The 110,212-nt window shown below is 68.2% G+C and carries 104 protein-coding genes (2 of these 104 cut by a window edge); 48 read left to right on the forward strand and 56 right to left on the reverse strand.

The genetic code is table 11. From position 1 onward, the window contains the following. Nucleotides 1-351, forward strand: the 3' end of a protein-coding gene (locus tag ACYBYQ_RS11015) for a LysR substrate-binding domain-containing protein (protein ID WP_459614234.1). Its footprint begins 549 nt before the window's first position; 351 of the gene's 900 nt are visible here — the last part of the coding sequence; its start codon lies off the left edge, out of view; the stop codon is at nucleotides 349-351. 6 nt (nucleotides 352-357) lie between these two features. Here the strand turns inward: ACYBYQ_RS11015 and ACYBYQ_RS11020 are convergent, their stop codons facing one another. After that, entirely contained in the window at nucleotides 358-1,917 is a 1,560-nt protein-coding gene (locus ACYBYQ_RS11020) for a bifunctional aminoglycoside phosphotransferase/ATP-binding protein (protein WP_459614235.1), read from the reverse strand. A gap of 52 nt (nucleotides 1,918-1,969) precedes the next feature. Beyond that, nucleotides 1,970-2,773: an NAD(P)H-dependent oxidoreductase gene (locus ACYBYQ_RS11025; RefSeq protein WP_459614236.1), complete on the reverse strand. Its 804-nt coding sequence runs from the start codon at nucleotides 2,771-2,773 to the stop codon at nucleotides 1,970-1,972. Nucleotides 2,774-2,858: 85 nt separating this feature from the next. On the opposite strand from ACYBYQ_RS11025, the gene ACYBYQ_RS11030 reads away from it, so the two are divergent. After that, a complete protein-coding gene (locus tag ACYBYQ_RS11030) occupies nucleotides 2,859-3,752 on the forward strand; it encodes a LysR family transcriptional regulator (protein WP_459614237.1) in 894 nt (297 codons plus the stop codon). A gap of 144 nt (nucleotides 3,753-3,896) precedes the next feature. Here ACYBYQ_RS11030 and ACYBYQ_RS11035 read toward each other — a convergent pair whose 3' ends face one another. Beyond that, nucleotides 3,897-4,775: an aldo/keto reductase family oxidoreductase gene (locus tag ACYBYQ_RS11035; RefSeq protein ID WP_459614238.1), complete on the reverse strand. Its 879-nt coding sequence runs from the start codon at nucleotides 4,773-4,775 to the stop codon at nucleotides 3,897-3,899. 96 nt (nucleotides 4,776-4,871) lie between these two features. Here ACYBYQ_RS11035 and ACYBYQ_RS11040 point away from each other — a divergent pair, with 96 nt between their 5' ends. The 5 genes from ACYBYQ_RS11040 (at nucleotide 4,872) to ACYBYQ_RS11060 (ending at nucleotide 9,800) form a co-directional block, all read left to right on the forward strand. Continuing rightward, nucleotides 4,872-5,789 carry a LysR family transcriptional regulator gene (locus ACYBYQ_RS11040; RefSeq protein WP_459614239.1) on the forward strand — a complete coding sequence of 306 codons (918 nt, stop codon included), beginning with the start codon at nucleotides 4,872-4,874 and terminating at the stop codon, nucleotides 5,787-5,789. A 198-nt stretch (nucleotides 5,790-5,987) separates the two neighbouring features. After that, nucleotides 5,988-6,878 (forward strand): ABC transporter substrate-binding protein, encoded by an 891-nt coding sequence (locus ACYBYQ_RS11045; RefSeq protein ID WP_459614240.1) that lies wholly within the window; start codon nucleotides 5,988-5,990, stop codon nucleotides 6,876-6,878. Beyond that, the gene (locus ACYBYQ_RS11050) at nucleotides 6,878-7,879 is read left to right on the forward strand and encodes a FecCD family ABC transporter permease (protein ID WP_459614241.1); all 1,002 of its coding nucleotides are present in this window, start codon (nucleotides 6,878-6,880) and stop codon (nucleotides 7,877-7,879) included. The genes ACYBYQ_RS11045 and ACYBYQ_RS11050 overlap by 1 nt, the downstream gene beginning before the upstream one ends. Before the next feature lie 5 nt (nucleotides 7,880-7,884). After that, nucleotides 7,885-8,946: a FecCD family ABC transporter permease gene (locus ACYBYQ_RS11055; RefSeq protein WP_459614242.1), complete on the forward strand. Its 1,062-nt coding sequence runs from the start codon at nucleotides 7,885-7,887 to the stop codon at nucleotides 8,944-8,946. Further along, nucleotides 8,943-9,800 carry an ABC transporter ATP-binding protein gene (locus tag ACYBYQ_RS11060; protein WP_459614243.1) on the forward strand — a complete coding sequence of 286 codons (858 nt, stop codon included), beginning with the start codon at nucleotides 8,943-8,945 and terminating at the stop codon, nucleotides 9,798-9,800. The genes ACYBYQ_RS11055 and ACYBYQ_RS11060 overlap by 4 nt, the downstream gene beginning before the upstream one ends. A 33-nt stretch (nucleotides 9,801-9,833) precedes the next feature. Here ACYBYQ_RS11060 and ACYBYQ_RS11065 read toward each other — a convergent pair whose 3' ends face one another. Next, nucleotides 9,834-10,589 (reverse strand): SDR family oxidoreductase, encoded by a 756-nt coding sequence (locus ACYBYQ_RS11065; RefSeq protein ID WP_459614244.1) that lies wholly within the window; start codon nucleotides 10,587-10,589, stop codon nucleotides 9,834-9,836. A 163-nt stretch (nucleotides 10,590-10,752) separates the two neighbouring features. Here ACYBYQ_RS11065 and ACYBYQ_RS11070 point away from each other — a divergent pair, with 163 nt between their 5' ends. Continuing rightward, a complete protein-coding gene (locus tag ACYBYQ_RS11070) occupies nucleotides 10,753-11,646 on the forward strand; it encodes an AraC family transcriptional regulator (protein ID WP_459614245.1) in 894 nt (297 codons plus the stop codon). 57 nt (nucleotides 11,647-11,703) lie between these two features. Here the strand turns inward: ACYBYQ_RS11070 and ACYBYQ_RS11075 are convergent, their stop codons facing one another. Then, nucleotides 11,704-12,384, reverse strand: coding sequence for a TetR/AcrR family transcriptional regulator (locus ACYBYQ_RS11075; RefSeq protein WP_459614246.1), 681 nt, complete (start codon nucleotides 12,382-12,384; stop codon nucleotides 11,704-11,706). Nucleotides 12,385-12,725: 341 nt separating this feature from the next. Between ACYBYQ_RS11075 and ACYBYQ_RS11080 the strand changes: the two genes are divergently transcribed. Next, nucleotides 12,726-15,098 (forward strand): AI-2E family transporter, encoded by a 2,373-nt coding sequence (locus tag ACYBYQ_RS11080; RefSeq protein WP_459614247.1) that lies wholly within the window; start codon nucleotides 12,726-12,728, stop codon nucleotides 15,096-15,098. A 23-nt stretch (nucleotides 15,099-15,121) separates the two neighbouring features. On the opposite strand, the gene glgX is transcribed toward ACYBYQ_RS11080, so the two are convergent. The 4 genes from glgX to ACYBYQ_RS11100 form a co-directional block, all read right to left on the reverse strand. After that, entirely contained in the window at nucleotides 15,122-17,311 is a 2,190-nt protein-coding gene (glgX, locus tag ACYBYQ_RS11085) for a glycogen debranching protein GlgX (RefSeq protein WP_459614248.1), read from the reverse strand. A gap of 203 nt (nucleotides 17,312-17,514) precedes the next feature. Next, nucleotides 17,515-17,913: a nuclear transport factor 2 family protein gene (locus ACYBYQ_RS11090; protein ID WP_459614249.1), complete on the reverse strand. Its 399-nt coding sequence runs from the start codon at nucleotides 17,911-17,913 to the stop codon at nucleotides 17,515-17,517. 47 nt (nucleotides 17,914-17,960) lie between these two features. Then, complete coding sequence (locus ACYBYQ_RS11095; RefSeq protein WP_459614250.1) at nucleotides 17,961-18,980, reverse strand: NADP-dependent oxidoreductase; 1,020 nt, start codon at nucleotides 18,978-18,980, stop codon at nucleotides 17,961-17,963. Nucleotides 18,981-19,161: 181 nt separating this feature from the next. Next, on the reverse strand, nucleotides 19,162-19,944 hold the full coding sequence (locus tag ACYBYQ_RS11100; protein ID WP_459614251.1) for an AraC family transcriptional regulator: 783 nt from the start codon (nucleotides 19,942-19,944) through the stop codon (nucleotides 19,162-19,164). Between the two features lie 96 nt (nucleotides 19,945-20,040). Between ACYBYQ_RS11100 and ACYBYQ_RS11105 the strand changes: the two genes are divergently transcribed. After that, nucleotides 20,041-20,292, forward strand: a complete 252-nt coding sequence (locus ACYBYQ_RS11105; RefSeq protein WP_459614252.1) for a hypothetical protein — start codon at nucleotides 20,041-20,043, stop codon at nucleotides 20,290-20,292. Here the strand turns inward: ACYBYQ_RS11105 and ACYBYQ_RS11110 are convergent. From ACYBYQ_RS11110 to ACYBYQ_RS11130, 5 genes are all read right to left on the reverse strand, one after another. Beyond that, on the reverse strand, nucleotides 20,218-20,961 hold the full coding sequence (locus ACYBYQ_RS11110) for a vWA domain-containing protein (protein WP_459614253.1): 744 nt from the start codon (nucleotides 20,959-20,961) through the stop codon (nucleotides 20,218-20,220). The genes ACYBYQ_RS11105 and ACYBYQ_RS11110 overlap by 75 nt on opposite strands. A gap of 114 nt (nucleotides 20,962-21,075) precedes the next feature. Next, the gene (locus ACYBYQ_RS11115) at nucleotides 21,076-22,785 is read right to left on the reverse strand and encodes a tannase/feruloyl esterase family alpha/beta hydrolase (RefSeq protein ID WP_459614254.1); all 1,710 of its coding nucleotides are present in this window, start codon (nucleotides 22,783-22,785) and stop codon (nucleotides 21,076-21,078) included. Between the two features lie 156 nt (nucleotides 22,786-22,941). Continuing rightward, nucleotides 22,942-23,280, reverse strand: coding sequence for a putative signal transducing protein (locus ACYBYQ_RS11120; protein ID WP_459614255.1), 339 nt, complete (start codon nucleotides 23,278-23,280; stop codon nucleotides 22,942-22,944). Nucleotides 23,281-23,422: 142 nt separating this feature from the next. Next, on the reverse strand, nucleotides 23,423-24,034 hold the full coding sequence (locus ACYBYQ_RS11125; protein WP_459614256.1) for an NADPH-dependent F420 reductase: 612 nt from the start codon (nucleotides 24,032-24,034) through the stop codon (nucleotides 23,423-23,425). 110 nt (nucleotides 24,035-24,144) lie between these two features. Further along, nucleotides 24,145-24,909 (reverse strand): 3-oxoacyl-ACP reductase family protein, encoded by a 765-nt coding sequence (locus ACYBYQ_RS11130; protein ID WP_459614257.1) that lies wholly within the window; start codon nucleotides 24,907-24,909, stop codon nucleotides 24,145-24,147. 116 nt (nucleotides 24,910-25,025) lie between these two features. Between ACYBYQ_RS11130 and ACYBYQ_RS11135 the strand changes: the two genes are divergently transcribed. Then, nucleotides 25,026-25,955: a LysR family transcriptional regulator gene (locus tag ACYBYQ_RS11135; RefSeq protein ID WP_459614258.1), complete on the forward strand. Its 930-nt coding sequence runs from the start codon at nucleotides 25,026-25,028 to the stop codon at nucleotides 25,953-25,955. Nucleotides 25,956-26,070: 115 nt separating this feature from the next. Here ACYBYQ_RS11135 and ACYBYQ_RS11140 read toward each other — a convergent pair whose 3' ends face one another. Further along, nucleotides 26,071-26,541 (reverse strand): MarR family winged helix-turn-helix transcriptional regulator, encoded by a 471-nt coding sequence (locus ACYBYQ_RS11140; protein WP_459614259.1) that lies wholly within the window; start codon nucleotides 26,539-26,541, stop codon nucleotides 26,071-26,073. Nucleotides 26,542-26,683: 142 nt separating this feature from the next. Between ACYBYQ_RS11140 and ACYBYQ_RS11145 the strand changes: the two genes are divergently transcribed. Further along, nucleotides 26,684-27,463: an alpha/beta fold hydrolase gene (locus ACYBYQ_RS11145; protein WP_459614260.1), complete on the forward strand. Its 780-nt coding sequence runs from the start codon at nucleotides 26,684-26,686 to the stop codon at nucleotides 27,461-27,463. A 97-nt stretch (nucleotides 27,464-27,560) separates the two neighbouring features. On the opposite strand, the gene ACYBYQ_RS11150 is transcribed toward ACYBYQ_RS11145, so the two are convergent. Further along, on the reverse strand, nucleotides 27,561-28,340 hold the full coding sequence (locus tag ACYBYQ_RS11150) for an SDR family oxidoreductase (RefSeq protein WP_459614261.1): 780 nt from the start codon (nucleotides 28,338-28,340) through the stop codon (nucleotides 27,561-27,563). Continuing rightward, complete coding sequence (locus ACYBYQ_RS11155; protein ID WP_459614262.1) at nucleotides 28,340-28,666, reverse strand: nuclear transport factor 2 family protein; 327 nt, start codon at nucleotides 28,664-28,666, stop codon at nucleotides 28,340-28,342. The genes ACYBYQ_RS11150 and ACYBYQ_RS11155 overlap by 1 nt, the downstream gene beginning before the upstream one ends. 87 nt (nucleotides 28,667-28,753) lie before the next feature. Here ACYBYQ_RS11155 and ACYBYQ_RS11160 point away from each other — a divergent pair, with 87 nt between their 5' ends. Next, on the forward strand, nucleotides 28,754-29,077 hold the full coding sequence (locus tag ACYBYQ_RS11160) for a winged helix-turn-helix transcriptional regulator (RefSeq protein ID WP_459614263.1): 324 nt from the start codon (nucleotides 28,754-28,756) through the stop codon (nucleotides 29,075-29,077). Between the two features lie 70 nt (nucleotides 29,078-29,147). Here the strand turns inward: ACYBYQ_RS11160 and ACYBYQ_RS11165 are convergent, their stop codons facing one another. After that, on the reverse strand, nucleotides 29,148-29,798 hold the full coding sequence (locus ACYBYQ_RS11165; protein WP_459614264.1) for a hydrolase: 651 nt from the start codon (nucleotides 29,796-29,798) through the stop codon (nucleotides 29,148-29,150). 272 nt (nucleotides 29,799-30,070) lie between these two features. Between ACYBYQ_RS11165 and ACYBYQ_RS11170 the strand changes: the two genes are divergently transcribed. After that, nucleotides 30,071-30,967, forward strand: a complete 897-nt coding sequence (locus ACYBYQ_RS11170) for a LysR family transcriptional regulator (protein ID WP_459614265.1) — start codon at nucleotides 30,071-30,073, stop codon at nucleotides 30,965-30,967. 234 nt (nucleotides 30,968-31,201) lie between these two features. On the opposite strand, the gene ACYBYQ_RS11175 is transcribed toward ACYBYQ_RS11170, so the two are convergent. Further along, nucleotides 31,202-31,912 carry an HXXEE domain-containing protein gene (locus ACYBYQ_RS11175; protein ID WP_459614266.1) on the reverse strand — a complete coding sequence of 237 codons (711 nt, stop codon included), beginning with the start codon at nucleotides 31,910-31,912 and terminating at the stop codon, nucleotides 31,202-31,204. Nucleotides 31,913-32,089: 177 nt separating this feature from the next. Here ACYBYQ_RS11175 and ACYBYQ_RS11180 point away from each other — a divergent pair, with 177 nt between their 5' ends. Together ACYBYQ_RS11180 and ACYBYQ_RS11185 are read left to right on the forward strand one after the other, a co-directional pair. Next, a complete protein-coding gene (locus ACYBYQ_RS11180) occupies nucleotides 32,090-32,581 on the forward strand; it encodes a MarR family winged helix-turn-helix transcriptional regulator (RefSeq protein ID WP_459614267.1) in 492 nt (163 codons plus the stop codon). Continuing rightward, nucleotides 32,578-33,393: an NAD-dependent epimerase/dehydratase family protein gene (locus tag ACYBYQ_RS11185; protein ID WP_459614268.1), complete on the forward strand. Its 816-nt coding sequence runs from the start codon at nucleotides 32,578-32,580 to the stop codon at nucleotides 33,391-33,393. The genes ACYBYQ_RS11180 and ACYBYQ_RS11185 overlap by 4 nt, the downstream gene beginning before the upstream one ends. Nucleotides 33,394-33,396: 3 nt before the next feature. On the opposite strand, the gene ACYBYQ_RS11190 is transcribed toward ACYBYQ_RS11185, so the two are convergent. The 6 genes from ACYBYQ_RS11190 to guaB form a co-directional block, all read right to left on the reverse strand. Further along, nucleotides 33,397-33,888, reverse strand: a complete 492-nt coding sequence (locus ACYBYQ_RS11190; RefSeq protein WP_459614269.1) for a GNAT family N-acetyltransferase — start codon at nucleotides 33,886-33,888, stop codon at nucleotides 33,397-33,399. 67 nt (nucleotides 33,889-33,955) lie between these two features. After that, on the reverse strand, nucleotides 33,956-34,777 hold the full coding sequence (locus ACYBYQ_RS11195) for an IS3 family transposase (RefSeq protein ID WP_126624674.1): 822 nt from the start codon (nucleotides 34,775-34,777) through the stop codon (nucleotides 33,956-33,958). Beyond that, nucleotides 34,774-35,088, reverse strand: coding sequence for a DUF1153 domain-containing protein (locus ACYBYQ_RS11200; RefSeq protein ID WP_126624673.1), 315 nt, complete (start codon nucleotides 35,086-35,088; stop codon nucleotides 34,774-34,776). Before ACYBYQ_RS11200 ends, ACYBYQ_RS11195 begins: the two co-directional genes overlap by 4 nt. Before the next feature lie 41 nt (nucleotides 35,089-35,129). Continuing rightward, on the reverse strand, nucleotides 35,130-35,405 hold the full coding sequence (locus ACYBYQ_RS11205) for a type II toxin-antitoxin system TacA family antitoxin (protein ID WP_459614270.1): 276 nt from the start codon (nucleotides 35,403-35,405) through the stop codon (nucleotides 35,130-35,132). Between the two features lie 53 nt (nucleotides 35,406-35,458). Then, nucleotides 35,459-37,054: a glutamine-hydrolyzing GMP synthase gene (guaA, locus tag ACYBYQ_RS11210; RefSeq protein ID WP_459614271.1), complete on the reverse strand. Its 1,596-nt coding sequence runs from the start codon at nucleotides 37,052-37,054 to the stop codon at nucleotides 35,459-35,461. Nucleotides 37,055-37,147: 93 nt separating this feature from the next. After that, the gene (guaB, locus tag ACYBYQ_RS11215) at nucleotides 37,148-38,608 is read right to left on the reverse strand and encodes an IMP dehydrogenase (protein WP_459614272.1); all 1,461 of its coding nucleotides are present in this window, start codon (nucleotides 38,606-38,608) and stop codon (nucleotides 37,148-37,150) included. Between the two features lie 200 nt (nucleotides 38,609-38,808). On the opposite strand from guaB, the gene ACYBYQ_RS11220 reads away from it, so the two are divergent. Together ACYBYQ_RS11220 and ACYBYQ_RS11225 are read left to right on the forward strand one after the other, a co-directional pair. Further along, nucleotides 38,809-39,420, forward strand: a complete 612-nt coding sequence (locus tag ACYBYQ_RS11220) for a DUF2239 family protein (RefSeq protein WP_459614273.1) — start codon at nucleotides 38,809-38,811, stop codon at nucleotides 39,418-39,420. A gap of 69 nt (nucleotides 39,421-39,489) precedes the next feature. Beyond that, nucleotides 39,490-40,338, forward strand: coding sequence for a class I SAM-dependent methyltransferase (locus tag ACYBYQ_RS11225; RefSeq protein WP_459614274.1), 849 nt, complete (start codon nucleotides 39,490-39,492; stop codon nucleotides 40,336-40,338). 12 nt (nucleotides 40,339-40,350) lie between these two features. Here the strand turns inward: ACYBYQ_RS11225 and ACYBYQ_RS11230 are convergent, their stop codons facing one another. From ACYBYQ_RS11230 to ACYBYQ_RS11250, 5 genes are all read right to left on the reverse strand, one after another. Next, nucleotides 40,351-40,908 carry a DUF1415 domain-containing protein gene (locus ACYBYQ_RS11230; RefSeq protein WP_459614275.1) on the reverse strand — a complete coding sequence of 186 codons (558 nt, stop codon included), beginning with the start codon at nucleotides 40,906-40,908 and terminating at the stop codon, nucleotides 40,351-40,353. Further along, the gene (locus ACYBYQ_RS11235) at nucleotides 40,905-42,374 is read right to left on the reverse strand and encodes a M20 family metallopeptidase (protein WP_459614276.1); all 1,470 of its coding nucleotides are present in this window, start codon (nucleotides 42,372-42,374) and stop codon (nucleotides 40,905-40,907) included. The genes ACYBYQ_RS11230 and ACYBYQ_RS11235 overlap by 4 nt, the downstream gene beginning before the upstream one ends. A 76-nt stretch (nucleotides 42,375-42,450) precedes the next feature. Further along, a complete protein-coding gene (locus ACYBYQ_RS11240) occupies nucleotides 42,451-43,437 on the reverse strand; it encodes a Bug family tripartite tricarboxylate transporter substrate binding protein (protein ID WP_459614277.1) in 987 nt (328 codons plus the stop codon). A 117-nt stretch (nucleotides 43,438-43,554) separates the two neighbouring features. Next, complete coding sequence (locus ACYBYQ_RS11245) at nucleotides 43,555-44,778, reverse strand: CaiB/BaiF CoA transferase family protein (protein ID WP_459614278.1); 1,224 nt, start codon at nucleotides 44,776-44,778, stop codon at nucleotides 43,555-43,557. A 53-nt stretch (nucleotides 44,779-44,831) separates the two neighbouring features. Continuing rightward, on the reverse strand, nucleotides 44,832-45,788 hold the full coding sequence (locus ACYBYQ_RS11250; protein WP_459614279.1) for a hydroxymethylglutaryl-CoA lyase: 957 nt from the start codon (nucleotides 45,786-45,788) through the stop codon (nucleotides 44,832-44,834). Nucleotides 45,789-45,908: 120 nt separating this feature from the next. Here ACYBYQ_RS11250 and ACYBYQ_RS11255 point away from each other — a divergent pair, with 120 nt between their 5' ends. Continuing rightward, a complete protein-coding gene (locus ACYBYQ_RS11255) occupies nucleotides 45,909-46,820 on the forward strand; it encodes a LysR family transcriptional regulator (protein ID WP_459614280.1) in 912 nt (303 codons plus the stop codon). Nucleotides 46,821-46,912: 92 nt separating this feature from the next. Beyond that, nucleotides 46,913-48,079: an esterase-like activity of phytase family protein gene (locus ACYBYQ_RS11260; protein ID WP_459614281.1), complete on the forward strand. Its 1,167-nt coding sequence runs from the start codon at nucleotides 46,913-46,915 to the stop codon at nucleotides 48,077-48,079. 15 nt (nucleotides 48,080-48,094) lie between these two features. On the opposite strand, the gene ACYBYQ_RS11265 is transcribed toward ACYBYQ_RS11260, so the two are convergent. Together ACYBYQ_RS11265 and ACYBYQ_RS11270 are read right to left on the reverse strand one after the other, a co-directional pair. Next, nucleotides 48,095-49,072, reverse strand: coding sequence for a Bug family tripartite tricarboxylate transporter substrate binding protein (locus ACYBYQ_RS11265; protein WP_459614282.1), 978 nt, complete (start codon nucleotides 49,070-49,072; stop codon nucleotides 48,095-48,097). An 80-nt stretch (nucleotides 49,073-49,152) separates the two neighbouring features. Further along, nucleotides 49,153-50,331, reverse strand: coding sequence for a TauD/TfdA family dioxygenase (locus ACYBYQ_RS11270; protein ID WP_459614283.1), 1,179 nt, complete (start codon nucleotides 50,329-50,331; stop codon nucleotides 49,153-49,155). 11 nt (nucleotides 50,332-50,342) lie between these two features. Here ACYBYQ_RS11270 and ACYBYQ_RS11275 point away from each other — a divergent pair, with 11 nt between their 5' ends. Beyond that, nucleotides 50,343-51,311: a LysR family transcriptional regulator gene (locus tag ACYBYQ_RS11275; RefSeq protein WP_459614284.1), complete on the forward strand. Its 969-nt coding sequence runs from the start codon at nucleotides 50,343-50,345 to the stop codon at nucleotides 51,309-51,311. Between the two features lie 65 nt (nucleotides 51,312-51,376). Here ACYBYQ_RS11275 and purL read toward each other — a convergent pair whose 3' ends face one another. Further along, nucleotides 51,377-55,414, reverse strand: a complete 4,038-nt coding sequence (gene purL / locus ACYBYQ_RS11280; protein ID WP_459614285.1) for a phosphoribosylformylglycinamidine synthase — start codon at nucleotides 55,412-55,414, stop codon at nucleotides 51,377-51,379. A 329-nt stretch (nucleotides 55,415-55,743) separates the two neighbouring features. Between purL and ACYBYQ_RS11285 the strand changes: the two genes are divergently transcribed. The 3 genes from ACYBYQ_RS11285 to ACYBYQ_RS11295 are packed head-to-tail and all read left to right on the forward strand — an operon-like array spanning nucleotide 55,744 to nucleotide 58,654. Then, a complete protein-coding gene (locus ACYBYQ_RS11285; RefSeq protein ID WP_459614286.1) occupies nucleotides 55,744-56,283 on the forward strand; it encodes a TRAP transporter small permease in 540 nt (179 codons plus the stop codon). Further along, nucleotides 56,280-57,578: a TRAP transporter large permease gene (locus ACYBYQ_RS11290; RefSeq protein WP_459614287.1), complete on the forward strand. Its 1,299-nt coding sequence runs from the start codon at nucleotides 56,280-56,282 to the stop codon at nucleotides 57,576-57,578. The genes ACYBYQ_RS11285 and ACYBYQ_RS11290 overlap by 4 nt, the downstream gene beginning before the upstream one ends. Nucleotides 57,579-57,622: 44 nt before the next feature. After that, on the forward strand, nucleotides 57,623-58,654 hold the full coding sequence (locus tag ACYBYQ_RS11295) for a DctP family TRAP transporter solute-binding subunit (protein WP_459614288.1): 1,032 nt from the start codon (nucleotides 57,623-57,625) through the stop codon (nucleotides 58,652-58,654). Nucleotides 58,655-58,800: 146 nt separating this feature from the next. On the opposite strand, the gene greB is transcribed toward ACYBYQ_RS11295, so the two are convergent. The 3 genes from greB to ACYBYQ_RS11310 form a co-directional block, all read right to left on the reverse strand. Further along, nucleotides 58,801-59,358, reverse strand: a complete 558-nt coding sequence (gene greB, locus ACYBYQ_RS11300) for a transcription elongation factor GreB (protein WP_459614289.1) — start codon at nucleotides 59,356-59,358, stop codon at nucleotides 58,801-58,803. Between the two features lie 31 nt (nucleotides 59,359-59,389). After that, nucleotides 59,390-60,235, reverse strand: coding sequence for a 3',5'-nucleoside bisphosphate phosphatase (locus ACYBYQ_RS11305; protein ID WP_459614290.1), 846 nt, complete (start codon nucleotides 60,233-60,235; stop codon nucleotides 59,390-59,392). Between the two features lie 66 nt (nucleotides 60,236-60,301). Next, nucleotides 60,302-61,240, reverse strand: a complete 939-nt coding sequence (locus ACYBYQ_RS11310) for an alpha/beta fold hydrolase (RefSeq protein WP_459614291.1) — start codon at nucleotides 61,238-61,240, stop codon at nucleotides 60,302-60,304. Between the two features lie 224 nt (nucleotides 61,241-61,464). Here ACYBYQ_RS11310 and ACYBYQ_RS11315 point away from each other — a divergent pair, with 224 nt between their 5' ends. The 8 genes from ACYBYQ_RS11315 (at nucleotide 61,465) to ACYBYQ_RS11350 (ending at nucleotide 70,574) form a co-directional block, all read left to right on the forward strand. Beyond that, a complete protein-coding gene (locus tag ACYBYQ_RS11315; protein ID WP_459614292.1) occupies nucleotides 61,465-62,223 on the forward strand; it encodes a FadR/GntR family transcriptional regulator in 759 nt (252 codons plus the stop codon). A gap of 120 nt (nucleotides 62,224-62,343) precedes the next feature. Continuing rightward, nucleotides 62,344-63,339 carry a TRAP transporter substrate-binding protein gene (locus tag ACYBYQ_RS11320; RefSeq protein ID WP_459614293.1) on the forward strand — a complete coding sequence of 332 codons (996 nt, stop codon included), beginning with the start codon at nucleotides 62,344-62,346 and terminating at the stop codon, nucleotides 63,337-63,339. Next, nucleotides 63,339-63,812, forward strand: a complete 474-nt coding sequence (locus tag ACYBYQ_RS11325; RefSeq protein ID WP_459614294.1) for a TRAP transporter small permease — start codon at nucleotides 63,339-63,341, stop codon at nucleotides 63,810-63,812. The genes ACYBYQ_RS11320 and ACYBYQ_RS11325 overlap by 1 nt, the downstream gene beginning before the upstream one ends. 6 nt (nucleotides 63,813-63,818) lie before the next feature. Beyond that, nucleotides 63,819-65,102, forward strand: coding sequence for a TRAP transporter large permease (locus ACYBYQ_RS11330; protein WP_459614295.1), 1,284 nt, complete (start codon nucleotides 63,819-63,821; stop codon nucleotides 65,100-65,102). Then, nucleotides 65,099-66,046: an HpcH/HpaI aldolase/citrate lyase family protein gene (locus ACYBYQ_RS11335; RefSeq protein ID WP_459614296.1), complete on the forward strand. Its 948-nt coding sequence runs from the start codon at nucleotides 65,099-65,101 to the stop codon at nucleotides 66,044-66,046. Before ACYBYQ_RS11330 ends, ACYBYQ_RS11335 begins: the two co-directional genes overlap by 4 nt. Beyond that, nucleotides 66,043-67,755 carry a thiamine pyrophosphate-binding protein gene (locus ACYBYQ_RS11340; protein ID WP_459614297.1) on the forward strand — a complete coding sequence of 571 codons (1,713 nt, stop codon included), beginning with the start codon at nucleotides 66,043-66,045 and terminating at the stop codon, nucleotides 67,753-67,755. Before ACYBYQ_RS11335 ends, ACYBYQ_RS11340 begins: the two co-directional genes overlap by 4 nt. A 14-nt stretch (nucleotides 67,756-67,769) precedes the next feature. Further along, nucleotides 67,770-69,014 carry a Zn-dependent hydrolase gene (locus tag ACYBYQ_RS11345; RefSeq protein WP_459614298.1) on the forward strand — a complete coding sequence of 415 codons (1,245 nt, stop codon included), beginning with the start codon at nucleotides 67,770-67,772 and terminating at the stop codon, nucleotides 69,012-69,014. 60 nt (nucleotides 69,015-69,074) lie between these two features. Continuing rightward, on the forward strand, nucleotides 69,075-70,574 hold the full coding sequence (locus ACYBYQ_RS11350) for an aldehyde dehydrogenase (RefSeq protein WP_459614299.1): 1,500 nt from the start codon (nucleotides 69,075-69,077) through the stop codon (nucleotides 70,572-70,574). Between the two features lie 15 nt (nucleotides 70,575-70,589). Here ACYBYQ_RS11350 and ACYBYQ_RS11355 read toward each other — a convergent pair whose 3' ends face one another. Both ACYBYQ_RS11355 and ACYBYQ_RS11360 read right to left on the reverse strand, forming a co-directional pair. Then, nucleotides 70,590-73,037 (reverse strand): DNA internalization-related competence protein ComEC/Rec2, encoded by a 2,448-nt coding sequence (locus ACYBYQ_RS11355; RefSeq protein WP_459618761.1) that lies wholly within the window; start codon nucleotides 73,035-73,037, stop codon nucleotides 70,590-70,592. A gap of 126 nt (nucleotides 73,038-73,163) precedes the next feature. After that, nucleotides 73,164-74,072 carry a siderophore ABC transporter substrate-binding protein gene (locus tag ACYBYQ_RS11360; protein ID WP_459614300.1) on the reverse strand — a complete coding sequence of 303 codons (909 nt, stop codon included), beginning with the start codon at nucleotides 74,070-74,072 and terminating at the stop codon, nucleotides 73,164-73,166. Nucleotides 74,073-74,384: 312 nt separating this feature from the next. Here ACYBYQ_RS11360 and ACYBYQ_RS11365 point away from each other — a divergent pair, with 312 nt between their 5' ends. Next, nucleotides 74,385-75,080, forward strand: coding sequence for a response regulator transcription factor (locus tag ACYBYQ_RS11365; protein WP_459614301.1), 696 nt, complete (start codon nucleotides 74,385-74,387; stop codon nucleotides 75,078-75,080). 2 nt (nucleotides 75,081-75,082) lie between these two features. Further along, on the forward strand, nucleotides 75,083-76,498 hold the full coding sequence (locus ACYBYQ_RS11370; protein ID WP_459614302.1) for a sensor histidine kinase: 1,416 nt from the start codon (nucleotides 75,083-75,085) through the stop codon (nucleotides 76,496-76,498). A gap of 15 nt (nucleotides 76,499-76,513) precedes the next feature. Here ACYBYQ_RS11370 and ACYBYQ_RS11375 read toward each other — a convergent pair whose 3' ends face one another. The 3 genes from ACYBYQ_RS11375 to ACYBYQ_RS11385 form a co-directional block, all read right to left on the reverse strand. Continuing rightward, nucleotides 76,514-77,326, reverse strand: a complete 813-nt coding sequence (locus ACYBYQ_RS11375; RefSeq protein ID WP_459614303.1) for a TatD family hydrolase — start codon at nucleotides 77,324-77,326, stop codon at nucleotides 76,514-76,516. A 70-nt stretch (nucleotides 77,327-77,396) separates the two neighbouring features. Then, entirely contained in the window at nucleotides 77,397-78,089 is a 693-nt protein-coding gene (locus ACYBYQ_RS11380) for an ABC transporter ATP-binding protein (protein WP_459614304.1), read from the reverse strand. Then, entirely contained in the window at nucleotides 78,082-79,314 is a 1,233-nt protein-coding gene (locus ACYBYQ_RS11385) for a lipoprotein-releasing ABC transporter permease subunit (RefSeq protein ID WP_459618762.1), read from the reverse strand. Before ACYBYQ_RS11385 ends, ACYBYQ_RS11380 begins: the two co-directional genes overlap by 8 nt. Before the next feature lie 161 nt (nucleotides 79,315-79,475). On the opposite strand from ACYBYQ_RS11385, the gene ACYBYQ_RS11390 reads away from it, so the two are divergent. From ACYBYQ_RS11390 to ACYBYQ_RS11415, 6 genes are all read left to right on the forward strand, one after another. Continuing rightward, the gene (locus ACYBYQ_RS11390) at nucleotides 79,476-80,423 is read left to right on the forward strand and encodes a hypothetical protein (RefSeq protein ID WP_459614305.1); all 948 of its coding nucleotides are present in this window, start codon (nucleotides 79,476-79,478) and stop codon (nucleotides 80,421-80,423) included. Continuing rightward, complete coding sequence (recJ, locus tag ACYBYQ_RS11395) at nucleotides 80,399-82,099, forward strand: single-stranded-DNA-specific exonuclease RecJ (RefSeq protein WP_459614306.1); 1,701 nt, start codon at nucleotides 80,399-80,401, stop codon at nucleotides 82,097-82,099. Before ACYBYQ_RS11390 ends, recJ begins: the two co-directional genes overlap by 25 nt. Before the next feature lie 91 nt (nucleotides 82,100-82,190). Further along, nucleotides 82,191-83,295, forward strand: a protein-coding gene (gene prfB / locus ACYBYQ_RS11400) for a peptide chain release factor 2 (RefSeq protein WP_459614307.1) whose coding sequence is annotated in 2 segments (ribosomal slippage) — nucleotides 82,191-82,271 and nucleotides 82,273-83,295 — 1,104 coding nt in all. Because the reading frame shifts where the segments join, the coding sequence is not laid out codon by codon here. Between the two features lie 38 nt (nucleotides 83,296-83,333). Further along, entirely contained in the window at nucleotides 83,334-84,089 is a 756-nt protein-coding gene (locus ACYBYQ_RS11405) for an SDR family oxidoreductase (RefSeq protein ID WP_459614308.1), read from the forward strand. Nucleotides 84,090-84,098: 9 nt separating this feature from the next. Continuing rightward, a complete protein-coding gene (gene lysS, locus ACYBYQ_RS11410; RefSeq protein ID WP_459614309.1) occupies nucleotides 84,099-85,619 on the forward strand; it encodes a lysine--tRNA ligase in 1,521 nt (506 codons plus the stop codon). 7 nt (nucleotides 85,620-85,626) lie between these two features. Beyond that, nucleotides 85,627-85,905, forward strand: a complete 279-nt coding sequence (locus ACYBYQ_RS11415) for a hypothetical protein (protein WP_459614310.1) — start codon at nucleotides 85,627-85,629, stop codon at nucleotides 85,903-85,905. Nucleotides 85,906-85,963: 58 nt separating this feature from the next. On the opposite strand, the gene ACYBYQ_RS11420 is transcribed toward ACYBYQ_RS11415, so the two are convergent. Continuing rightward, complete coding sequence (locus ACYBYQ_RS11420; protein ID WP_459614311.1) at nucleotides 85,964-87,016, reverse strand: serine hydrolase domain-containing protein; 1,053 nt, start codon at nucleotides 87,014-87,016, stop codon at nucleotides 85,964-85,966. 161 nt (nucleotides 87,017-87,177) lie between these two features. On the opposite strand from ACYBYQ_RS11420, the gene ACYBYQ_RS11425 reads away from it, so the two are divergent. From ACYBYQ_RS11425 to ACYBYQ_RS11450, 6 genes are all read left to right on the forward strand, one after another. Then, nucleotides 87,178-88,746 (forward strand): ABC transporter substrate-binding protein, encoded by a 1,569-nt coding sequence (locus ACYBYQ_RS11425; protein WP_459614312.1) that lies wholly within the window; start codon nucleotides 87,178-87,180, stop codon nucleotides 88,744-88,746. A 63-nt stretch (nucleotides 88,747-88,809) separates the two neighbouring features. Further along, nucleotides 88,810-89,727, forward strand: a complete 918-nt coding sequence (locus ACYBYQ_RS11430) for an ABC transporter permease (RefSeq protein ID WP_459614313.1) — start codon at nucleotides 88,810-88,812, stop codon at nucleotides 89,725-89,727. A gap of 3 nt (nucleotides 89,728-89,730) precedes the next feature. After that, on the forward strand, nucleotides 89,731-90,630 hold the full coding sequence (locus ACYBYQ_RS11435) for an ABC transporter permease (RefSeq protein WP_459614314.1): 900 nt from the start codon (nucleotides 89,731-89,733) through the stop codon (nucleotides 90,628-90,630). After that, a complete protein-coding gene (locus tag ACYBYQ_RS11440; protein ID WP_459614315.1) occupies nucleotides 90,627-91,634 on the forward strand; it encodes an ABC transporter ATP-binding protein in 1,008 nt (335 codons plus the stop codon). The genes ACYBYQ_RS11435 and ACYBYQ_RS11440 overlap by 4 nt, the downstream gene beginning before the upstream one ends. Continuing rightward, the gene (locus ACYBYQ_RS11445) at nucleotides 91,631-92,590 is read left to right on the forward strand and encodes an ABC transporter ATP-binding protein (RefSeq protein WP_459614316.1); all 960 of its coding nucleotides are present in this window, start codon (nucleotides 91,631-91,633) and stop codon (nucleotides 92,588-92,590) included. The genes ACYBYQ_RS11440 and ACYBYQ_RS11445 overlap by 4 nt, the downstream gene beginning before the upstream one ends. A gap of 4 nt (nucleotides 92,591-92,594) precedes the next feature. Continuing rightward, on the forward strand, nucleotides 92,595-93,986 hold the full coding sequence (locus tag ACYBYQ_RS11450) for a M20 family metallopeptidase (protein ID WP_459614317.1): 1,392 nt from the start codon (nucleotides 92,595-92,597) through the stop codon (nucleotides 93,984-93,986). Between the two features lie 10 nt (nucleotides 93,987-93,996). Here ACYBYQ_RS11450 and ACYBYQ_RS11455 read toward each other — a convergent pair whose 3' ends face one another. The 11 genes from ACYBYQ_RS11455 to uvrB all read right to left on the reverse strand — a co-directional run bounded on the left by ACYBYQ_RS11455 (nucleotide 93,997) and on the right by uvrB (nucleotide 103,396). Beyond that, a complete protein-coding gene (locus ACYBYQ_RS11455; RefSeq protein WP_459614318.1) occupies nucleotides 93,997-94,884 on the reverse strand; it encodes a methylglyoxal synthase in 888 nt (295 codons plus the stop codon). A gap of 87 nt (nucleotides 94,885-94,971) precedes the next feature. Beyond that, the gene (iscX, locus tag ACYBYQ_RS11460) at nucleotides 94,972-95,166 is read right to left on the reverse strand and encodes a Fe-S cluster assembly protein IscX (RefSeq protein ID WP_459614319.1); all 195 of its coding nucleotides are present in this window, start codon (nucleotides 95,164-95,166) and stop codon (nucleotides 94,972-94,974) included. Further along, entirely contained in the window at nucleotides 95,166-95,507 is a 342-nt protein-coding gene (gene fdx, locus ACYBYQ_RS11465) for an ISC system 2Fe-2S type ferredoxin (protein WP_459614320.1), read from the reverse strand. Before fdx ends, iscX begins: the two co-directional genes overlap by 1 nt. Nucleotides 95,508-95,520: 13 nt before the next feature. Further along, nucleotides 95,521-97,383: a Fe-S protein assembly chaperone HscA gene (hscA, locus tag ACYBYQ_RS11470; RefSeq protein ID WP_459614321.1), complete on the reverse strand. Its 1,863-nt coding sequence runs from the start codon at nucleotides 97,381-97,383 to the stop codon at nucleotides 95,521-95,523. A gap of 44 nt (nucleotides 97,384-97,427) precedes the next feature. Next, nucleotides 97,428-97,937 carry a Fe-S protein assembly co-chaperone HscB gene (gene hscB, locus ACYBYQ_RS11475; protein ID WP_459614322.1) on the reverse strand — a complete coding sequence of 170 codons (510 nt, stop codon included), beginning with the start codon at nucleotides 97,935-97,937 and terminating at the stop codon, nucleotides 97,428-97,430. 3 nt (nucleotides 97,938-97,940) lie between these two features. Continuing rightward, nucleotides 97,941-98,264 (reverse strand): iron-sulfur cluster assembly protein IscA, encoded by a 324-nt coding sequence (iscA, locus tag ACYBYQ_RS11480; protein ID WP_459614323.1) that lies wholly within the window; start codon nucleotides 98,262-98,264, stop codon nucleotides 97,941-97,943. Nucleotide 98,265: 1 nt separating this feature from the next. Beyond that, nucleotides 98,266-98,688: a Fe-S cluster assembly scaffold IscU gene (iscU, locus tag ACYBYQ_RS11485; RefSeq protein ID WP_459614324.1), complete on the reverse strand. Its 423-nt coding sequence runs from the start codon at nucleotides 98,686-98,688 to the stop codon at nucleotides 98,266-98,268. A 31-nt stretch (nucleotides 98,689-98,719) separates the two neighbouring features. After that, nucleotides 98,720-99,934 carry an IscS subfamily cysteine desulfurase gene (locus tag ACYBYQ_RS11490; RefSeq protein WP_459614325.1) on the reverse strand — a complete coding sequence of 405 codons (1,215 nt, stop codon included), beginning with the start codon at nucleotides 99,932-99,934 and terminating at the stop codon, nucleotides 98,720-98,722. A gap of 18 nt (nucleotides 99,935-99,952) precedes the next feature. Further along, the gene (iscR, locus tag ACYBYQ_RS11495; protein ID WP_459614326.1) at nucleotides 99,953-100,489 is read right to left on the reverse strand and encodes a Fe-S cluster assembly transcriptional regulator IscR; all 537 of its coding nucleotides are present in this window, start codon (nucleotides 100,487-100,489) and stop codon (nucleotides 99,953-99,955) included. Nucleotides 100,490-100,681: 192 nt separating this feature from the next. Next, on the reverse strand, nucleotides 100,682-101,173 hold the full coding sequence (locus ACYBYQ_RS11500; protein WP_459614327.1) for a low molecular weight protein-tyrosine-phosphatase: 492 nt from the start codon (nucleotides 101,171-101,173) through the stop codon (nucleotides 100,682-100,684). Between the two features lie 195 nt (nucleotides 101,174-101,368). Further along, nucleotides 101,369-103,396 carry an excinuclease ABC subunit UvrB gene (uvrB, locus tag ACYBYQ_RS11505; RefSeq protein ID WP_459614328.1) on the reverse strand — a complete coding sequence of 676 codons (2,028 nt, stop codon included), beginning with the start codon at nucleotides 103,394-103,396 and terminating at the stop codon, nucleotides 101,369-101,371. Between the two features lie 75 nt (nucleotides 103,397-103,471). Here uvrB and ACYBYQ_RS11510 point away from each other — a divergent pair, with 75 nt between their 5' ends. Together ACYBYQ_RS11510 and lexA are read left to right on the forward strand one after the other, a co-directional pair. Next, the gene (locus tag ACYBYQ_RS11510; RefSeq protein ID WP_459614329.1) at nucleotides 103,472-104,674 is read left to right on the forward strand and encodes an amino acid aminotransferase; all 1,203 of its coding nucleotides are present in this window, start codon (nucleotides 103,472-103,474) and stop codon (nucleotides 104,672-104,674) included. Between the two features lie 167 nt (nucleotides 104,675-104,841). Beyond that, nucleotides 104,842-105,492, forward strand: a complete 651-nt coding sequence (gene lexA, locus ACYBYQ_RS11515; protein ID WP_459614330.1) for a transcriptional repressor LexA — start codon at nucleotides 104,842-104,844, stop codon at nucleotides 105,490-105,492. A 72-nt stretch (nucleotides 105,493-105,564) separates the two neighbouring features. On the opposite strand, the gene lon is transcribed toward lexA, so the two are convergent. The 3 genes from lon to clpP all read right to left on the reverse strand — a co-directional run. Continuing rightward, nucleotides 105,565-108,003, reverse strand: coding sequence for an endopeptidase La (lon, locus tag ACYBYQ_RS11520; protein WP_459614331.1), 2,439 nt, complete (start codon nucleotides 108,001-108,003; stop codon nucleotides 105,565-105,567). A gap of 249 nt (nucleotides 108,004-108,252) precedes the next feature. Then, entirely contained in the window at nucleotides 108,253-109,554 is a 1,302-nt protein-coding gene (gene clpX, locus ACYBYQ_RS11525) for an ATP-dependent Clp protease ATP-binding subunit ClpX (protein WP_459614332.1), read from the reverse strand. 117 nt (nucleotides 109,555-109,671) lie between these two features. Then, nucleotides 109,672-110,212: the 3' portion of an ATP-dependent Clp endopeptidase proteolytic subunit ClpP gene (gene clpP, locus ACYBYQ_RS11530; protein WP_459614333.1), read on the reverse strand. Its footprint extends 125 nt past the window's final position; only the last 541 of its 666 coding nucleotides appear in the window; its start codon lies off the right edge, out of view; it ends in the stop codon at nucleotides 109,672-109,674.

The following is a 110,212-nucleotide window of genomic DNA, read 5'->3' on the forward strand; positions in this document are numbered from 1 at the left end:
GACCTGGCCGGCCATGCATTGCTGGGCTTCACCGAGCCCGAATCGCTGAACGAATGGCCGCTGCGCGCCGCCGATGGCGCTGCCCTGCACGTGCAGCCGCACATACGCTGCGCGAGCGGCGAGACGCTGCGCCAGCTGGCGCTCGCCGGCGCCGGCATCGTCTGCCTGTCGGATTTCATGAGCTGCAACGACCGCGAGGCCGGCAGGCTGGTGGAGCTGCTGCCGCGCCTTACGCAGGACGATCGCCAGCCCATCCATGCCGTGTACTACCGCAACACGGCCTTGTCGCTGCGCATCACCTCCTTCCTGGATTTCCTCGGCGAGGCCATGCAGCGGCAAGGCTGGCTGTAAGCGCGGCTACGGCCTGCCGATGGCCCGGCGCGCATGCGCCAGGGTGTCGGCAATGGCGCCGCCGGCATCCACCTTCTCCCAGCCGGTGTCGTCCTGCGCTTCCTCCGCCCGCACCAACTGCGCGCGCAACACCGCCTCGGTGGCATCCGAGGGATCGTTGCGGCGCGAGCGCACACGCTCGGCCAGGCGCTCGGGATCGGCCTGCAGCCAGAGCCCCTGGAACGGCACGCCTGCGGCCTGCGCCGCGCCCGCGATGCGCTCGCGCGCCTGCGCCCGGTCGAACACGGCATCGGCCACCACGGCCGAACCCGCGCGCAGCGCCGCGCGCGCCTCCCGCGCCTGTGCAGCGTATACGCGCTCGGACATGTCGGGCCGGTAGGCCGATTCAGGCAGGCGCTCCAGGGGATCCACCTTGTGCATGCGCTTGCGTATGCGGTCGCTCGACAGCACGCGCGCGCCCGGCACCTGCCCCAGCCCCGGCGCCAGTCCCGCCGCGACGGTGGACTTGCCGCTGCCGCTGAACCCTCCCACCGCCACCAGCACCGGCGCCGCCGGCTGCAGCATGGCCAGCGCGGCCTCCAGCAGATGATGCGCCTCGCCCGCGAATTCGCGCGTCTCCTCTCCCTGCGCCTGCGATGCCCGGCCGCCTGCGATGTGGGCGCGGATGGCGGCGCGCAGTGCCATGAACGGCGGCAGCAGCGGCAGCCCGTCGGCCTGCCCTGCCTCGTCGAGGTAGCGGTTGAAAGCCGCGTTGGCCTGCTCGCGCAGCCCCTGCTGCCACAGGTCCATGAGCAGGAACGCCAGGTCGTAGAGCACGTCGGTGGTGGCCAGTTCCTCATCGAATTCGAGGCAGTCGAAAAGCGTAGGCACGCCGTCGAGCAGGCACAGGTTGCCCAGGTGCAGATCGCCATGGCAGCGGCGCACCTCGCCGCGCGCGGCCCGGGCATCGAGGAGCGCCGCATGGCGGTCGAAGGCCAGGCGCAGCGCCCGCACCAGTACGGCCACTTCGGCACGCGGCAATGCATCCGCCGCCACCAGGCTCTCGACGGCTCCCTCCAGCACGTGCTGGATCGATGCCGCGCCGTCGCGGCGCCGCACCACCGGCGCCGCGGCGTGGAAGCGTGCCACCCTGACGGCAGCGTCGCCCGCCAGCGCAGGCGTGAGCAGCCCCTGGCGGGCCAGGTTCTCGAACAGGCCGGCTTCGTCGAAGCGCGCCATCTCGAGCACCGCGTCGACCAGTTCGCCCTTCCCGTCCAGCGCCAGCGAGCCGTCGGCCTCACGCGTGACGCGGTGCACCGTGCGGTAGATGGCGGGCGCGGTGCGGCGGTTCAGTGCGAGTTCGCGGCGGCAGACGCGCAGCCGGATTTCCGGCGTGGAGAAGTCCAGGTACGGCAGGCGTACGGCGCGCTTGAGCTTGAAGACCCGCTGGCCCGCCATGGCGATCACGGAGATATGGGTGCGCCGGGACGTGACGCCACCCGGTTCGCCGCCGAGCATGTGCGGGCCGCACAGCCAGTCCAGCACCTCTTCCTGCGCGCGCTCCGTATCCGTGCCATGCCCCGCCATGCCCGTTCTCCCGAAAGGCGATGGCATAGCGTGGCGCACGGCGGATGCGCGGTCAAGCCGTCGACGCGGCCTCGCCCGGGTCCGTCGCGTGGATCCGTACGCCGTACTCGCCCGGCGCCAGGTCGGCGCGCAAGGTGAGCGCGGGAATCTCGTAGGCGCCGCCATTCTGCGGGCGGTAGGCAATGGGCGGCGTCTCGCGCAGGGTGTCGAGACGCCGCTCGAGTTCCGTGCAGATCTGGCGGTAGCGCCCGGCATCGATGCGGCCGGTGCGATACACCACGAAAGGCGGCAGCACCTCGATGCCCGGGTAGTACAGGATGCCGTGGTGTATGGGGAACAGCAGCTCGTCGATCGGGCCGTTGATGCCGCGCGGGCCGTAGTGCGACTCCCAGCCGCCGGCGGTCACCACCAGCATGGCCCGCTTGCCGGCCAGCATGCCCTCGCCATAGCGGTCGCCCCAGCGCGCGTCCGAATGCTCTCCCACCCCGTAGGCAAAGCCATACGCGTAGACCCGCTCCACCCAGCCCTTCATGATGGCGGGCATGGAGAACCACCACATCGGGAACTGGAATATCACCGCGTCGGCCCAGCGCAGCTTGTCCTGCTCGCGCGCGATGTCGGGCGCCTGGGTGCCGGTCTCGTAGGCATGCCGGGAGTCCAGCGAAGGATCGAAACGGGCGTCGGGCTGGCGATCCAGGCAGTCGGCCGCGTCGAGCACCGCTTTCCAGTTCATCGCGTACAGGTCCGATACCTGCACGGCATGGCCCGCCGCCTGCAGGTGCTGCACAGCATGGTTCTTCAGGGCGCCATTCAGCGAACGGGGTTCGGGATGGGCGTAGACGATCAATACATTCATCGAGGCAGCTCCAGAGAGGATTGCCGCCAGCTTAGGCCTCGCCACACTATAGTAGAAATGGATTATGCTTATTCCAGGTATAGATATGGACGATTTGAAGCGGATCGATCTCAATCTGCTGCGTACCCTGGACGTACTGCTGGCCGAGCAGAACGTCACCCGGGCAGCCCGGCGGCTGAATCTCTCGCAACCCTCCGTCAGCGCCCAGCTGGCACGGCTGCGCGAACTCCTGGGCGATCCCCTGCTGCTTCCCGGCCCGCGCGGCATGCGGCCCACGGCCCGCGCCGAGGCGCTGCGCGCCCCGCTGCACCAGGCGCTCGAGGCGCTGGCGCAGGCGGTGGCCCCCGCCGATACGTTCGACGCCGCCCGCGCCACGCATACCTGGCGCATCATGGCGTCCGACTACGCGGAATCCACCATCGTGCGCCCGGCGTTGCCCCTGCTGCGCGCCGGGGCGCCCCACACGCGGCTGGCGGTACTGGAGCTGGCTCCTGCCCGGATACACCGGCAGGCGGAACAGGGCGAAGTCGACCTGGTGCTGCACACCAGCCACGATGCCCCGCCCGGGCTCAGGCGCCGGCCCTTGTTCACCGAGCGTTATGTGCTGGTGGGCCGGGCGGGCCACCCCCGCCTGCGGCGCCGGCCCACGGCGGCCCAGTTCTGCCGGCTGGAGCACGTGCTGGTGTCTCCCGACGGCGGCGGCTTCCACGGCATGACGGACGCCGCCCTGGCCGCGCTGGGCCTGCAGCGCCGCGTGGTGCTGTCGGTGCCGCACTTCCTCTTCGCGCTGTCGGCCGTGGCCTCCACCGACCTCGTGGCCATGCTGCCGGAACGCCTGGCGCGCGGCTTTCCGGGGCTGCAGACGGTGCAGGCGCCGCTGGAAGTGCCCGGCTACGAGATGTCCATGCTGTGGCACGAGCGCGTGCACCGCGATCCCGCGCATCGCTGGCTGCGTGAATGCGTGGCGGGCGCCGTCTGAAACCGTCTACGGCGCGCCGGTGACGGATACGCGCCGGCTCATCCACCGTTCGGCGTGGCCTCTCCCCGCGCGGGCCGCATGGGTGGTGGAGCAACTGCGCATGCCCGGTCCCGACGGACACGGGCAGGCCGCTGCGATTCAGATTCAGTCCGGCGCCCGCACCATGTCGAGTTCGGCAAGCGCGTCCGGGGGCAGCACCAGCCGCGCCGCGGCCAGGTTTTCCTGCAGATGGCCCAGGCTGGACGTGCCCGGAATCAGCAGGATGTTGGGCGCCCTGGCCAGCAGCCAGGCCAGCGCCACCTGCATCGGCGTGGCGCCCAGGCGCGCCGCCACCTGGGCCAGGCGTTCCGACTGCAGCGGCGAGAAGCCGCCCAGCGGGAAGAAAGGCACATACGCGATGCCCTGCCTCGCCAGTTCGTCGACGAAGGCATCGTCGGCGCGGTGCACCAGGTTGAAGTGGTTCTGCACGCACACGACGTCGGCGATCCCCTGGGCCTGGGCCAACTGCGCCGGCGTGGCATTGCTCAGGCCCAGGTGCCGTATCAAGCCCTCCTGCTGCATTTGCGCCAGTGCCGTGAACGGCGCTTCGATGGAGCCTTCGGCGGGCGCATGCACGTTGCCCATGATGCGCAGGTTCACCACATCGAGCGCGTCCAGGCCCAGGTTGCGCAGATTGTCGTGCACGGCGCTGCGCAGTTCGGCCGGACTCTGCGCCGGATTCCAGGAGGCATCGGCACCCCGCAGCGCGCCGACCTTGGTCACGATGACGAGGTTCTCCGGGTAGGGATGCAAGGCCTCGCGTATCAGCCGGTTGGTGACGTGCGGGCCGTAGAAGTCGCTCGTGTCGATATGGTCCACGCCTGCGTCCACCGCGGCGCGCAGCACCGCGATGGCGGCCTGGCTGTCTTTGGGCGGGCCGAATACGCCGGGCCCCGCCAGTTGCATGGCGCCGTAGCCCATGCGGGTCACGTCCAGGCTGCCCAGGGAATAGCGTCCGGATGGGCTCAAGTCGATGGTGGTCATGGCAGTTCCCGATAGATGAAGAGACGCCAGGATAGGCCGGCCTTCATTGACGGACAATCTGGTACAGTCCGAACAACTTGTACGGAATACAGCACAATGCAGCCCTTGCCCGACCTTCATGCCCTGCTTGCGGTCATCCAGGCCGGCGGGTTCCGCGAGGCAGCCCGCGCCACCGGCAGCTCGGCCTCCACGCTCAGCGAGGCGGTACGGCGCCTGGAAGCCGCATTGGGAGTACGCCTGCTGCATCGCACCACGCGCAGTGTTGCGCCCACCGAGGCCGGCGCACAACTGGCCGGGCGCCTCGCGCCCGCGCTGGACGAGATCCAGACCGCGCTCGACATGGTGAACCGCTTCCGCGACAGGCCGGCGGGCACCCTGCGGCTCAATGTGCCGCTCAGCGCGGCACGCCTGGTGCTGGCCCCCCTCATCACCCCCTTCCTGCAGACCTACCCGGACATCAAGCTCGAGATCATCATCGAAGAGAGCTTCGTGGACCTGATCGCGGCGGGCTGCGACGCGGGCATACGCTACGAGGAACGGCTGGAGCAGGACATGATCGCCGTGCCGATCGGCCCGCGGGTCCAGCGTTTCGCCACCGCGGCGTCCCCTGCGTACCTGGACGCCCACGGCAGGCCCGCGCATCCGCATGACCTGCTGCGGCATGCCTGCCTGCGGGGCCAGTTTCCCAGCGGTGCAGTCCCCGCCTGGGAATACGAGCGCGACGGCGAAACCGTGCGCATCGACCCGCGCGGCCCGCTGCTGGTGCGCCTGGGCGCCGGCGCCGACCTGGCCGTGCAGGCCGCCGTGGCCGGGCTGGGCATCATCCAGATTTTCGAGGACTGGCTCGCGCCCCACCTGCAAAGCGGCGCGCTCGAACCGGTGCTGGAGCCGTGGTGGCCCAGCTTCAGCGGCCCCTTTCTCTACTATCCCGGGCGCCGGCACCTGCCCTCGCCGCTGCGGGCCTTCATCGATTTCGTGCGCGCCCGCGGCGGGCACGAAACGCCGGCCTCATGACGATTTCGTAATCGACTGCAATCGTCCTGTCGGGCACCCCCGCTGTGATCGAATGTAAACTGGCGTTCAAATACAACTGATTCTTAGTCATGGACGCCGCGTCCGCGCGCCTGTCCAGGTTCCGCGGCCCCCGGGGCGCCGCGCTTCACGAGGAAATCGATGCACCCAGTCCGTTCCCTGTCCGTACGCCGTCTCTGCATGCAAGCCTCCGTCCTGCTGGCGGGCCTCACCCTGGCCGCCGGCGCGTTGGCCGCCGATCGCACCATCGAAACCGCCCACGGCGCCCTGCAGCTGCAGGGCACGCCGCAGCGTGTGGTGACCCTGGGCGAGAACGCCCTGGATGCCAGCATCGCGCTGGGCGTCAAGCCCGTCGGGGCGCTGGCCAGCCGCGGCGGCACCGACATTCCCGACTACCTCAAGAGCAAGGGCGGCGCCATCGCCCTGGTGGGCACCGTGCGCGAGCCCAGCCTCGAATCCATTCTTGCCCTGCAACCCGACCTCATCCTCGCCGCGGCCGGCTTGCCCAAGGAAATGTACGAAAAGCTCAGCCTGATCGCGCCCACCGTGGTGCCCGCCGGCACCAACTTCGAACCGTGGGAAGACACGCTGCGCCTGTACGGCAAGGCGCTGGACAAGTCCGACGAAGCCGAGAAGCGCATCGCCGAGGTCGAGGCCCGCGTCGCCGACCTGCGCAAGCGCATGCCCGCCGACACCACCGTCTCGGTAGTGCGCTGGATGCCGCAAGGCGCGATGATGATGTCCAGCCATCTGTTCGTCGGCCAGTTGCTGCAGAAGCTCGGCCTGCAGCCCAACGCGCTTGCCGCGAGCATCACCGAACGTCCCCACAGCGATATCCTCAGCCTCGAGAACCTCGCCAAGGCCGACGCCGACTGGATCTTCCTGGCCACCCTCAACCCCGATGGCCGCAAGGCCCTCGAAGAAGCCCGCAAGCAGCCCGCCTTCCAGCGCCTGAAGGCGGCGCAGGCCGGACACGTGGTCAGCGTCGACGGACAGATCTGGAGCAGCAGCTCGGGCTACCTCGCCGCGATGCACATACTCGACGACACGGAGAAGGCGCTGGCGAAGTAATGGCCTCCGTGCAACGCATGCCCTGGAAGGCACTGGGTCTTTCGGCCCTGTGCCTTCTGCTTTTGTGTCTGGCCAGCCTGCTGGTCGGTGCGGGCGACGCCGGCCCCCGCGACAGCCTGGCCGTGCTGCTGGGCGGCGGCGACGCCGACGCCCGCTTCGCCGTCTTCCAGCTGCGCTGGATGCGCACCGAACTGGCACTGCTGGTCGGCATCTCGCTGGGCGTGGCGGGGCTGCTCATGCAGGCCGTCACGCGCAATCCGCTGGCCGAGCCCGGCCTGCTGGGGGTCAGCGCCGGCTCGTCCTTCGCCGTGGTGCTGGGCATCCTGCTGGGCGCCTCGGCGGCCACCATGCATCTCTGGGTGGCCTTTGCCGGCGCGCTGGCGGGCTGCCTGCTGGTCATGCTGGTCATGCGCATGCGCGGCGTGGGAGACGACCCGGTGCGCCTGGTGCTGGCCGGCGCGGCGTTCTCCGGCCTGCTGACGGCAGGCAGCAGCATGATCCTGCTGGCCGACCAGCGCACCGCCGACGAAGTCCGCTTCTGGGTGGTGGGCGGACTGGCCGGGCGCCCGCTGGAAACCTTCGGCTGGACCCTGCCCGGCCTGGTGCTGGGCATGCTGGTCACGCTGCCGCTGGTCCGCGCGCTGGCCGCGCTGGCCCTGGGCGAGCACGTGGCCAAGGGCCTGGGACACCACCCGCAGCTGGTGCGCCTCGCTACCCTGCTGGCGGTGGCCCTGCTGGTGGGCACGGCCAACGCCGCGGCCGGCCCCATCGCGTTCCTGGGCCTGATCGTGCCCTACATCGCGCGGCGCCTGGCCGGCACCGACATCCGCCGCCTGCTGGGCCTGTGCGTGCTGCTCGGGCCATGCGTGCTGCTGCTGGCCGACATCGTCTCGCGCCTGGTGGTGCGGCCCTACGAACTGCCGGTCGGCGTGCTGACCGCGTTCATCGGCGCGCCCATCCTCATCGCCGTGGTGCGCACCCATCGCCTGCCCAGCCTGTGATCCCGATGCATAACGCCGTCTCCACCCACCGCCCCCATGGCTATCTCGTGCTGCGCGCCGGGAAGCTCTCGGTGCTGCTGCATCGCCGCAGCACCTGGGTGTTCGCACTGTTGTCGCTGGCGCTGCTCGGCGCCGTGCTCTTCTGCCTGGGCGCCGGCGGCCCCCGCCCCCTGCCCTGGACAGACCTGGTCGCCACCGTGCTGGGCGGCGGCACGCCCATGCAGCGCCTGCTGGTCATGGAGCTGCGCCTGCCCCGCGTCCTGGCCGGCCTCTACAGCGGCGCGGCCCTGGGCGCGGCAGGCTGCCTCATGCAGACGCTGGCCCGCAACCGCCTCGCCACGCCGGGCATCGTGGGCATAGACAACGGCGCCACGGCCTTCGCGGTCGCCTCCATCGTTGCCGTCTCCACCAGCCTGGCGCCCTCGTCGCTGGCCCTGGCGGGCGCCGCCACCGCGGCGGCGCTGACTTTCGTGCTGGCGGCGGGCGCGGGTGCGCGAGGCTATCGCTTCATCGTGGTGGGCATCGGGGTGGGCGCCATCTTCGGGGCGCTCACCAACCTGATGCTGGCGCGTGCCGCCATCGACGCGGCCAACGCCGCCTACCCCTGGACGGTGGGCAGCCTCAATGCGCGCCCCAAGGCCACGGTGGCCCTGCTGGGCTACAGCCTGCCCGTGCTCCTGGCGCTGGGCCTGCTGCTCACGCGCAGCCTGGCGGCCATGCGCTTCTCCGACAGCGTGGCCACCGGCCTGGGGGTACGCCTGCAGGCCATGCGCATCGCCACGCTGGTCGTCACCGTGGGCCTTACCGCGCTGGCCGTGGCCGTGTGCGGCCCCGTCGGCCTGGTGGCGCTGATCGCCCCGGAGATCGCCCGCTACCTCGGCGGCCACCACGGGGTACCCGTCCTCAACGCGGCCCTGGCCGGCGCGCTGCTCACCGTGGTCGCCGACTGGGTCGGCCGCACTGTCCTCGCCCCCATCGAGATCCCGGTGGGTATCATCATGGCCATCATCGGGGGGCCTTACCTGCTGTGGATCATCCTGCGTCAATCGGCCCGGCAACGTCCATGACTACGACCATTCCTTCCCTGCTGTACAAATCGGCCGATACCCACGCCACCCTCGGCACCCGCGCCTTGCGCATGGGCTACGGGCAGCGGCTGATCATCGAATCGCTGGACCTGGCCATCCCCCCGGGCAGCGTCACCGCCATCGTCGGGCCCAACGGCTGCGGCAAATCGACCCTGCTCGCCGGCCTGGCGCGGCTGCAGAAGCCCCAGGGCGGCGCCGTGCTGCTGAACGGCAAGGCCGTCAACACCCTGCCCAGCCGCGAGGTGGCACGGCTGCTGGCCCTGCTGCCGCAGGACGCCAGCGCCCCCGACGGCCTGACCGTGGCCGAGCTGATACGCTTCGGCCGCCAGCCGCACCAGGGCCTTCTGCGCCAATGGAGCGACCACGACCAGGCCGTGGTGCAGGCAGCGCTCGAAGTGGCGGACCTCCGCGAGCTGGCCGACCGGCCGCTGGACTCCATGTCGGGCGGCCAGCGGCAGCGCGCCTGGATCGCCATGGCCATCGCGCAGGACACGCCCCTGCTGCTGCTCGACGAACCCACCTCTGCGCTGGATCTGGGGCACCAGATCGAGGTCTTCGAGCTCATCCGGCAACTGGCCCACGCTGGCAAGACCGTGGTGATGGTGGTGCACGACCTCTCCAGCGCCTGCCGCTACGCCGACCACCTGGTGGCCATGAACCACGGCCGCATCGTGGCCGAGGGCGCGCCGGCCGACATCGTCACGCCCCAACTGGTGGAAGCGCTCTACGGCGTGCGCTGCACCCTGCTGCGGGATCCGCACACGGGCACGCCCGTCATTGCCGGCGTGACGCTGGCGCGGGATGCGGCCGGGGAAACCGCCCCGGCCGGCTGAAGCCGTGTGCGCTGCGCCGGCCCGCCGCGCCCCTCAGATGGCCTGCCCGCCGGACACTTCCAGGCGCTGCGCGTTCACCCAGCGATGGTCTTCCGACAGCAGGCTGGCGATCATCGGGCCGATGTCGTCGGGCACGCCCACGCGGCCCAGGGCCGTCATCCCGGCAAACGTCTGGTTGAGGTCCGGCGTATCGCGCACGGCCCCGCCCAGGAAGTCCGTCTCGATCGCGCCCGGCGCCACCGTGTTGACCGCGATCCCGCGGCTGCCCAGTTCCTTGGCCATGTAGACGCTGAGCACTTCCACCGCCCCCTTTGCCGCGGCGTAGGCGGCGAAGCCCGGATACGACACCCGGGTCAGGCCCGACGACAGGTTCACGATACGGCCGCCGTCGGCCAGCAGCGGCAGCAATGCCTGCGTCAGGAAGAACACGCCCTTGAAGTGCACGTCCACCAGGGCGTCGAACTGCGCTTCGGTGGTGTCCGCGATCAGGGCCATGTCGCCATGGCCGGCATTGTTGACCAGATGGTCGAAGGTGTTGCGCTGCCATGTGTCCTGCAGGGCGGCGCCCAGGCGCCGCGCAAAATCGGGAAAACCGGCCACCTTGCCGGTGTCGAGCTGCAAGGCAATCGCCTTGCGCCCCATTGCCTGGATCTCCGACACCACGGCCCGGGCTTCGTCCTCGCCGCTGCGGTAGGTGACGACGACGTCGCCTCCCTTGCGGGCGATGCTCAGGGCGGTATTGCGGCCCAGTCCGCGGCTGGATCCGGTTACGATGGCGATCTTGGTCATGCTGGCACTCCTTTGCGTTAGGGGAAGAGAGGCACCCATTGTCGCCACGCGCCGGGCGCGCGTCGCTGCCGAAACCTGCACATCTCTAGCCCGATCCTCCAAATCCGCTGGCACACGCCGCGCCATCCGGTTAGGATCGCCTCATTCCGTCCAGGATCGGGCCATGATCGCCACCTCACTGCTCGACGCCGTACAGCGCCACGCGCAGGCGCATGCCAATGCCGCGGGCGTGGCCGCGACCCCGGTTGCGGGCCTCGCCACCGTGCGCGCCGACGCCCCCAGCGATCTGCAATACGCCATTTCCCGCCCCATGGTGTGCCTCGTGGTCCAGGGCACCAAGCAGGTCACCATGGGCAACCTCAGCTACACCTTCAGCGCTGGCGACTCGCTGCTGATCACGGCGGACGTGCCCACCGTGAGCCAGATCGTCCATGCCAGCCCGCTGCGGCCGTACTACTCCCTCGTGATGGAGCTGGACCTGGCATTGATCGCCGAACTGGCCATGGAGATGGGCGCCCCGTCCGGCGCGGGCCATGAAGCGCCGGTGAAGGTGGAGCCCACCGACGCCGAGGTGGCGGGCGCGGCGCTGCGCCTGCTGCAGTTGGTCGACCAGCCGGCGGCCCTGCCGGTGCTGCGCGCGCCGCGCGTGCGCGAACTGCATTACTGGCTGATGGCGGGCCGGCATGGCGCAGCCGTCCGCCGCCTCTGCTGGCCCGACGGCCATGCGCAGCGCATCGCGCGGGCCGTCGCCCTGCTGCGTGCGCAATACGCGCAGCCGCTGCGGGTGGAACAGCTCGCGGCAGCGGCCGGCATGAGCCCTTCGTCGTTCCACCATCATTTCCGCGCCATGACCTCGCTCTCGCCGTTGCAGTTCCAGAAGCAGTTGCGGCTGATCGAGGCCCGGCGGCTGATGCTGGCCGAAGGCCTGCCGGCCAGCAGCGCGGCCTTTGCCGTGGGATACGAGAGCGCCTCGCAATTCACGCGGGAATACCGCCGCATGTTCGGCCTGCCGCCGGGCCGGGAAACCAGCGAAGCGCGCAGGCTGGCGGCGGCGTGACACGTCCTCCCGGCGCGCCGGGCCTCATGGCCCCGAGCCCCCGGGACGCGGCTTGGGCTAAGCGCCCGTGCGGGCGTCCCAGCTGAGCATGGCCACGCGGGCCACGTCTTCCAGTTCGGCGCGGGTGGCGCCGTCGCGGGCCAGGATGGACATGCCGTACTGCACCGTCTGCACGAAACGGGCCAGCGCCGGGACGTCGAGGGAGGCCGGCAGCTCGCCCGCGGCGACAGCGCGGTCCAGGCGCGCCTTCAGCCGATCGAACGTCGCTTTCCGTGCCGACTTCACCCGTGCGCCGAGCTCGGCGTGGCCTTCGCTGCCCACCGACGACAGCGTCACCATGCAGCCATGCGGGATATCGGCCAGGCAGCCTGTGAGGGCCGCCGCCGAATCCCGCAGCAGCGCCTGCACCGCCGCGCGCGCCGTGTCGGCCGCAAGGAAATTGCGCCAGACCAGCCCCTCATAGTTGCGGCGGTAGTGATCCAGCGCCTCGGCATAGAGCGCCTCTTTCGAACCGAAGGCCGCATACAGGCTGGGCGAACCGATTCCCATCGCTTCCGTCAGGTCGGCGATGGAAGTGGCTTCGTAGCCCTTGGTCCAGAACAGGCGCGTGGCCTGCGCCAGCGCGGCTTCGCGGTCGAACGCGCGCGGGCGGCCACGGGCGCGCGGCCGGGTCGGCTGCGCATCCGGAAAGGCCTGCGTGGGAGTCTGCTGCGGGGCAGTCTGTATGGGCCGCTTCATGAGTTCATCGATCTCCACGGTTCAGGCCGCCACGATCTCCGTGCCGACCGCCGTCCATGCAAATTCGGAACCCGCACGGCAGGCCGGCTGTATCCCTTCCCGCCTGCATTTCCATATCGACCATTCCATAAAAAATGGATTATGAGCGCATGCCTGCCTGCCGGCAAGGCGCGTCCGCCCCGGCTGGCGGGCGGCAGCCAGGGCCGCCGCGCCCGATGCCGCCTCATCGCAGATACGCTTGCCCGGCCCACGGCAATATCTCCAGACTTTTTCTTGCACAAGCTCAGTGTCCCCTCGAGAGCGGACTTGATATCGTTTGCCGGAACGTCACGGAGTTCCGCATGCCGCCGAGACCCTGGAACGAGAACGACAGCGGGCCGCCCCCCGACAGGACGCCGTCGGACAGCATCCGGTTCGCGGCAAACCTGCTCAGTGCGGCGCTGATCATCGCCGGTCTCTACTACGGCCGCGACGTCCTCATTCCGCTGGGATTCGCCTTCCTCATCAGCTTTGCGCTCAGTCCCCTGGTGAGCTGGCTGGATCGCCTCCGCCTGCCTCGCGGCGTCTGTGTCGTCATGGTGATGACGGTGGTGGTGCTGGTCCTGGGAGGCCTCGGGCTGCTGCTCGGCACGCAGGTCCGCGCCCTGAGCCAGCAATTGCCGACCTACCAGTCCACCATGCAGGACAAGCTGGCCGACGTGCGTGCCAGCCTGCGTTCGCCCGGCGTGTTCGACCGCGCCCTGGACACGATCAGCTCGGTGCGCAAGGAAGTCGAGAGCGCCGCCCCGCCGCCGGCCGATGCGCCGCAGCGCGTCGCCGTGGTGCCGGCGCCGGCATCGCCGCTGCAGACCGCCGCCGACTGGCTCACCCCGGCGCTGGAGCCGCTCGCGACGCTGGGCATCGTCTTCGTCTTTGTCTTCATGGCCCTGTATGACCGCGGCGACCTGCGCGACCGGGCGCTGAGGATGTTCGGCGGCAACCTGCATCGCTCCACCGACGCGCTGGAAGAGACGGCCAGCCGCATCGGCAAGTACCTGCGCATGCAACTGCTGGTCAACCTCAGTTACGGCGTGCCGATGGCCCTGGGCCTGTGGCTGATCGGCGTGCCCGGCGCCCTGCTGTGGGGCACCGTGGCGGCCGTCATGCGGTTCGTGCCGTACATCGGGCCGATGATCTCCGCGGTATTTCCCATCGGGCTGGCATTCGCCGTGGATCCGGGATGGGACATGCTGTTGTGGACGATCGCGCTGATCGTCGTCCTCGAGCTCATCAGCAACAACATCGTGGAGCCCATGCTCTACGGCACCAGCACCGGCCTGTCGGCCATGTCATTGATCGCCGCCGCGACGTTCTGGACGGTGCTCTGGGGGCCCGTCGGCCTCATCCTGTCCACGCCGCTCACTGTCTGCATCCTGGTGACGGGCCGCTACCTGCCCCAATTGCAATTCCTGGAGACGCTGCTGGGATCGGCACCCGCCCTGGATACGCCCACGCGGCTCTATCAGCGCCTGATCGCGGACGACGCCTACGAAGCCATCGACATCGCCAATGCGGAAATCAAGAAGTCCTCGGTGAAGGACTTCTATCATCACATCGGGATCGAGGTGCTGCGCCTGGCCAGCCGGGAACACTTGCGCAGCGCCACCGCCGAACATCGCTGGCGCGTGGCCAGCGGCATGGAAAGGCTGCTCGACGACCTGCGCGAAGAATACCCGCCCGCGTCCGGGCACAATAACGGCCCTGCCGTCGTCTGCCTGGGCGGCAAATGGGAACTGGACGAGCTGGCATCGGAAATGCTCGCGCATGCCCTCGACACGGAAGGCATCCGGGCCGATTCCCGCCGGCTGCCCGCCATCACGGCCAAGGCCATCGACAGCCTGGCGCTGGACGGCGTCGGCATCGTCTGCCTGAGCTATTTCACGGCCAGCCCGCAGGCGCCGGCCCGTCACCTGTGCCGCCGACTGCGCCATCGATGGCCGCAGGTGCGGATCGTGCTCGCGTTATGGAACGCGCCGGCCGACCTGCTGGAGAGCCAGGGGCACGAGGCGCTCGGCGCCGACCAGCTCGTCACCACGGTGGACGAGGCCATTCTCCGCATAGAAGACATGATCAGCCCCGCCATGGCGCGGCAGGACGAAGCGCTGCCGGCCGGGCACGCCGGCCTGGACGAGACTGCGCTGGCTGCGACACAGATGCTCGAAGGCGGCATCCGGGAAGACCTGGACAGCCTGGCCAAGCGCGCGGCCGACGTCTTCGACGTGGGATTCGCCCTCATCGTGGTGGCCAGCGGTAACCGGGAACTCGTCGTCGGCCAGAACTGCCCGCTGCCGGAGAGCCTGCCGCGCAACGAGCACGACGCCGTCGCGCTGCCGCGGGGCGCAGCGTTCGGACAACCTGTGATCGCGGGCGGCGAAACATTGACGGTGCCCGACACCGGCCGGGATCCGCGTCTTGCCGATCATCCGGCCGTGCGCCTGTGGAATGCGCGCCTGTTTGCCGGCGCGCCGCTGCGCACTTCGGGAAACCGCATCTTCGGGGCCCTGTGCCTGTTCGACAAGGAACCGCGCACGCTGGACGAGGGCGCCGCCGAACTGCTGGAAAGCATGGCCCTGGATATCGCTGCCGTCATTACCGGGACGACGGACGAGCCCAGGCCGGCGCCGTCCCGCGAGGAGGAATCCTCGGCCACGGTGGGCCAGCGGGTGCCCGAATAACGGCCCCGCAGGCACGCACGGCGTCACGTGCCCGACGGCGGCTCGTCGACCAGTTCCTGCTCCAGGTTCTCCAGCACCTTGAGCGTCTGCCCCTTCGCCTGCAGCGAGAACAGCAGCAGCGAGCGCCCCGTCACCTGGTAGGTGTCGCCGGACTCGAAGCCGGGCAGTTCCGTGCGCACCGGCGCATTGGTATCGATCAGGCAGGTCCATTGATCGCTGCCCGGGATGTCGGGCAGCTTGAACTCGACCACGTCATGATGGCCGTTGAACACCAGCAGCAACGTGGCGTCGGAGGCCGGACGCCGGATGCCGGTGGCGCGCGCGCGCCCGTCGATCACCAGGCCGAAGCAGCGCATGCCCGGGTCAGACCATTGTTCCGGGGTGAGCTCCACGGCCGCCGGGCTGAGCCAGCGCACGTCGGCCACCTGCATGCCCTCATCGTAGTCGCCCGTCAGGAAGCGCCCCCGCCGCAGGACCGGCAGGGTATGGCGCAAGGTGGTGAGCTTGCGCACGAACTCGATCAACGCGCGCCCGTCGTCATCGATATCCCAGTCCACCCAGCTGATCTCGTTGTCCTGGCAGTACGCGTTGTTGTTGCCCTGCTGGGTGCGCCCGAACTCGTCGCCGGCCAGGATCATCGGCGTGCCCTGCGAAAACAGCAGCGTGGCCAGCAGGTTGCGCTTCTGGCGTTCGCGCAGGGCGCGGATGCCGGCATCGTCCGTCGGGCCTTCCGCGCCGCAGTTCCACGAACGGTTGTCCGAGTGCCCGTCCTTGTTGTCCTCGCCGTTGGCCTCGTTGTGCTTGTCGTTGTATGACACCAGGTCGTTCAGCGTGAAGCCGTCATGCGCGGTGATGAAGTTCACGCTGGCCCACGGCCGCCGGCCGCGGTGATTGAACTTGTCGGCCGAAGCCGTGATCCGGGTGGCCAGTTCTGCCGTCACGCCCTCCTCGCCCTTCCAGTACGCGCGCACGGTGTCGCGGAAGCGGTCGTTCCACTCGGCCCATCCGGGCGGGAATCCGCCCACCTGGTATCCGCCGGGGCCGCAGTCCCAGGGCTCGGCGATCAGCTTCACGCCGGACAATATGGGATCCTGCTGGCAGGCCTTCAGGAAGCCGCTGTCGTAGTCGAAGCCCTCCGGCTCGCGCGCGAGTATGGTGGCCAGATCGAAGCGGAACCCGTCCACGTTCATCTCCACCACCCAGTAGCGCAGGCTGTCCATCACCATCTGCAGCACGCGCGGATGCGAGAGATTCAGTGTATTGCCGGTGCCCGTGTCGTTGATGTAGTAGCGGCGCTGGTCCGGCATGAGGCGGTAGTACGAGGCATTGTCGATGCCGCGGAAAGACAGCGTCGCGCCCAGTTCGCTGCCTTCGGCCGTATGGTTGTAGACCACGTCCAGGATGACCTCCAGGTCGGCCTCGTGGAACCGGTCGATCATCTGCTTGAGTTCGTTGATGGCGCCCGGGCCCTGCGCGAAGAAGCGCGGATCGGGGGCAAAGAACCCGATGGTGTTGTATCCCCAGTAGTTCGTCAGGCCCTTGTCCAGCAGGTGGCTGTCGTTGATGAAGGCATGGATGGGCAGCAGTTCCACCGACGTGACGCCCAGATTCTTGATGTGCTCGATCACCGCCTGCTGGCCCAGGCCCTCGAATGTGCCGCGCAGGTGTTCCGGCACGGCGGGGTGCCGCCTGGTATAGCCGCGCACATGCGTCTCGTACACGATCGTGCTTTCCCACGGCACGCGTACCCTCGTGGGGTGCGTCCAGCTGAAGCTCTGGTCCACCACCTGGCACTTGGGCATGAAAGGCGCGCTGTCGCGTTCGTCGAAGCTCAGGTCGGCGTCTTCGGCGCCCAGGGTGTAGCCAAACACCGCCGGATCCCACTTCAGCTCGCCGACGTAGGCCTTGGCGTAAGGGTCCAGCAGCAGCTTGCTGGGGTTGAAGCGGTGGCCGTTCTCGGGATCGTAGGGGCCATGCACGCGGTAGCCGTATACCGTGCCGGGCTTGAGTCCGCCCACGTGCACATGCCAGATCTCGTCGGTGAACTCGGGCAGCGCGATGCGCTCGATTTCCTTTTCGCCTGCCTGGTCGAACAGACAGAGCTCCACCTTGGTGGCGTTGGCGGAAAACAGCGCGAAATTCACGCCGTTGCCGTCCCAGGTGGCGCCCAGGGGAAACGGCGAGCCTTCGGAAATGCGGGGCTGATCGGACATGAGCGGATATCCTCGGGAAATGGACCGCAGGGAAACAGGCAGGCGCGCGGCGCATCGCCACGCACGGCAGGAATCGCCGGACGACTGCTTCATTCTGGGGGGATTCGCCGTTTATGGACTTTTCCGTCTGTCACAGTCAGTGAGTGCCGGGCCTGCCCCTGCAACCACGGGCGCGCCACATCGGCCCCCGCGCCGGCCTTTTTTCAGCCGAAGACTTCGACGGCATGCATCGGGTCGGTGTACTCCTTCACCTGCACGATCTTGCCGTCACGCAGCGTGAAGAGCATGTGGTAGTCGTTCTCGTATATCTTGCCGCGCCTGGTGACGGCGTGCGAGCGCACTTCGGCAGCCACCCGGTTGCCCTCCGCGATCATGGCCAGGACATCCATCCTCAGGCCTCCGTCCAGCAAGGCATACAGCCCGTGCCAGACCCGCTCCATCTCGGCCTTCGACTTGACGCCGGCGCCGGAAAACAGATGCGGCTTGCCATTGACCCACCAGGTGGCGTCCTCGCCCATCATGTCGAGCACGTCATCGATGGCGGCACGCGCAAAGTGCCCGCAGAACACCACGACCGTACGCTTGTTTTCCTCGGTACTCATCGCATTTCTCCGATCGGTGGATGCCCGATGGCGCCGCCGCAAGCAACTCAAGCCCGGACAATCAGCTTCTTTCCGCTGTGGCTGCCGTCGAACAACGTGAGCAGCGTCTGAGGCAGCTTCTCGAATCCGTCGATGAACTCCTCGCCGTACTGGATCCTGCCCGCCGTGACCAGGGGCGTCATCTCGGCCAGGAACTCGGGAAGGGTGTCCATGACGTACGGAATCGCGAACGCCTTGATGTCGACGAACCGGTAGTGGATCAGGGTGATCAGCCTGGGAAGGTAGTTGGTGCCCTGGGGCAGCTCCGTGTCGCTGTAGTCTGCGATCGTGCCACAGAGGGTCATCTTGGCATCCCGGTTGAAATACTCCATCAGCACCGGGAAGATCGGGCCGCCCACATTCTCGAAGAACGAGTCGATGCCGTCGGGCAGCGCGCGCTCGACCTGCTGTGCGAAGTCGGCGGCCTTGTAGTCGATCGCCGCGTCCAGGCCGAGCTGGTTCTTGAGATAGGCAACCTTCGCCGGCCCGCCGGCCACGCCCACGACGCGATGCCCGCGCATCTTCATGAGCTGCGCCGCCATCGAACCCACCGAACCGGAAGCGCCGGTGACGACGAAGGTGCCGCCGGGCTTGAACGCATGAACCCTGGTGGTGCCATACCAGGCCGTGAACCCGGGCAGCCCCAGCGGACCCAGCGCGGTGGACAGCGGCGCCACAGCCGGATCGAGCTTGCGTAGATCGGTGCCATCCGAAATCGCATACTGCTGCCATCCCGACCAGGACTGGACATGATCGCCCACCGCGAAATCGGCGTTCCGGCTCTCCTCGACCACCGCAACAGTCGGCCCGCCCATGGGATCGCCGACGTCGATGGCCGGCCACTCCGACGAGCCGTTGCCCATGAGGTTGCGCTGGTATGGATCGATCGAGAACAAGGTATTCCGAAACAGCACCTCGCCTTCCTTCAGGGGCGGCAGCGCCTTCGTCGTCATTTCAAAATCGCTGAGCCCGGCCATGCCGTTGGGGCGGGCGGCCAGGACGATCTGCCGGTTTGACTTGCTTGCCATTTCATTCCTTTCGGGCCGCTGGCCGGGGTACGGGAGAACGGGAGAAGAACCCAGAGCGGCCTGTTCGAGGCCAAACGCGCCGCCCCACTATTTTGTATCGATCGGTACATAAATTCTGAGGGCATGGCCGGGCGAAGTCAATGGATTTATTTCGGTGCCTGTGCCGCCCGCCGCAGACGGCTCAACGCATCGAGGTATCCCGATACCGCCCCGGCGTCATGCCGAACACCCGCCGGAACAAGGCGATGAAGGCGCTCACGTTGTCGTAGCCCAGATCCAGCGCGACCGCCGTCACCGGCCGGCCCGTTGCCAGCAGCTCCAACGCCCGCAGCAGGCGCAGGCGCTGGCGCCATGCCGTGAAGCTGAACCCCGTCTCGGTCGCGAAGCGGCGCGACAGGGTGCGCGGCGCCATCCCGGCCCATTCCGCCCACGCTTCCATGCGCCGCCCGTCTTCCGGTCTTTCCGACAGCGCCTTGGCGATCCTGAGCAGGCGCGGGTCCTGCGGCATGGGCAAGCCCATCGCCACCGGCGGCAATGCGCGGATCTCGTCGAGTATCACGCCAGCCAGTCGCGACTGCGCTGCATCGCGCGCATTGCCCTCCCACGTCGCGGCCCGCAGCAACGCTTCACGCAGCAGGCCGGACACGGGCAACACGCGCGGCTCATCGGGCAAGCCCTCGCAGGCGCCGGCAACCACATAGGCGCTCCACCCCGCGAACGGGCCATGGGAACGCAGCCCATGCGGAACGCCGGGCGGAATCCACACCGCGTGCGTGGCCGGCACCACCCAGCGATGGTCCCCGGCGTCGACCGACAACAGCCCCTGTGCCGCGCCCAGCAACTGCCCGCGTGCATGGCGATGGCGGCGGGTCACGCGCACGGTGCCGGATTGCCGGGAAACGGCCACCAGGGGTGGACCATCGAGGGAGGAAGCCACGTCGGGCGAAATCAAGGGAATGGTCATGGCTGGCGTCAATGAACTATAGGATGGCCTTGATACGGTACCAGCGCCACGGCGGCACCGCTACGATGGCAGCGCACCATTTCCAAGGAGATTGCCATGCGTGCCGAAGACATCTTGCCCGACCGCCAGGACCACGCTGAACTCAAGGGCGTGATCGTACGCAAAGGCACCGTCGGCGCCTTCCTGGCCAATGCCCGGATCTGGTGCGAGCCCGGCGTCGACGCCGCACGGCGCCAGGCCGCCGAGCGTGACATCCTGGATGCCTTGCCCGCGCTACGGGCGCTGGGCTTGTTCGACGTGCTGTCGATACGGAATCCCGCCTTGCGGCGGCTGGTCGACGCGCACTGACGCAACCGGCACTCTTTCATCACTGATGATGTCGCTGATGCAAAGACGGGCCTGGCTTACGGCCTGCGCCGTATCTACCGCATTGGAACTCGCCGCGTTGCTCGCCCTGAGCTCGTTGCCGGCCCGCCGGTTGGCTTCCCGTACCGCGGCCATCGTTTCGTCGAAGGCCTGCCCGGTATGCACGTCGACAAAGGCGCCGCCGCCGGCTGATGCGACGGATTGCAAGGCGGCGGCCTCCTTCGAGGGCAGGCCGAAACCGACGATGTTCACGATGGCGCGGGTGGCCCCCTGGTGCGCCTGTCGCGCCGCCGTTACGGGATCGCCGCCACAGGTCTCCTCGCCATCGGACACCACATAAATCACCTGCTCGCCAACGGCGGACGAATCCTGCAGCATCGTCCGCGCCTGCTCGAAGGCCGCCGCCAGCGGCGTCCAGCCGACCGCCTGGATCCGGCCCAATGCTGCGGCCAGCGCGGCCTTGTCGGTGGTCGCCGGCACCAGGGTATCGACAGCGGAGCAGGATTGCCTCTTGCCGGCAGCCGTGTTGTCCCCCTGCTGGCCAAAGACGATCAGCCCGGTCTCGACGTCGGGCGGCAGCGAATCGATGAAGTTCCGGGCGGCCTGGCGGGCGAGGTCCAGCTTGCTGCGGCCGTCGAGCCGACCCGCCATCGAGCCGGACCCAGCGACCAGTATGAGGGCGCGCCGCGGTAGCGTAGCGCCAGGGGCCTGCTGCCTGTGCAGCGGGGGCAGCCCACCGGCCCCCTCCTGCGCCGGCAGCCCGCCCTACTGCGCGCAGTCGAACGACGCAGCCAGGTCCGGATCGCCGGAGCCCTTGTACCTGGGCCACTGCGGGTAATCGCACAGCGGCCGCGTGCGCCCCGGCACGCCCGCAGTGTCCGCGACCACCTGGCTTACGGGACGCGTGCCCTGCTCCACCCACTGCTCCAGCGCCGTCAGCGAGTCCCAGGCGGCATTGAAGGTCGTGCTCGCGGCATGGCCATAGCCCGGCACCTCGTAGTACCGCGCGAAGGACGCAACCTGCCCGGCGCCCATCCGGCTCTGCAGGCGCTGGTAGTACTCCGCCGTGGCCCGCGTGCTGACCAGCACGTCCGACAGGCCATGCGCCAGCAGCAGCTTGCCGCCGCGCGCCGCGAAGGCCGAGATGTCGGTCGAGGTGTCCAGCTTGCGGCTGAGCTCGCTGATGCGCTGGCCCCATGGCCCGGGGTTTTCCGGGTCCAGCTGCAGGGAGTCGAAGCCCGGATCGCGGGTCACCGAATACTTGATCCACTGATCGACCAGCACGCTGATATACGGCGCCGTGCGCGGCATCGGCATGGCGGGTTGCGTAGTTCCCAGCGCCAGCGACGTCACCACCGGCTGCAGCGGCGACGGGTTGCTGGTGATGCCCAGGTCCGCGCCCCACACGTTGTAGCCCGGGTAGTGCGTCTCGCCGCTGGCCAGCGAAAAGTTGAAGACCGTATCGGTATTCATGGTTTGCAATGCCTGGATCTGCGCATCGGAAAGGCAGGTATCTCCCGTGTCCGCGCCACCCGGGCAACGCAGCGGCGCACCGCCCACCGTGGCGGTCATCGGGTCGAACCGTGCATTGCACAGGCGCTGGCCGCTGATGAGCCCGTCCTCCACGCCATCGAGCGCATCGCAGGCCTCGATGGCCGCCTGGTACACCAGCTTGCGTTCCGGCGTGCCCGGGTAGGCGCCCGGCCGGGACAACGCGCGGCTCGCCCGGTGCCCGCCCAGCAGGGCGGCGGCATCGTTCCACGCCGGATACCAGGCGATCGCGCCGTCCCAGTCGGCCGGCCAGCGCTGGATCGCCGCCAGCGCCTCGCGTCCGCCCGTCGAGCCGCCGGCGAAATACGTGCGCCGGGGACCTGCCGCATAGTGCGCCTTGATGATCTGCATTGCCACGTCGCGCGTCTTCTTCAGGGCATCGCCGCCGAAGTTGTCCACCGCCTCGTCATTCAATCCCCAGGACCCGTCCTGCGAGCCGTACGCATTGGCCTGGTGTCCGGCGTCGCTGGCGAAGGTGGCATAGCCGCGGCCGATGGGCGTGGGCTGGTCGACCGGACCGGCCGGCACGTTGCCGCGGACATTCGGGATCGACCCGTTGAACCCCCCGCCGCCGAACATCATCGCCTTCCCGTTCCAGTCCACCGGCAGCGCCACGTTGAACCGGATGGCCGGAGCCCCCGGATCGACCGGCGCAATGCTGCCCGCCACCAGGCAATGCGCCGGCGTCATGGCCGCACCGCTGCCCGCGGCCGCGACGGGCGTCGCGCTCGACACGGTGGCGCCGGAAGTCGGCAAACCGATGGCCGCCGCGGGAATGCCGAACCCGGCCAGCGCCTCGCAACCCAGCGCCGCCACGCCGTCGTCGTCCGGACCGTCATCGCCGCCGCACGCGGCCACCACCGCCACCACCGTGATCGCACATCCCCACTGCAAGGACCTTCCAATGGCGCAAGACCGTCTCATTGCCGTCTCCTCTTGTCGTCGTGTGGATTCCGGGCAGCGGATCTCGGCACCGCCCGGGAGACAGTCTCGACGCAATTGCTGCCGCGAGCTATGTGCGAACCCGACATCTGGAACGGCTGACAGATGTGCACAACGCTGATCGGTGGTCAACGCCGATTACGGCAGGTCGGAGGCAGGCCCGCCGGGCGGGCGCGCCGCGCCACACTGCCAGCAGCTCGAGAATTGCGGTTCCAGCCATTCGCCGCAGGCATCGCAGTGCCAATGCGGCAGGTTGCGCGTCGCGCCGCCGCCATGCCCCTCGATGAGCCGCATGGCGGCGTCGCGATCGCCCTCGTTCTCGATCCACAGGTCGGGGCCGCACTGGTCGACCGGGATTTCCCCCGCCGCCCCCTGCAGGTAGCGGCCGCTCATGTGGCAGCCTATGCCCGCCTGCTGCAGCAGGTTGGCCCAATGCTGGCCGAGCAACAGATCTGGGGCGCGGATCAATCGGATCATGGGCATCGCCGCACGAAAGGTGACCCGCCCATCATAGTGCAGCCCACGCGCCGTCTTGCAGGCGAACCTGTCGACTGGCCGTGACCGCCTTCAATCGCGCAGCGGTTCCTTCACGGTCTCCCATGACCGCGGCGTTCCGGACTCAGCCGAACCGCACAAATTCCATCGCCGGCAGTGGCCCACCCGGGAACTGCGCCAGGCGGCCGCCCGCGGCCAGGGTGCCCAGGTCTATGCCGGCGAAGCCCAGCCGACCGATCAGTGCGCCGACTTCAGCCTTGGCATGCGCATCGTCGCCGGCAAAGAACAGCACGCGCTGGCCACCGCGCTCCGCCGGATCGGCGGCGAGCAGTTCCGGGCGCAGATGATTGAACGCTTTGACCACCCGCGCGCCCGGCACCAGTTCGGCGAACACGTCGCTCGATGCCCGGCCATGCAGCGCGACCGGCTCGAACAGCGGCGCTTCGATCGGATTGTTGGCGTCTATGACGATGCGCCCGCCGAAGGCCGGCAGCCCGGCCAGGGCGCCTGGCAGCTTCGACCAGGTCACGGCGACCAGCACGATAGGCTGTGCCGCGGCGTCTTCGCGGGTGCCGGCACGGATGCTGGGGCCGATGGATTGCGCCAGCGCTTGCAGGCTATCCGGCCCGCGGCTGTTCGACAGGACAGCCGGGATGTCCCGGCGTGCCAGGGCACGGGCAAAGGCGGCGCCGATATTGCCTGCGCCGATGATGCCGATGGAAGGAGACTTGCTCATGATGGATTCTCTCGGAGAAAGATGAGGATGCGGGCGATGGCCGGCGCCCTCGCATCCGGAGCGCCTCGAACCAGATCCACAAACCGACGGCTGGCCCGCCCCGGAAACGCTCAAGACGTAAAGCCGCCGTCGACCAGGATGTCGGCGCCGGTGACGAACGAGGCCTGGGGCCCGGCCAGGAACGCCACGACGTCGGCAATTTCGCCCGGCCTGCCATAGCGGCCGACCGCCATGTGCGGAATCAGCGCCTTGGCCAGTTCTCCATCGGCCGGGTTCATGTCGGTATCCGTCGGGCCCGGGTGCACGGTGTTGACCGTGATGCCGCGCGGCCCCAGGTCGCGTGCCAGGCTGCGGTTGAAGCGGGCGACCGCTCCCTTGGTCAAGGTGTACAGCGACGCGCCGGGAAACGAGGCGTACTTCGTCATCGAGCTGCCGATGTGGATGATGCGACCGCCGTCCTGCATATGGCGCACGGCCTCCTGCGTGGCGACAAAGACCCCTGTGACATTGACGGCGATCATCGCCTGGTAGTCCTCCAGCCTGATCTGCTCGATCGGGCCGCCCAACGCGATCCCCGCGTTGTTCACCAGGATGTCCAGGCCGCCGAAGACGGCCACCGTCTCGGCCACGGCCGCGCGCACGGCTTCGGGCTCGCCCGAGTCTGCCAGGATGCCCAGCGCGCGGCCGCCTGCCGACTCGATGGCGGCGGCGGTTTCCCGGGCCTGCACCGTTGAACCGGCGTAGGTGAAGGCGACCCGGGCGCCATCGGCTGCCAGACGCCTGGCAATGGCTGCGCCGATCGAGCGGGAGCCGCCGGTCACGAGAGCCGTCTTGCCGGCCAGGGGAAGGGATGGGAAAGAGATTGCGTTGCTCATGGTTCACTCCGTTTGCTTGCCGAACGATTCGGTGGAGTGACTTTCGCTCTTTCAGTGCTTATTGATTAGTAGGAAAACACTTGGACGGTCTTCAATCATCACTTTAAAATCGCGGGATGGAGACCCTGGCGAACCTCGAGTCGTTCGTGCGCAGTGCAGAAAGCGGCAGCTTCTCGGCGGCAGCGCGGCGCCTCGCCCTCACGCCGGCTGCGGTGAGCCGCAACGTGGCCATGCTGGAGCGCAACCTGGGGGTGCGGCTGTTCCAGCGCTCCACCCGCAAGCTGACCTTGACCGAGGCTGGCGAGGCATTCCTGGGCGCAATCGCCGGAAACCTGGCTTCTCTGCAGAACGCCATAACGGCGGTGTCGGCGGAAGACGGCCAGCCGGCAGGCGTGCTCAAAGTCAGTCTGGCGCCCACCTTCGGAATGAGCCACGTGCTGCCGCTCCTGCCCGAGTTCCTGCAGCGCTACCCCCGCATCCGGCCCGAGTGGCACTTCGAGAACCGGGCGGTAGACCTGATCGCGGAAGGCTACGACGCCGCCATCGGTGGCGGCTTCGAACTCGCGCCGGGCGTGGTCGCCCGGACGCTGGCGCCAGCCCATATCATCGCCGTCGCGTCGCCTGCATACCTCGCCGGACGCGCGCCACCGGCAGATCCCTCTGGCCTGCTGGAACTGGATGGGATCGTCATGCGTTCCCTCACGTCGGGCCGTATCCGCACCTGGAACATGCGCAACGCGCAAGGCGAGGAAATTGCCGCATCGATGCGCGAGGCCGTGGTGGTCAACGACCCAGCCGCCTTGAGGGAGTCGGCAAGACTGGGCCTGGGCGTTGCCATGCTTGCAGTGCCTGATGCGCTGCCGTGGCTGGAATCGGGAGAGCTCGTGCGTATCCTGCCGCGTTGGTGGGCGGATGCAGGCGCGATCTCGCTTTACTACGCCGGCCGCGATCTGCTCCCGGGCAAGACGCGCGCCTTCATCGACTTCGTGATCGAAGTATTCAGGCGTGAAGACTATGCGCGGCGCTTTGCGGGCAGCCTGGGATAGCAAGGCGTCGTGACGCCGGCGGTCGCGCGTTATCGGCGGGTCTCGCCGGTACGTCCACGCCCTGCCGAACTTCCCTGCGCAGCCATGCCCAAGCGCGCCGCACGGGCTTGTTCAGCTAGGCTGGCGCCTTCCAGTTGTGCAGATGCCCGTAGATCGCATCGCGCAGCTGCCGGATCTGCCGGTTCAACTCGGCCAGGTCTGCCGGCGACTGCCCCGACGCCTCGAGCAGCGCCTGGCCCAGGCATCCCGCCTTGTCCCGCAGCAGGCGGCCTTGCCCGGTCAGCGCGACGATCACCTGGCGCTCATTGTCCGGGCTGCGCGTACGTCGGACGAAGCCCGCGGATTCGAGCCGCTTGAGCAGGGGTGTCAGCGTGCTGGACTCCAGGGCCAGCTTTTCCGCAATCCCGCCTACCGTCTGCCCGTCCTCTCCCCACAGGACGTTCAGCACCAGGTACTGGGGATATGTCAGCCCCAGCTGGTCCAGCAGCGGCTTGTACACACGCTGGATCGCCATGCCCGATGAATAGACGGCATAGCAAAGCTGGTCATCCAGGGATGGCGGGCCACCTGCCTTTTTCTGTGTCATCGCGTAACTCCGGTCGTCTCTCCACGATAGCACACCGCCAAAATATATATCGCAATAACTTTTATCGTTGACATCCAACCAGACGCCGACTACGATTTACTTATCGCGATAACTGTTATCGCGAATAAATCGGAGATCGACCATGAAACTGCAGACCCTCCTGGCCGCGATGGCCGCCACCGCCGGCTTTGCGTCGGTTGCCGCCGCCCACGCCGCCGACCGCATTCCCGGGACGCAGTCGGTCCGTAACGTGGTGCTGGTGCACGGCGCCTTCGCCGACGGCTCCGGCTGGCGCGGCGTGTACGACGAACTCACCGGCCGGGGATACCGCGTCACCATCGTCCAGAACCCGCTGACCTCGCTGGCCGACGACGTCGCCGCCACCGAGCGGGTGCTCGATCGCCAGGCAGGTCCGGCGATCCTGGTCGGGCATTCCTACGGCGGAACGGTGATCACCGAAGCCGGTGTCGACCCGAAGGTCGCCGGTCTGGTCTACGTTTCCGCGCTGGCGCCGGATGTGGGCGAATCCACCGGCTCCCAGTTCAAGGACATCCCCGCCCCGCCGGAATTCGTGATCGAAACGCAGGAAGACGGGTTCGGCTTCGTGAACCTGAAAAAATTCAAGGTCGGATTCGCCGGTGACACGACCGATGCCGATGCCGCGTTCCTGCGCGATTCCCAGGTGCCGATCAACATGTCGATCTTCTCCGCCAACGTCAGCCATGCGGCCTGGAAGACCAAGCCGAGCTGGGCCATCGTGGCCACGGAGGACAAGGCGATCGATCCCAAGCTGCTGCGCCACACGGCCAAGCGGATCGGCGCGGAAGTCACGGAGGTGAAGGCCAGCCACGTGCCGTTCCTCACCCAGCCCAAGGCCGTGGCCGACGTCATCGACCGTGCCGCGCGCAGCGCGTCGCGATGATCCCGGGCGGCGGCCGCACAGGCCGCCGACGTCCGCTTGGCGGGCGGGTGCGCGCAACGCGCATCCGCCCGTTCATCACGGAAAAACTCCGGGCCCGCTACGCCGTCGGGATCGTCCCGCCGTCGACCACATACTCCGTGCCCGTGATGGCCGCGGCACGAGGGGAAGCCAGGAAGGCAATGAGATTGGCCACCTCGGCAGGCCTGGCGGGCCGGCCCAGCGGGATGCCGCCCAGCGCATCCATGATGATCTTCTTGCCGCCTTCGTAATCGGTGCCCGCGTCCAGGGCAAGCCGCTCGGCCAGCGCAACGGCGGCTTCCGTCTCGATCCAGCCCGGCGCCACGCGCACCACCCGCACGCCCTTGGGCGCCAATTCCTTCGACAGGCTCTTGCTATACGTGGAAAGCGCCGCCTTGGCCGCGGCATATGCCGTCGTCGCTTCCGGCAGCGGAAGCGACCGCTGGATCGAGGTCACGTGGATGACCACGCCCTCGCCTTGCGCGATCATTGCGGGCAGCAAGGCCCGATCCAGGCGCACCGCCGGGAATAAATTGAGCGAGAACTCCCGCTGCCACTCGTCCTCGTCCAGCGCGGCGAAACCGCCGCCGGGCGCGGACGATCCTCCCAGCACATGAACGATCACGTCCACGCCGCCCAGCTCCGACATGACGGCCCGCACCACGTCATCGCACCCTGCCGTCGTCGCCAGGTCGGCTGCGATGAACAATGCGCCGGACGCTTCCTGCGGCCGGTGCCGCGCAGTGGCAAGCACCGTGGCGCCGAGTTCGCCGAACAGCTCGACCACCGCTTTGCCCAATCCCTTGGTGCCCGCCGTGACCAGCACGCGCTTCCCTTTCAACGCCAGGTCCATGGTCATCAGCGGATCTCCAGCGACTGGATCCGGTCGCCCGCCAGCAGAAACACGTGCTCGAGCTCGACGGGGCTGCCCGGAAAATTGCCGGCGACCCGCGTCGTGACGACGACGTGGCCGTCGCGCCGCGAGACGCCCAGCGGCTCGACGTGGAACTCGAACGCCTTCTGCACTCCGGCCTGCCAGGCCAGGATGGCATCGTGGCCACGATGGGCGCGGCCTTCGTCCCGGACAGTGGCATCCGGCGCAAAGCACTCCGCAACGCGAGCGGCGTCCTTCCGGCTGCCGGCCTCGAAATAGGCCGAGATGGGGTGAGGTAGGGAAACGGGCATGCATCCTCGCTGGGTTGGTAGGTGCGATAATTTTCCTCATGCAACGCCCGGCCGACAAGAACGCACGAAAAAGTAAGCAACTGACCAATGAGAAAGCAATACACCCCTGAAACTGCGGCGGCCGACGCGGAAAACGTATTGCGCCTGCTCGAAGGCCGCTGGAAGCTGCTCATCCTGTTCCACCTGTTCGACGGCAAGGTGCAACGCTACTCGGACCTCGAGAAGCTGATCCCCGGCATCTCGCAGAAGATGCTGGCGCAACAGCTGCGCCAGCTGGAAAGCGACGGCATCGTCTCCCGCAAGGTCTATCCCGAAGTTCCGCCCAAGGTCGAATACCGGCTCACGCAATGGGGACAGGCGCTGTGCCCCGCCCTGGACGCAATGTTGCTGTGGGCCGAGCAAAAGGCCTGAGCAGGCCTGGTGCCCAAGCCCCGGAAAGCCGCACGCAGCGGCCTTCCGGCGACATGCCCTGCCCAGCGCCTCAAGCGGCGGCCGGCACCGGCGTGTTGAGCAGCTGCTGCTCCCACAGGTAGGCGATGCCGCTGCCGGCGGCATGCTGCAGCAGCACCTCGGTCACCGCGCCCGCCGTCTCGGTCCGGGCCCAGTCGCGCTGCCATTCGGCCGCCACCGCCAACCACGTCATCATGTTCGCGCCCGCGCCGATCATGCGCTGGATGGCCACCTGGTGGGCCTCGACCGACACACCGCCCGACGCGTCGGTCACCACCGTCACGTCCCAGCCTTCGCCCAGAGCCTGGATCACCGGCATCGCGACGCATATTTCGGTCCACAGGCCGGCGATGATCAGTTGCTTGCGGCCGGTCGCCTCCACCGCCTCCACCACCTTCCGGTCTTCCCAGGTATTGATGAGCGTCCGGTCGATCACCTCCTGGCCGGGAAACACCTCCGTGATCTGCGGGAAGATGAGACCGCCACGCTCGGCGATCACGCTGGTCAGGATGGTGGGAACGCCGAAGGCCTTCGCGGCCTTTGCCAAGGCGGTCGCGTTGTTCACGACCATCTGCGGGTCGTGGCTGTTGAGGTTGGTGAGCTGGAAAGGCTGGTGGTCGATCAGAACGAGCACCGAGTCTTCGGGGCGAAGAAGCGAAGCAAGGCCATTACGAAAGGTCATGATGTGGATCCTCTGCTGCGTGCGTGAACGGGGTTGGCTTCCGGGCTAGCTGCGCCAATGCGACGTCGCCCGGACGCAGCATTGTGTGGTTCCCTTGCCCGAGGCGGTAGTCGCGTGGGGCGATGAGCTGTGTCGCGTATCGCGGAACGCCGGATGGGTTCAGAGGCTTCCGGCCCGCCTCTTGCCCAGGCATGGAAATACCGTGCTGTTCCCCGCTGCGATACAGCGGTACCATTCGGCGGCGAGCTACGTCGCGAACGGGGAACGCCGAATTGGACATCGAAGCGCTGCAGACCTTCGTGGAAGTGGCTGATGCAGGGGGCGTGTCGCCCGCAGCGGTCCGCCTCGGCGTGTCCAAGTCGATCGTCAGCCGCCGGCTCGCCCGGCTGGAAGCGGAACTTGGCGTGCAGCTGCTTGCAAGATCCACCCGCGGCGCGGCGCTTACCGAAGCCGGGGCCGCATTCCGGGACTACGCAGCGCGTGCCTGCGCCGAGCTCGACCTGGCAAGGGAAGCCATCCTGCCCGCCGGCGAACTTCGCGGCCGCCTGCGGGTCGCCGCGCCGCTGTCTTTCGGGCCGACGCACTTCGCCCCCATGCTCGCGGAGATGGCCCGGCGCCACCCCCTGCTCCATATCCAGACCTGCTACAGCGACCGCTTCGTCGATCTGATCGCGGAGGGCTACGACTGCGCAATACGCATCGGCTACCTGCCGGACTCCAACCTGGTCGCACGACGCATCGGCCCGATCCACGGGAAGCTCGTCGCCAGCCCGGCCTATATCGAGGCGCACGGCTCACCCCAGGCGCCGGATGAGCTCGCCGCCCACCAGGCCCTCATGCAGGGCACCGAAGCCTGGCAATTCCTGGATGGCGACAAGACCGTCACGGTGCGCCCGCAGGGGCGCTACAAGGCCGACAACGGCATCGCCCTGGTTGCCGCGGCAACGGCAGGGCTGGGGATCGCCTACCTGCCCGACTGCCTTACCCATGAACACCTGGCCTCGGGCGCGCTGGTGCCCATCATGACGCGCTACCCCCCGCCGCCGGCAGGCGCCTATGTCGTCCGCCCGCCGGGCCAGCACCCGGCGCGGAAGATACGCGTCCTCACCGAACTGCTGATCGAGTACTTCGCGCGGTCCCCCGAGTCTGCGGGGGCTGTGGCAGCGTGATGGGTTCCGGCGCGTCGTTTGATGGCTGATGCGCCGTTGCTGCACCTTGCTGCGATGGCCGCCGCTGGAATCGCCGGCCGGCACGGCGCGGGAGACCGGGGTCTACCCCGCCGGCAGCATGATGGATAGCTGGAATCCAGCTAAAAGCAGAGTAGCTGATACTCAGCTATGCATTAATCAGCCGAAAAACAACGATGCGCGCCTTCGCCAAGACTACGCACGCCGATCACGGCATCAGCCCCCCGGGCGGATCAGGACGCCCCCGCGCCAGCGTTCGGCCAACCACGGCACGGCAATGAGAAGCCCGGCATTTACCACCTGGATGACAATCGCGGGAGTCGGCGTGCTCATCAAGCCTTGCATGAGCGGGACCAGCGAGCCCGCCAGGATGAGGTGCAGCGCGATCCCCCACCCCATCAGGAACACCCATGCGCCATAGCGCAAGCCGCCCTTGCCGAAGAGGGCGTGAACCGTCCATGCCGTCAGCGGCACGAACAGCAAAAGCGCTGTCAACCAGCCAGGATTGTAGATAGACCCGGCGACGATGCCGCCGATGACGTGCGCTACAACGTTCACCGACATCACGCCGTAGATTGCGAGGCCGACCAGGGGGTGACGCCGGCTCAGCAAGGCCGCGATCGGCGCGGCGATCCAGAACATCGGCACATTGACCGCAGTGAAGAATGCCGGCGGAGCCGGGCAATCCGCGGCGTGCTCGAAGCCGAACAGCTGGCACACCGACGTTGGAAACGCGTACGTCTGGCCGGACAGGTCGATCCCATATTCCTCGACGTTATGAATGAGGTAGGCCGCCACGCCTGCCCATGACAGCCAGGTCAGGTCCCGCCATCGAGAGACAGCTTTATCGCTGCGAAGAACGCCGGACCCGAATAGGAGCAGGAGCAGCAGGGTTGCGCCTGCCAGCCCTAGCCAGGGGAAAGACATGTTCAACGGCAATTCCCCTTAGAACCGGTTGCCAGAAGTGGAATCTTCTCATGGAGGGCACCCCGTCCAGTTTCCTCCAGCGGCTTGCTCCATTGCCGGCTTCCTATTCGGGCAGCTTCGCGGCAAGCAGCCCCAGGCCACGATGCGCCAAGGGCACGCCATTGCCACGGCGGTAGCATGCTTGACAACTTGTTTGATAGCTATCAATATCGTTTGATGGCTAACAAAATAATCGATTCTCGCTCGGTGGCACATTGGGCAAAGCGGTGCTACCTCGCCGGGCGCGCGATGATGGACGACGCGCTACGACCCCACGGCATAGGCGCGACACAGTGGTACATCCTGCACCAACTGGCTCGCGTGGGCCCCACCATGCAGCGCGACCTCGTCGGATCCCTGCAAATCGAACGCGCGACGGTCAGCATCGTTGTGGCAAACCTCGTGCGCAAGGGCTTGGTCCAGCAGACCGCGGACGCGGTCGATCAGCGCCAGAAAATGCTGCGTCTGACGGCGGCAGGCGCAGCGCTGTGGAACAAGCTGCCAGACCTCACCTTCATCCGGGACCTCGCCTTCGGCGGCTTCTCCGATGCCGACATCGAAGCCACGGTACGGGTGCTGAAAACCGCAACCGAGCGGCTCCAACAACGATCGAAAGGAGACCAAGCATGACGATTCTCGTAACCGGAGCCACCGGGCTGGTCGGCGCGCGCCTGTTGCCGCGCCTCGTCGAAAAAGGCGTGCAGTGCCGGGCCTTGGTCCGCCCCGGAAAGCACGGCCCGGCAGGCGCGGCGGCCGTGGAAGGCGACCTGCTCGACGCCGCATCGCTGGCCGAGGCGGTCGCCGGTGTCTCGGCGATCATTCATCTGGCAGCGGTATTTCGCACCCAGGACACCGACCTCATCTGGAAAAGCAACCTGGAGGGCACACGCAGCCTGATCGCTGCGGCCCAGGCACATGCTCCAGAGGCTCGCTTCATCATGGCCAGCACCTCGAACGTCTATGGCAGGAACTCGGCGCGTCCAGGGCGCGAGAGCGACAGCGTCGAACCGGAACAGGCGTATCCCGCCAGCAAGGTCGCGGCCGAAAAACTGCTTCGCGAGAGCGGGCTCAATTGGTCGATCATGCGGTTCCCGTTCGTCTATGGCGATGGCGATGGCCACCTGGAGATGCTGCCCAAGCTGCTCCATCTGTTCGACTTCCATCCCGCCAATCGGATGAGCACGGTGCACCATCGCGACATCGCCACGGCCATGGAGATGGCGCTGGCAGGCGCGTTCGACGGCCGCATCGTCAACATATCCGACGATGCGCCCACCACGATATACGAGCTGGTTGAACTCGTCGGCGGCACTATGGCGCCGTCATCCGAAGCGATGTCGTACCCCTGGCACCAACATATCGACGCCTCGCTTGCCCGCAGCCTCGGTTTTCAGCCGACGGTGCGGTCGGTCTATCAAGCCGTGCACGAGGGCATCATGTAGGCGTCAGGAACTCGAGATCGGCAGATACAGCGTCAGCGCCGCACTGGCCGTACACCGGAAGCCATAGCCTTCATAGAACGCCGCCGCCCGCGCGTCCTTGGCATCCACGATCAGCACACGCACGCCCATCGTCTGCCGCACGGACAAAGCCGGGTTGGCTGCATGGCCCACCAGCAATTGCCCATGGCCCCTGCCCTGCTCGGCGCTTGGGACGGCCAGTCGCCCCATGCGGATGGCGGGCACGGGATACGCCGGCAGCCGCCTGCGATCATCCTCGCGCAGCTCCTGCAAGTGCAGTTGTGCAGCCGACAGCGAGCAATAGCCGAGAACCCGGGCCGGTTCGGCATCGTCGATCAGGACATGGGTGGTGGCGAGGCCATCACGCTGGTGTTGTCCGGCGCGGCGACGTAAATAGTCGTCCAGCGCTGTCACGCCGCAGGCAAAGCCCTCGCGGTCGTGCCGACGTGCGTCCAGGACGGTGAAGACCAGCGCCACGCCTTAGCGCTGCGTCAGTCGGGAAGCCGACTCCATTGCTGTATTGACCCAGCAGAACCTGCTCAGGTTAAGCGGCTAATGCAAATGCCTCAGCCGGCGTCTTCATTCCAAGCGCCTGGTGCGGGCGCCGGTCGTTGTAAAAGCGTATCCAGTCTCCGATCACGCGGCTGGCGTGTTGGATCGTCTCGAAGCGGTGCCGATGCACGCACTGTTCCTTGAGCGTGCGGATCACCCGTTCGATCATGCCGTTCTGCTGCGGGCAGTGCGGCGTGATGAACTCCTGGCGCAAGCCGTAGCTACGCACCAGGGCGGTGTAGCTGCGCGAGGTAAAAACCAAGCCGTTGTCCGAGCGCAGCAGAAACGGCATCGGTACTCGCCCCAGCGTCCCGAAGCGAGCGATCAGAGCGTGTTCCAGAGCAGCACCCGCCGTGCAGGCCCTACCGCTTCGCGACAGATGCCAGCCAAGCAACTCACGTGTGTGGCAGTCGATCACCAGCGCCAGCGTTGCCCAGCCGTCCCGTCCGGCCCACACGCGACACAGGTCCGTAGACCAGCGTTCATTGGGCATCGTCGCTACCGAAGGCAGAGCCTGGATGCGAGGCCTGAACCCGATCGGCCGCTTGCGAACCTGCCAGCCCATCAACTGGAACACGCGCTGCACGGTGTTCTTGTTGAACCCCAGCAGGTGCGCCACCGTCCGGTACCCAAACGACGGCGATTCCTCGATCATCGCCTTGATCGGCACGGCGAACTTGGGATCGACCTTGGGTGCGGACTTCACCGGCTTGTAGTACACCGTACGGCGCGGCACACCGAACCAGCGGCACAACTTGGCGATCGAGACGGTGATACCGTCGGCTTGCAGTCCCTGGCGGATCGTCTCGATCACTTCTCGTCCTCGCCCAGCAGGGACTGCAATTTTTTTCTGGCGCGCAGCTCCAGCATCGCCTCGCCATAGGCCTCTTGCAGGTCCTTGAGCTGGCGTTCGTACTGTTCGCGCACGTCCTGCGGATTCGCGCGCAGGGCGTTCTCCATGCCCCGCTTGCCGTCATCGATCCACTGTTCGACCTCCGACGGTGATAGGTCGTACTGACGGCTTGCCTCAGCCACGGTGGTCTTGCCCTGAATGATGTCCAGCACCAGCGCACTCTTGCGCTTGGCCGTCCAGCGTTTGATGTCTTCTTCCATCTTCGTGCTCAACGTCGTTTCCTCGATTATGACGTGAGCAGGATTTCACTGGGTCAATACATTGCCTTCTTCAGGCGGGCGTTGGGGCGGAAAGGCGCGTCCGGCGCGTCCAGGAAGCGGCGCGACTCGGCTTCCGACAGGGTGACGACCGTATCAGCCGCAATAGTGGCGTCCGCCTCGCGCAGCACGGCATCACGCACGAAGGACGATACCGGCATGCCCCGCAAAGCGGCCGCCTTGGCAATACGATCCTTGTCACGCAATTCGAGGCGCAGGTCGAGACGAGCGGTAGCGGTGGCATGGGTAGGCTTCTGTTTGTACGGAACCATACCGTACAGACACAGCCGTAGGAGTGCATCCGCCCACCACCAGATACCGACTCTCACTCCCACTCAATCGTCGCAGGCGGCTTGCTGCTCACGTCATACACCACGCGGTTGATCCCGCGCACTTCATTGATGATCCGGCCCGACACGCGCTTGAGCAGCGCGTACGGCAGTTCCGCCCAGTCCGCGGTCATGAAGTCGAAGGTCTGCACCGCGCGCAGCGCGACCACGTATTCGTACGTCCGGCCGTCCCCCATCACGCCCACCGACTTCACCGGCAGGAACACGGCGAAGGCCTGGGAGGTCATGTCATACCAGCTCTTGCCGCTGTTCTCGTCCAGGGTGCTGCGCAGTTCTTCGATGAAGATGGCGTCGGCGCGGCGCAGGAGTTCGGCGTACTCGAGCTTGACCTCGCCCAGGATGCGCACGCCCAGGCCGGGGCCGGGGAACGGATGGCGGTAGACCATCTCGGGCGGCAGGCCGAGGTTGACGCCGAGCTCGCGGACTTCGTCCTTGAAGAGCTCGCGCAGGGGCTCGAGCAGCTTGAAGTTCAGGTCTTCGGGCAGGCCGCCCACGTTGTGGTGGGACTTGATCGAGGTGGCCTTGCCGGTCTTGCCGCCTGCCGATTCGATGACGTCGGGGTAGATGGTGCCCTGGGCCAGCCACTTGGCGCTCTTGAGCTTGGCCTGCTCGGCGCGGAAGACTTCGACGAATTCGCGGCCGATGATCTTGCGCTTGGCTTCGGGGTCGGACACGCCGGCGAGCTTGCTCATGAACTGCTGGGTGGCGTCGACGTGGATGACCTTGACCCCCATGTTCCGGGCGAAGGTGTCCATCACCTGCTTGCCCTCGTCCAGGCGCAGCAGGCCGTGGTCGACGAAGACGCAGGTGAGCTGGTCGCCGATGGCCTTGTGGATCAAGGCGGCAGCCACCGAGGAATCCACGCCGCCGGACAGGCCGAGGATGACTTCGTCGCTGCCGACCTGCTCGCGGATGCGGGCGACGGCTTCGGAGACGTAGTCGGGCATGTTCCAGTCGCCGTCGCAGCCGCAGATGTCGCGCACGAAGCGCGTGAGCATGGCCTTGCCCTGCACGGTGTGGGTGACTTCGGGGTGGAACTGCACGGCGTAGAAGCCGCGGGCTTCGTCGGCCATGCCGGCGATGGGGCACGAGGGCGTGGAGGCCATGAGCTTGAAGCCCGGCGGCAGCTCGGTGACCTTGTCGCCGTGGCTCATCCACACCTTCAGCATGCCGTGGCCTTCGGGCGTGGTGAAGTCGGCCAGGCCGTCGAGCAGCCGGGTGTGGCCGTGGGCGCGCACTTCGGCGTAGCCGAATTCGCGGTGGTCGGAGTAGCTGACCTTGCCGCCCAGCTGGTGCGCCATGGACTGCATGCCGTAGCAGATGCCCAGCACCGGCACGCCCAGGTCGAACACGGCGGCCGGCACGCGCAGCGAATCCTCGGCGTAGGCCGATGCATGGCTGCCCGACAGGATCACGCCCTTGAGGCCCTGCTCTCCTTGGGCGCGCACGAAGGCGTCGTCGACGTCGCCCGGATGGATTTCAGAGTAGACGCCGGCCTCGCGCACGCGGCGGGCGATGAGCTGGGTGACTTGCGAACCGTAGTCGAGGATGAGGATGCGCTGGTGGTGCATGATGACTCTGCCAGTGGGAAATAAAAGCGCACCGGCCAGAACACGGTGGGTTCTGCCGGTGCGCGTTGCATTGCACGGAAGGGCTGACCGGGGTCAGTCGGCGCGGTAGTTCGGGGCTTCCTTGGTGATCTGCACGTCGTGCACGTGGGATTCGCGGAAGCCCGCGGAGGTGATCTCCACGAATCGGGTCTTGGTGCGCATGTCGTCGATGCTGGCGCAGCCGCAGTAGCCCATGGAGGCCCGGATGCCGCCGACCAGCTGGTAGATGATGGCGAGCACGCTGCCCTTGTAGGGCACGCGGCCCTCGATGCCCTCGGGCACGAGCTTGTCGGCGTTGTTGGCGGGATCCTGGAAATAGCGGTCGGCCGAGCCGTCGGACATGGCGCCCAGGCTGCCCATGCCGCGGTACGACTTGTACGAGCGGCCCTGGAACAGCACGACTTCGCCCGGCGCCTCTTCGGTGCCCGCGAACATGCCGCCCATCATGCAGGCGAAGGCGCCGGCCGACAGGGCCTTGGCGATGTCGCCCGAGTAGCGGATGCCGCCGTCGGCGATCAGGGGCACGCCGGTTCCCTCGAGGGCCTGGGCCACGTCGGAGATGGCGGTGATCTGCGGCACGCCGACGCCGGCCACCACGCGGGTGGTGCAGATGGAGCCGGGCCCGATGCCGACCTTGACGCCGTCGGCGCCGTGTTCGACCAGCGCCAGGGCGGCCTCCGCGGTGGCGATGTTGCCGCCGATGACGTCGACCTTGGGGAAGTTTTCCTTGACCCAGCGCACGCGCTCGAGCACGCCCCGGGAGTGGCCGTGCGCGGTGTCGACCACGATGACGTCGACGCCGGCGGCAACCAGCTTCTGCACGCGCTCTTCGGTGCCCTCGCCCACGCCCACCGCCGCGCCCACGCGCAGCTGGCCCAGCGCGTCTTTGTTGGCGGCGGGATGCTCGGTGGTCTTGACGATGTCTTTCACGGTGGCGAGGCCACGCAGCTCGAAGGCGTCGTTGACGATCAGCACGCGCTCGAGCCGGTGCTTGTGCATCAGGGTCTGGGCCTCGTCGAGGGTGGCGCCCTCTTTCATGGTGACCAGGCGCTCCTGCGGCGTCATGATGTTGCGCAGGGGCTGGTCGAGGCGGTCTTCGAAGCGCAGGTCGCGGTTGGTGACGATGCCCACGAGCTTCTTGCCCTCGACCACCGGCAGGCCGGAGAAGCCATGCTGGCGCTGCAGCGCGATGGCATCGCGCACTTTCATGTCGGGGGTGACCGTGACCGGATCGATCACGATGCCGAATTCATGCCGCTTGACGCGGGCCACTTCCTTGGCCTGCTGGTCGGCGCTGAGATTCTTGTGGATGATGCCGATCCCGCCTTCCTGCGCCATGGCGATGGCCAGGCGCGATTCGGTGACCGTGTCCATGGCGGCGGACACGAGGGGGATATTGAGGGTGATGTTGCGGGTAAGGCGGGTGACCAGGGAGGTGTCGCGCGGCAACACCTCGGAGTAGGCGGGCACCAACAACACGTCGTCGAAGGTGAGCGCTTTTTGGACGAGACGCATGGGGAACTCCGGGCGCAAAGCAAGATTATACGCTGTCACAGCTATGTCTAGGTGTTCACCCTAGTGCCGCCGTAGGCTTGGCTTGCTGACCACTGCTTACACATTTATACCCGGGTGTTATTGACCGGATTTATTACCCGGAAAATAATGAGGCGTGGATTTGATCCGAGGGGACTCCATCCCCCGAAGGAGACCAGACCATGCAAACCAACGACGCGCAACTCATTCCGCATTGCACCGCCTTCAACGGGCACCGCCGCATCGCACAGGGATCGCCCGCCGAGGTGGCGTTCGTGGTGCGCCGGGTGCTGGCCACCGATCCGGCCGCCGCGGTGCTGGTGTACGACGATCTCACCGGGCAACTGGTGGAACTGGATCTGCGGGGCGGGGACGCCAATCCGCCCGCTCCGGCGCCCACTGCTGCCCCCGCCCCGTCGCCGGGTGGCGCGGAGGCCGCGGCAGAGGCGGCCCGGGTCGCCCGGGGCCGGGGCCGGCCGCGGCTGGGCGTGGTGGCGCGCGAGGTGACGCTGTTGCCGCGCCACTGGGAATGGCTGGCCGGCCAGCCCGGCGGCGCGTCGGTGGCGCTGCGCCGGCTGGTGGAGGAAGCCAGCCGCCAGCATGCCGAACGCGACCGCCTGCGCCAGCGGCAGGAAGCGGCCTACCGCTATATGTCTTCGATGGCGGGGGATTTCCCCGGCTTCGAGGAAGCCACGCGGGCGCTGTTTGCCGGCGACGCGCCCCGCCTGCAGGAATGGATTGCGCAGTGGCCGCCCGACGTGCGCGAGTACACCCTGAAGCTGCTCGAAGGCTGAGTCCGCGCGCCGCGCTACACTGGCGGCTGCGGCGCGCAAGGCGCCGCGCCTTTCCGCAAGCCCGCCACGATGTCCCGCACCCCCGAAATCCGCCCCGGCCAATCCGTCGAACTGCTGAAGGAACTGCACATCCTCACGCGCGACGGCAAGATGAACCAGGACAGCCGCCGCAAGCTCAAGCAGGTCTACCATCTGTACCAGTTCATCGAGCCGCTGCTGCAGGACGTGAAGGCGGCGCGCGGCGCGGTCACGCTGGTGGACCACGGCGCGGGCAAGTCGTACCTGGGATTCATCCTGTACGACCTGTTCTTCAAGGCGCTGCGCGACGGGTCGCACATCTACGGCATCGAGACGCGCGAGGCGCTGGTCACCCGCTCACGCGAGCTGGCAGCACGCCTGGGGTTCCCGGGCATGTCGTTCCTCAACCTGTCGGTGGCCGAGTCTATCGATTCGCCCGCCCTGCCGGAACGGGTCGACGTGGTGACCGCCCTGCATGCCTGCGACACCGCGACCGACGACGCCATACGCTTCGCCCTGCACAAGCAGGCGCGGCACATCGTGGTGGTGCCCTGCTGCCAGGCCGAGGTGGCCGCCGCGCTGCGCCGGCACAAGGCGCAGGCACTGTCCGACCCCATGGCCGAGCTATGGCGCCATCCCCTGCATACCCGCGAATTCGGCAGCCAGGTCACCAACGTGCTGCGCTGCCTGCAGCTGGAGGCGCACGGCTACCAGGTGAGCGTGACCGAGCTGGTGGGCTGGGAGCACTCGATGAAGAACGAGCTCATCGTCGCCCAATACAACAAAGACCGCCCGCGGCGCGCGCCGGCCGAGCGGCTGAAGCAGATACTCGAACGCATCGGCCTGCCGCAGCTGCGCGAGCGCTTCTTCGTGCCGGAAGCGGTCGCCAGCCGCGCCTAGGGCCAGCTGACGCTAGCGGCCTTCCATCAGCCTGCGCCAGCCCTCCGGTCCGAGGGCGCGCAGCGTCTCCATGTTCTTCTCGTAGATGGCCTCGGGCTCGGGGAACACCTCGACCGCGCGATCGATGCTGTCTTCGCGCAGCAGGTGCAGGATGGGATACGGCGAGCGGTTGGTGTAGTTCTCGATGTCGTCCGGATCCGTGTCGGCAAACTGGAACTGCGGGTGGAAGGTGGCCACCTGCAGCGTGCCCACCAGCCGCATGCGCTTGAGCAGCCGGTCGGACAGGTCGCCGAAATCGTTGAAGTCGTAGAAATCGTCGAACGCGTCGGGCAGGATCAGCAGCGTGGTGTCCACCTCGGCCGGATCGGCCTCGGCCAGGTGCAGCAGGGCCTCCTCGAGATCCTGCAGCACGCCCTCCTCGTCGGTGGCGTCGCTCACGGCGTAGCGCACCTGCCCCTTGACCTGCACGGCCTTGGCGAACGGGCACAGGTTCAGGCCGATCACGGCCCGGTCCACCCACTGGCGCGTCTCGGCCACCACCGTGGCATAGCGGGGATCGTCGGTGATCATGCGGGCATCGCGGCCATGGTCTGCGCCACGGCGGCCGTGAGCTTCTTGCCGTAGGGCACGTGCAGGAACTCATTGGGACCATGCGCGTTGGAACGCGGGCCCAGCACGCCGCACACCATGAACTGCGCCTTGGGAAAGCCCTGCTGCAGCATGCTCATGAGCGGGATGGTGCCGCCCTGCCCGATGTAGCCGCAGGGCGCGCCGTAGTACTGCTGTGAGGCCTGGTTGAGCGCGGCGCTGAGCCACTGCGCCGATGCCGGTGCGTTCCAGCCGGTGGCCGCCCCCTGGTTGGCATGGAAGATGACCTTGGCGTTGTAGGGCGCGTTGTCTTCGAGCAGGTGCTTGATCTCCTGCGCGGCGGCAACGGCGTCGACCAGCGGCGGCAGGCGCAGCGACAGCTTGAAGGCCGTACGCGGGCGCAGCACGTTGCCCGCGCTGCCCAGCGGCGGCAGCCCTTCGGCGCCCGTGACCGACAGCGTGGGCCGCCAGGTGCGGTTCAGCAGCGCCTCCTCGGGCTCGGTGGCCATGGGCAGCACGAAGCCGCCGTCGGCCCCGCAGCTCCAGGGAAAGCGGCGCCAGACCTCGTCGCCCAGGATGCGCGCCGTGGCCTTCACCTGCTCGACGCGCTCGGCCGGGATCTCGCAATGCAGGCTCTGCGGCAGCAGCCGGCCCGTGCTGCTGTCCTCGAGCCGGTCGAGCAGGTGGCGCAGGATGCGGAAGGACGACGGCACCACGCCGCTGGAGTCGCCCGAGTGCACTCCCTCGTCGAGCACCTGCACTTCCAGCGTGCCGGACACCATGCCGCGCAGCGAGGTCGTCATCCAGAGCTGGTCGTAGTTGCCCGCGCCGGAGTCCAGGCAGATGACCAGCGCCACGTTGCCCAGGCGCTCGCGCAGCGCGTCGACGTACGGCAGCAGGTCGTAGCTGCCGGATTCCTCGCAGGTCTCGACGATGCCCACGCAGCGCGGGCGCGGCACGCCCTGTTTGTCGAGCGCCAGGATGGCGGTGAGCGAGGCATAGATGGCGTAGCCGTCGTCGGCGCCGCCGCGGCCATAGAGCTTGCCGTCCTCGTACTTGGGGGTCCAGGGGCCGAGGTCGCGGCGCCAGCCGGAGAATTCCGGCTGCTTGTCGAGGTGGCCGTAGAGCAGCACGGTATCGTCGTTGTCGGGGCGGGTGGCCGGCGCATCGAAGAAGATCACCGGCGTGCGGCCCGGCAGGCGCACCACTTCGAGCGTGAGGCCGTGCACCTTCTGGGCCTCGACCCACTGCGCCGCGTCGCGCACTACCCGCTCGATGTAGGCATTCTTTTCCCAGTCGGGGTCGAATGCCGGACTCTTGGCGGGAATGGCGATGTAGGTGGTAAGCGCGGGAATGATCTCGTCGTCCCACTTCTCGTTCACGAAGGCCTGCAGGGCCTGGGGATCGAGCGTGGGCGGGAGGGCGTCGTCGGGGATGCGGGCGTTCATGGGATCCTCGCCTGGAAGATGGGCTGCCCCGATTTTATGCCTGCCGCGCCAGGCGCGCGAATCCCCGGCGCCTGGCTCAGGCCGGCTGCAGGCCCGCCGCCTGGGCGGCGCGCGCGTACTTGTCGCGCTCGCTGCGGAAATAGGCGGTGGTCTGATCCGGCGGCATGAGCACGATCTCGTTGCCCTGCGTATCCATGGCCTTGCGCACCTCATCCGTCCTGAAGGCCTGGCTGAACGCCGCATGGGCCTTCTGCACCTGTCCCGCGGGCAATCGCGCCGGGCCCACCACGGCCACCCAGCCCGTCACGTCGTAGTCCCGCAGTCCCTGTTCGCGCAGCGTGGGAACCTGGGGCAGCACGGCGATGCGCTCGGCGCCGCAGCAGCCGACGAGGTTCAGCCCCCCGTCCCGCACCTGGGCGAGGATGGAAGGCAGCGACAGCACGCCCAGGTCCACCTGTCCGCCGAGCAGGTCCGTGAGCATGGGACCCGCGCCCTTGTAGGGAATGTGCCGCGCTTCCAGGCCGGCCTGCTGCAGGAACATGGCGGCAGCCAGATGCAGGATGGTGCCGTTGCCCGAGGAGGCGTAGTTGTATTCGCCGGGCCTGGCCCGCAGCGCCGCCGCCAGCTCCTCCAGGCTCTGCACCGGCAGGCGCCGGGGATTGGTGACCAGCAGGAAGGGGGTACGGCCGACCATGCTGATCGGCGTGATGTCGCCCAGCGGATCGAACGGCAGGGACTTGTACACGCTGGGGAAGATCACGTGGTTGTTCGACACCATGCCGAGGGTGTAGCCGTCCGGGTCCGAGCGGACCAGCGCCGACGTGCCCACCACGCCGCCGGCGCCCGGCTGGTTCTCCACAACCACCGTATGGCCCAGCGACTTCGACAGCGCCGGCGCGGCCGAACGGAGGATGGTGTCCACGCCCGACCCCACGCTCACGGGAAGGATGAAGCGGACGGGCCTGTCTGCGGCTGCACGGCGCGGCAACACGGCCGCCGCCGCACAGGCGCCCGCGGCGCCCAGCATGTCCTGGCGGGTCCAGCCCTTGCGGATTGCATTCATGGTCTTGTCTCCTCGATTTATTTATTTGTGCAACCGTGCGCCCCGCATGCCGGGGCGCCGTTCAGTCTTCCGCGGCCAGCTCCCGGGCTGGCGGCCGCCGGCGGATACGGCCACGCATCACGCGGCCGCTCCCTGTTGACGCAGGGCGGCGATCTGCGCATCGTCGTAGCCCAGCCCGCGCAGCAGCACGTCGGTGTGCTGGCCCAGCGTGGGCGGATGGCTGCGCACGGCGAGGCGCCGTCCGTCCATGAGCAACGGGAACAGCGCCACGCCGGCCGTCTGCCCTGCCCGCTCGCCGTCAGGCAGGCGGACGTCGGCCAGTCCGCCCGTGGCGCGCAGGTGCGGATCGTCGTACAGCGCTTCCGGCTTGGTGATGGGTGCATACGGCAGGCCGTGCCGCTCGAAGATCTCCGCCAGCTCGGCGGCGCGGTAGCCGGCCAGGCGCTGGCGCAGGTCGGGCAGCAGCGTCGGCCTGCGCCGCACCCTGTCGTTGTTGGTCGCCAGATCCGGGGCCTGTTTCAGGTCGTCGAAGCCGAAGGCATCGCAGAACACCTTCCACTGGGCATCGCTCACGGCCGCCAGGAAGATCTGCTCACCGTCGCGCACGGTGAAGACGTCGTACAGCGCCCAGGCGGAGATGCGCTCGGGCATGGGCGCAGCCGGCTCGCCGGTAATGGCGTACTGCATCATGTGCTGGCCCACGAGAAAGACATTGTTCTCGAAGAGCGCCGACTGCACTTCCTGGCCACGGCCCGTGATGCCGCGCTGGATCAGCGCGCCGAGCGCCCCGATGGCGCCGAACATGCCGCCCATGATGTCGTTGACGCTGGTGCCCGCGCGCAACGGATCGCCGGGCCTGCCCGTCATGTAGGCCAGCCCGCCCATCATCTGCACCACCTCGTCCAGCGCCGTGCGGTGCTCGTAAGGCCCAGGCAGGAAACCCTTGTGGCTCACGTAGATCACCCGCGGATTGCGCTGGCTGAGCGAGGCGTAGTCCAGCCCATATTTGGCCATGGTGCCTGGCTTGAAGTTCTCCGCCACGACGTCGGCGGAATCCGCCAAGCGCCTTGCGGCCTCTGCGCCCTCGGCGCTGCGCAGGTCGAGCTGGATGCTTTTCTTGTTGCGGTTGAACATCGGAAAGAAGCCCGCGCCCGCTCCCAGCAGGAAGCGCGTGCGGTCGCCGCCCACCGGCTCGACCTTGATGACTTCGGCGCCCAGGTCGGCCAACACCATGCCGCAGGTGGGGCCCATGACCATGTGCGTGAACTCGACCACGCGCACGCCTTCCAGGGGAAGGCGGCGCCCGGCGGTGTCGGGAGAATCAGCGGGTGTCGATGACATAGGCGAGGCTCGGACTGTGCAGCAGGATGGAAGGAAAGCCGTGACGGGGCCCGTCAGGCGGCATGCGCCTGGCGCGGGGCATAGGTCTTGGGCAGGCCCGCGGCGGCCAGCGCGCCGTGCAGCGGATCTCCCTGCAGCCACTCGGCCACGCGCCGGCGCAGCTCGAGCAGCGCCGGCAGGTCTATGCCGGTGTGGTAGCCCATGCGCTCGAGCATGAAGGCCAGGTCTTCGCTGGACACGTTGCCGCTCGCGCCCGGCGCATGCGGGCAGCCGCCGATGCCGGCGAGGCTGGCGTCGAACCGCGTCACGCCGCAATCCAGCGCGGCTAGCGCGTTCGCCAGGCCCAGGCCGCGGGTGTCGTGGAAATGGGCGCAGGCCAGCCTTGCGCCGGCGATGCGGCGCGCCTGCCCGAAGAGGCTGCGCACCGCGGCAGGATCGGCATAGCCCACCGTATCGGCCAGACTCACGCTGTCGGCGCCGGCATCCAGCAAGGCCTGCATCAGGCGCAGCACCTCCTGCGGCGCCACATGCCCCTGCAGCGAACAGCCGAAGGCCGTGCCCACACCGCCCTCGATGTGCGTGCGCAGGCCAGCGGCGTCGCGCGCCGCGCGCATGCGCGCCACCTCCTGCACCACGTCGTCGGGCGTCTTGCGCAGGTTCGCCAGGCTGTGCTGGTGGCTGGCCGAGAGCGGCACCACCATCAGATCGGCACCCGCCTCCAGGGCGCGCTCGGCCCCCTTCAGGTTCGGCACCAGCACCGATACCCGCAGGCCGGGCAAGCGGCGGGCGTAGGCCACCAGTTCTGCCGTGTCTGCCAGCTGGGGCAGCAGGCGCGCCGGCACGAAGGAGCCGACCTCGATCTCGCGCATGCCGGCGGCGTGCGCGGCATCGATCCATGCCTGCTTCTGCCAGGTGGGCACGACGCGCTGCAGGCTTTGCAGGCCGTCGCGCAGGCCGACCTCGCGGATCACGGCGGGGGAAGCGGCGGCGGTGGAGGGGATGGGGTCCATGGCTTGGGGAAAGTAAGAAGGCTCATCGCAGTTTAGGTTTTCCGGGCAAGAAATAAAGTGGTATTTTGGAACCCCTGAATTTCCATTCCGGAAATTCTCAACACACGCCGTGCTTGCCCTATGCGAGACCTGGACCTCACCACCCTGCGCCTGTATGTGCTGGTCTGCGAGGCGCGCAGCATTGCCCGCGCCGCCGAACAGGCCCGCATGGTGGGCTCGGCCATCAGCAAGCGGCTGGCCCAGCTCGAAGACACCGTGGGCGTGCCGCTGCTGCAGCGGCGCCGGCGCGGGGTCGTCCCCACCCCGGCGGGCGAAACCCTGCTGCAGCATGCCCGCGCCATGCTGGCCCACGCCGGCATGGTGGAACGCGACATGGCCGCCTACGCCCGGGGGGTGCGCGGCCAGGTGCGCATCCTGGCCACCGCCTCGGTGCTGGCCGAGTCGCTGGCGGAAGACGTGGCCGCATTCCTGCGCAACCCGGCGCACGCCGACATCAGCGTCGACATCGAGGAGCGGCTCAGCACGGGCGTGGTGCGCGGCGTGCGCGAAGGCGAGGCATCGCTGGGCATATGCTGGGATGCTGCAGAATTCCACGGCCTGGCGTCCCGCCCTTATCGCAGCGATCGCCTGGCCGTGGTGATGCACCGCGGACACCCGCTGTCCCGCCGCCGCAGCCTGCGCTTCGAAGACACGCTGGACGAAGAACACGTCACCATGCCCACCGCCAGCGCGGTGCTGATCCTGCTGCAGCGCGCCGCAAGCCAGGCCGGCCGCAGCATGCGGCACCGTGTCACGGTGTCCAACTTCGATTCGGCATTCCGCGTGGTGCAGGCGCGCCTGGCCATCTGCGTGGCGCCGCTGGAAGTGGCCCAGCGCTACGCCGACGCCGACATGCTCAGCGTGGTCCCGCTGTCGGACCCCTGGGCATGGCGAAGATTCGCGCTGTGCACCCGCGCCGGCGAAAGCCTGCCGGCGGCCGCCCAGCTGCTGGCCGATCATCTGGCCGGCCTCGCCCACGATCCCCCCGGTTGAAAGCCTGACGCCAGCCGCCACGGCGGGGCAAACCCGCCCTGCCATGTGGGTCCACTATCATTCCGCGCACCTTTTCCCTTCCATCCTGCCTCATGACACTTGCCGCCGATGCCCTCCGCACCCTGGCCCGCCACGCGCCTTGTATCGCACGCACGGCCGCGCTGGCTTGCGCACTGGGGCTGGCGCACGCGCCGGTGCGGGCCGACACACCGGCGATCGGCGAACTGCGCCTCATCGGCGAACAGCGCATCGCACATCGCACCCTCTTCGGCGATACGGTGGTGGGCGGACTCTCGGACCTGGACTACGATCCCCGCACCGGGGACTGGGTGCTGGTGAGCGACGACCGTTCGGATCTTGCGTCGGCGCGCTTCTACACCGCGCGGCTGGACTATGAAGCAGCCGCGTTCCGCAGCGTGTTGCTCACCAACGTCACGCCGGTGCTGCAGGCCGACGGCGCCCCTTATCCCAGCCGCCTGCGCGCCGGCGCCCCGCCCGACATGGAGGCCATCCGTTTCGATCCGCTCGATGGCAGCCTGTGGTACGCGAGCGAAGGCGACCGCCTGTTCGACCTGGACCCGGTGGTGCGCCACATTTCGCGCAATGGCCGGCCCATCATGGAACAGGCCACGCCGCCGCGACTCCGCATGCGATGGCTGGGCGGCAGCGGCCCGCGCAACAACCGCGCCTACGAGGGCATGGCCTTTGCGCCGGACGGGCAATCGATGTGGGTCGCGATGGAGGCGCCGCTGCTGCAGGACGGGCCGCTGCCCACGCCCGACGCGGGGGCGCTGGTCCGCATCACGCAGTACGACCGCACCGGCACGCTGCTGCGCCAGCTGCCCTACCCGCTCGATGCCATTCCCGCCGCACCCGCACCCGCGCCCGGCCGCTACGCCGACAACGGCGTCTCGGCCCTTCTCGCCGTGGACGAGGAACGCCTGCTGGTGCTGGAGCGCTCCGCCGTGCAGGGCCCGGACGGCACGTACCGCAATCACATCCGCCTGTACGAGGCCGACGTGACGGGGGCTACGGAGCTTGCCGAGGTGGAAGCGCTGCAGGGCGCCGCGGTCACGCCCATGACGAAAAGGCTGGTACTGGACCTGGACACGCTGGATCTGCCCAGGGTGGACAACATCGAGGGCATGGCCTGGGGCCCGACGCTGGACAACGGGCGCGCCAGCCTGGTGATGGTGTCGGACGACAACTTCAACCCGGCCCAGGTGACGCAGCTGCTGGCTTTCCAGGTGCTGCGCTGAAGCCTCGCAGGTCTGTCAGCCTTCGAGCGTGATGCGCCCCGCGTCGACGATACTGCGCCATTTCGGTATTTCCGCGGCAATCAGGCTGGAGAAGGCTGCAGGGCCGTCGGCAACCATGTCGGACCCGAATGAGGCAACGACCGAATTGACCTTCGGCAGCCGGGCCGCCCTGACCGTTTCCTCGGCCAGCCTGTCGGCGACGGAGTCCGGTATGCCTGCAGGGGCGAGCAGGCCGTACCAGCCCCGCGCCTCAAAGCCGCTGATGCCCTGCTCCCGCACCGTCGGCACTTCGGGCAGGGAAGCCGTGCGCGCAGGACTCGACACCGCGAGGGCAACCATCCGGCCGGCACGGATATGCGGCTCGACCAATGCAAGGTTCTCGAAGGCGAACAGCACTTCGCCCCCTATCACGGCAACGACCGCCGGCGCACCGCCCTTGTACGGGACATGGGTGGCCTGCACGCTTGCCTTCTGCTTCAACATCTCGGCGGCCAGGTGCTGCGGCGTACCGGTGCCTGCGGAAGCATAGAACGCAGGCTTGGGGCTGGCTGCCAGGTGCTGCATCAGATCGGCGAAGGTGCTCAGGCCGGACTGCGGGCTCACGACCAGCACCAGCGGCGTGGCCGCCAACAGCGAGATCGGCCTGAAATCGCGCACCGGATCGTATTGCAGGTTCTTGTGTAACGACACGTTGATCGCCAGCGGGCCGCTTGCGCCCAACAACAGCGTATAGGGATCGCCCTGGGCACGCGCGACGAAAGCCGTGCCGATATTGCCGCCCGCCCCTGGCCGGTCTTCCACGATGAAAGGCTGGCCCAGGGCTTCGGCCAGCTCGGCCCCGACGAGCCGTGCCAGTATGTCGACGATGCCTCCGGGAGGATAGGGATTGATGATGCGCACGGGCTGGCTGGGCCAGTCTGCCGCCCATGTCCGGCCCATGGCCGCAAAAGCGCTACAGGCCGTGGCCGCCGCCAGGAAGTCACGTCGTTTCATGGGTCTCCTCCCTCTTGATCGGGGTTATGCCCGGCGCCGGAAGGCCCGGAGCATGCGAGCGCCGCGTTTTTTCCCGGCGATCAGGCGGGCGCCAGCGCAAAGGTAAGCCGCGTGCCGTTGACGATGATGCCTCCGCGATCGCCTGGCGTAATGGAGCCGTACCGGGCAGCGAAGCACGGAGGCAGGGGCCGGCCGTTTGCGGGCGCCAGCCAGAGCCGCAACAGATGGCGCTTGCGCTCGGGTTCCGGCCAGTCCTCGAAATCGGTGCGCGAGTGCAGGATTTGGTGGTTGTGCAGGAACTGCATGTCGCCAGGACGAAACTCCATCTGCAGGCACAAGGCGGGATCGTTCGACAGGCTGTCCATCATGGCAAGCGCCTCCCATTCCGACTGCGTCAGGCGCCGTGCCTCGGGGCAGTTTTCCTGCGCGCTGCGTATGTACTGTCCGACATAGATGGTGGTGAGCTTGCCGCCGTGCCAGTTGAAGACGGGGATGTCGAACCAGGGCTTTGCGCCTTCGGGCACTTCGCCGCGGCGATCGGTGGGAAATGGATGGAACAGCTGCTGCGCCAGCTCCGGCCGGCGCGCCATCATTTCGTTGTAGACGGACACCGAACTGACGATGCGGCTCTCGCCGCCGGAACGGGACGTCTTGAGGCACATCAGTCCGACAATATCGCAGGAATCCGTGTGGTATTCGAGTTGACGGTTGGTCTGGTAGTAGCGCGTGCCCTGGTTGCGGATATCCGCCCCGGTATCGCGCACGTGGCCGAGCAGGTGGCCCTTGGCGTTCTGCGAACGGAAGCTGCCGAAGCGCGCGCCCATGCCGAGATAAGCCATGGCGGCTTCTTCGGTGCTGTAGCGCTCGACCGGAAATCCGCGTATCAGGACGAACCCCCGCCCTTCCAGCACGTCGTGGAGCATGGCCTCCAGGCGAGGGCCGAGCGTCGGCAAGGGAAACGTCTCGGCATTGATCTCGGCGAAGCCGAGGCCTGAACGTCCGAAAGCGCGGATGGCCGAATCGACTTCGGCGATCTCGCCGTCAGTCAGCGTTTCGATCCAGCTGCCCTGTTCCGCCATGTCGGAACCGCGCCAGGCGGCTGGCCCATCGATGCGTGCCGGGATGTCTCCACGCGGGGTATCGATAGCAGCTTGCAATGATGTCTCCTCTCGGGGGCCGGCTCCTGCCGGACGATTCGAAAGAAGTCTATTGGCATCGCTGCCTTCGTTCCAACGAATAATATTGATAGGCTTATCCATCCGAGCGATATATGAATCCAGGCAACATCACCCTGAAGCAGCTGCGGGCCTTCGTCACGGTGGCGCAGGAACGCAGCTTCACGCGCGCCTCCGCCAGGCTGCACGTGACCCAGTCCACGCTGACCGCGTCCATCAAGATCCTGGAAGATGAGATCGGCATGCGGCTGCTCGACCGGTCCACCCGTTTCGTGATGCTCACCGCGCATGGCCGCGAGTTCCTGCCGGCCGCCGAACGCATGCTGCGGGACCTGCACGAGTCGTTGGAGACGCTGCGGCTGGGAGCCACGCGGCAACGCGGCTCGGTGATCGTGGCGGCCGCCGCCTCGTTCATCAACTATGTGCTCTCTCCGGCCGTGGTGCAGATGGCGCAGCAATATCCCGGCATCCGGGTCCGCATGCGGGAAGAGACGACTGAAGGGGTGTGCCGCATGGTGTTGTCCGGCGAAGCCGACTTCGGCATCACCACGCTGTTCCAGCCGGTTCCCGAGGTGGACACCGCACTCGTGCTGATCGATGTCTACGGCGCCGTCTTCGCTCCCGGCCATCCGCTCGCGGCGGAGCAGTCGACTCCGATGCCATGGAGCCGGCTGGCACCGCACACCATGGTTGCCTTGCATCCCTCGAACGGGATCCGGGCATTGCTGGACCTGCATCCGGGCATCCCGATACAGTTCAAGCGGGCTGCCTATGAGGTCGGGACGATGCCCTCGCTATACCCGCTGCTGGCGCGCGGGCTGGGTTATGCCGCGCTCCCCGCCATGGCGGCCCGGCCGCTGGTCGCCGCCGGACTGCGCTACGTTCCCTTGGGCAAGCCCGCATTGCGTCGCGAACTCTACGTCGTCAAACCCCGCGCCCGCACCCTGAGCCCGGCGGCCATGGCCATGCTGGAAGCGATGACGGACGCGCTGAAGGGCATTGCCCCCGACCGGCAGCTGAAGGTGGTGTTCGGGCGCAGGCAGCTGGAGTCATTCGCCCGCTGAACCCGCCTGGACGGCCCTGCCGGAACGCCAGGCACCTCCGTGCCCGGCATCCGCGGAACGCCGCCTCAACCCACCCAGACGCGGGCGTTGCGGAACATGCGCATCCACGGGGTGTACGCGCCGCCGCTGTCGGCCTCGCCCCACTTGGCGGGCGCCCAGGACATCATCACATTGCGCGTGACGCGCTCGGGGTGCGGCATGATCACGGTGAAGCGTCCGTCCGCGGTGGTGACGGACGTCAGCCCGCCCGGGCTGCCGTTGGGGTTGTAAGGATAGGCCTCGGTGGGCTGGCCGTAGTTGTCGACGAAGCGCGCGGCGGCCAGCACGCGTTGGGCATCGCCCTGCTGCGAGAAGTCGGCATAGCCTTCGCCGTGGGCGACGGCCACCGGCACCCGGGTGCCGGCCATGCCCGCGAAGAAGATCGAGGGCGAATCGGCCAGTTCCACCAGCGACAGGCGCGCCTCATACTTCTCGGACTGGTTGCGCGTGAAGCGCGGCCAGTGCTCCGCGCCCGGGATCATGGGTGCCAGCGCGGCCATCATCTGGCAGCCATTGCACACGCCCAGCGCGAAGGTATCGGGCCGCGCGAAGTACGCCGCGAACTGGTCGGCCAGCTGCGGGTTGAAGCGGATGGTGCGGGCCCAGCCCTCGCCCGCGCCCAGCACGTCGCCATAGCTGAAGCCGCCCACGGCCACCAGGCCCTGCATGCCGGCCAGGTCGATGCGCCCCGCGAGCAGGTCGGTCATGTGCACGTCCACGGCCTCGAAACCCGCGGTATCGAAGGCCCAGGCCATCTCGACCTGGCTGTTGCAGCCCTGCTCGCGCAGGACGGCCACGCGCGGACGCTTGCCCGTGGCGATGTACGGCGCCGCCACGTCTTCCTGCGGATCGAACGCCACGCGCGGCGACAGGCCGGGATTGGCCGTGTCGAGCCAGGTGTCGAATTCGGCCTGCGCGCAGGCCGGGTTGTCGCGCAGCGCCATGATGCGGTGGCTGACCTCGCTCCAGGCACGGCCCAGTTCGGCGCGCGGCTGGCCCCACACCTTCCTGCCGTCGCGGTAGAACTCGACCTCGTCGGCGCCGTTCAGGCCGCCGATGACGTGCGAATACTTGGACAGCCCGGCGCCGCGCAGCACCTGCATGACCGCGTCGCGCTGCGCGAGCGGCACCTGGATGACGGCGCCGGCCTCTTCCGAGAAGAGCGCCTTGAGCGTGAGCTCCTGGCGCTGCACCGCCACCTGCTCGGGACGGATCTTGTAGTCGCCCCAGTCGGCCGAGTCCGGATCGAAGGTCAGCATGTCGAGGTTGACCGACACGCCGGTGCGGCCCGCCAGCGCCATCTCCACGACGGTGGCGAACAGGCCGCCGTCGGAGCGGTCGTGGTAGGCCAGGATGACGCCCGCCTCGGCGAGCGTGCGGATCGTGATGAAGAAGGCCCGCAGATCCTGCGGCACGTCGATGTCGGGCACGCTGGTGCCGACCTGGTTGTAGACCTGCGCCAGGATCGAGCCGCCCATGCGATGCAGGCCGCGGCCCAGGTCGATGAGGATGAGCGCGCTGTCGCCGGCATCGGTACGCAGCTGCGGCGTGAGGCTGTTGCGCGCATCGGCCACGGGAGCGAAGGCCGTCACGATGAGCGACACGGGCGCCACCACCTGGCGCGCCTCGCCGTCCTGCTCCCAGGAGGTCTTCATGGACAGCGAGTCCTTGCCCACCGGGATGGAGAGGCCGGTGGCCTGGCACAGCTGGCTGACTGCCGACACGGTGTCGTACAGCGCGGCATCCTGGCCCGGCACGCCGCAGGCGGCCATCCAGTTGGCCGACAGCTTGATGTCCTCGAGACGGGCCACGTCGGCCGCGGCCAGGTTGGTGAGCGCCTCGGCCACGGCCATGCGGCCCGAGGCAGGCGCGTCGATCATGGCAAGCGGCGTGCGCTCGCCCATGGCCATGGCCTCGCCGCGGAAACCTTCGTAGTCGGCCAGGGTGACGGCGCAGTCGGCCACCGGCACCTGCCAGGGCCCCACCATCTGGTCGCGGCTCGACAGGCCGCCCACGGTGCGGTCGCCGATGGTGATGAGGAAGGTCTTGTTGGCCACCGTGGGATGCCGCAGCACGCGGTAGGCGGCCTCGGTGAGGTCGATGCCGGCGAGATCCAGCGGCTCGGATACGCCCGGCAGGCGCTGCACGTCACGCGTCATGCGCGGCGGCTTGCCGAGGATCACGTCGATGGGCACGTCCACGGGACGCACTTCGCCCCCGGCCTGCGGCCGCACCTCGTCCAGCCCGGGCACGCCTTCGCCGTCGAGCACGCGCAGCGCACGCTCTTCGGTGGCCACGCCCACCACCGCATACGGGCAGCGCTCGCGCCGGGCGATGGCATCGAAGCGGTCGAGGTCCTGGGGCAGGATGGCCAGCACGTAGCGCTCCTGCGACTCGTTGCTCCAGATCTCGGCCGGCGACAGGCCGGACTCTTCGACGGGCACGCGCTTGAGGTCGAACACCGCGCCGCGGCCGGCGTCGTTGACGAGTTCGGGAAAGGCATTGGACAGGCCGCCCGCGCCCACGTCATGGATGGCCAGGATGGGATTGCGTTCGCCCTGCTGCCAGCAGCGGTCGATGACTTCCTGGGCGCGCCGCTCGATCTCGGGATTGCCGCGCTGCACGGAATCGAAGTCCAGGTCGGCCGCGTTGCTGCCCACGCCCATGCTGGAGGCGGCGCCGCCGCCCATGCCGATGCGAAAGCCCGGGCCGCCGAGCTGGATCAGCAGCGCGCCGGGAGGCAGGCCTTCCTTGTGGGTGAGCCCGGCGTCGATGGTGCCCAGGCCGCCGGCGATCATGATGGGCTTGTGGTAGCCCCAGCGCGTGCCGCCCGCGCTCTGCTCGAAGCTGCGGAAATAGCCCAGCAGGTTGGGCCGGCCGAATTCGTTGTTGAACGCGGCGCCGCCCAGCGGGCCGTCGATCATGATGGACAGCGGCGAGGCGATGCGCTCGGGCAGGCCGTGATGGTCGGCTTCCCAGGGCTGCATGGCGTCGGGGAAACGCAGGTGCGATACGGTGAAGCCGGTGAGGCCCGCCTTGGGCTTGGAGCCGCGGCCGGTGGCGCCCTCGTCGCGGATCTCGCCGCCGGCGCCGGTGGAGGCGCCGGGGAACGGGGCGATCGCCGTGGGATGGTTGTGCGTTTCCACCTTCATGAGCGTGTGCACCACCGTGTCGCGGCGCACGTACGTAGAGCCGGCGCCCTCGCCCGGCAGCCCGGCCTGGAAGCGCTGCGCGGGCCCCCCCTCCATGATGGCGGCGTTGTCGGAATAGGCCACCACCGTACCTGCGGGCTGCGCCTTGTGGGTGGCGCGGATCATGCCGAACAGGGTGTCGGGTTGCGGCTGGCCGTCGATGACCCACTGCGCGTTGAAGATCTTGTGGCGGCAGTGCTCGCTGTTGGCCTGCGCGAACATCATCAGTTCGACGTCGGTAGGATCGCGGCCCAGGGCGCCGAAGGACGCCGCCAGGTAGTCGATCTCGTCGTCGGAGAGGGCCAGCCCCAGCGTGGCGTTGGCCTCGACCAACGCCGCGCGCCCCTGCTGCTGCACGGGCACGGTGCGCATGGGCTTGCCTGCCAGCGTCTGGAACAGCGCGCTGCCGTCGAAGCTGGCGTCGACCACGGTTTCGGTCATGCGGTCGTGCAGGCAGGCGGCGGCGCGCGCCAGCGCGTCGGCATCGAAGGACTTGGCGCCGAGCATTCCGCGCTCGGGCACCAGGGTGTAGCGCAAGGCGCGCTCGATGCGGTGCACCTGGGTGAGGCCGCAGTTGCGGGCGATGTCGGTGGCCTTGCTGGCCCAGGGCGAGACCGTGCCCAGACGGGGAATCACCAGCAGCGACAGGCTCTTCGGCGGCGCTTCCGCCGGCGCGGGCGTGCCGTAGTCCAGCAGTTGCGCCAGGCGCCGGCTGGCCTCGGCATCGAGCTCGGTTTCGGTGCTGACGAAGTGTTCGTAGCGTGCCGACACATCGGCCACCGGCAGGCCTGCCTGTTTCAGTTGCGCCAGCAGGCGCTCGCGACGGAATGCGGAAAGAACGGAGGAACCGGGCAGATGCTGGACGAATGACACGATGCGAGCGCCGTAGGAAGAGAGAATCAAAGCGTGATTTTACCTTTACGGCGTGCCCTTCCCCGGCCGCCGGCATCCTGGCCGGCCATTCGCCCGGCGCCTGTTACAAAAAAGTCGGCATACCGTGGCGGCGCGCTTGCTGCACCGCGCAAGCCGGCATGGCGCCCTGCGCATACGGTCCGGGTGCGCCCATCCCTGCCGTGGCGGGAAGGCGCGTGCTGCCCCGCAGCATGTTGCGCGCAGCCCGCACCGCGGGAAAACACGAAGTAACGCCCCGGCCAACCGCCGTTAGCATCCCTTCCCATCCCAAGCTAGCCCTGCTGTATCCGATGTCGCTGCCCGAGGCCCGCCCAGAACCCGTCGAACCCATCCTCCCCGAACAACCGGAACCGGCCGTGAAGATCCCACTGGCCCTGGAGGACTGGCTGGCCGTATCGGTGCTGGCGCTGCTTGCGCTCATCACGCTGGCCAACGTGCTGGTGCGCTACTTCACCGACCAGTCGTTCGCCTGGACCGAGGAAATCTCCATCTTTCTGCTCATCGTGCTCACCATGGCCGGAGGCTGCGCCGCCTTCGTGCGCAACCGCCATGTGCGCATCGAGATCCTTGCCGACGGCGGCACCCCGCAGCGCCGGCGGCGCATGGCGATTGCGGCCCAGTCCTGCGTGCTGGTGTTCTTCGTGCTGCTCACCGTGCTGTCGGTGCGGCTGGTCCACGACGAATTCATCTACGAGGAAACCTCGCCCGCCATCGGCGTGCCCAGCTGGTGGTACTCGGCGTGGATGCCGCTGATGGCGGCGGCCATCGCGCTGCGCACGCTGGGCGTGCTGCGGCGCCTATGGCGCGGCGACGACGGGCCGCGCCCATGATCGCCGCCCTGCTGTTCGCGGCCTTCGCGGCGCTGATGCTCATCGGTGTGCCGGTGGGCGTGGCGCTGGGCCTGGCCGGCACCGTGGCCATTGCGCTGTCCAACCTCGATACGCCCTGGTTCGGCCTGCTGGCCGTGCCGCAGAACTTCTACGCAGGCCTGGCCAAGTATCCCTTGCTGGCCATCCCCATGTTCGTGCTCGTGGGCTCCATCTTCGACCGTTCGGGCGTGGCGCGGCGGCTGGTGGACTTCGCCGTGGCGGTGGTCGGCCGCGGCCCCGGCATGCTGCCCATGGTGACCGTCCTGGTCGCCATGTTCCTCGGCGGCATTTCCGGCTCGGGTCCGGCCTGTGCCGCCGCAGTGGGCGCCGTCATGATCGCGGCCATGTCGCGCGCCGGCTATCCAGGCGCGTACTCCGCATCGGTGGTCGCGGCGGGCGCGGCCACCGACATCCTCATCCCGCCCTCCATCGCCTTCATCATCTATTCCGTGCTGGTCCCCGGCGCCTCGGTGCCTGCGCTCTTCGCCGCCGGCATGGTGCCCGGCATGCTCACGGGCATCGCGCTCATCGTGCCCGCCGTCTGGCTGGCGCGGCGCCACGGCATGGGCACGCAGGAAGCCCACCTGCCGCGGCCGCCCTTCTGGGCCAGCCTGCGGCGTGCCGCCTGGGGCCTGGCCGCGCCGGTGCTGATCCTGGGCGGCATGCGGCTGGGCTGGTTCACGCCCACCGAGGCCGCGGTGGTTGCGGTGTTCTACGGCCTCTTCGTCGGCATGTTCATCCACCGCACGATGGGCGTGCGCGACCTGTTCCCCATCCTGCGCGAAGCCGCCGAACTGTCGGCCGTGATCATGATGGTGGTGACGCTGGCGGGGATCTTCGCCTGGGCGCTTTCCACCCTGAGCGTGATCGACCCCATCACCCGCGCCATCGTGGGCTCGGGGCTGGGCGAATGGGGCGTGCTGGCGCTGATCGTGCTGCTGCTCATGACCGTGGGGATGTTCCTGGACGGCATCTCCATCTTCCTGATCTTCGTGCCGCTGCTCATGCCCATCGCCGACGCCTACGGGTGGGACCCGGTATGGTTCGGCGTGATCCTCACGCTCAAGGTGGCGCTGGGCCAGTTCACCCCGCCGCTGGCCGTGAACCTGATGGTGTCCTGCCGCATCGCGCGGGTGCCCATGGAGGCCACGGTGCCCTGGGTGGTATGGATGCTGGCCTCGATGATGCTGGTGGTCGTCGCGGTGCTTGCCTTTCCGCAGCTGGCGCTGTGGCTGCCCCACGAACTCGGATACTGAGCCGGTCGTTCACACACATGACAACACAAAGAGGAGACAACATCATGCCAGGCTTCAAATTGCTCGCGGGCGCCGTGCTGTGCGCCGCCGCGACGCTTGCCGCCCTGCCCGCCCAGGCCCAGAACTACAAGGCGGAATACAAGCTTTCCATCGTGGTGGGCACCACGTTCCCCTGGGGCCAGGGCGCCGAGATCTGGTCCAGGCTGGTGCGCGAGCGCACCGACGGCCGCATCAACATCAAGGTCTATCCCGGCACCTCGCTCGTGCAGGGCGACCAGACGCGCGAATTCACGGCCATCCGCCAGGGCGTGATCGACATGGCCGTGGGCTCCACCATCAACTGGTCGCCGCAGATCAAGCAGCTCAACCTGTTCTCCCTGCCCTTCCTGATGCCCGACTACGCCGCCATCGACGCCCTGGTGCAGGGCGAAGTGGGCAAGGCGATCTTCGAACGGGTCGAGAAGGCGGGCGTGGTGCCGCTGGCCTGGGGCGAGAACGGGTACCGGCAGCTCAGCAATTCCAAGCGGGAAATCAAGGGTCCGGCCGACATGAAGGGCCTGAAGCTGCGCGTGGTGGGCTCGCCCCTGTACATCGATACGTTCACCGCGCTGGGCGCCAATCCCACGCAGATGAGCTGGGCCGACGCGCAGCCGGCCCTGGCCAGCGGCGCGGTCGACGGCCAGGAGAACCCCCTGTCCATCTACACCGGCGCCAAGCTGTACAACGTGGCGCAGAAGTACCTGACACTGTGGAACTACGTGGCCGACCCGCTCATTTTCGTGGTCAACCGCGAGGTCTGGCAGTCCTGGTCGGAACAGGACCGCGAGATCGTGCGCCAGGCCGCCATCGAGGCGGGCCGCCAGCAGGTGCAGATCGCGCGCAAGGGCGTCACCCCCGAGGACCCTTCCCTGCTGAAGGAGATCGAGGGCCACGGCGTCACGGTCACCGCGCTCACGCCGGCGCAGCACGCCGAATTCGTCGCCGCCACCAAGCCGGTCTACGACAAGTGGAAAACGCAGATCGGCAAGGACCTGGTCGAGATGGCGGAAAAGGCGATCGCGGCGCGCAAGCCATAAGCAGCAGCCCAAGGGGGAGGCGGCGCGAGCCGCCATAGCGGTGGGGTTCGCAGAAGCCCCGGAACGCGGCGGGCGCCGGCCAAAAGCCGGCGCCCGTTTTTTCATTCGGCGCCCGGCAGGTTGCCGGCCATGCCGGCAGCCGGATTTCAGTGCGGTTCGGGGTAGCGCACCTCGAGGATCTCGATCTCCTCGATGCCGCCGGGCGTGCGCAGCGTGACCGTATCGCCCTCGCGCGCCTTGATCAGGGCGCGCGCCACCGGCGAGATCCAGCTGATCTTGCCGGCCAGCGGCTCGGCCTCGTCCACGCCCACGATGGTCACGGTGCGTTCCTCGCCCGCCTTGTCCATGTACAGCACGGTGGCGCCGAAGAAGACCTGGTCGCGGTTGGGCTGGCGGGCCGGATCCACGACTTCGGCGATGTCCAGGCGGCGCGTGAGAAAACGCATGCGCCGGTCTATCTCGCGCAGGCGCTTCTTGCCGTAGAGGTAGTCGCCGTTCTCGGAGCGGTCGCCGTTGGAGGCGGCCCACGACACCACCTGCACCACCGCCGGCCGCTCCACGGTCATGAGGTGGGTGAGTTCGTCGCGCAGGCGCGCGTAGCCTTCGGGCGTCATGTAGTTGCGGGTGCCGGCCGGCAGCGCCTGCGCTTCGGGCAGGTCGTCCTCGTCGTCCCGGTCGGACTCTTTGACGAAAGCCTTGTTCATGATTGCATCGCCTACAGGGTGAAGCCCGGCATCAAAGCCAGTCGTGCCATACCGGCGTCAGGTCGTGCGGCAGCATGGGCAGCATGCCCAGGTCGGCCTTGCTTTCCTTCGGGCTGTGGAAGTCAGAGCCGCGCGAGGCCAGCATGCCGTATCGGCGCGCGACGCCCGCATAGCGCCGCGCCTCCTCGGGCGTGTGGCTGCCGGTGACAACCTCCACGCCTTCGCCGCCCAGTTGCAGGAACGCATCGAACAGGGCGTCGAACTGCGTCTGCGTATATTTGTAGCGGCCCGGATGCGCGATCACCGCCCGCCCGCCCGCGCCGCGGATCCAGCCGATGGCCTGCTCCAGCGTGGCCCATTGCATGGGCACGTGCCCCGGGCAATCGTCGCCCAGGTACTTGTTGAACACCGTCTGCACGTCGGGGCAATACCCGGCCTCCACCAGATAGCGCGCAAAATGCGTGCGGCCGATGAGCTGCGGATTGCCGGCAAAGGGCAGCGCGCCTTCATATGCGCCCGGCATGCCCATTTCGGCCAGCCGCTCGCCCATGCGCCGGGCGCGGGCGGCACGGCCCGCCCGGGTCTGGTGCAGGCCTGCCGCCAGCGTGGCATCGGCGGGGTCGAAATTCAGGCCCACGATGTGCACGGTCTGGGCGGCCCAGGTTACGGAGATCTCCACGCCCGTGATGAAGCGCAGGCCGCAATCGCGCGCAGCCTGCGCCGCCTCGGCCAGGCCACCGATCTCGTCGTGGTCGGTGAGCGCCCAGACGTCCACGCCGTTGTCGCGCGCACGGCGCGCCACCTCGGTGGGGGAATACAGGCCATCCGACGTGGTGGAGTGGCAGTGCAGGTCTACGTTGGAAAGGGCATTGTGCATCGCCCTATTGTAGTTGCGTCGTCCAGGCCCCGGCGACCGCTCGCCGGCACGCAACCGCCGCCGCGCCTACGCCTCGAGGAAGGCAGCCACCGGTTCGATCTGCTGCGGATCCATCAGGGTGGGCGCGTGCCCCACGCCCGGGATTTCCAGGGCCCGTGCCCGAGGATTGCGCGCCAGCATCTCGGCCACGGTTGCCGACGACAGCAGGTCCGACTCGGCGCCGCGCACGATGAGCACCGGGCATTCCAGCGCGTCGTAGGCCTGCCACAGCAGTTGTTCGCCCATGGCGTAGGCGTCCGGCGTCTGCGCTGCCAGCGGCGCGGCAATCGCGAGGTCATAGTGCTTGACCCACCGGCCATCCTGCGCCTCCCGATAGACGCGCCGCGCCAGGGTCTCCCATTGCGAGTCGGTGTGAGGACCGAACGTCTCCGCGACCTCCCGCGTGGCGCGCACGGCCTCCTCGAAGGAACCGAATTCCGCCGGGCGGCCCACATATTGACTGATGCGCTGCAGGGCCGGCCCACCCAGGCGCGGCCCCACGTCGTTGAGCACCATGCCCGCCAGCCGCAGCCCGGCGTCGGCCGGCAGCCCGCCTGTGCGCGGGCGGGCCAGGCGCATGAGCCTGGCCATGGACAGCGCGCCGCTGAAGGCCAGGCCGATCAGGCCGCCCATGGAAGTGCCGACCCAGCGCAGCGAAGCCGGTCGCAGTCGGGCCAGCAGCGTGACCATGTCGGCCACGTACTGCGGCACCGTGTAGAACGAGGGATTGGCCAGCCAGTCGGAATCCCCGCGCCCGGCCACGTCCGGGCATACCACGCGGAACCGCGGGGCCAGCCGCTGCGCGAGCTCGTCGAAATCGCGGCCGGTGCGCGTGAGCCCATGCACGCACAGCACCACCTCTGCATTGTGCGGATCGCCCCACTCCCAGTACGCCATGCGATGCAGGCCGGCGGGGCTGGCGCAGGTGACGAAATCCAGGCGGGGTTCTCGCTGCGGGTGGGACATCGCGGCCTCCGGTATGGCGCAGGCCAGGACGGCCGTGCCAGCTGCGTATGTTAGCGAACCCGGTGGCCGATGCCGCCGTCGGCGCTCCGGGCCTCGACCCTCATGGATTACCCCTATATCGCTTCCCCCAATGGCGAAGTGCGGCCGGCGCCTCGTATAGTGGCCTGACCACTGGGCCACCAGGCAGCCAGATGGCTCGTATTCCACTACGTTTTCCTGCATCCATGAGCTCCCTACAGGCCGTCACACCCACCCGCCTCTATCGCATGATTGCCGACCAGATCGCCCAGCGCATCCAGGCGGGCGACTTCCCGCCGGGCGGGCGGCTGCCTGCCGAGCGCGAGCTGGCCGAGCAGCTGCAGGTCAGCCGCGCCTCGGTGCGCGAGGCCCTGATCGCCCTGGAAATCGAAGGCTACGTGGAAGTGCGCGTGGGCACCGGCGTATTCGTGTGCGCGTCCCGCCCCGAACCCCGCCCCGCCGGCCGCGCACAGGGCCAGTACCAGCAGTCCACGGCCGTGTCCGAAGCCGCCGCCGATACCGAAGTGGCCGATATCGGGCCGTTCGATCTCCTGGAGGCCCGCTTGCTGCTCGAACCCGAATGCGCGGCGCTGGCCGCGCAGAAGGCCTCCCCCGCCCAGATCGCCGCCATCCGCGCCGCGCACGACGCCATGTCGCTCACCGACTCGCCCAGCCGGCACGACCGCGCCTTCCACGGCGCCATCGGCACGGCCTGCGGCAACGCCGCGCTGGCGGCGGCCATTTCCCACATCTGGCACCTCAGCACGCTGAGTCCGGTGTTTCACCGCCTGGAAGAGCACTTCGTCACCACCCGGGTCTGGAGCGAAGCCCGGAAAGAGCACGAACGCATCCTTGAAGCCATCGCCGACCGCGATCCCATCCGCGCGCGCCACGCCATGCACGACCACCTGGTCGGCATCCTGGCGCGGCTGCGCGAGGACTTCGGGACGATGGCGATGCGCTGAACGCCGCCGCCGACATCCGCCGCCGGCCATGGCCGGCCACATCCACGACTACCGCCAGTGGCTCCGCCACCGGCTCGTCATTCCCCAGCCAACCTTCCACCCTGATCCCGGAGTCTCACCATGACACGCACTCCCCCGACATTCCGCGCCCTGCTGGGCGCAACCCTGCTTACGCTGGCCGGCATCGCGCCGCAGGCGGCCCACGCACTGGACATCAAGCTCGGCCACGTGCTGGCACCCAACCACAGCTGGAACAAGGCGGCCGAAGGCTTCGCCGCCGAGGTCAAGGAAAAGACCGCAGGACGCGTGAACTTCGTGCTGTTCCCCAGCGGCCAGCTCGGCAACGAGAAGACCATGGTCGAAGGCCTGCAGATCGGCAGCCAGGGCGCCGCCATCATCGGCTCGGGATCGCTCCAGCCGGTCGAGCCCAAGTTCGGCATCGTCGAACTGCCTTACACGTGGACTACCGTGCAGCAGGCCTACAAGGCCTACGACGGCGACCTGGGCCAGGCGCTGGCGCAGCTGGCCGAGAAGAAGAACCTCGTCATCATCTCGTGGTGGGAAAACGGCTTTCGCCATCTCACCAACAATCGTGGACCGGTCAATACCCCGGCCGACCTGTCGGGGATGAAGACCCGCGTCACGCCGGACAAGATGCGCCTGGACACCTTCACCGCGCTGGGAGCCAACCCCGCGCCGCTGGCCTTCGGCGAACTCTACTCGGCCCTGCAGCAGAAGGTCTTCGATGCCCAGGAGAATCCGCTCTCCATCATCTACACCTCGTCTTTCTTCGAGGTACAGAAGTACCTGTCGCTCACCGGCCACGTCTGGGGTCCGGCCAGCCTGATCATTTCCAAGCCGGTGTGGAACCGCATCTCGCCCGAAGACCGCAAGGTCGTGCAGGCCGCCGCCGACAAATGGCGCGACGCCCAGCGCAAGATGATCTCCGACAGCGATGCCCAGCTCGTCGCCCAGCTCAAGGAGAAAGGCATGCAGGTCAACGAAGTCGACAAGAAGGCCTTCGCCGCCGCCGTGGAGCCCGTGTGGAAGACCTACTCGGCCGTCTATGGCCCGGAGCTGATGGGCCTGGTGCAGAAGTACCGCGAGGGCCAGTGATGCTGAGCCGCCTGTCCGCCCTCCTGTCGGGCGCCAGCAAGACCGCCGCCGCGCTGGCGGTGGCCTTGCTGGCCATCCTGATCAGCTACGTGGTCTACGCCCGCTTCGTGCTGCATGCCACGCCGCACTGGGCCGAGGAACTGCCCCGCCTGGTGCTCGTCTGGTCGGCGTTCATAGGCGGCGTCACGTGCAGCTTCGAACGCTCGCACCTCATGGCGGGGCTGCTGCCGTTCATGGTGCGCAAGCCGCGCGTGCTCGCCGCCATCGAGCGCCTGAACCAGGCACTGATCATCGTCGGCCTGGCCGTGCTCGGGTACGCCGGCTGGCAGCTCGCCGAACTCACGAAAGACCAGACCCTCCCGGCGCTGGACGTCTCCGCCGGCACGGTCTATCTGGCCCTGCCGTTTGCCTGCGCCATCACGGTGGTGGTGCATCTGGCGCAACTCTTTTCCCCCTCCGTGGCAAAGGATTGAGTACAAATGTCTACGGGTGCCCTTTTCCTGATGGGTGTGTTCGCGGTCACGGTGTTGATCGACATGCCCATCGCCTTCGGCCTCGTGCTGTCCTGCCTGGCCTATCTCGCGGTCTACGATGCCGCGCCCATGATGGTGGCGGCGCAGCAGTACGTGGCCGGGCTCGACAGCTTCACGCTGCTGGCCATCCCCCTTTTCATCCTGGCGGCCCAGCTCATGAACGGCGCCGGCCTCACCCAGCGCATCGTGCGCCTTTGCGCCGCCATCGTGGGCGACATCAAGGGCGGGCTGGCGGTGGTGGCGGTGCTGGCCTGCCTGATGTTCGGCGCGCTGTCGGGCTCCGGCGTAGCCGACGTGGTCGCCATCGGCGGCCTGCTGCTGCCGGCCATGGCGCGCAGCGGCTATGACAAGGGCTTCAGCTGCGCCCTGGTCGGCAGCGCCGGCGCGACGTCCACCATCATCCCGCCCAGCATCGTGCTGATCGTCTACGGCACCATCACCGACACCTCGGTGGGCAAGCTGTTCCTCGCGGGCATCGTGCCGGGCATCCTGCTCGGGCTGTCGCTGATCGGCGTGGCCATCTGGCAATCGCGCAAATACGGATGGGCCGGCGGCCAGCCCTTCAGCTGGCAGGAACTGCGGGCCGCCCTGCTCGACGCGATTCCCGCCCTCATGGTGCCGGTGCTCATCATCGGCGGCATCCGCTTCGGGGTCTTCACCGCCACCGAGGCCGCCTCCAGCGCCATCGTCTACGCCCTGCTCATCGGTTTCTTCTGGTACCGCACCCTCAGTGTGCGAACCATCTGGAACAGCCTGCGCTCCACCGGCGAAGGCAGCGCCGCCATCCTGCTGCTGATCGGCGCGTCCGCCGTATTCGCGTGGGTGCTGGTGGCCGAACAGGTGCCCCAGGCGCTGTCCGCCCTGCTGGTCGAATGGACGGACAGCCGGGTGACGGTGCTGCTGGTGCTGACCGTGGTCCTGCTGCTGCTGGGCACGTTCATGGAAGCCATCCCGGTGATCATCATCGTGGCGCCCGTGGTCATGCCCGTGCTGGCCCACTACAACATCGACCCGGTGCACTTCGGCATCCTGCTCTCGATCAACATGGCCATCGGTGCCAACACGCCGCCTGTGGGCGTGGACCTGATGGCTGCCTGCAAGATCGGCGGAATCAACATGATGCAGACGCTGCGCCCCCTCAGCTGGATGATGCTGGCCATGACGGCCGTGATGCTGCTGCTCACGTTCGTTCCCGAACTGGTGCTGTTCCTGCCGAGGCACGTGCAATGAGCGCCCCGTCTGTCGATGCCATGACCGCGCTGCGCCGCCCTCCCGCGCTGCGCCGCAGCTGGATGTTCGTGCCGGGCCTGGATGCAGCCGCGCAGGCCGCCGCGCTGGCCTGCGGCGCCGACGCGCTGGTGGCCGACCTCGAGGAATTCACGGCGCCTGCCGACCGTCCGGCGGCAAGGCCGCGCATCGCGGCGCTGTTTGCCGAATGCCGGCGCCAGGGAGTGATCGCAGCCGTGCGCATCAACAAGCTGGAGCATGATGGCCTGGACGACCTGCGCGGCATCATGCCCGGCGCGCCGGATGCCGTGTTCCTGCCGCATGCCGAGAGTGCCGGCCAGATCGCCGCCCTGGACGAGGCAATCGGCCAGCTGGAGCGCCAGCTCGGCCTGCCGCCCGGCAGCACGGAGATCGTCCCGACGCTGGAGTCTGCGCTCGGCCTGCATCGCGCCTACGAGATCCTCAGTGCCAGCCCGCGCGTGACGGCCTGCCTCCTGGCCGCGGAGGATCTCAGCGCCAGCCTGGGCGTGGAGCGGGGCAAGGACGGCATGGAACTGCAGCACGTGCGCGCCCGCTTTCTGGTGGACTGCATTGCCGCCGGCTGCCTGCCGATCGACTGCCCATTCAACTACCGCGACCTGGAAGCCCTGGAAACCGACCTGCGCTGGGCGCGCCGCATCGGCCTGAAGTCCAAGTGCGCCACCGTGGCCGGACAGGTGCGGCTGATCCATGCGGCCTTCACGCCCGGCCCCGACGACGTGGCGGCCGCGCGATCGCTGGTGGGCCGCTACGAAAGCCAGCGCGCAGGCCAGCACCACGGTGAGCCCGTGGATCCGCCCGCCTACGGCACCGCGCGCCGGCTGCTGGAGCGCCACCACCAATTCGAACAATGGGAGGCCCGCTGGCGCATGAGCGCCGCGCCTCGACGAGAAGGAGATACCGCATGACCCCGTCCCAGCTGCCCGAGCGCAACGGCGGCCAGATTCTGATGCAGCAGTTGCGCATCCACGGCGCCCGGCGCGTGTTCATGATCCCCGGCGAAAGCTACCTGCCGTGCATCGATGCGCTCAATGAGCACACCGGCTCGATCCAGCCCGTGGTGTGCCGCCAGGAAAGCGGCGCTGCCTACATGGCCGAGGCCTACGGCAAGCTCACCGGCGAGCCCGGCATCTGCTTCGTCACGCGGGGCCCTGGCGCCACCAATGCAAGCATCGGCGTGCACACGGCCTTCCAGGATTCCACGCCCATGATCCTGTTCGTCGGCCAGGTAGGCGGCGACTTCATCGAGCGCGAGGCTTTCCAGGAGATCGACTACCGCCGCATGTTCGGCCAGATGGCCAAGTGGGTGGCGCAGATCGACCGCACCGACCGCATCCCCGAATACGTCGCACGCGCCTACGCCGTCGCCACCAGCGGCCGTCCGGGCCCGGTGGTGCTGGCGCTGCCCGAAGACACGCTGTGGGGCCGCGCCCGCGTGGCAGACATGCCGCGCTACTGCCGCGTGCACAGCCATCCCGGCGCCGCCGACCTGCGGCGCATGTGCGAACTGCTCGATCAGGCCGAGCGCCCCTTCCTGCTGCTCGGCGGAACAGGCTGGACGCAGGCGGCCGTCGCAGACATCGCGACCTTCGCCGAACGCTTCGAATTGCCCGTGGGCACGGCGTGGCGACGGCTCGAGTGCTTCGATCAGCGCCACCCCAATGCCGCCGGCCACGTGGGCTGGTCCATGACCCCGGCGCTGCGCCGGCGGCTGCTGGAGGCAGACCTGATCCTGGCCGTGGGCACCCGCATGGGCGAAGCCACGACCGAGGGCTACACCGTCATCGAAAGCCCGGTGCCGCGCCAGCGGCTGGTCCACGTCTATCCGGACCCGGCAGAGCTGGGCCGGGTCTATGCGCCCACCCAGGCCATCGTGGCCGACGTGGCGAGTTTCGCAGCCGCCGCTGCAGCACTGCAGCCCGGCCATGGCGCATCGCGCGCGCAAGCCGTGCGCCAGGCACATGCAGAACTGCTGGCCAGCCTCGAACCCCTCCCCGCGCCCGGCCCCATGAGCCTGGACCGGGCGGCGGCCTACGTGGATGCCCATCTTCCCGCCGATGCCTGCATTACCGTTGGCGCCGGCAACTATGCGCTCTATCCGCATCGCTATCGCCGCTATGCCGGCCCGGGAACGAGCCTGGCCCCGACAGTCGGGTCGATGGGCTACGGCCTGCCGGCAGCCATCTCGGCCAAGCTCGAATGCCCTCAGCGCACGGTGGTCTGCTATGCCGGAGACGGCTGCTTCCAGATGAACATGCAGGAGCTGGGCGTGGCGCTGCAGTACCGCCTGGGCATCGTCATCCTGGTTTTCAACAACGGCATGTGGGGCACCATCCGGGCGCACCAGGAGCGCGAGTTCCCCGCGCGCGCCATCGCGCTGGACTTCGCCAACCCGGAGTTCACCCAGATCATCCGGGGCTATGGCGGCTACGGCGAAGTCGTGGAACGCACCGACGATTTCGGCCCGGCCTTCGAGCGCGCACGCGCCTACGCCGACCGCGAGCATCTGCCAGCCCTGCTCGAGATCCGCTACGACGGCGACGGCATCGCGCCGGGCAATACGCTGTCGGCCATACGCGAGGCCGCCGAGGCACGCGCCGCGGCAGCCCCGCTCTGACCCAGGAGAGCTTCATGGAAACCCATACCATCTCTATCGACGGCAAGCGGCTGTGGCAGTCGCTCATGGACCTGGCGCGCATCGGCGCCACCTCCAAGGGCGGCAACTGCCGCCTTGCGCTCACCGCCCTGGACGGCCAGGGCCGGGATCTAGTCACGGGCTGGATGCGCGAGGCGGGACTCGCCGTGCGCGTGGACCAGGTCGGCAATATCTTTGCCCGCCGTGCAGGCCGCAACGACTCCCTGCCGCCGGTCATGACAGGCAGCCACATCGACACGCAGCCCACCGGCGGCAAGTTCGACGGCTGCTACGGCGTGATGGCCGGGCTGGAAGTCATGCGCACGCTGAACGACCACGGCATCGTCACCGAGGCCCCGCTGGAAGTCGCCATCTGGACCAACGAGGAAGGCTCGCGTTTCCTGCCGGTCATGATGGGGTCGGGCGTCTTCGCGGGCAAGTTCCCGCTGGAGACGGCGCTGTCGGCGCGCGACCACCAGGGCAAGTCGGTGGCCGAGGAACTGGCCGCCATCGGCTACGCCGGCACCGACCCCGTCGGCAGACGGCCCGTGGACGCCTACTTCGAGGCGCACATCGAACAGGGGCCGATCCTCGAGCACGAGGCCAAGGTCGTGGGCGTGGTCACGGGTTCGCTGGGCGTGCGCTGGTACGACGTCTGCGTCACCGGCATGGAGATGCATGCCGGCCCTACCCCCATGCCGATCCGCAAGGACGCGCTGTACGCCGCGAGCTTCCTGCTGCAGGCCGTGGTCGGGATCGCCAACGCCAACCAGCCGAACGGCCGCGGCACGGTGGGCGAGATCCACGCCCATCCGGGTTCGCGCAACGTGATCCCGGGGCAGGTGCGCTTCACGGTGGACCTGCGCCACGAGGACGAGGCCACGCTGGCCCAGATGCACCAGCGCTGGCTCGAGGCCTGCGCCGATATCGGCCAACGCCACGGCGTCTCGGTCGACGTCAACCCGGTGCAGTACTTCCCGCCCACGCCCTTCGATCCGGACCTGGTCGGCAAGGTGCGCGACGGTGCCACCCGGCGCGGCCTGCCCGCGATGGACATCGTCACCGGCGCCGGCCATGACGCGGTCTACATGGCCAGCGTCGCACCCACCGCCATGATCTTCGTGCCGTGCAAGGACGGCGTCAGCCACAACGAGATCGAGGATGCCAAGCCCGAAGACCTCGAAGCCGGCTGCAATGTCCTGCTCGACGCCATGCTGGCACGGGCCCGCGTCGCCGGCTGACGAGCCGGCCGTCAGCTGGCGCTGATGGCCCGACACCTCTTTCCATCGGAAGCAGCAATCATGACTCTGCACGACGCAACGACCTGGCGCGCCAGGGCCGCCGCCCTTTCCTGCCCGGGCCAGGCATACATCGACGGCGCCTGGCGCGATGCCGCCGACGGCGCCACCTTTCCGGCCATCAGCCCCATCGATGGCCGCAAGCTCGCCGATGTGGCGGCCTGCGGCCCGGCCGACGTGGACCTCGCGGTACGCGCCGCCCGGCGCGCCTTCGAGGCCGGTGTCTGGCGCGGCCTTGCCCCGCGCGAGCGCAAGGCCCGCCTGTTGCGCCTGGCTGCCCTGATCGAGGCACACGCCGAAGAACTGGCGTTGCTCGAGACACTCGACATGGGCAAGCCGATTCGCGACGCCCTGGCCTTCGACCTGCCGGAAACCGCACGGGCCTACGCCTGGTACGCCGAGGCCATCGACAAGCAATACGACGAGATCGCGCCCACCGGCCCGCAGGCGCTCGCCACCATCACGCGCGAGCCCGTGGGCGTCGTGGCGGCCGTCGTGCCCTGGAACTATCCGCTGATGATGGCCGCGTGGAAGGTCGCGCCGGCGCTGGCCACCGGCAACAGCGTGATCCTCAAGCCCGCCGAGCAATCCTCGCTGTCTGCCATACGGCTGGCCGGGCTGGCCGAAGAAGCAGGCATCCCGCCCGGCGTATTCAACGTCGTCCCCGGCCGCGGCGCCGAAGCCGGACAGGCGCTGGGGCTGCATCCCGACGTGGACTGCATCGCGTTCACCGGCTCCACGGCCACCGGCAAGCGCTTCATGGCGTACTCGGCGCAATCCAACCTGAAGCGCGTGTGGCTGGAATGCGGCGGCAAGTCGCCCCATATCGTGTTCGACGACTGCCCCGACCTCGAGCGCGCTGCCCAGGCAGCGGCGTTCGCCATCTTCGCCAACCAGGGTGAGGTGTGCATCGCCGGATCGCGCCTGTACGTGCACGAGGCCATCTACGACGCCTTCCTCGAAAAACTGGCTGCCCATGCCGCAACGATGCAGCCGGGAGATCCACTGGATCCGGCCACGCCCATGGGCGCCATGGTCGACGAGCACCAGATGCGCAGCGTGCTGGCCCGCATCGAGGCGGGAAGCCGCGAAGGCGCACATCTGCACACCGGCGGCCGGCAGGCGCTGGCCGACAGCGGCGGCTACTACATCGAGCCGACCATCTTCGAATGCCGCGATGCAGACAGCTCGCTGCTGCGCGAAGAGATCTTCGGTCCGGTCCTGGCCGTCCAGCGCTTCCGCACCGAGGACGAGGCCATTCGCCTGGCCAACGATTCCGTATACGGGCTGGGCGCAGGCCTCTGGACCGCCAACCTCGGGCGTGCCCATCGCCTGTCTCGGCGTTTGCGTGCCGGACTGGTGTGGGTGAATTGCTACGCCGATGGGGATATCACGGTGCCTTTCGGGGGAGTGAAGCAATCCGGATTCGGCCGCGACAAGTCGCTGCACGCGCTGGACAAATACACCGACCTGAAGACCACCTGGATCAGCCTGCATGACTGAAGCCGCGCGCCGGCCTCAGGGCTGCGGCCCGGGCGCATGCCAATAGCGCCGGGCCGCATCGCGCCAGCCCTGCAGGGCCAGCCCCTCGGGGCTGGACCAGGCCACCACGGCGCCGTCGCGGTCGGTGCGCCACACCCGTGCGCCCGAAGCTTCCCAGCGCCGCACCACCGCAGCGGCAGGATGCCTGAACCGGTTCAGGTGGCCGGCCTGGATCAGCACGTGGGACGCGCCTGCCGCCTCGACCAGGGCCGGGCCGGACGACGTGGCCGACCCGTGGTGCGGTGCGAGCACCACGTCGGCCCGAGGCAGGCCTGCGACGTAACGCCCCTCCTCCGCCGTGCCGGCGTCGCCCGGCAGCAGCGCGCGATGCGCCCGCCCTTCCACCAGCAGCACGCAGCTGCGCGCATTGTCGTCCGCGTCCGCCGCGCCGGAACCGGCGTCCGCCGGAGGATGCACGAAGCGCAGCCGCACGCCGTCCATCTCCCAGCTGCCGCCGGCATGGCATGCCTGCACGTCCGCCGGCACGACAGGGGCCTGCAGCCAGCCGTCCGGCCGCAGGCGCGCCTCCCGGTCCAGGTGTGCGGAAACGTCGAAGGAGGCATGGAGACGGCCGACTTCGAAGGCCGCCAGCACGCTGCGCAGGCCGCCCGCATGGTCCAGGTCGGCATGGGACACGACCAGCACGTCGATGGCGCGTATCCCGCGGCTGCGCAGATAGGGCGCCACCACCTGTTCGCCTGCATCTTCCCCGCTGTAGCGGCGCGGACCGGTGTCGTACAGCAGCACGTGCCGCGCCGTCTCCAGCACCACCGCGCTGCCCTGTCCCACGTCGAGCGCCGCGAGCCGCCAATCGCCATGCTCCGGCCGGTCGGGGCGCCAGCACAGCAAGGGCAGCACGAAGAACCAGCCCAGATGCCGGCCGGGCCAGCCGCGCCCCTGCAGGGCGGAAACCACGCCCGCCAGGGCCAGCGCAAGCAGCGGCCAGGGCGCCGCGGCCAGGTCCACCACCGCCCATCCCGCCCGTCCGAGCGCGGCCACGGGCATCATCACTGCCTGGAACAAGGCATGGGCGGTCCAGCCTGCCGCATGGGCCAGCGTGTCCGCCCCGGGGACCACGGCAAGCGCGGCACACAGCAGCGCGAGCGGCGTCACCACGGCCCCCACGATGGGAATGGCAAGGGCATTGGCGAACGGCGAGGCCAGCGAAAGCTGGCGCACCAGGTAGGCCAGCAACGGCGCCAGCGCCAGCGTGATCGCGCCCTGCACCAGCACGAAACCGCGCACCGCCGCCATGGCCCGGGCCCGCCAGCCGCGCGCCGGCCGTGGCGCTGCGGCCACGCGCATGAGTATGGCCACGGCGCCGAAAGACAGCCAGAACCCGGGCGCCAGCACGGCCCAGGGGTCGAGCAGCACCACGCAGGCTCCCGCCAGCAGCAGGATGCGCGACGGCCCGAGGGGCAGGCGCGAGAACGCCGCCGCCGCAACCACCGCCAGCATGAAGAACGTACGGCGTGCGGGCACGCCCCAGCCTGCCAGCAGGCAGTATCCCAGCGCCACGGTCAGCGCCGCAGCGCCTCCCGCCACCTGCGCCGGCAGGCGCTCGGCCAGGCCAGCCCCGCGCCAGCGCGCCCGGCGCCACGCCAGGGCCACCGCCATCCCGCCCATGGCTGCCACCAGGGTCACGTGCATGCCGCTGATGGACACCAGGTGCGTGATGCCGGTGCGGTTGAAGACTTCCCAATCCTCGCGGGCCACGCCGGCCTGGTCGCCGATGGCCAGGGCAATCAGCACCGGACCATAGCGCATGCCGTCCAGCGCCCGGCGCATGCCGGCGCGCACATGGTGGCGCACGCGCTCGATGGCGGTGTCCGCCCGCGACCACGGCCGGTCTTCCAGCAGCCGCGGCTGGCCGCGCACCGTGGCCACCGCACGCACGCCCTCGGCGAAATCGCGCTGCTCGGCATCCCAGGCATGCGGGTTGGCAGGCCCGTAGGGCCGCCGCAGGATCAGGGCCATGCGCCAGCGCTGCCCGGGCAGCACTTCGGGAAGGCGGTCGTCCTGGCCCGGCCGGCCATGCCAGGTGATGCGCAGCCGCGCCGGAATGCCGGCAGGCCGGCCGGGCTCCGCTTCGGCCAGGAAACGGCGCATGCCCGGTTCGTCGTGTGCCAACGCCACCACGCGGACCACCAGGCGGGAGACCTGGTCGTGGTGCTCGGGCGCCAGCGCGTCGGCCAGCCGGGCATGGGCCTGCAACCCCGCGTTCCCCACACCCGCCAGCAGGCCCGCCGCCGCCAGGCAGATGCGTGCCCGCGGGTGGCCTGGGGCAATCGGCCATGCCGTACAGGCACAGGCTACCGCACCAACCAGGGCCAGCCACAGCAGTTCCCGGGCGGGCAGCCCAGCGCACTGATGGATCAGGCCATGCCCGGCAAGCAAGGCAAGCAGGAACAGGCGTCCGGCGATGGCAGTCTCCCCAAAACCGCCAGCCTAGCCGCCGGTGCGGCGCGCGTGCAGCACAGTACATGGCAAGGTCCATGCGTGGAGGCCGTGGCTCGGCCACGGCAATCGCAGGGCGCGCGCCCGGGAATCTCAGTGCTGGATGCCCAGCACCGTCCCGACCTGGTCCACGGTGCGCTGCAACGCACCGAGGCCGGCGTTGCCCAGCAAGTACCAATCGAAGCCATCCAGGTACACCACCCGGCCATTGCGCCAGGCGCGGGTGCGATGCACCGGCTCGCGGTCCAGCAACTTGCCGGCCGGCTCGGCGTCGGGCCGGCTCAAGACCCTGTCGCGGTCGATCACGAAGATCCACTCCGGGTCCATCCTGCCGATGTCCTGCACCGTCAGGGGCAGGCCGCGCTCTCCGGCCTGGCTGAAATCCTGCACCGCCGGACGCAGCCCCAGGCCGTCGTGAAGAAAGCCATAGCGCATTCCCGGGCCCTGCGCGAACATCTCGCCCCGGCTTGCGAGGATCAGCAGGCTGGTGCCGGCCGCCGCTGCCCTGGCGCGCACGGCCGCGATGGCGCTGCGCAACGCCCCCACACGGCGCGCCGCTTCGTCCTCCTTGCCATAGAGCTTGCCCAGGATCCCGGCGTTGCGCATCACGTCCTCAGCCAGATGCGAGACATCCACCGACATATCGGCCACGGGCGCCAGCCGGGCCAGCTCGGCCGCCCGGCGCGACGAGCGGCCACCCACGAAGATCACCTGCGGCGCGGCCGCCTGGATCACCTCGAGGTTGGGCGCGAACAGGGATCCCACCTTCAGGAACTTCTCGCCCGCATACTTGGCAAGCCGGTCCGGCCACTTTGGCAGGGTTGGAACGCCCTGCACCTCCACGCCCAGGACGGAGAGCGTGTCGATGGTGGCGAGATCCACGGCCACTGTATGCCTGGGCTGCATGGGCACCACGACGTCGCCGCCGGCTTGCCGGATGACGAGCGACTCCTGCGCGGCGGCCGGCAACACCGCGCCCAACGCCAGGATGGACCACGCCATCCATCGCCGCAGGCGTGCGGCGCATGGCCGCGCTTTCATGCCGGTTTCTCGCGGCAGCACCGGCCCGTGGCCTGGGGGTTGCGGCTCATTTCTTGTTCTCCTGATGTTGTACAGTCCCCTCGCCCCCCTCGTTCCGTGAATCGTCCTGCACACAACCGCGAATGTAAACTATTCACGGTACGCAGTACGCTCCGCCTCCAGCAACCGTCTTTCCGGATCTTTTATCTTCTTGATCATTCTTGACCCACAGACGGCGCGCCGCAAGACAAACTTCGGGCTGCCAGCCCAGACGCAACATGGCTTCCCCCCTCCATGACCACCCGCCGCATCCTGCTGATCGACGACGACATCGAACTCTCGCAGATGCTCCAAGAGTATCTGGCCCCATCCCACTTTGAACTCACCCTGGCGCACAGCGCCGCCGATGCGCTCGCCCCGCTGGCCGGCGACGCCCACGACCTGATCCTGCTGGACCTGATGCTGCCCGACGGCAACGGGCTGGAGCTGCTCAAGCAGCATCGCCGGACGTCGCGCCGGCCGGTGATCATGTTCACCGCACACGGGGGCGAAACCGACCGCGTGCTGGGACTGGAGTTCGGGGCCGACGACTACCTGGCCAAGCCCTTCAGCCCGCGCGAGCTCAAGGCGCGCATCACTGCCGTGCTGCGCCGCTTCGAGGCGGCGCCGCAGCCGGGCACCGCCGCCCTCGCGGTGGGCTCGCTGCACCTCGATCCCGCCACGGGCCGGGCACGCGTCGGCGACGATGAAGTCCTGCTTACCGGCGCCGAACAACGCATACTCGAGATCCTGATGCGCACGCCCGGCCAGGTGGTCCCGCGCGAGCAGATCAGCCGGTACGCGCTGGGCCGCGCGCCCGACCGCTACGACCGCAGCATCGATACCCACATCAGCAGCCTGCGCAAGAAACTGCGCCTGGACCGCGACACCTCAAGGCCCGCCATCCGCAACCTCCGCGGCCTGGGGTACGTGCTGGCAGGCTGCGCCTGAAGATGCCGCGGTTTCCCGGGCGGTCGCTCTTCTGGCGCGCCTTCCTGTCGTTCTGGGGCGCCATGGCCATCATCGTGGCCTGCGGCATGATGCTGACGGCTGCGACGGCGTGGTACCGCTTCAAGTCGCTGGACGGCCTGAATCCGACCAATCTCACGCAGGACGCGACCCAGGTGGCGCGCACCCAGGGGCGCGACGGGCTCGAGCGCTGGCTGCGCGCCATGGAGAGCCGCTATGCGGCGCTGAAGATCTACGTCCTGGATGAGGACGACCGCGACATACTCGGCCGCAGCCTGCCGGCGCGCCAGGTCGACTGGCTTGCCGACTACCGGGCGTCGCCGGAAGGCCAGGCCCTGGCACAGGGCCTGGACCCCGACCGGCCCCAGCCAGGCCAGGAGGGCATCCGCGTGTCGTGGTGGGCCCCCCAGCCGCTGATGCTGCCCGACGGCACGATGCTGCTCATGCTGTTCCTGCCGTTCGATTCCTCGCACTGGGAGGTGCTGTCGCTGTCGCCGGTGCTGCTGGCGCTGCTGCTGGCGCTGCTGCTCTTCGCCCTGGCGGTCACGGCGCCGTTCTGCTGGGCGCTGATGCGCCACATCACGCGGCCGCTGGATGAATTGCGCCAGGCCACCCGGGCGCTGGCCGAGGGCCGGCTCGACATCCGCACGCCGCCAGCATTGTCGCAACGCCGCGACGAGCTGGGCAACTTCGCACGCGATTTCGACATCATGGCATCGCGCCTGCAGTCGCTGGTCGACACGCGCGAACAGCTGCTGCGCAACGTGGCGCATGAACTGCGCTCGCCATTGGCCCGGCTGCAGCTGGCCCTCGCGCTGGCGCGGCGCAAGGACGCCACGCAGGACATGCAGCTCGACCGTATCGAACGCGAGGGCGCCCGCCTGGACGAGCTCGTGGGCCACACCCTGCAGCTGGCGCGCCTGGGTGCGCTGCCCGCGCCCACTGCGCTGCTGGATCTGCGCAGGCTGGTGGACGAAGTGGTGAGCGACGCCCGCTTCGAAGCCAGCGGCCGCGGCGTGTCGATCACCTGGAACGCTCGCTCGCCCACTACGGTCCGCGGCGACCACAGCAGCCTGGCGAGCGCCGTGGAGAACGTGGTGCGCAACGCGCTGCGCCATGCGCCCGCCGGTTCGGTCGTGACGCTGCAATTGCGCACCGATTCGCGCTGCGCCATGCTGGATATCGCCGACCAGGGGCCGGGCGTGCCGGAAGACGAGCTCGAGAATCTGTTCGAGCCGTTCTACCGGGTGGGAACGACCGCCCCGAAGGGGCCGGGCGCAGGCCTGGGCCTGACGATCGCCCGCACCGCGGTCCACGTCCATGGCGGCAGCATCACAGCCGAGAACGTCAGCCCCACAGGCCTGCGCGTGCGCATCACGCTGCCGCTGGCGCTGATCTGAGCCGTGCGCGCGGCGTCAGCCGGACTGCGGCAGGTTCGCCAGACGCGGCAATACGCGCCGGGCGGTGTCGGTGGTGGCCTGCGCCACTTCAGGCAGCGTCAGCCCGCGCAGTTCGGCCAGCACGCCTGCGATCCGCGCGAGCTCGCCGGGGCGATTGCGCCGCCTGGGCGGGTGCAGCCACGCCGGCGGTATGTCGGGCGCGTCCGTCTCCAGCACCAGATTGGCAAGCGGCACATCCACCGCATGCCGCCGGATCTGCAGGGCGCGCTCATAGGTCATGGCGCCGCCCATGCCCAGCGCGAACCCCTGCGCCACGAAGGCCCGGGCCTGCTGCGCGCTGCCGTTGAACGCATGGGCAATGCCGCCGATGGCCACATGGCGCCGCAGGTGCTTGAGCAGGATGTCCTGCGACTTGCGCACGTGGAGCAGGACCGGCAGGCCGAATTCGGCGGCCATGTCGAGCTGTGCGGCATAGAAGCGCTCCTGGCGTGCGCGCTGCTCGCCCTCGGCGATCTCGCGTACGAAGAAATCCAGCCCGATCTCGCCCACCGCCACCAGGCGCGGATCTTCGCGCGCGTCGTTCAGCCAGGCCCGCAGTTCGGCCAGGTCGGCATCGCGGGCCTGCTGCACGTACAGAGGATGTATGCCCAGGGCATAGGCCCCGCCCGGAATGCGCCACGCAAGGTCGCGCACCACGGGGAAATTGGCATGCGCCACGGCAGGAATCACGATGGCGTCCACGCCGCATGCGCGGGCGTGCTCGACGACCGCGTCACGGTCGTCGTCGAACTCGGCGGCATCCAGGTGGCAGTGCGTATCGACCAGCATGGCGACTCCTCGGGCCGCGATGGCCTGTGCGCCGGACCTTCCGGCGCCAGCCCGGGGGCCTGTTAACAGGCTAGACCAGCCGGCCGTTCTCCATGAGCAGCTGGCGGTCGGCGCGCGCAGCCAGCTCCGGGTCATGGGTGACGATAGCAAACGCCGTACCCGATTCCCGGTTCACCCGCGTCAGCAATTCGAACATGGTGTGCGCGGTATGGCGGTCGAGATTGCCGGTGGGTTCGTCGGCCAGCACGCAGGCCGGCCGCGTCACCAGGGCCCGTGCCAGGGCCACGCGCTGGCGCTCTCCACCCGACAACTGGCCGGGATAATGCCCTTCGCGCGCGCCCAGCCCCACCTGCGCCAGCACCTCGCGCGCGGCGCGGCGCGCGGCGGCGCGCTCTTCGCGCCGCACGATGAGCGGCATGGCCACGTTGTCCAGCGCCGAGAACTCCGGCAGCAGGTGGTGGAACTGGTACACGAAACCCAGGCTGCGGTTGCGCAGCGCGCTTTTGCCGGCCTCGCTCAGCCCTGCCGCGGACACGCCGTCGATGGTGACCGATCCGCGGGTCGGCACGTCCAGCAGGCCCAGTATGTGCAGCAGCGTGCTCTTGCCGGAACCCGACGCGCCCACGATGGCCACCATCTCGCCACGGGCCACGCTCAGCGACACATCGTCGAGCACCTGGATGCGGGCGGGGCCCTCGTCGTAGATCTTGTGCAGGCCTTCGGCACGCAGTGCCGGGGTGGAAGGATCGCGAAGCTCAGTCATGGCGCAGCACCTGGGCCGGTTGCAGGCGCGAGGCGCGCCAACTCGGATACAGCGTCGCCACCAGCGACAGCACCAGCGAAGTCAGGCCGATGGTGGTGATGTCGGCCACCTGCGGGTCGGACGGCAGCGCGCTGATGAAATAGATTTCCCGCGGGATGAACTGCACCCCGAGCAGCCGCTCGATGAAGGGCACGATGGTTTCCACGTTGTAGGCGATCAGCATGCCCCCCGCCACGCCGAGCACGGTGCCGACCACGCCGATCAGCGCGCCCTGCACCAGGAATATCCGCGCCACCTCGCGCGGGCCTGCGCCCAGCGTGCGCAGGATGGCGATGTCCGACTGCTTGTCCTTGACCGCCATCACCAGCGACGAAAGCAGGTTGAACGCCGCCACCGCGACGATTAGCGCCAGGATGAGGAACATCATGCGCTTCTCGGTCTGCACGGCGGCGAACCAGGTGCGGTTGTTGCGCGACCAGTCGCTGGCCATGACGTAGGGCGGCAGCGCACGCGACAATTCCGCGGCCACTTCGGGCGCACGCTGCATGTCGGCGATCCGCAGGCGCACGCCGGCCGTGCCGCTGTCGCGGAATACCCGCGCGGCATCCTCGTCGTCCACGAAGGCCAGCGACGAGTCGTACTCATAGTGGCCCGAGGAGAACGTGCCCACCACGGTGAACTGGCGCATGCGCGGCGCGAAGCCGGCGGGGCTGATGGACCCCTGCGGGGCCATCATGAGCACGGTATCGCCCACGCGCACGCCCAGGCCGTCGGCGAGGTCGCTGCCCAGCACCACGCCGAAGCCGCCGGGCTTGAGGTCCGCGAGCCTGCCCTCCACCATCTGCCGCGGGACGTCGGACACCTCGCCCTCGAGTCCGGGGTCGATGCCGCGCACCTGCACGCCGCGCAGCGCCTGGCCGCGCACCAGCATGGCCTGCGCCGCCACGAAAGGCGCCGTGCCCCGCACCTCGGGATTGCGTCGCGCAGCGTCGCCGAACTCGCGCCATTGCGCCAGCACGCGTTCGGGCAGGGCGCCCGGGATGTACAGCTCGATGTGCGGCAGCACCGACAGCATGCGGTCGCGCACTTCCTTCTGGAAGCCGTTCATCACGGAGAGCACGACGATCAGCGCGGCCACGCCCAATGCGATGCCGGCCATGGAGGTGGCGGCGATGAAGGAAATGAAGCGGTCGCGACGGCCGCGACGCTGGCGGATGCGGGCCATGCCCGCATAGCGGGCGCCGATCCAGAGTTCGTAGGGAATTTTCAGCACGGGCGAATTATGGCACTAAGGAGAGAGATAACCGTCCCCGGATGTTACGGTTTTCCGGCAGGATGTGTCGCCGGCCCGTCCTGCCAAAGCGCCGGGCACTACAATGCCGGCCTATGCGCATCGTGATTCCCGGCGCCCTGCCCGCCCTTCCCATTGCCACCGAACTGGCCAGGCACCTGCCCCAGTCGGCGCCGGTCCTGCATGCCTGGTTGCGTGCCGGGCAGGCGCAGGCCGAGGATTTCGACGTACGCGAGCAAGGCTGCACGCCGTTCGAGGCGTGGCAGCTTGAGCAGGCGGGTTACACCCCCGAGCCGGGCCTGCCGCCGGGCGCCGGCCTGGGGCCGCTGCATGCCCAGGCGCATCCGGGCGACGAGCCCGTATGGCTGGCCGAACTGGTGCACATGGCGCTGGGCACGGACCAGGCCAGCCTGCTGGATCCCGAACTGATGGACCTGCAACCCGACGAAAGCCACGGCCTGTACGCCTCGGCCCAGCCGCTGTTCGACGGCACGGGCTTTTCCGCCGAACCGCTCGCGGCCCGACGCTGGCGCGTACGCCTGCCGGCCGGCCTGCGGCCCGCCACCGTCAGCCCGCGCGCCGTGGCCGGCCACCCGCTGCATGCCTGGTGGCACCAGGACGCCGCCACCCGCCCGTGGCGGCGCCTGCTGAACGAAATCCAGATGGCCTGGCACGACCACCCCGTGAACGAGGCGCGCGCCGCGCGCGGCGCGGCCCCGGTCAATGGCCTGTGGCTGTACGGCGGCGCGCGCCCCTGGGCCTACCGCGCCGACGGGCAGGCCGAGGTCTGGACGGAGCTCGACGCCGCCCACCGCGCGGGCGACTGGGCAGCCTGGCTCGAGGCCCTGGCGCGCCTGGATCGCCAGCGACTGCAGCCGCTGGCCCGCGCCGGCGGATTGCCCGCCGGACCCGTCGAACTGCTGCTGCTTGGCGCCGACCGCCGCGTCCGGCTTACCCTGAAACCGCGTGCCGGCCTGCTGCGATGGCTGCCGGCACCCAAGCGTGATTGGAATACCTGGTGGTCACACCCCGTCTCACCGTAAGAACGAGCGATCTGCAGATCTGCCGCGCCCTCGAGGCTGCCGGCATCCATCCCTTGCTGTCGCGGCTATGGGCTGCGCGGGGCGTCACCCACCCCGAACAGACGCGCCATGCCTGGCCCGCCTTGTTGCCGCCCAGCGGCCTCACGCACACTGACCACGCCGCGGCGGTGCTGGCCGATGCCATCCAGCAGGGCAAGCGCCTGCTCATCGTGGCCGACTACGATTGCGACGGCGCCACGGCCTGCGCCGTGGGCATGCGCGCGCTGCGCGCCATGGGGGCCGACGTCGATTTCCTGGTGCCCAACCGCTTCGAGACCGGCTACGGCCTGTCGCCCGCGGTGGTCGACCTGGCCTGCCGGCATCGCAGCGGCAAGCCCGACATCATCATCACCGTGGACAACGGCATCGCCAGCGTCGACGGCGTGGCCGCAGCCAATGCCGCCGGCATCGGCGTGGTGGTCACCGACCACCACCTGCCCGGCGACACCCTGCCCGACGCGCTCGCCATCGTCAATCCCAACCAGCCCGGCTGCGGCTTTCCGTCCAAGAACCTGGCCGGCGTGGGCGTGATCTTCTACATGATGCTGGCCCTGCGCGCCGAACTGCGCCGCCGCGGCGTCTATCCGCCTGACGGCGGCCCGCGCCTGGACGCCCTGGCGGACCTGGTCGCGCTCGGCACCGTGGCGGACGTGGTCAAGCTGGATGCCAACAACCGGCTGCTGGTCTCCCAGGGCCTGCAGCGCATGCGTACCGGCCGGATGCAGCCGGGCCTGCGGGCGCTCTTCGCCGTGGCCGGACGCGAGCCGCGCGGCGCCAGCGCGTTCGACCTGGGCTTTGCCGTGGGCCCGCGCATCAATGCCGCCGGCCGGCTGGCCGACATGAGCCTGGGCATCGCCTGCCTGATCACCGATGACGAGGGCCAGGCCCTCGAACTCGCGCGCCAGCTCGACCAGATCAACCGCGACCGGCGCACGATCGAAGCCGAGATGCGCGAGCAGGCCCTGGCTGCCATGGAAGATCCGGCCGCATCCGCCGGCGCCACCGTGTGCGTCTTCGACGCGGGCTGGCACCAGGGCGTGGTCGGGCTGGTCGCCTCGCGGCTGAAGGAAAAGTTCTGGCGCCCCACCCTCGCCTTCGCGCCGGCCGGCGACGACGAGATCCGCGGTTCCGGGCGCTCCATCCCCGACGTCCATCTGCGCGACGCGCTGGACCTGGTCTCCAAGCGCCACCCCACGCTGATCCGCAAGTTCGGCGGGCACGCGATGGCGGCCGGCCTGACCCTCGGGCGCAACGATTTCGCGGCCTTTGCGCCCGCTTTCGACGCCGCCGTCCGGGAACTCACCGGCCGCGACCGCTTCGAGCCGCTGATCGAGACCGACGGCTCGCTCGAGAGCGGCTATGCCAATGCCGAAGTGGCCGGCATGCTGCAGCAGCAGGTATGGGGCGCGGGCTTCGCCGCCCCGCTCTTCCTGGACGAATTCAAGGTGCGGCAGCAACGCCTGGTCGGCGAAAAGCACCTCAAGCTGTCGCTCGAGCGCGGCCACCAGCGTTTCGACGCCATCTGGTTCGGCCGCGACCAGCCCCTGCCCGAGCAGGTGCAGGCGGCCTACCGGCTGGAGCAGAACGTGTGGAACGGCATGGTGTCGGTGCAGCTGGTGATCGAATATGCGGCCTGATGCCGCCCGTTGCCGGCCGGACCGGCGCCGCGACGGGCTGGCGCAGGCGCGGTAAAATACCCGGTTTCGCATAAAGCTCAGGATCACAATCATGGAAGCCGAACGTCAGAACCAGATCGCCGCCCGCCTTGCCGACTACGCGGAGCGCGAGCAGGCTCTACGGAGGTATCTTTGACTACGATGCCAAAGCTGAACGCCTGCAGGTCGTAAACGCCGAGCTCGAAGACCCGGCCGTCTGGAACGACCCCAAGCACGCCCAGGATCTCGGGCGTGAGAAGAAATCCCTCGAAGACGTCGTCGGCGCCCTCGCCGAAATCGGCCAGGGCGTGGCGGATTCGCTCGAGCTCTTCGAGCTCGCCTGCGCCGACGACGACGATGCCACCCTGCTCGCCATCGAGCGCGACGCCGACGCCTTCCAGGCGCGGCTCGAGGCGCTGGAATTCCGGCGCATGTTCGCCAACCCCGCCGATCCGCTGAACTGCTTCCTCGACATCCAGGCCGGCGCCGGCGGCACGGAAGCCCAGGACTGGGCCTCCATGCTGCTGCGCCAGTACCTCAAATATGCCGAGCGCAAGGGCTTCAAGGCCGAGGTGCTCGAGGAATCCGAAGGCGAAGTCGCCGGCATCAAGTCGGCCACGATCAAGATCGAAGGCGAGTACGCCTTCGGCTTCCTGCGCACCGAAACCGGCGTGCACCGCCTGGTCCGCAAGAGCCCCTTCGACTCCTCCGGCGGGCGCCACACCTCGTTCGCCAGCGTGTTCGTCTATCCCGAGGTCGATGAGTCGTTCGAGGTCGAGATCAACCCGGCCGACCTGCGCGTGGATACGTATCGCGCCAGCGGCGCGGGCGGCCAGCACATCAACAAGACCGACTCCGCCGTGCGAATCACGCACATGCCCACCGGCATCGTGGTGCAGTGCCAGAACGACCGCTCGCAGCACCGCAACCGCGCCGAAGCCATGCAGATGCTGAAGTCCAAGCTGTACGAGCTGGAAATGCGCAACCGCATGGCGGAACAGCAGAAGCTCGAGGATTCCAAGACCGACGTGGGCTGGGGCCACCAGATCCGCTCCTACGTGCTGGACCAGAGCCGCATCAAGGACCTGCGCACGAACGTCGAGATCTCGAACACACAGAAGGTGCTCGACGGCGACCTGGACACCTTCATCCAGGCCAGCCTGAAGCAGGGCGTGTAAGCATCGCCGTTTCCCGTTCCCAACCGAGGCCCACAGGCATGACCGACACCATCGCAATCCTCACCGGCGCGTCCCGCGGCATCGGCGCCGCCCTGGCCCGCGGGCTGCTCGCGCCCGGCACGCGGCTGATCACGCTCGCGCGGCGCGATGACGCCGAGCTGGCCGCCCATGCCCAGGCCCGGGGCGCCGAACTGGAACAGGTGCGCGTGGACCTCTCCGACCCGGCTTCGGCCAGCCAGGCCGCCGAGCGCATCTGCACTGCCCTGCCCCGCGATGCGCGCCGCTACGTGCTGATCAACAATGCGGGCACGGTGGCCCCGGTGGCTGCCGGCGCCAACCTGGTCGAAGGCGCAGCCATCGCGCAGGCCTTCAATCTCAACGTCACCGCGGTCATGCTGCTCACGGCCCGCTTCCTGCAGGCCGTGCAGGACGTCCAGGCCGACCGCCGCGTGCTCAACATTTCCTCCGGCGCCGGCCGCAATCCCAACGCCGGATGGGGCGTGTACTGCGCCACCAAGGCCGCCCTCGACATGTACACGCGCGTGCTCAAGCAGGAACAGGGCGCAGGCGGCGTGCGGGTGGCGTCGCTTGCGCCGGGCATCGTCGACACCGACATGCAGGCCGCGATCCGCGCCAGCAGCCCGGACGACTTCCCGGCCCTGCCCAAGTTCCAGGACTTCAAGGCTTCCGGCATGCTGTCCGCGCCCGCCGACGTGGCAGCGCGCATCCTCGCCTACCTCGACCGCGACGATTTCGGCAGCACCGAGATCGACGACATCCGCAATTACAAGTAGACCCGCATCATGACTGATCAATCGCCCGCCGCGGCAGCCCAGGACGAAAACCGCCTGATCGCCGAACGGCGCGCCAAGCTGGCCAAGCTGCGCGAAACCGGCATCGCCTATCCGAACGACTTCGTGCCCGACGCCAGGGCGGCGGACCTGCACGCGCAGTACGGCCAGCAGGAGCACGAAGCCCTGGCCGCCGCCGGCGTGCACGTCAAGGTGGCGGGCCGCATGATGCTGAAGCGCGTCATGGGCAAGGCCAGCTTCGCCACCCTGCAGGATGCCAGCGGCCGCATCCAGATCTATCTCGAGCGCGGTACCCTGGGCGACGAGGCCTACGCCGATTTCAAGCAATGGGACATCGGCGACATCATCGCCGTCGAAGGCACGGTCTTCAAGACCAACAAGGGCGAGCTCTCGGTGCATGCACGGCAGGCGCGCCTGCTGTCCAAGTCCCTGCGCCCGCTGCCCGACAAGTTCCACGGCGTCTCCGACACCGAGCTGCGCTATCGCCAGCGCTACGTCGACCTCATCATGACCGAGGCCACGCGCCGCACCTTCGAGGCGCGCAGCAAGGCGGTGGGCAGCATCCGGCAGTTCATGCTGGAGTCGGGCTTTCTCGAGGTCGAGACCCCGATGCTGCATCCGATCCCGGGCGGCGCCGCGGCCAAGCCGTTCGTCACGCACCACAATGCGCTCGACATGGAGATGTTCCTGCGCATCGCGCCCGAACTCTACCTGAAGCGCCTGATCGTCGGCGGCTTCGAGCGGGTCTTCGAGATCAACCGCAACTTCCGCAACGAAGGCGTGAGCCCGCGGCACAACCCCGAGTTCACCATGATGGAGTTCTACGCGGCCTATGCGGACTACCGCTGGCTCATGGACTTCACCGAAGCGCTGATCCGCCATGCCGCGATCGCCGCCACCGGCAGCGCCGTGCTCAGCTACCAGGAGCGCGAACTGGACCTGTCCCGGCCCTTCGACCGCCTGACCATCTGCGAGGCGATACTCAAATATGCGCCCGGCTACACCCAGGCGCAGCTCGACGACGCCGGCTTCCTGCGCGCGGAACTCAAGAAGCTGGGCGCCGACGTGGGCGGCCCGGTGCTGTCGCGCGCGGGCCTGGGCGCCCTGCAGCTGGCCCTGTTCGAGGAAACGGCCGAATCGCAGCTCTGGAACCCCACCTTCATCATCGACTATCCGGTCGAGGTCTCGCCGCTGGCGCGCGCTTCCGACACCCGCCCGGGCATCACCGAGCGCTTCGAACTGTTCATCACCGGCCGCGAGATCGCCAACGGCTTTTCCGAATTGAACGATCCCGAAGACCAGGCCGAACGCTTCCGCGCACAGGTGGAGGCCAAGGATGCCGGCGACGAGGAGGCCATGTACTACGATGCCGACTACATCCGGGCCCTGGAATACGGCATGCCTCCCACCGGCGGCTGCGGCATCGGCATCGACCGCCTGGTGATGCTGCTCACCGACAGCCCCAGCATCCGCGACGTGATCCTGTTCCCGCACCTGCGGCGCGAAGACTGAGCGCCCCATGATCGCCAAGGTCGTACTGCTGCTGGCTTGCGTGGTGGCGCTCTACGTGCTGGTGTTCGGCGCCCGCCGGCCCCAGGCCGCCTGGCCGGCTACCCGGCGCGGCGCCTGGATCCTGCTGGCAGCCACCGCGCTGGGCTGGCTCACCGGCCTGGCATGCGCCATGTTGTGGTTCACCAGCCAGCACGGCGACGTGGACGTGCTGCTGGCCATGGCCCTGGGCCTGCTGGGCCTGGCGGGCGGTGCCGGCCTGCTGGTCGGCATGCGGGCGCTGCGCTAGTACTACGCTAGCCCCGCAAGGTGCCCGGCGATTTGCGGAGCAGAACACCAAGACCGGCTCACGCGTCCACCGCGGCCGATATCCGGCCGAACAGCGGATCGGCATGCGCCGGATCGAGCCAGCGCACGATCACCACCATGCGGCGCTCCGGCTCGATCCAGGTGAACGAGCTGCCCGCTCCCACGCCGAAGAAGCTCGAGGCGGAGACGCTGGGAAACACCTTGCCCTCGTGGTTGAGCCAGATCAGGAAGCCATAGTAGGGCGCCAGCGCGCAGGGCTTGCGCATCTCGCGTATCCATTCGGCCGACAATACCTGCCTGCCATCCGCGGCCCGGCCCTCGTCCAGGAGCATCCGGCCGATGAGCGCCTGGTCGGTGCTGCTGATGGAGCAGCCTCCGCCCCAGTGGGAGCCCCCGGGCACCGACTGCATCCGCTTGCCGTCGATCTCGACCCAGGCGTTGTCGTAGCCCACCCATTGCCAGTCTTCGCTGGCTCCCAGCGGCCGGGTGATGGCTTCGCGGAACACCTCGGGCACCGGCTTGCGGAACAGGTGCAGCAGCGCATACGACAGCTGGTTGATGCGCACGTCGTTGTATTCCCAATACGTGCCGGGCGGCTGCAACGGCCGCGCCTCCCCCTTGTTGCCCGCCGGCGGCGGACCGAACGTGACGGCGCGATAGCGGTCGGCCTGGTCCGCGATGCCGAAGCGTTCGCCCTGCCACTCGCTGGTCTGCTGCAGCAGATGGCGCCAGGTGATCGCCGCGTTATGCGGGTCATCGAAGCCTATGCCGGGCAGTTGCCGGCCCACGGGTGCGTCCAGGTCCGGGATCAGCCCGCGGTCGAACGCCACGCCGGCCACCAGCGCGAGATACATCTTGGCCACGCTGAAGGTGAGGTCGGCGCGCCCGGGCTCGCCCCAGGACGCGATCGTCCTGCCTTCCTGCACCACCAGCCCCGACACCGGGCCGCGATCATGCAAGGGGCCCCACAGGCGGTTCCAGGGTGGCGGGTCCTTCTGGTGCACGCCGAACACGCCCTCCACGCTGCGGTCCCAGGAGGTTTCGTGTGCTTGCGCATAGGCAATGGCTTGCTGCATCAGGGCATCGTTCATGGCGGTCCGGTCGTGGAGTGGCGTAGAGACAGGCACGCCACTTTATCCCATTGCCGGGGGGCGGCACTTCAGGGTATCCACCACGATGCTGCCACGCACAAGTCACCTTATAGTTTGGCCCACGCAGTCCATCCAAGCCGATAGCACCAAGGAGCCACCCTATGGCTGTTCGTCGCTTTACTGTTGCTGCACGCCCCTCCCTCGCGTGGGCGATCCTGCGCCGGGCCACGGCCGCCGCCCTGCTGGCCGCCCTGGCGATCGCCGGGGCTCCTGCCGTGGCCGGCAAGCAGGACGGCATCCTGCGCATGGCCTACGACCAGGCCCCGGAGAACATCGATCCCTACTACAACAACGTGCGCATCGGCGTCATCCTGGCGGCCAACGTCTGGGACACCCTGCTCTACCGCGACCCGGTCACCAACGAATACAAGCCGCACCTGGCCAGGAGCTGGACCCAGGTCGACGACAGGACGCTGGAATTCGAACTGCGCGAAGGCATCAAGTTCCACAACGGCGAGCCGTTCGACGCCGATTCGGTGGTCTATACCCTGAATTTCGTCGCAGATCCCAAGAACAAGGCCGTCACCCAGGCCAACGTGAACTGGATCGAGAAGGCCGAGAAGCTCGGCCCCTACAAGGTCCGCGTCGTCACCAAGCAGCCTTTCCCGGCCGCCAGGGAGTACCTGGCCACCACCGGCGTGATCCATCCCGCCAAGTACTATGCCGAAGTCGGCCCGCAGGGCATGAGCGCCAAGCCCGTGGGCACCGGCCCCTACAAGATCGTGGACCACCAGCCCGGCAAATCGGTCACGCTGGAGCGCAATACCGACTACTTCAAGGAGTCGCTCAAGGGCCAGCCCACCATCGACAAGATCGTCATCCGCTTCATACCCGACCGGCAGACGCAGATGGCGGAGGCCCTGGCAGGCAGCCAGGATCTCATCATGAGCGTGCCCAAGGACCAGGCCGAGCAGCTCGAGACCATCCCCACCCTGCAGGTGGTACGCGGCAAGACCATGCGCATCGTGTTCCTGCAGATGAATTCCCGGGACGGCGCCCCGGCCCCGCAGCTCAAGGACATACGCGTGCGCAAGGCCATCATGCACGCCATCGACCGCCCCACCATACTCAAGAACCTGGTGGGCGAAGGCGGCGATCTCCTCGCCGCCATCTGCACGCCCTCCCAGACCGGCTGCACCCAGGACGTCCCCGCCTACCCGTACGATCCCGCCCTGGCCAAGAAGCTGCTGGCCGAGGCGGGCTACCCCAACGGCTTCGAACTCGACATCGCGGCCTACCGCGAACGCCCCCAGACGGAAGCCTTCATCAACTACCTGCAGCAAGTGGGCATACGCGCCAGGCTCAACTTCCTGCAATACGCCGCCATGCGCGACATGGCGCGCGCCAACAAGACGGCGCTCACGCACCAGACCTGGGGTTCCAACCTGGTGAACGACGTCTCCGCCTCCACGCCGGTCTATTTCGGCGGCGGAGCCGACGACCTGACGCACGACCCGCAGGTCATCGCACTGCTCGAAAAGGGCAACAACGCGGTCGATCCGGCCCAGCGCAACGACTACTACAAGCAGGCCCTCACGCGCATAGCGGAGCAGGCCTACGCCGTGCCCATGTGGACGCTGCCGGCCTACTATGTGGCCAACAAAGACCTCGACCTCACCATCTATTCCGACGAGCTCCCCCGCTTCTGGAACATGAGCTGGAAGAAGTAAGGGCCGCAGGGCACGCCCGTCCGCGGCGTGCCCATCCGATCGAGCACAGGGGGAATCCGCATCATGCTGGTCTACGCGCTCAAGCGCCTCGGCCTGGCCGTCCTGGTGGCACTGACCGTCTCCGTCCTGGCGTTCCTGCTGCTGCACCTCTCCGGCGACCCGGCCCTGGCCCTGGCAGGCGACGGCGCCACCCAGGCCGACATCGACATGGTGCGCAAGACGCATGGACTCGATCGCCCCCTGCTGGTGCAGTATGCCGACTGGATCTGGCACGTGCTGCGCGGCGACTTCGGCATATCGGTGTATTTCGATACGCCTGCCGGCCCGCTCATCCTGTCCAAGCTCGGCACCACGCTCATGCTGGGCGTGGCGGCGCTGGGCGTGGCGCTGTACATCTCCATTCCGCTGGGCGTGCTGGCGGCCATCTACAAGGGCAGCCTGATCGACCGCCTCTGCCTGGCCACCGCGGTATTGGGCCAGGCGCTTCCCAATTTCTTCTTCGCCCTGCTGCTCATCATGCTGTTCTCGCTGTCGCTGCGCATCCTGCCGGTCTCGGGCAGCGGCAGCTGGCAGCACTTCGTCATGCCCGCCCTGGCGCTGGGCTATTACGTGGCGCCGGCCTTCATGCGGCTGATCCGCGCGGGCATGATCGAGGTGCTCGGCGCCGACTACATCCGCACCGCACGGGCCAAGGGCCTGCCGGCCCGCACCGTCGTCTTCAAGCACGCTCTGCGCAATGCCATCGTGCCCGTGGTCGCGCTGGCCGCCGTGCAGCTGGGCTACCTGCTGGGCGGCTCGGTGGTGATCGAGACCGTGTTCGCGCTCGACGGCCTGGGCTACCTGGCCTACCAGAGCATCACCTACAAGGATTTCCCGGTGATCCAGCTCATCCTCCTGCTGTTGTCGGTGCTGTACGTGCTGCTCACGCTGGCCTCCGACATCGCCAACGCGTGGCTGGACCCACGCATCCGGGTGGCCTGACCCATGACGACGTCCATCCTCCCCACGCACGCCGGCACCCCGGGGCCGACCTCCGGTGCCCTGTTCCGCCGCCGGCTGCTGCGCAACCACGCCCTGCTGGCCGGCGGCGGCCTGCTGCTGGTCATCGTCTTCATCGCCCTGTTCGCGCCATGGCTGTCGCCGCACGATCCCTACGTCCAGGACCTGGCCTACCGCAACGTGCCGCCCGTCTGGTACGACAAGGGAACCTGGCTGCACCCGCTGGGCACGGACCAGATGGGCCGCGACTACCTGTCGCGCCTTTTCTACGGCGCGCGCATCTCGCTGCTGATCGGCGCCTCGGTGGCCCTGATCTCCGGGCTCATCGGCACGACCCTGGGCATGATGGCGGGCTATTTCGGCGGCCGGATCGACATGGTGGTGTCCTTCCTCGTCACGACCCGGCTGGCCATGCCCGTCATCCTGGTGGCGCTGGCCACGGTGGCGCTGCTGGGCGGCTCGCTGTGGGTGGTGATCCTGGTGCTGGGCCTGCTCAAGTGGGACCGCTATGCGGTCGTCATGCGCAGCGCCACCCAGCAGGTGCGCTCGCTGGAATACGTCGCCGCCGCCCAGGCGGCGGGCGCGTCCACCTGGCGCATCGTCTGGGGCGAAGTGCTGCCCAACGTGGTCCCGCATCTCATCGTCATCGCCACGCTCGAGGCAGCCAGCGCCATCCTGCTGGAAGCCTCGCTGTCCTTCCTGGGCCTGGGCGTCCAGCCGCCCCTGCCCTCCTGGGGCCTGATGATTTCCGAGGCAAAGGCCTACATGTTCTTCTCGTTCTGGCTGATCGCCATTCCCGGCACCGCGCTCGCCCTGCTGATCCTGGCCATCAACCTGGCCGGCGACGGCCTGCACCAGCTCCTGACGCCGGAGGAGAAGGCATGAGCGCCGACGCCGACATCACCCTGGACGTGCAGGGCCTGCAGGTCGACATCGACACCCCGCGCGGCACGCTGCATGCGGTGCGCGACGTATCGTTCCAGGTACGGCGCGGACAGACGCTTTGCCTGGTGGGCGAGTCGGGCTGCGGCAAGTCCATGACCTCCCTCGCCATCATGGGCCTGCTTCCCAGGACGGCCCGGCGCAGCACCCGCCGCCTCAGCCTGATGGGCGAGGACCTGGCCGGGGCCGGCCGCCGGCGCCTCGATGCGCTGCGAGGCGCCCGCATGGCCATGATCTTCCAGGAGCCCATGACGGCCCTCAATCCCGCTTACACGATAGGCGAACAGCTCACCGAGCACTATCGCCTGCACAAGCACGCCGACGTCCGGCAGGCCCGCGACCGCGCAGTGGAATTGCTGGAGAAGGTAGGCATCGCCGCCGCCGCCGGGCGGCTGGCGCAATACCCCCACCAGCTCTCGGGCGGCCTGCGCCAGCGCGTCATGATCGCCATGGCCCTGATGTGCGGCCCCGATCTGCTGATCGCCGACGAACCCAGCACGGCCCTGGACGTGACCATACAGGCCCAGATCCTGCGCCTGCTGGCCGACCTGCAGGCCGAACTCGGCATATCCATGGTGCTCATCACCCACGATCTCGGCGTGGTGGCGCGCATTGCCGACCATGTCGCCGTCATGTACGCCGGGCAGGTGGTCGAATCCGGGCCGGTCGACACGCTCTTTGCCGCGCCCCGGCATCCCTATACGCGCGGCCTGCTCGACTGTATCCCGGTGCCGGGGCGCACCCGGCCGGGCGAGTTGCTGGGCACCATTCCGGGGGTGGTGCCGTCGCTCGTCGGCGACCTCCACGGCTGCGCCTTCCGCGATCGCTGCGCCCATGCGCAGGCGGCCTGCCATGGCGGGATTCCGCTGCAGCAGGCCGGCACGGACCGGCAATGGCGCTGCATCCTGCCGCGCGATGTGCCGCTGCACACCGAGGTGCATGCATGACGCCGCTGCTGCAGGCCGCCATGGTCAGCCGCTCCTTCTCCGTGCGCGCCGGCGCGTTCCAGCCGCGCCGCCAGCTGCAGGCGGTCGACGAAGTCACGCTGGGGATAGAGCGCGGCGGCGTACTGGGCATCGTGGGCGAGTCGGGCTGCGGCAAGTCCACCCTGGCCCGGCTGCTGCTGGGCCTGCTTGCGCCCAGCAAGGGCAGCGTGAAGCTGGATGGCCAGGACATCCGCGACCTGGGCCGCCGGGAACTGGCCCGGCGCGTGCAGCCCGTCTTCCAGGATCCCTACTCTTCGCTTAATCCGCGGCGCAGCATCGCCTCCATCGTTTCGCTGCCGCTGGAGGTGCATGGCATCTCCAATCCCCGCCAGCACAAGGCCATCGAGATGCTCGAACGCGTGGGGCTGCCGCCGCGGCTCGCCCACAACACCCCGGGGCAGCTATCGGGCGGCCAGCGCCAGCGCGTGGCAATCGCCCGCGCCCTGGTCATGCGGCCCGAGATCGTCGTCTGCGACGAGCCTACGTCGGCGCTCGATGTGTCGGTGCAGGCGCAGATCATGAACCTGCTGCTCGAACTGCGCCGTGAATTCAATCTCACCTACGTCTTCATCAGCCACAACCTGGCAGTCGTCGAACACATCGCCACCCAGGTCGCCGTGATGTACCTGGGGCGCGTGGTCGAATCCGCGACGACGCGCGAGCTCTTCGGCAATCCGCAACATCCGTATACCCAGGCGCTGCTGGCCTCGGTGCTCACCCCGGAACCCGGCCTGGGCATCCCCGACACGGGCCTGGGGCTGTCGTTTCCCGACCCCACGAATCCGCCGGCCGGCTGCGCCTTCCATCCCCGCTGCCGGCACGCCATGCCCCGCTGCCGCGAAGAGCGCCCCCTGCTGTTCAATCGCGGGCGGGCCCTGGTAGCGTGCCACCTGTCCCCCCCAGTCCACCAAGGATAAGACCGTGACCCGTGCCCTTGCCATCGAGGAGGCCGAAAGGCAGTTCGATTCCGGCGCCTTCCGCCAGACACTGGCCCGCCGCATCGCCATCCCCACCGAGAGCCAGAATCCTGCACGCGCCAACGCGCTGGCGGACTACCTCGACACCGAGATGCGCCCCGCCTTCGAGGCCATGGGCTTCGAATGCCGCCTGCTCACGCACCCCAAGGCACGCGCCCCCTTCCTGTACGCGCAGCGCATCGAGGATCCTTCCCTGCCCACCGTGTTCGGCTACGGCCACGGTGACGTCATCCGTGGCCTAGAAGCGGAATGGCACCCCGGACTCAGCCCCTGGACCCTCACCGAGTCACAGGGGCGCTGGTACGGCCGCGGCATCGCCGACAACAAGGGCCAGCACTCCATCAACATGGAGGCCCTGCGCATCGTGCTGCAGACGCGCGGCAGGCTGGGATTCAACGCCAAGTACCTCATCGAGATGGGCGAGGAAACCGGCTCGCCGGGGCTGCGCGAGCTGTGCGAGGCCCACGCCGGGCTGTTCGCCGCCGACCTGCTCATCGCCTCCGACGGCCCGCGCCTGCGCGCCGAGCGTCCCACGGTGTTCCTCGGCGCGCGCGGCAGCATCAACTTCGATCTCAGCATCGAGTCCCGCCCGGGCGGGCACCATTCCGGCAACTGGGGCGGCCTGATCTCGAACCCCGGCATCCAGCTGGCGCACGCCATCGCCACGCTGGTCTCGCCCAGCGGCAAGATCCTGGTGCCCGAATGGGTGCCCGACGAGCTGCCTGCGGCGGTCCGTCGCGTGCTGGCCGATTGCGAGGTCGACGGCGGCGCCGACGGCCCCGTCATCGAACCCGATTGGGGCGAACCCGGCCTCACGCCCGCCGAGAAGGTCTTCGGCTGGTGCTCGTTCGAAGTGCTGGCTTACAAGACAGGCAATCCCGACACGCCGGTCAACGCCATCCCGCCACGCGCCTGGGCCCGCTGCCAGCTGCGCTTCGTCGTGGGCGTCGACGTGGACGACCTGCTGCCCGCGCTGCGCCGCCACCTGGATCGCCATGGTTTCCCGATGGTCCGCATCCAGACCACCCGCGAGACACTGTTCCGCGCCACGCGCGTCGATCCCGACAATCCGTGGGTCCGCTGGGCCGTGGACTCCCTGGCCGCGACCACGGGCAAATCGCCCGCCATCCTGCCCAACCTGGGCGGTTCGCTGCCCAATGACATCTTCACCGACGTGCTGGGCCTGTGCACCGTCTGGATACCCCATTCGTACCCGGGCTGCTCGCAGCATGCGCCCAACGAGCACCTGCCGCCGGCGATCCTGCGCGAGGCGCTGCGCATCATGGCGGGGGTGTACTGGGACCTCGGCGAAGCCGGCGTGCCGCCCCGGGCCTGACGAAAAAGCGCTAGCGCTTGCCCGCCCGCAACCGTACCGCTTCGGCCCAGCGCCGGGCCACGACGGGCGAGGTGGCGCAGGTGGCAGTAGCCGTGACGACGCGCACCGCCCGCTCCAGCAGCTGGATGTCGGCCTCGTGCTGGCGCGCCACGTGGGGATCCTCGAAGAAGATCACGCGCTGGCATTCGTGCTCGAGCACCAGCTCGGCGATCTGGGCATCGCCGCCCAGCGGACCGCTCAGGTAGCGCTGTACCCACGGCTGGTCGGCCGGCCAGCCGCGCGACCAGGCCAGCTCATTGAGCAGGCCGCCGGTCGTGCCGGTGGCCACGCGCCGCGCAAACTGCGAAAGCACGTCGAAATGCGCATCGGCGAAGTCCACCATCTCGGCCTTGAGCGCATCGTGGGCGATCAGGGCGATGGTCTGGCCGCCGAAGTTGAAATGGCGCGATACCGCGGGATCGGGGGCGCGGCCGGCCATGATGCGCTCGACCTCGATCCATTCGATGGCGCCGGCCAGCGTCGAGATGAACGGGCGGCCATGGGTGATGCACTGCCGCTTCAGCGCCAGCGCCTCGGGAAAGATCGACGACGGATCCACGGGATCGATCAGGTAGATGGCGCCGTCGAACGGCGCGTCCGCGCCGCGGCCCTCGGTGACGCGCGCCACCAGCTTCATCAGGCCGCCCTCCCGGCCGTACGGATAACGGATCAGCCCCGGATAGCCCTGGAGCATGCCCTCGCGCGAGATCGCGTCGTGCGTGCGGCCCACCGTATGCAGCTGGATGCCCAGTTCGCGGATGCCCGCGGAACTGGCGCGCAGCCAGGCAAACAGCGCCGCATCGGGCGTTTCATGGTGCAGTCGGTTGGCCGCGAGGCCGTAGCGCAGGGTGGCAGTCATGGCAGGAACAGGAACGGGAACGGCTAGCGCGATATTACTGCGCCTGCCGTTCCCGCTGGCATGAGATTACGGGCCTGCAGCCCGGCCTTATTCGGCCTCTTCGATCCAGGCCATCTGGATGGCCTCGAGTATGCGCTCGCCGCAGCGCTCGGGCGCGTCGTCGAAGCCCGGCAGCGCCATCACCCATTCGCGCAGCTGCGTGAACCGCACGGTGGCCGGATCGACATCGGGATGCGCGTCTGCAAGGGCCGCGGCGATGTCGTAGGTATCGATCCACTTCATCAGTGCTCTTCCTTCGCGTGGTTGATGGTGTACTTCGGGATCTCGATGGTGAGGTCCTGGTCGGCGATGCGCGCCTGGCACGACAGGCGCGAGGTGGAGGTCAGGCCCCAGGCCTTGTCGAGCAGGTCCTCCTCGTCGTCGCTGGCATCGTCCAGCGAATTGAAGCCCTGCCGGACCACCACGTGGCAGGTCGTGCAGGCACAGGACAATTCGCACGCGTGCTCGATCTCGATGTCGTGATCGAGCAGCACGCGGCAGATGGACACGCCCTGGGGGGCGTCTTCGATGACGGCGCCCTCGGGGCAGATCTCGGGATGGGGCAATACGGTGAGCTTGGGCATGAGTGACGGAAAATCAGGCGAGTTCGTCCAGTTTACGGCCCGACAGCGCCTTGCGTATGCTGCGGTCCATGCGGCGGGCGGCGAAATCCTCCGTGGCGTCCGACAGCGCCTGCACCGCCGCGCGCACGGCTTCGACGTCGTTCTGCGCGGCAGCGGCGTCGGCCTGCGCCAGGCATGCATCCACCCGCTCGCGTTCGCCAGCGTCGAGCAGGTCGCCGTCGGCCAGCAGCGCGGCGCGCACCGACTCGGCGAGCTGCGCGGCCTCGACCTGCTGTTCGCGCAGCATGCGCGCGCGCGCGTCGCTGTCGGCCTGGGCCACGCTGTCGGCCAGCATGCCTGCGATCTCGTCGTCCGACAATCCATACGAGGGCTTGACCGACACGGCAGCCTCCACGCCCGTGCTCTGCTCGCGCGCCGTCACGCTCAGCAGGCCGTCGGCGTCGACCTGGAAGGTGACGCGGATGCGGGCTGCGCCCGCCACCATGGGCGGGATGCCGCGCAGCTCGAAGCGCGCCAGGGAGCGGCAGTCGGACACCAGGTCGCGCTCGCCCTGCACCACATGCAGGCTCATCGCCGTCTGGCCATCCTTGAACGTGGTGAACTCCTGCGCCCGCGCCACGGGAATGGTGCTGTTGCGCGGGATGATGTGCTCGACCAGCCCGCCCATGGTTTCCAGGCCCAGCGACAGCGGGGTCACGTCCAGCAGCAGCCAGTCTTCGCCGGGGCTGCGGTTGCCCGCCAGCAGGTTCGCCTGCAAAGCCGCGCCCAGGGCCACGACCTGATCCGGATCCAGGTCGATCAGCGGCTCCGTGCCGAACAATTCCTTCACGGCGCGCCGCACCACGGGCATGCGCGTGGCCCCGCCCACCATGACCACGCCCTTCACTTCACCCGGCTGCAGCCCGGCATCGCGCAGCGCGCGGCGGGCGCTTTCGAGCGTGCGGGCCACCAGCGGCTGGGCCAGCGCCTCGAAAGCCGCGCGGGTGAGCGTGGTGGCGATCGTCCGGCCGCCCTGCAGCGTCACGGAGAACTCGGCGCGGTCGTGGTCGCTCAGGGTTTCGCGCGCGCGCCGCGCCGCCACCAGCAGTCCCCGGCGATCGGCGGGCGGCAACGCCTCGACCGATTCCCCCTGGAGCAGGTGCCCGACGATGGCCGCGTCGAAGTCGTCGCCGCCCAGCGCCGTGTCGCCGCCCGTGGCAATCACCTCGAACACGCCCTTGCTCAGGCGCAGGATCGATACGTCGAACGTGCCCCCGCCCAGGTCATAGACGGCATAGACGCCCTCTGCGGCGTTGTCCAATCCATACGCGATGGCCGCGGCGGTGGGTTCGTTGAGCAGCCGCAGCACATTCAGCCCGGCCAGCCTGGCGGCATCCCGCGTGGCCTGGCGCTGCGCGTCGTCGAAGTAGGCCGGCACGGTGATCACGGCCCCGACCAGGTCGTCGCCCAGCACGTCTTCGGCCCGCTGGCGCAGCACCGCAAGAATCTGCGCCGAGACTTCCACCGGGCTCAGGTCGCCGTGCACGGTGCGCAGGCGCACCATGCCCGGGGCATCGACGAAATCGTAGGGCGCGCCGGTGGCGCGGGCCTCGCCGATCGTGCGCCCCATGAAGCGCTTCACGGACACGACCGTATTGTGGGGATCCTCGGCCTGCCGTGCCAGCGCATCGTGCCCGATGACGACACGCCCGCCCTGCAGGTACTGCACCGCAGACGGGAGCAGAGGCCTGCCATGGGCATCGGGCAGGACCTCCGCCACGCTGCTGCGCACGGCGGCCACCAACGAGTTCGTGGTACCGAGGTCGATGCCCACCGCCAGGCGGCGTTGATGGGGGGCCGGGGATTCCCCCGGCTCGGAAATCTGCAATAAAGCCATATCTCGCTTCGGTGGTGGGGCGGGATTGAAGGTGTACGACGGCCCTAGGCCTGGACGGCAGCCAGTTCCTGCGCCAGCTTCTCGACGAACATCCACTCGCGCACCTTGCGGCCCGCCTCGGCGTAGTCGCCTCGATCATCGAGCAGTTCGGCCAGCGTGGCCCGCATCTGGGCACGTGCGTCCTCGAGCTCGGCGCGCAGCTGCGCCGCCGCGGCCGGATCTTCGCGCGCCTCGTCGAGCAGTTCGCGCCAGCTCATCTGCTGCATCAGGAAGTCCGGCTCCATCGCGGTATTGCTTTCCGTCTGCAGGTCGACGCCTGCCTGTTCGCACAGATAGCGGGCGCGCGCCAGCGGGTCGCGCAACACGCGATAGGCCTCGTTGGCACGCGCCGCCCACTGCATCGCCACGCGGCGTTCCGCGGGGCTGGCCGTGGCGTAACGGTCGGGATGCACCTGGGCGGCCACCCGGCGCCAGCTCTGTTCCAGCGCATCGGCATCGAGGCGGAAACGTGCCGGCAGCCCGAACAGCCCGAAATGATCGTCGCGCGTCGTCACGTGCTAGACCGTAAAGGACTCGCCGCAGCCGCAGGTCGCCTTCTCGTTGGGGTTGCGGAACTTGAACCCCTCGTTCAGGCCCTCGCGGGCGTAGTCGAGCTCCGTGCCGTCGATGTAGGCCAGGCTCTTGGGGTCGACATAGACCTTGACGCCGAAGTTCTCGAAGACGAGGTCTTCGGCCGCGGGCTCGTCCACGTACTCGAGCTTGTAGGCCATGCCCGAGCACCCGGTCGTGCGCACGCCCAGCCGCAGGCCGATGCCCTTGCCCCGTTTCTGCAGGTAGCGGCTGATGTGGTCGGCCGCCTGTTGGGTCAGGGTAACGGCCATGTCAGTTCGCTGCCGCAGCCTCGGGTTGCGCCACCGCCTGGGGGGTGCCGTGCTTAGCCTTGTAGTCCTGCACGGCGGCCTTGATGGCGTCCTCGGCCAGGATGGAGCAGTGGATCTTCACGGGCGGCAGCGCCAGTTCCTCGGCGATCTGCGTGTTGCGGATGTTCATCGCCTCGTCGAGCGTCTTGCCCTTGACCCACTCGGTGACCAGCGAGCTGGATGCGATGGCCGAGCCGCAGCCGTAGGTCTTGAAGCGCGCATCCTGGATGACGCCGTCGGCGCCCACCTTGATCTGCAGCTTCATGACGTCGCCACAGGCCGGCGCCCCGACCATGCCGGTGCCGACCGACTCGTCGCCCTTCTCGAACGAACCCACGTTGCGGGGATTCTCGTAGTGATCCAGAACCTTGTTGCTATATGCCATGATGATTTCTCCTGCCTGTGTTCCAGGCCGCTCAGTGCGCGGCCCACTGCACGCTGTTCAAATCGATGCCTTCCTGGGCCATCTCCCAGAGCGGCGACATGTCGCGCAGCTTGCCGACACGGCTCTTGATGAGTTCGATCGTGAAATCGATCTCCTGCTCGGTGGTGAAGCGGCCCAGTGTGAAACGGATGGAGCTGTGCGCGAGCTCGTCGTTGCGGCCCAGGGCGCGCAGCACGTACGAGGGCTCCAGGCTCGCCGAGGTGCACGCCGAACCGCTGGAGACGGCGAGCTCCTTGATGGCCATGATGAGCGACTCGCCCTCGACATAATTGAAGCTGATGTTGAGGTTGTGCGGCACACGGTGTTCCATGCTGCCGTTGATGTATACCTCTTCGATCTGCGTCAGGCCGGCCAGCAGGCGATCGCGCAGCATGCGGATGCGCTCGTTTTCCGTGCCCATCTCTTCGCGGGCCAGGCGGAAGGCCTCGCCCATGCCGACGATCTGGTGCGTGGCCAGCGTGCCCGAGCGGAAGCCCCGCTCGTGCCCGCCGCCGTGTATCTGCGCCTCGATGCGCACGCGCGGCTTGCGACGGACGTACAGCGCGCCGATGCCCTTGGGGCCGTACGTCTTGTGCGCCGAGAACGACATCAGGTCGACCTTGAGCTTCTGCAGGTCGATCTCGACCTTGCCCGTGGCCTGGGCCGCATCCACGTGAAAGATGATGCCCTTCTCGCGGCAGATCTCGCCGATCGTCTCGACGTCCTGGATCACGCCGATCTCGTTGTTGACCATCATCACGGAGACGAGGATGGTGTCGGGCCGCAACGCCGCCTTGAAGACATCCAGGTCGAGCAGGCCGTCTTCCTTCACGTCGAGGTAGGTGACCTCGAAGCCCTGGCGCTCCAGTTCGCGACAGGTGTCCAGCACGGCCTTGTGCTCGGTCTTGACGGTGATGACGTGCTTGCCGCGCTCGGCGTAGAAATTCGCGGCGCCCTTGATGGCCAGGTTGTCGGACTCGGTGGCGCCGGAGGTCCAGATGATCTCGCGCGGATCGGCATTGACCAGCTTGGCGACTTCCTCGCGCGCCTTTTCGACGGCGTCCTCGGCCTCCCAGCCGAAGGCGTGGCTGCGCGAAGCCGGATTGCCGAAGCTCTCGTACAGCCAGGGGATCATCTTGTCGACCACACGGGGATCGACAGGCGTGGTGGCCGAATAGTCCAGGTAGATCGGACGGGTAGAACTCATGATTGCAGCTCCTGATGCTTATGCTGTGGCGTTGGCGGCGACGGCGGTCGTGGGCGCGTTGGCCGCGCCGGCCCCCACGCGGTCGACGCGCACCGAGCAACCCTGTGCCTGATTGTTGGCTTCCTGCAGCTGGCGGACGCGTTGCTGGTCGACCAGATCCTGCAGGGACACCGAATCCAGGTAGTCCACCATCTTGCGGTTGAGCGTGGCCCAGAGTTCGTGCGTCATGCACTTGCCGGGCCGGCCGTCGTTGCCGCTGGTGCAGTCGCGCTTGCCGCCACAGCTGGTGGCGTCGAGCGGCTCGTCGACGGCGAAGATGATGTCTGCCACCGTGACGTTGCGCGCCAGACGCGCCAGGGAATAACCGCCGCCCGGGCCCCGCACGCTGTCGACCAGCTCGTGGCGGCGCAGCTTGCCGAACAGCTGTTCCAGGTACGAAAGCGAAATGTTTTGCCGCTGGCTGATGGCCGCGAGTGTAACCGGACCGCTGTGCTGGCGCATGGCGAGGTCGATCATGGCAGTCACCGCGAAACGCCCTTTGGTAGTTAGCCGCATGGTGGGTGTCCTGTGTGTCTTGGAACGCGCCCGGCGCAGGAAGCCGGACGACCAATACCTGAGTAATTGCCTCAAGTATAGCAAATTCCCGACTAAATCGCTAGGCCACTTGGACGGAAAAAACCGCGCCGTGGCGCGGTTTGTTTGACCGAGGAAGACCCAGCCCGCCGCAGCACCCTGCTGCGGCGCCGGCTACGCCGCCTGATATTGCGTGGCGCGCTTGCGCACCAGCTCGAGCACGCCCTGGCAGGCGTCTTCGAGATAGTCGAGGACCTTGTTGAAGCCTTCAGGGCCGCCGTAGTACGGATCGGGCACCGTAGCTTCTTCGTACTCGTTGGCGAAGCGCATCAGCAGCATGAGCTTGTGCTGGTATGCCTTCGGGCATTGCTGCTGCAGCGCCGAAAGATTGTCCCAGTCCATGGCCAGGATCAGGTCGAATTCGCGGAAATCGTCCTGGGTGACCTGGCGGGCCTCACAGTGGTTGATGTCGTAGCCGCGCTTGCGGGCAGCGGCCAACGCCCGGGCGTCCGGCGCCTCGCCGATATGGAAGGCGTGCGTGCCTGCGGAATCGACGCGGACGACATCACCCAGCCCGGCATCGTTCACCATATGACGGAACACGCCCTCTGCGCTCGGCGAGCGGCAGATATTGCCCATGCAAACGAAAAGTACCTTGGTCATCATGGGCGTAAGTGTGCGGGAAAACCCGGAATATAGCAAGCTTTTTTTGCAATTGCGCAATCGCCATGAGGCCAATAGGGCGAAGCAATTTTCCCAATAAATTCAATATATTGAGCGACCTACTTATCGTACGACATGAGATGGGAAGCGGCTTTGCATGCGGCACCGCATGCAAACCCGCCAGGACAGCTACACGCGCTATACGGCGCCGTCGAGCAGCACCCGCCTCTTGAGCGCATTGAGCGCGTCCCGCGCCGCCGCAGCCTGCTCGAATTCGAGGTTGCGGGCATGCTCCATCATCTGTTTCTCGAGGCGCTTGATTTCCCGCGCCAGGGCCTTCTCGTCGGTCAGGGCCTCCAGCGGCACGGCTGCCTCCAGCGCATCGTGCGCGACGGGAGCCACGACGCCGTCGATCAACTCGCGCACCGCCTTGTTCACCCCGCGCGCCGTGATGCCATGGTCGAGGTTGTGCTGGATCTGCTTGTTGCGGCGCCGCTCGGTCTCGTCCATGGCGCGGCGCATCGAATCGGTGATCCGGTCGGCATAGAGGATGGCATGCCCGTTGATGTTGCGCGCCGCCCGGCCGATGGTCTGGATCAGGCTGCGCTCGGAACGCAGGAAGCCCTCCTTGTCGGCATCCAGGATGGCCACCAGCGAGACCTCGGGAATATCCAGCCCCTCGCGCAGCAGGTTGATGCCCACCAGCACGTCGAACGTGCCCAGCCGCAGGTCGCGGATGATCTCGACGCGCTCCACGGTATCGATGTCGGAATGCAGGTACCGCACCTTGACCCCGTGCTCGGCGAGGAAGTCGGTGAGATCCTCTGCCATGCGCTTGGTGAGCGTGGTGACCAGGACCCGCTCGCCCACGGCCACCCGCACCTTGATCTCGCCCAGCAGGTCGTCGACCTGGCTGTGCGCCGGCCTGACCTCCACCTGCGGGTCGACCAGGCCCGTGGGGCGCACCACCTGCTCCACCACGTTGTCGGCATGCTCCTGTTCGTAGGCGGCCGGCGTGGCCGAGACGAACACGCACTGGCGCATCCTGGCCTCGAACTCCTCGAGCCGCAGCGGACGGTTGTCCAGCGCCGACGGCAGCCGGAAACCATATTGCACGAGCGTTTCCTTGCGCGAGCGGTCGCCCCGGTACATGCCGCCCAACTGCCCGATGGTGACGTGGCTTTCGTCGATGAACATCAGGGCATCGGCCGGCAGGTAATCGATGAGCGTGGGCGGAGGCTCTCCGGGCGCGGCCCCCGACAGATGCCGCGAATAGTTCTCGATGCCCTTGCAGAATCCCAGCTCCTGCAGCATCTCGAGGTCGAAGCGGGTGCGTTGCTCCAGGCGCTGAGCCTCCACCAGCTTGCCTTCCGCCGTGAACTGCGCCAGCCGCTCGCGCAGCTCCTGCTTGATGGTCTCGATCGCGCGCAGCACGGTTTCGCGGGGCGTGACGTAGTGCGAGCCGGGATAGACGGTGAACCGCGGCACCTTCTGGCGCACGCGGCCCGTCAGGGGATCGAACAGTTCCAGCGTCTCGACCTCGTCGTCGAAGAGGCTGATGCGCAGCGCGAGCTCCGGGCTTTCCGCGGGAAACACGTCGATGGTCTCGCCCCGGGCTCGGAAGGTGCCGCGGGTGAAATCGGCGTCATTGCGGGTGTATTGCATGGCCACCAGCCGCGCCAGGATCTCGCGCCGGGAGACGCGGTCGCCGGCGCGCAGGATCAGCACCATCGCGTGGTAGTCGCCGGGATTGCCGATACCGTAGATGCAGGACACCGTCCCGACGATCACCGTGTCGCGCCGCTCCAGCAGGCTCTTGGTGGCCGACAGCCGCATCTGCTCGATGTGCTCGTTCACCGAGGAGTCCTTCTCGATGAAGAGGTCGCGCGTGGGCACGTAGGCCTCGGGCTGGTAGTAGTCGTAGTATGAAACAAAGTACTCCACCGCATTGCGCGGAAAGAACTCGCGCATTTCGGCATACAGCTGGGCCGCCAGCGTCTTGTTGGGCGCCAGTATCAGGGCCGGGCGCCCCAGGCGCGCGATGACGTTGGCCATGGTGTAGGTCTTGCCCGAACCCGTCACGCCCAGCAGGGTCTGGTACATGAGGCCATCGGCCATGCCGTCCACCAGGCCCTGGATCGCGGCGGGCTGGTCGCCGGCCGGCGGATAGGGCTGGTACAGCTGGAAGGGGCTGTCGGGAAATTCGACGTATCCAGGAGCGGTCATGCTAGACTGTCTCTCAGGGTAAACCCCCCATTATCCACAGCACCTGTCGGTGCGTCCACCACCCATTCCACGTCCATGAGCAACCTCTTCGCATCCGTCGAACTCGCTCCGCGCGATCCCATTCTAGGCCTGAACGAGCAATTCAACGCCGATACCCGCCCCGGCAAAGTGAACCTGGGCATCGGGGTGTACTACGACGACGAAGGCCGCATTCCCCTGCTGCAGGCGGTGCGCAAGGCGGAAGTTGCCCGTATCGAGGCGGCCGCCGCCCGCGGCTACCTGCCCATCGAGGGCATCGCGGGCTACAACAAGGGTGCGCAGACGCTCCTGCTGGGCGCCGACTCGCCCCTGGTGGCCGCCGGCCGGGTGCTCACCACGCAGGCGCTGGGCGGCACGGGCGCGCTCAAGATCGGCGCCGACTTCCTGCGCCAGCTGCTGCCCGGCTCCAAGGTGCTGATCAGCAACCCCAGCTGGGAAAATCACCGCGCCCTGTTCGAGCGCGCCGGCTTCCCCGTCGAGAATTACACCTACTACGACCCCGCCACGCGCGGCCTGAACTTCGAGGGCATGCTGGCCGACCTCCAGGCGGCCGCGCCCAAGACCATCGTCGTGCTGCACGCCTGCTGCCACAACCCCACCGGCGCGGATCCCACCCCCGAGCAGTGGAAGCAGATTGCCGACGTGGTCAAGGCCCGCGACCTCGTTCCCTTCCTCGACATCGCCTACCAGGGGTTCGGCGCAGGCCTGCAGGAAGATGCCGAGGCGGTGCGCCTGTTCGCGGGCCTGGACATCACCATGCTGGTGAGTTCCTCGTTCTCCAAGTCGTTCTCGCTGTACGGCGAGCGCGTGGGCGCCCTCACCGTGGTCGCCGGCGACAAGGACGAGGCCGGCCGTGTGCTGAGCCAGCTCAAGCGCGTCATCCGCACCAACTATTCCAACCCGCCCACGCACGGGGGCACACTGGTGGCGTCCATCCTCAACACGCCCGAGCTCTACGCCCTGTGGGAGCAGGAACTGGCCGGCATGCGCGATCGCATCCGCCTGATGCGCCAGCAACTGGTCGACAAGATCAAGGCCCACGGCGCCACCCAGGACTTCAGCTTCGTGCTGCGCCAGCGCGGCATGTTCTCCTACTCGGGCCTGACCTCCGAGCAGGTCGACCGCCTGCGCGAAGAGCACGGCATCTATGCCGTCGGCAGCGGCCGCATCTGCGTGGCGGCGCTGAACAGCCGCAACATCGACGCCGTTGCGGCCGGCATCGCGGCCGTGATCAAGTAGACACCTCTTCCGGCAGGCGGCACAGCCCGCCGGCACATACGGGGCCTGCGGGCCCCGTTTTCTTTGGGCGGCCGCTCCCGGCATGGGCTTGAGACTTGCTTTTTTCTGATTCGTCCCCCAGAATTCGCCTGTATATACGTACAGTCTCCGTGCCCACGGATCACGCCATGGCCATCAAACTCACGGAACGCCAGCAGCAAATCCTCGATCTCATCCGCCTCACGGTGGCGCGCACCGGTTTCCCGCCCACCCGCGCCGAGATCGCGCAGGCCCTGGGGTTCCGCTCGCCCAACGCCGCCGAAGACCACCTGAAGGCCCTGGCCCGCAAGGGGGCCATCGAGCTCACGGCAGGCGCGTCGCGCGGCATCCGCCTCAAGGATGCGGACGGCGCCGGCATGCCCCCTGCCCCCGCGGCCGCGGCCCTGGGCCACCTGCTGCTGCCCCTGGTCGGGCGCGTCGCCGCCGGCAGCCCCATACTGGCCACCGAGCACGTGGAACGCGAAATCGGGGTGGATCCGGGCCTGTTCTCCCAATCGCCGGATTATCTGCTCAAGGTCCGGGGCATGAGCATGCGAGACGCCGGCATCCTCGAGGGCGACCTGCTTGCCGTCAAGAAAACCGTCGAGGCCCGCAATGGCCAGATCGTGGTGGCCCGCCTCGACGACGAAGTCACGGTCAAGCGGCTGCAGCGCCAGAACGGCCGCATCGAGCTGCTGCCCGAGAACCCCGACTACACCCCCATCATCGTCCAGCCCGACCAGGACTTTGCACTGGAAGGCATCGCCGTCGGGCTAATACGCACCCAGCCGCTGCACTAAGCCCGGCAAACGCGCGGGCACGAAAAAAACCCGCCATCGCTGGCGGGTTTTTCGTTGGACGGATCCGAGGACTCAGTGCTTCACCAGCGGATCGCTGGAGCCCGATTCCACCGGCTTGGCCACCAGCGACTCTTCCTTGACGGCCTCTTCCTCGGACAGGGGTTCGGGCAGGCGCTCCAGCGCCAGCTCGAGCACCTTGTCGATCCAGCGCACGGGCACGATCTCGAGGAAGTTCTTGACGTTGTCCGGAATCTCGGCGAGATCCTTGACGTTCTCCTCGGGGATCAGCACGGTCTTGATGCCGCCGCGATGCGCGGCCAGCAGCTTCTCCTTGAGACCGCCGATGGGCAGCACTTCGCCGCGCAGCGTGATCTCGCCGGTCATGGCGACGTCTGCACGCACCGGGATGCGCGAAAGCGCCGAGACCATGGCCGTGGTGATGGCGATGCCGGCGGACGGTCCGTCCTTGGGCGTGGCGCCCTCGGGCACGTGCACGTGCATGTCGCGCTTCTCGAACACGGCATCGGTGAATCCCAGCCGGCGGGCGCGGGAGCGCACCACCGTACGGGCCGCCTCGACGGACTCCTTCATGACGTCGCCAAGCGAACCGGTGCGCTGGATGTTGCCCTTGCCCGGCATGTCGGCCACCTCGATGGTGAGCAGGTCGCCCCCCACTTCGGTCCAGGCCAGGCCGGTGACCTGCCCGATCTGGTTTTCCTTCTCGGCCATGCCGAAGTTGTACCGGCGCACACCCAGGTAGTCGTTGAGGTTCTCCGAGTTGACCACCACGGGGGTCGTGGTCGCGGCGGACTGGTCTTTCTGGGTGAGCAGCTTCTTCACCACCTTGCGGCAGATCTTGCCGACTTCGCGCTCGAGCGCACGCACGCCCGCCTCACGGGTGTAGTAGCGCACGATGTCGCGCAATGCCGAATCGTCGACGGAGAGCTCGGTGTCCTTCACGCCGTTGTTCTTCATCAGCTTGGGCAGCAGATGGTCGCGGGCGATATGGATCTTCTCGTCCTCGGTATAGCCCGACAGGCGGATGACCTCCATGCGATCCAGCAGCGCAGGCGGGATGTTCAGCGTGTTGCTGGTGGCAACGAACATCACGTCGGACAGGTCGAAGTCGACCTCGATGTAGTGGTCCTGGAACGTATGGTTCTGCTCCGGATCCAGCACCTCGAGCAGCGCCGAGGAGGGATCGCCGCGGAAGTCCATGCCCAGCTTGTCGATCTCGTCGAGCAGGAACAGCGGATTGCGCACGCCGACCTTGCTCATGTTCTGCAGGATCTTGCCCGGCATGGAACCGATGTAGGTACGGCGATGGCCGCGGATCTCGGCCTCGTCGCGGACGCCGCCCAGGGCCATGCGCACGAACTTGCGGTTCGTGGCCTTGGCGATGGACTGGCCCAGGGACGTCTTGCCCACGCCCGGAGGCCCCACCAGGCAGAGGATGGGCGCCTTGACCTTGTCGACGCGCTGCTGCACCGCGAGGTACTCGAGGATGCGTTCCTTGACCTTCTCAAGGCCGTAGTGGTCGTTGTCCAGCACCGTTTCGGCGTTGGTGATGGAGTTGTTGATCTTGCTCTTCTTCTTCCAGGGAAGATTGATGAGCGTGTCGATGTAGTTGCGCACCACGGTGGCTTCCGCCGACATGGGCGACATGAGCTTGAGCTTCTTGAGCTCGGCGTCGGCCTTCTTGCGGGCCTCCTTGGGCATGTGCGCGGCGATGATCTTCTTTTCGAGCTCTTCGATGTCGGCGCCCTCTTCGCCCTCGCCGAGCTCCTTCTGGATGGCCTTGACCTGCTCGTTCAGGTAGTAGTCGCGCTGGCTCTTCTCCATCTGCTTCTTGACGCGGCCGCGGATGCGCTTCTCGACCTGGAGGATGTCGATCTCCGTCTCGAGCTGCGTGAGCAGGCCCTCAAGGCGCTCGGAAGTGCCGGTGACTTCGAGCATGCTCTGTTTCTGCTCGAGCTTCAGCGGCAGGTGCGCGGCGATGGTGTCGGCCAGCCGGCCGGCGTCGTCGATCCCGGCCAGCGAGGTGAGGATCTCGGGCGGGATCTTCTTGTTGAGCTTCACGTACTGCTCGAACTGGGCCACGATGGCGCGGCGCAGCGCCTCGGTTTCGGCGCCCTGCATCGTGTCGGGCGCAATGGGCGTGACCTGGCACGTGAAATGGGATTCGGCGTCCTGGATGCTGTCGATGCGGGCACGCTGGGTGCCCTCTACCAGCACCTTGACGGTGCCGTCGGGCAGCTTGAGCATCTGCAGAATGCCGGCGACGCAGCCGATCTCGTAGACGTCTTCAGGCGTGGGGTCGTCCTTGCCGGCCGACTTCTGGGCAACCAGCATGATGCTCTTGCCGGCCTCCATGGCCACTTCCAGCGCGCGGATCGAGCGCGGACGGCCCACGAACAGCGGGATGACCATGTGCGGGAACACCACCACGTCGCGCAACGGCAGCAGCGGAAGGTCGATGGGTTCGGAGGGCAGGGTCTGACTGGCAGACATAGAGAATTCCTCGATGTGACTCGGCGTATTGGGGACAGGTGTGGCGGACTGCGTGCCTTGCCTGCTCGGTTACGTCTGATATGGGAACAATAGCCGAAAATTCAAGCCGTGATTGCCAGGATGGCAGGGAGATGCAAAAAAACCCGTTCATGACGGGTTTTTTTGCCGCCGGACCTCTGCCCCAGCCAGAAACGTGCCCACGGAAGCGGGCGGCCGGCATGGCGTGGCGGCGCTCCTGCGATGTGCGGATCAGGCAGCGGCGTTGCGTACCTCGCCCCGGCCCGACTTGCCGTCGGAGTCGGACGATTCGTCGGCGTAGATCAGCAGGGGCTTGCCGTCGCCTTCGACGGCGCCGTCATCGAGCACCACCCGCTTGACGTTGCCCTGGGAGGGCAGATCGTACATGGTGTCGAGCAGCGCGGCCTCGAGGATGGAACGCAGCCCGCGGGCGCCCGTCTTGCGGCGCAGTGCCTTGCGCGCAATGGCCTTCAGGGCGCTGGGCCGCACGTCGAGCTCGGCCCCTTCCATGGCGAACAGCTTCTGGAACTGCTTGACCAGGGAATTCTTGGGCTCGGTGAGGATCTGCACCAGAGCGGCCTCGTCGAGTTCGTCGAGCGTGGCAACCACGGGCAGACGGCCCACCAGCTCGGGAATCAGGCCGAACTTGATGAGGTCCTCGGGCTCGACTTCGCTGAAGAGTTCGCCCACGCCGCGCTCGGACTTGGCCCGGACCGAGGCGCCGAAGCCGATGCCCGACTTCTCGGTGCGGTCGCGGATGACCTTTTCCAGGCCGTCGAACGCCCCGCCCACGATGAACAGGATGTTGGTGGTGTCGACCTGGACGAAATCCTGGTTGGGATGCTTGCGCCCGCCCTGCGGCGGCACCGAGGCCACCGTGCCTTCGATGAGCTTGAGCAGGGCCTGCTGCACGCCTTCGCCCGAGACGTCGCGCGTGATGGACGGGTTGTCGGACTTGCGCGAGATCTTGTCGATCTCGTCGATGTAGATGATGGCACGCTGGGCCTTCTCGACATCGTAGTTGCAGTTCTGCAGCAGCTTCTGGATGATGTTCTCGACATCCTCGCCCACGTAGCCGGCTTCGGTGAGCGTGGTGGCGTCGGCCATGACGAACGGCACGTTCAGCATGCGCGCGAGCGTCTGGGCCAGCAGCGTCTTGCCGGAGCCCGTAGGCCCGATCAGCATGATGTTGCTCTTGGAGAGCTCGACCTCGTCGCCCTTGATCTCGCCGTGCCGTATGCGCTTGTAGTGGTTGTACACCGCCACCGCCAGCATGCGCTTGGGGCCGGTCTGGCCGATCACGTACTGGTCGAGGAAGGTCTTGATCTCTGCGGGCGTGGGCAACTCGGAGCGAATGGCGGCGCGCGCGTTGGCCTGCGCCTCCTCGCGGATGATGTCGTTGCAGAGGTCTATGCACTCATCGCAGATGAATACGGACGGACCTGCGATCAGCTTGCGGACTTCATGCTGGCTCTTGTTGCAGAACGAGCAATGCAGCACCTTCGCGTCTGCCGATCCCTTTTTCTCAGGCATAAGTGTTTCGTGTCTCTGGTGATGAAGCCCCGGCCGCGGCGGATGCCGTGGGGCCGGCGCATTCAACGCTTACTTGAAAAATGACGGCAGTGCATGACCCGGAAGGGCCGCTCGCGCTCAGGCCTCCGCGCGGGAGGTCAGGAGCTTGTCCACCAGACCATACGATACCGCATCTTCGGCGGACATGAAGTTGTCGCGCTCGGTGTCCACGGCGATGCGCTCGACCGGCTGGCCGGTATTCTCGGCCAGGATGCGGTTCAGGCGCTCGCGCAGGTCGAGGATCTCCTTGGCCTGGATCTGGATGTCGCTGGCCTGGCCCTGGGCGCCGCCCGAGGGCTGGTGGATCATGATGCGCGAATTGGGCAGCGTGAACCGCTTGCCCTTCTTGCCCGCCGCCAGCAGGAAGGCCCCCATGCTGGCAGCCAGGCCGGTGCACAGCGTGGAGACGTCGGGCTTGATGAACTGCATGGTGTCGTAGATCGCCATGCCCGCATACACCGACCCGCCGGGGGAATTGATGTAGAACGAGATGTCCTTGTCGGGGTTCTCCGATTCCAGGAACAGCAACTGCGCCACCACCAGGTTGGCCGTGGCGTCGTTGACCGGACCGACCAGGAAGATGACCCGCTCGCGCAACAGGCGCGAGTAGATGTCGTAG

This window comes from Bordetella sp. 2513F2 (genome assembly GCF_054642735.1).

Excerpts from the sequence above, each read along its gene's own strand:
- ACYBYQ_RS11120 (WP_459614255.1), bottom strand. The coding sequence starts at position 23,280 with ATGATCCGATTGATCCGCGCCCCAGATCTGTTGCTCGGCCAGCATTGG.
- glgX (WP_459614248.1), bottom strand. The coding sequence starts at position 17,311 with ATGTCCGATCAGCCCCGCATTTCCGAAGGCTCGCCGTTTCCCCTGGGC.
- ACYBYQ_RS11390 (WP_459614305.1), top strand. The coding sequence starts at position 79,476 with ATGCGCATCGTGATTCCCGGCGCCCTGCCCGCCCTTCCCATTGCCACC.
- ACYBYQ_RS11075 (WP_459614246.1), bottom strand. The coding sequence starts at position 12,384 with ATGAAGCGGCCCATACAGACTGCCCCGCAGCAGACTCCCACGCAGGCC.
- ACYBYQ_RS11250 (WP_459614279.1), bottom strand. The coding sequence starts at position 45,788 with ATGGACCCCATCCCCTCCACCGCCGCCGCTTCCCCCGCCGTGATCCGC.
- ACYBYQ_RS11360 (WP_459614300.1), bottom strand. The coding sequence starts at position 74,072 with ATGGCGTGGTCCATCCTGGCGTTGGGCGCGGTGTTGCCGGCCGCCGCG.
- ACYBYQ_RS11405 (WP_459614308.1), top strand. The coding sequence starts at position 83,334 with ATGACCGACACCATCGCAATCCTCACCGGCGCGTCCCGCGGCATCGGC.
- ACYBYQ_RS11370 (WP_459614302.1), top strand. The coding sequence starts at position 75,083 with ATGCCGCGGTTTCCCGGGCGGTCGCTCTTCTGGCGCGCCTTCCTGTCG.
- ACYBYQ_RS11065 (WP_459614244.1), bottom strand. The coding sequence starts at position 10,589 with ATGACCAAGATCGCCATCGTAACCGGATCCAGCCGCGGACTGGGCCGC.
- ACYBYQ_RS11095 (WP_459614250.1), bottom strand. The coding sequence starts at position 18,980 with ATGGCAAGCAAGTCAAACCGGCAGATCGTCCTGGCCGCCCGCCCCAAC.
- ACYBYQ_RS11090 (WP_459614249.1), bottom strand. The coding sequence starts at position 17,913 with ATGAGTACCGAGGAAAACAAGCGTACGGTCGTGGTGTTCTGCGGGCAC.
- hscA (WP_459614321.1), bottom strand. The coding sequence starts at position 97,383 with ATGGCTTTATTGCAGATTTCCGAGCCGGGGGAATCCCCGGCCCCCCAT.
- ACYBYQ_RS11105 (WP_459614252.1), top strand. The coding sequence starts at position 20,041 with ATGCGTGCCGAAGACATCTTGCCCGACCGCCAGGACCACGCTGAACTC.
- ACYBYQ_RS11155 (WP_459614262.1), bottom strand. The coding sequence starts at position 28,666 with ATGCCCGTTTCCCTACCTCACCCCATCTCGGCCTATTTCGAGGCCGGC.
- iscX (WP_459614319.1), bottom strand. The coding sequence starts at position 95,166 with ATGAAGTGGATCGATACCTACGACATCGCCGCGGCCCTTGCAGACGCG.
- ACYBYQ_RS11330 (WP_459614295.1), top strand. The coding sequence starts at position 63,819 with ATGTCTACGGGTGCCCTTTTCCTGATGGGTGTGTTCGCGGTCACGGTG.
- ACYBYQ_RS11070 (WP_459614245.1), top strand. The coding sequence starts at position 10,753 with ATGATCGCCACCTCACTGCTCGACGCCGTACAGCGCCACGCGCAGGCG.
- ACYBYQ_RS11335 (WP_459614296.1), top strand. The coding sequence starts at position 65,099 with ATGAGCGCCCCGTCTGTCGATGCCATGACCGCGCTGCGCCGCCCTCCC.
- lexA (WP_459614330.1), top strand. The coding sequence starts at position 104,842 with ATGGCCATCAAACTCACGGAACGCCAGCAGCAAATCCTCGATCTCATC.
- iscA (WP_459614323.1), bottom strand. The coding sequence starts at position 98,264 with ATGGCCGTTACCCTGACCCAACAGGCGGCCGACCACATCAGCCGCTAC.
- ACYBYQ_RS11365 (WP_459614301.1), top strand. The coding sequence starts at position 74,385 with ATGACCACCCGCCGCATCCTGCTGATCGACGACGACATCGAACTCTCG.
- ACYBYQ_RS11185 (WP_459614268.1), top strand. The coding sequence starts at position 32,578 with ATGACGATTCTCGTAACCGGAGCCACCGGGCTGGTCGGCGCGCGCCTG.
- ACYBYQ_RS11275 (WP_459614284.1), top strand. The coding sequence starts at position 50,343 with ATGAATCCAGGCAACATCACCCTGAAGCAGCTGCGGGCCTTCGTCACG.
- ACYBYQ_RS11050 (WP_459614241.1), top strand. The coding sequence starts at position 6,878 with ATGGCCTCCGTGCAACGCATGCCCTGGAAGGCACTGGGTCTTTCGGCC.
- ACYBYQ_RS11150 (WP_459614261.1), bottom strand. The coding sequence starts at position 28,340 with ATGACCATGGACCTGGCGTTGAAAGGGAAGCGCGTGCTGGTCACGGCG.
- ACYBYQ_RS11435 (WP_459614314.1), top strand. The coding sequence starts at position 89,731 with ATGACGACGTCCATCCTCCCCACGCACGCCGGCACCCCGGGGCCGACC.
- ACYBYQ_RS11025 (WP_459614236.1), bottom strand. The coding sequence starts at position 2,773 with ATGAATGTATTGATCGTCTACGCCCATCCCGAACCCCGTTCGCTGAAT.
- lysS (WP_459614309.1), top strand. The coding sequence starts at position 84,099 with ATGACTGATCAATCGCCCGCCGCGGCAGCCCAGGACGAAAACCGCCTG.
- ACYBYQ_RS11080 (WP_459614247.1), top strand. The coding sequence starts at position 12,726 with ATGCCGCCGAGACCCTGGAACGAGAACGACAGCGGGCCGCCCCCCGAC.
- ACYBYQ_RS11380 (WP_459614304.1), bottom strand. The coding sequence starts at position 78,089 with ATGACTGAGCTTCGCGATCCTTCCACCCCGGCACTGCGTGCCGAAGGC.
- ACYBYQ_RS11255 (WP_459614280.1), top strand. The coding sequence starts at position 45,909 with ATGCGAGACCTGGACCTCACCACCCTGCGCCTGTATGTGCTGGTCTGC.
- ACYBYQ_RS11225 (WP_459614274.1), top strand. The coding sequence starts at position 39,490 with ATGTCCCGCACCCCCGAAATCCGCCCCGGCCAATCCGTCGAACTGCTG.
- ACYBYQ_RS11310 (WP_459614291.1), bottom strand. The coding sequence starts at position 61,240 with ATGTCCCACCCGCAGCGAGAACCCCGCCTGGATTTCGTCACCTGCGCC.
- iscR (WP_459614326.1), bottom strand. The coding sequence starts at position 100,489 with ATGCGGCTAACTACCAAAGGGCGTTTCGCGGTGACTGCCATGATCGAC.
- ACYBYQ_RS11135 (WP_459614258.1), top strand. The coding sequence starts at position 25,026 with ATGGAGACCCTGGCGAACCTCGAGTCGTTCGTGCGCAGTGCAGAAAGC.
- fdx (WP_459614320.1), bottom strand. The coding sequence starts at position 95,507 with ATGCCCAAGCTCACCGTATTGCCCCATCCCGAGATCTGCCCCGAGGGC.
- ACYBYQ_RS11445 (WP_459614316.1), top strand. The coding sequence starts at position 91,631 with ATGACGCCGCTGCTGCAGGCCGCCATGGTCAGCCGCTCCTTCTCCGTG.
- ACYBYQ_RS11055 (WP_459614242.1), top strand. The coding sequence starts at position 7,885 with ATGCATAACGCCGTCTCCACCCACCGCCCCCATGGCTATCTCGTGCTG.
- ACYBYQ_RS11350 (WP_459614299.1), top strand. The coding sequence starts at position 69,075 with ATGACTCTGCACGACGCAACGACCTGGCGCGCCAGGGCCGCCGCCCTT.
- ACYBYQ_RS11020 (WP_459614235.1), bottom strand. The coding sequence starts at position 1,917 with ATGGCGGGGCATGGCACGGATACGGAGCGCGCGCAGGAAGAGGTGCTG.
- ACYBYQ_RS11100 (WP_459614251.1), bottom strand. The coding sequence starts at position 19,944 with ATGACCATTCCCTTGATTTCGCCCGACGTGGCTTCCTCCCTCGATGGT.
- guaA (WP_459614271.1), bottom strand. The coding sequence starts at position 37,054 with ATGCACCACCAGCGCATCCTCATCCTCGACTACGGTTCGCAAGTCACC.
- ACYBYQ_RS11420 (WP_459614311.1), bottom strand. The coding sequence starts at position 87,016 with ATGAACGATGCCCTGATGCAGCAAGCCATTGCCTATGCGCAAGCACAC.
- ACYBYQ_RS11285 (WP_459614286.1), top strand. The coding sequence starts at position 55,744 with ATGTCGCTGCCCGAGGCCCGCCCAGAACCCGTCGAACCCATCCTCCCC.
- ACYBYQ_RS11345 (WP_459614298.1), top strand. The coding sequence starts at position 67,770 with ATGGAAACCCATACCATCTCTATCGACGGCAAGCGGCTGTGGCAGTCG.
- ACYBYQ_RS11205 (WP_459614270.1), bottom strand. The coding sequence starts at position 35,405 with ATGGTTCCGTACAAACAGAAGCCTACCCATGCCACCGCTACCGCTCGT.
- ACYBYQ_RS11320 (WP_459614293.1), top strand. The coding sequence starts at position 62,344 with ATGACACGCACTCCCCCGACATTCCGCGCCCTGCTGGGCGCAACCCTG.
- ACYBYQ_RS11175 (WP_459614266.1), bottom strand. The coding sequence starts at position 31,912 with ATGTCTTTCCCCTGGCTAGGGCTGGCAGGCGCAACCCTGCTGCTCCTG.
- ACYBYQ_RS11315 (WP_459614292.1), top strand. The coding sequence starts at position 61,465 with ATGAGCTCCCTACAGGCCGTCACACCCACCCGCCTCTATCGCATGATT.
- uvrB (WP_459614328.1), bottom strand. The coding sequence starts at position 103,396 with ATGACCGCTCCTGGATACGTCGAATTTCCCGACAGCCCCTTCCAGCTG.
- ACYBYQ_RS11040 (WP_459614239.1), top strand. The coding sequence starts at position 4,872 with ATGCAGCCCTTGCCCGACCTTCATGCCCTGCTTGCGGTCATCCAGGCC.
- ACYBYQ_RS11140 (WP_459614259.1), bottom strand. The coding sequence starts at position 26,541 with ATGACACAGAAAAAGGCAGGTGGCCCGCCATCCCTGGATGACCAGCTT.
- ACYBYQ_RS11510 (WP_459614329.1), top strand. The coding sequence starts at position 103,472 with ATGAGCAACCTCTTCGCATCCGTCGAACTCGCTCCGCGCGATCCCATT.
- ACYBYQ_RS11110 (WP_459614253.1), bottom strand. The coding sequence starts at position 20,961 with ATGGCGGGTCGGCTCGACGGCCGCAGCAAGCTGGACCTCGCCCGCCAG.
- ACYBYQ_RS11145 (WP_459614260.1), top strand. The coding sequence starts at position 26,684 with ATGAAACTGCAGACCCTCCTGGCCGCGATGGCCGCCACCGCCGGCTTT.
- lon (WP_459614331.1), bottom strand. The coding sequence starts at position 108,003 with ATGTCTGCCAGTCAGACCCTGCCCTCCGAACCCATCGACCTTCCGCTG.
- ACYBYQ_RS11455 (WP_459614318.1), bottom strand. The coding sequence starts at position 94,884 with ATGACTGCCACCCTGCGCTACGGCCTCGCGGCCAACCGACTGCACCAT.
- ACYBYQ_RS11270 (WP_459614283.1), bottom strand. The coding sequence starts at position 50,331 with ATGGATAAGCCTATCAATATTATTCGTTGGAACGAAGGCAGCGATGCC.
- ACYBYQ_RS11375 (WP_459614303.1), bottom strand. The coding sequence starts at position 77,326 with ATGCTGGTCGATACGCACTGCCACCTGGATGCCGCCGAGTTCGACGAC.
- ACYBYQ_RS11430 (WP_459614313.1), top strand. The coding sequence starts at position 88,810 with ATGCTGGTCTACGCGCTCAAGCGCCTCGGCCTGGCCGTCCTGGTGGCA.
- ACYBYQ_RS11385 (WP_459618762.1), bottom strand. The coding sequence starts at position 79,314 with ATGGCCCGCATCCGCCAGCGTCGCGGCCGTCGCGACCGCTTCATTTCC.
- ACYBYQ_RS11035 (WP_459614238.1), bottom strand. The coding sequence starts at position 4,775 with ATGACCACCATCGACTTGAGCCCATCCGGACGCTATTCCCTGGGCAGC.
- ACYBYQ_RS11340 (WP_459614297.1), top strand. The coding sequence starts at position 66,043 with ATGACCCCGTCCCAGCTGCCCGAGCGCAACGGCGGCCAGATTCTGATG.
- ACYBYQ_RS11160 (WP_459614263.1), top strand. The coding sequence starts at position 28,754 with ATGAGAAAGCAATACACCCCTGAAACTGCGGCGGCCGACGCGGAAAAC.
- ACYBYQ_RS11235 (WP_459614276.1), bottom strand. The coding sequence starts at position 42,374 with ATGAACGCCCGCATCCCCGACGACGCCCTCCCGCCCACGCTCGATCCC.
- ACYBYQ_RS11425 (WP_459614312.1), top strand. The coding sequence starts at position 87,178 with ATGGCTGTTCGTCGCTTTACTGTTGCTGCACGCCCCTCCCTCGCGTGG.
- ACYBYQ_RS11060 (WP_459614243.1), top strand. The coding sequence starts at position 8,943 with ATGACTACGACCATTCCTTCCCTGCTGTACAAATCGGCCGATACCCAC.
- guaB (WP_459614272.1), bottom strand. The coding sequence starts at position 38,608 with ATGCGTCTCGTCCAAAAAGCGCTCACCTTCGACGACGTGTTGTTGGTG.
- ACYBYQ_RS11295 (WP_459614288.1), top strand. The coding sequence starts at position 57,623 with ATGCCAGGCTTCAAATTGCTCGCGGGCGCCGTGCTGTGCGCCGCCGCG.
- ACYBYQ_RS11325 (WP_459614294.1), top strand. The coding sequence starts at position 63,339 with ATGCTGAGCCGCCTGTCCGCCCTCCTGTCGGGCGCCAGCAAGACCGCC.
- ACYBYQ_RS11260 (WP_459614281.1), top strand. The coding sequence starts at position 46,913 with ATGACACTTGCCGCCGATGCCCTCCGCACCCTGGCCCGCCACGCGCCT.
- ACYBYQ_RS11045 (WP_459614240.1), top strand. The coding sequence starts at position 5,988 with ATGCAAGCCTCCGTCCTGCTGGCGGGCCTCACCCTGGCCGCCGGCGCG.
- ACYBYQ_RS11290 (WP_459614287.1), top strand. The coding sequence starts at position 56,280 with ATGATCGCCGCCCTGCTGTTCGCGGCCTTCGCGGCGCTGATGCTCATC.
- ACYBYQ_RS11180 (WP_459614267.1), top strand. The coding sequence starts at position 32,090 with ATGCTTGACAACTTGTTTGATAGCTATCAATATCGTTTGATGGCTAAC.
- ACYBYQ_RS11230 (WP_459614275.1), bottom strand. The coding sequence starts at position 40,908 with ATGATCACCGACGATCCCCGCTATGCCACGGTGGTGGCCGAGACGCGC.
- ACYBYQ_RS11165 (WP_459614264.1), bottom strand. The coding sequence starts at position 29,798 with ATGACCTTTCGTAATGGCCTTGCTTCGCTTCTTCGCCCCGAAGACTCG.
- ACYBYQ_RS11125 (WP_459614256.1), bottom strand. The coding sequence starts at position 24,034 with ATGAGCAAGTCTCCTTCCATCGGCATCATCGGCGCAGGCAATATCGGC.
- clpX (WP_459614332.1), bottom strand. The coding sequence starts at position 109,554 with ATGCCTGAGAAAAAGGGATCGGCAGACGCGAAGGTGCTGCATTGCTCG.
- ACYBYQ_RS11305 (WP_459614290.1), bottom strand. The coding sequence starts at position 60,235 with ATGCACAATGCCCTTTCCAACGTAGACCTGCACTGCCACTCCACCACG.
- ACYBYQ_RS11415 (WP_459614310.1), top strand. The coding sequence starts at position 85,627 with ATGATCGCCAAGGTCGTACTGCTGCTGGCTTGCGTGGTGGCGCTCTAC.
- ACYBYQ_RS11240 (WP_459614277.1), bottom strand. The coding sequence starts at position 43,437 with ATGAATGCAATCCGCAAGGGCTGGACCCGCCAGGACATGCTGGGCGCC.
- ACYBYQ_RS11030 (WP_459614237.1), top strand. The coding sequence starts at position 2,859 with ATGGACGATTTGAAGCGGATCGATCTCAATCTGCTGCGTACCCTGGAC.
- ACYBYQ_RS11500 (WP_459614327.1), bottom strand. The coding sequence starts at position 101,173 with ATGATGACCAAGGTACTTTTCGTTTGCATGGGCAATATCTGCCGCTCG.
- ACYBYQ_RS11115 (WP_459614254.1), bottom strand. The coding sequence starts at position 22,785 with ATGAGACGGTCTTGCGCCATTGGAAGGTCCTTGCAGTGGGGATGTGCG.
- ACYBYQ_RS11265 (WP_459614282.1), bottom strand. The coding sequence starts at position 49,072 with ATGAAACGACGTGACTTCCTGGCGGCGGCCACGGCCTGTAGCGCTTTT.
- ACYBYQ_RS11245 (WP_459614278.1), bottom strand. The coding sequence starts at position 44,778 with ATGTCATCGACACCCGCTGATTCTCCCGACACCGCCGGGCGCCGCCTT.
- greB (WP_459614289.1), bottom strand. The coding sequence starts at position 59,358 with ATGAACAAGGCTTTCGTCAAAGAGTCCGACCGGGACGACGAGGACGAC.
- ACYBYQ_RS11220 (WP_459614273.1), top strand. The coding sequence starts at position 38,809 with ATGCAAACCAACGACGCGCAACTCATTCCGCATTGCACCGCCTTCAAC.
- ACYBYQ_RS11130 (WP_459614257.1), bottom strand. The coding sequence starts at position 24,909 with ATGAGCAACGCAATCTCTTTCCCATCCCTTCCCCTGGCCGGCAAGACG.
- iscU (WP_459614324.1), bottom strand. The coding sequence starts at position 98,688 with ATGGCATATAGCAACAAGGTTCTGGATCACTACGAGAATCCCCGCAAC.
- ACYBYQ_RS11440 (WP_459614315.1), top strand. The coding sequence starts at position 90,627 with ATGAGCGCCGACGCCGACATCACCCTGGACGTGCAGGGCCTGCAGGTC.
- ACYBYQ_RS11490 (WP_459614325.1), bottom strand. The coding sequence starts at position 99,934 with ATGAGTTCTACCCGTCCGATCTACCTGGACTATTCGGCCACCACGCCT.